Below are 115,343 nucleotides of genomic sequence, written 5' to 3' on the forward strand. Positions count from 1 at the left end.
ATTGCCTTTGTGTATTATATCCTGCTTTAATTGAAAAAGTTGGAGTTAAAGCAAATCGTAAACCCAACCGGAATTCAGGCCCTTGATAGGTTTTCATAGACTTGCCTTTCGGATATTGTTTTTCAGAAACAATGTTCACGTCGGTTAAAGCAAGTCCAGGGGCATAGAAGTTAGCATTTCCAGGCCCTAGTCTGCTATAGAAAGAATAACGGAACCCTGCATTTAAGGTAATGTCATTGCTTAGGTCGTATTTTGGCTCTGCAAAAACAGCACTTTCAAGAGCTTGTTCTTGCGCTAGTATATCCGGTAAGACTAAAGATCTTTCATTATATGGTTCTATCGAGCCTGGTTTACTTTTATAATAAATAGTACCACCCCCAAATTCAAGACTTAATTTCGACTTAGGGTAGTAGCTGAAGGTGGTTTTAAAGTGGGTTTGTTCAATACTAAATTTTAGTTTATAATCAACCTCCTCATGGAATCTACTATAATTCTCATAGCCATAATTGTCTGTACCGCCCGAGATAACACTGTATAACTTATTGTTAAACGTATGCTTCCATCTAAGGGAAAAGTTCTGATTATTGTAGCGATAGGTAGTATCTGTACCCAGATTTGATTTGTCACTGCTAAGATAAGCAGTAAAATAAAAGCTGTTCCTTTCATTTTGCTGATGGTTGATATTCAGGTTAAGATCATAGAAGGCCGCCTTTGCTCCATGATATCCGGCCTTCTTAGGCAGTATATCCATGATCCAGTTGGAATAGGTAGTTCTTCCACCCAACATGAAGGAGCTTTTATCTTTGATAAGCGGTCCTTCAAAGTTTAAGCGACTAGTGATTAATCCAATACCCGCTGTTCCTGTAAACTCTTTTTTGTTACCTTCCCTGGTGCTTAGTTCAAGTACAGATGCAAGCCTGCCTCCGTACTTTGCAGGAATACTGCTTTTATACAGCTGTACATCCTTCACTACTTCCGGATTAAATGCAGAGAAAAAACCAAAAAAATGAGAGGGATTAAAAACTGTGGCATCATTGAAAAGTATCAGATTTTGATCAACCGAGCCGCCCCGGACATTAAATCCAGTGCTGGACTCACCTACTGACTTAACCCCCGGGAGAGTAAGAACAACCCTTAAGATGTCCGCCTCTCCAAACACTGTCGGAACTTGCTTGATCGTATTTATATCAAGCTTCTCTATCCCCATAGGTGTTCTACGGATATTTGCAGTTTTATCGGAGGTTATCATTACCTCTTTTAATGCCAGACGTTCTTCCTCGACACTTACATCTAATTTACCGTCACCCTGAACTAGTATCTGCCGTCGGGTATCCTCCACTCCTATAGCCTGTATATTAAGTTCATGTCTTCCTTTAGGGAGAGTGATCGTATAAAAGCCAAAACCATCGGTTATGCTTCCAACTCTGGGTTTATTAATAAAAACATGTACCCCTGGGATTGGCTCTCCTGTTTTTGAGTTTTTAATGTAACCAGCCACCGTTGCGGTCCTCTTCGCGGGATTTATATTTCTTCCCACTGGGTAGACTTTATAGCTGACATTAGTAGAAACAGAAGGTTCTGATGAAGTAAGATCTGCGACCAAAGCTTTATTATCAATAACTTTTGTTTCCTCTTCCGTCGACATCTGGAATGGAAGGGTAGTAATAATGCGAATATTTTTGGTTAGAAAAATTTCATTCTTATAAATAGCATACTGAAAATCAGTGGCCGAAAAAATCCTGTCTAGAATATCTTTAACTGTAGCCTCTTTAAAATCACCTGCAACTTTCAAACTGTCAAACAAGTCGGCTTGATAATGAAAATGGTAGGACGTTTTCGACTCGATTGCTTTCACCAGCTCCTCTAAATTACCATTTTTAAAATGTATATTGAACTTCTGGCCAATACTTTGGGCACAAGCCAATATCGGCAGGGAAATCGAGACCAGGGAAATAAAGAAACAGGTGTAAATATTTCTCATAACTGAACTATTGAGTCATGAAACCTTACCAGTTCAACCATTGCTTTTTCCTTATCCTTCTTGAAATTAAGCTGATTTTTCTTGATGTACTCTTGATTTTCAGCCTGTGTTGATCGAAGTTGTTTTAAGAAAGCCTTTTTACTTTTTATGCTTAGGTATCGCGAATTCTTGAATAGATAATACTTGTCTTCCCCAGAGACATGTTTCTCAACTTGAGTTGGGGTGATTTTTTCTGCAACTGATTTTACTCTCTTCGCAAGAAGGCTGATCTTTCCATGATATAATTGGTCGTAATATCCGGGCTTAATGCTGCTCTCTCCTTCATTTCTCCCAGAGCTGGCTTTAAGGTTAATAAAAGTGTGCTTGTGTAAAGAAAAAAAGTCTACCTGGTCGGGTATTACAGTAGTGGGAGTAGCCCCGTCGAAATGCAATAGGACTAACTGGTCTTTAACAAGATCATACTTAATTTTAACGTTTTTGTAAATGTATCCTTCATACCCTATTATCCCTGACGCATATACATCATCTATAAAAAAAAGATGTTCATTATCACTAATTTGCCCGGACGGATTGTACTCTCTGCCATTATAGAGTGGTGCTACACGGTTAAGGAGACTCGGATAACTTTCCTTAGCATTCTTCAGGACGCCAGCAACAAATAAGCTGTCACCCGATCCCTGAGAAAACACAGGCAGTTCTGAGAATATGATCAGAAGAAAAAATAGCAATTGTTTCATGATTATCGGTCGGTTAGTAAGGAGAGAAACTATTTCCTTTATTCCAGGAAAAGCACTCAATGTTTTGGTAGAGCTATTTAGGCGATGAAGAGAGAGATGATCTTTCTCAATCATCTCTCTACTAATAAACTGGTGGCTTATTATTTTCCTTGAAAGGCTTCTACAACCCCAACATAAGCGGGTTTTCTTTGATATCCAGCATTAACTGTACTACCAGAGGTACCTCTTGTCCATAAACCCACAGGTTCATTTGGCCTCCAGGAATCACCTGAAATTCGATCATATGGACTTCTGAAAGTGATACCAGCGCGCTGCCCCGCAGGTATATGTGTATTATATGCCTTAACAAACCATTTATATGTTTCTGCTTGCTGTTGGTACAGTTCTGCCGTTGCAGCAGCGGTATTACCTCCAGTACCAATATCCAGAGCAGATATTTTAATTAACTTTCCGGTGGCCGCTAACGCTTGAAGCATCGCTTCGACTTTAGTCTTATCTACAGTAGTTACATTTAATGCTAATTCTGTTGCAATTCCATCAACATTAGCTCCCTGGCTTTCTGTATAAGCAATATAGTCCTTCAATCCCTGAATTTTTGCAACATTATCAACAAGATTAGTTTCTGTAATAAAGATCTTGTCGGAGGGGTTTGCGTATTGCTTAAGCATTTTAATAGCCGTAGCTGCATAATCCCTACCAAGATAATCCTGCCAATAAAACGTATTTGCTGGAAGACTACCCATCCCTACACCGGTTCTTAATTTGGTTGGATCTGTATCATCGAGTGGTTGGTAAACAACGCTCCAGGACTTAATCTTGTCTTTTCCCGCCGCTCCAACAGCTTTAATCCACTTATCGAGCTCGGCTGTGTAAATGGTTTTTCTTTCTGCCTGAGTTTTTGGTATAACCGTAAATTTCGCCCATGTTAGCCTTATATTGTCCAAGTGCATATTTGCTCCACCAGTTTCATTACCGAATGTCAAAACAAAACTATTCAGTTGTTTTTCAGCATCGGTAAAAGCGAAGGTGGAAAGATCCAGCTCTAAATTCCTACCCCACACATTAGTTACTGCACCAATGGCCTCCAAACTTTTACCTGGGTTAAACTTATTGAAACGCCCGCTGGGAACCGCTCCGAAAGTCGTTGATATTCCTAGGCTAATCCCCGCCCCTTGATTTCCAGCTGCAGCATTGGCATCCAACAAAAGCTTTCTGCAGTCGCCCAAAGTTACTCCCGTTGGCAAATTAACCTGATACTGTGGAAAAGCACGGGGCCCATCAAGCTTTAATGTCTTACCACTGTTTGATGCTCCAGCAACCGGATCTGTAGATATTTTTGCAGTACCAGATACGTCTGCTGTCGAATAGTAAACAGGAAATGAACTTCCAACAGTCCTGCTTTCGAAATTTTCAACCAGGTAGGTGCCGGTTGGACCAGGAATAATAAGGTCGGGAATCAAACTGTTTAGGTACGCAGCATTCTGATTGCTATGCTGAACAAGATGCCCTGCATGAACTGCCATACCTGCTGATTTATTTACCTCTAATGCAGCAGTGATGTTATCCATAACAGGTGCACCGGTAGCTGATACAAAGTCCATATGATTTAATCTTGTAAAGTTAATCTCATCAAAATGACTTTGCATCGTACGGTAAAACGGTGAGTTTTCAGCAACTTCAGACAAATTAAGCTCCACTCCTAACTTAAAGTTAGGCTGATTACTATAGTTGACGTATGTTTTTAGTTCTTTATAAGCATCTAATGCTTCCTGATCAATCAGAGATTGCGGTTTTTCTATGCTGAACTCCCGACGCTCAAATTCAGAGCAGGCAACAAACAGAGAAGACAGGGCGATAGACATCGCAATACCAGCAGTGAGTTTATTAATCTTCATAATTCTTTCCGTTTTAATGTAACTACTGCGCTACTGGTGTGAACACTTCAAATTTTACAGCCCGGTCGCGCATAACCAAAGTGTCTTTTGTAGCAACACTTCCGGTAATAGTCGTGGCACTCGATCCAGACCCTACATTTACACCGGTATAGGCAACTTGGTAATCAAGATAGAGCGCATCTCTGTCTATGTTTCCCCAACTCTTCTTTTCGCCCTTTTTTACAAATGCCCCTGTTCCGGTTGCAGTAAATTTTGCTGTATTAGTTGTGATAGTACACTTTCCCGCATTGTCGAATGTTAATAACAAAGTACAAGAGAAGTTATTCCCCTGTGCATCTTTAAAAACCACTGGGAAATCTAACTGACTCAACCCCTTAGTGTTTAACAGATTAACCTCATCTCGCTCGACATAATCAGCATGCCGTCTCACATTTCTGGTGGTTGCACCATTAGTCATAACATCTATACCTCTTCTTAAATAATTCCCATGCCACTGATTAACAAACTTTAGTGCATAATAAACGAAATTTTTACCTGCTAAAATCGAATCCCGCGTTTGTACCCCTGTCATCCTTATCGGAAGAGCATAAGTGTTCCTGATAGCATCGGGATCGGCAAAAAATGCATCTGTTAACTGAACCTGAACTCCTCCTAGCAGACTCCCTTTTGGAATCGTTATTTGGTTCGATGCCAGCGAATAATAATTTGCAGGTAAAGGTTTTATGCTACCGCCTGTTGAGAAATTTAGATTATTTAAGAGCGAGTTATCAACCACGAAGTTTATAGCGATATCTTTTTTATTGTCGCGTGTTCCACCGACTGTAGCCTTAATCTCAACCTTACGTTCATTATCTAATGTGTTATCTACAAATAAATCCTCGCCCAAAACAACTGTACGTACCGGGTACTGGTAGGCAAAATATACCGCCTGATAATCAAAATCAGGATGATCAATATCCTTGTTCTTCAAACAACCGGTTGCAGTAATCAAAGCAGCTACTAATCCGGTGAATATTTTAACTTTTTTCATTTTGAATAATAAATTACTGTGGGTCATTACCAGTTAGCATTTTGTTTTAAATTGCTATACTTCAACACTTCTGAATATGGAATAGGCCCGTAAATCATGTGATCTTGAAATGCCCTTTCTTCTACATTAATTGGAGTATAAATATTTCCATTTATATCTAAGCCGCGAGCTGTTTCATTTAGTTTAGTTAGGCTTTCCTTCCAACGGCGTATATCCCAAAAACGGAAGCCTTCAAAAGATAATTCCAGACGACGTTCATTCTTAATCAACTCGCGCATCTTAGCCTTATCTGTAGCACATTCCTCTAAATAGGCGTGGTTATTAGATGTTCCAACTCCAGCCCTAGTACGGATAGCCTTGATTACATCATAAGCTGAAAATGTATTAGGACCACTCCCTTTTGGTCCCCAGGCTTCATTTGCTGCCTCAGCATAATTCAAACAAATTTCGGTGAAGCGAATACGCGGATTATAACGGTTTCTTCCTGTTACAGATCCGGGAGTTAAAGAAACATCCCAGCGAAGTGTTTTCCTTAGATAATAACCGGTACGGGTAGAAGTTGTCCTCACGTTTATACCATCGGCCGTGCCAGATTGGCTACCTGTTCTAATAGCAGCGTAATCAGGGTGAGCATTGTATAAAATATAAGCGCGTAACCGTGGATCTCTATTTGCATAAGGGTTGCTTGCAACGTAGGCACTACTACCATGACCTATCGGATATCCATTTGCCATAGGAAATGCCTCTACGAGGTTTTCCGTTGGATTAATAACTCCATTTCCGAATAAGCTCGGTGGAAAGTTTTGAGTCTCGCGATCACTGTTAGTATTTTGGCGAACTTCTCTCCAGATCATCTCGTGGGGATTATCACCTTGTGATAGGGCATCAATCTCTGCACGATTATCGTAAAACGTATGCCCAGGAAGCTGACCTGTAGGACGCACTAAAGAATTTGGGCCACCCTTATAAGTGATAACTGACGCTGCGGCATTTGCAGCTTGTTCCCATGTTGCAGGATTGGATGCATGTTGGAATGCAGGACTAGCAGCGAGCAAGGCAACCCTTGATCTGACAGACTTAGCTATCAGCCCGTTAAATAGTTGTCTGAAAGTTTTACCCATCGCTTGATTGTATGCGGCAAAGTTTTGCGTAATTGACGCGTATTGAGCAGGAATCTGACTGGCAGCTGTTAGATCTACGTACTCCGTAGGCAGATAGTATTCCGCACTGTCAAGATCGCTGTAAATTTGCTTTACACATGCATCAAAAGTAGCTCTTGGCTGGTTAAAGTCAGTTGAAGCTGGATCCTGATAATCAGTAACAATTGGCACTCCCATTAATTGTCCGTCAGGTGTTACCCCAGCATGATTTCTCAACAGAAAGTACATGTGAAGCGCACGTAGTCCAAACGCTTCACCTCTCATTCTGTAATTTAAAAGCTTGTTTGCAGCCGGGTCATTCGCAAATCTTGATTTGTTAGAGTTAGCCAGGAACTGATTAACATACAGGATGGCAGAATACGAGCCATTCCAAACACTCATAGTTGGATTGGTTGGTGTCCAGGAGCCTGTAGCAACCTGACGAAATGCAGTAAGCGAAGCATTAGCCGAAAGGTTAACCACGGCATCGTCGGTTGCTAAATCACTGTTATTGTAATATGGCGGAATTGTTCTATATGCTTGCAGAACAAAGCCTTGAGCAAATACTGGATCGACATAAATCTGATCTGCCGACCTGACAAGTTGGAGGTCCTCCTCAAGCAACTTCTTGCAACCGCTAAAGGTCAAGGCAAGCAGCCCAAATAGTATTAATTTTATCTTCATGATCTCTTTCATTTATCGTTTAAAAAGTTGCTTTCATACCCAGGTTGTAGAAACGGGTCTGGGGACTAGTTCCGATATTGGTTTCCATTAACTTACGTTCTTTGGATAGAACCAGTAAATTGTCGCCGTTCAAGTATACACTCAGACCATGAATAAATTGAGCCTTTTTAAAAGTAGCTTTGTTAAAATCGTAGGTGAATTGAACCCTTCTTAAATCAAACCTATTGTTTTTATACATCCAATAAGTTGAGTTCCTGAAATTATTGGTAGTACTATTCGTACTTAAGCGAGGATAAGTTGCAGTATTAGCGGTTTCAGGAGTCCAGCGACCGAGAACCACATCAGAATACTTACCAGCACCTGAAACCCAATAATTTGAGGTATTTTTATAACCGATCGCGCCCACTTGTCCAGAACCTAAAGCAAAAAAGCTGAAGTTCTTCCAATTTAGCGTTAAGTTTAGACCGTAATTAAAGGGAGAGGCTGAAAAACCGTTCTTACCCAAATCTACTTCATCTCGGTTATCAATTATATTGTCACCATTTACATCCCTGTACTTAATATCACCTGGTTTCAGTGTACCTCCAAATGTCTGTCTTGCATGAGCATCTATCTCGGCCTGGCTTTGAAACAAGCCTTCTGCAATATAACCCCAGTAAACATCTAAGGGCTTACCAACTCTGTTTTGATAAGAGTTTTCGAAAACCTCGTCCCTTTTTGTTGCCTCAGAATTATATACCATTCCAACAAAGCCGAGTGAATAATTCAATTTGCCTAGTTTATTATTAATGTTCGCTGAAAAATCGACCCCGGTACGCATGTCATTGTTAAAGTTCATCCAAGGCTGAAAAGAACCATTGCTTGTAAAATAAGATGGGTAAACTGTTGCTGAACCTTGTGAAAGAAGTCCCTTTGTATCCTGACGGAAATAGTTTGCGTTCAGGTTTACAGATCCTTTGAAAAGTGAGGCATCAAAGCCAGCTCTGAACTCATTACGATCAATATAACTCAGATTAGGGTTCGCACCACCGGCTGCCTGAATGAAGGCCCCGGCAGATGTACCATCTTGCCATTGAACCCAGTTAGTGGTTGTATAGTTTCCGGCCCATAGATAATAATCAGCAGGACCATTTGCTGAAGAGGTAGTGATATCCAGATCCTGTTTTAAAGCGGAATAACTGGCTGTGAATTTCAGGTCGTTAACAAATGGTATATTGTTCTTGAAAAAATCTTCCTCACTAATACGCCATCCTAAGCTTAGGGTAGGAGATAAAGCGCTGCGATTACCTCTGGGTAGCTTGGCAGAATGGACTATAGCACCTGTGAAATCAACATAGTATTTTTGACGGTAGTTGTATCCGGCCTGCATACCGAGATTCGTGTTTCTAATCGGTTGATAGTCACTACCTGCATCGGTATCAGCATCGCTAGATATCCTGGTCATCCAGCCCCATGCAAGCAACTTTCCACTAACATTGTGTTTTTGACCGAAACTGCGCTGGTAATTAAGCTGAGGATTAATTGAAATGGTTTCATTATATAAAGAAGTGCCGATAAATTCATTTGTACTTACAACATCGTTGCCAAACTGTTGCAAACTAGTGATCATCTCTTTACCATCAATTGTTTGCCAGGTAGGCTGGTAAGTAGCATAGCTTACAGAATATCCTTCAGTATATCTTGAACTGTAATCCATGCTAAATCGTGTACTAAACGATAAACCTTTCGTTACGCCGCTCAAATCTGCGTCTGCACCGAAATTGAACATGAATGTACGCTGTTTATTTTTGATATAGCCAGAGGCCAGAATCTGTGAGAGATCAGTAGTTTGTCTGGTTGATAAACCGCCTAACAAATATTTTCCGTCAATAATATGATTACTGTTGGCAGCTATGGTTTGTAATTGTGGATTATTAGGATCCAGCTTGTCTATAGGAATTAAATAAGAGAACCACTCATCATTGGGACGTAATGTTGCCGCAGCCCCAAAAAAGTTACCCCTGGCCGAATAGTTGTTATCTACGCGCACAACAGCATCAGTTGTTGCTTTCAACCAGTTAGTAATCTTCATATCAACATTAGCCCTCAGGTTAAAACTCAGATCGTTATTATTCTTAGCCTCACCCAACTTTAACAGGTTATTATTGTAACCCAAGCCGATATTTGAATAATATTTAGCGTTTTCATCGCCACCGGAAATTTCAGTATTAACGTCTGTACGATAAGTCGTTTTTCTCAAATACTCAGATGATAACAAATTAAGATCTGGATAACGGAAAGGGTTAACACCTGCCTGAGTATTGTATATTTCCTCAGGCGTGAAGAACCGTCCTGTCAACCCATCGTTCCTTAAGGCCTCGTTGTACAGTGTCATATACTCACCAGCGTTAAGGTAACTTGCATAACCCTTAGGCACATTTAACCCACCATTGGCACGCACATCAACTGTAAGAGGCTTAACAGATCCTCTTTTTGTGGTCACAAGTATTACACCTTTTGAGGCACGGCTACCGTAAAGCGCAATGCTGCTAGCATCTTTCAAAACGGTAACAGACTCAACTTCTACCATGTTGACATCAAAAGTGCGACGGGGAATTCCATCTACCAATATAAGAGGTGCCTGGCCCCAAACATTCGCGCCGGTGACACCGCTCACAAGGCTCTGGAGATTATCTAAACTATTGGTACTATAACTTTTCCTGATCAAATCGGACATGTTTACCGACGATACAGCACCCAGAACGTCACGCTTTGCAACTTTTCCAAACGCTACATTTATAATGCTGTCCTGGGTTGGATCCAGCACTCTATCTTTGGATTCCTGAACTTTAGTCCCTGACCTGGACTCCTGTGCCTGGATTCCAGACGCAGCCAGAGATGCAGCTAAAAGAATACAATAAGATCTTATAATTTTTTTCTTCATGTTGTACGTTATCTTGAGACTACCAACCTGGGTTTTGCTTAAAACCCTCATAAATATTTACATCAGATGTTGGGAATGGGAACCAGTAATGCCGGCTGGTAAACTTTCTTTCCAGTAATACCGTTTCTCTAAAATTCGCAACGCGGGCGTTTTTCGGATCAGCATATACTTGTGCATTTGGAGTTACCCGATCAAATTGAACAGCTGTCTTGAGCGTATAAGGTAATTTATCTACCAGTTTCCAACGACGTAGATCGACGAACCTGTGTCCTTCATAGGCTAGTTCAACAGCCCGCTCTCTTCTCAATTCTTCACGAAACTTGTCTTGTGAAGCTATATACTCAGGAGCAACGTGACCTACACCCAAACCAGGCCTGTCCCTCACAAAATTCACCGCATCAACAGCAGTTTTACTATAATCCGGAGCTTTTCCCTGAGGTGAATTATAACCTTCGGATGCTGCTTCGGCGTACATCAAATACATGTCGGCCAAGCGAAGAAAACTGAAAACAACTACGTTATTATTACCCGCGAAGCCGTCCCAGTTGTTATTTAATTTATTGATGTATTTGGACAACATATAACCAGTGAAAGCAGCAGTTGCACCGTCGAAAGTTCTCATATGACCGCCGGTAAACAAACTCGCATATTGCCTAAATTCGTTATTCCCTACATTTGCTGCGTTATTTACAGCCTTTTCGCCGTCGAACATGATGTCATGATAAAACCGAGGATCCCGGTCTTTCCATGGGTATTGGGGGTCCCAACCTGAAAGTGGATCAAGTTGTGGCTGAGAAGGGTTCGGTATCGGACGACCGTTCTTCATCCCATAATAACTAATATAATTAGCTGTGGGATAAACCTTTAATCCAGTTGATTTGATTGTTTGGGGGCGATAATCATTTATCTGATTATTAGCGAAACGAGTATTTTCAAGAGGATTTTCCTGAAAAATAGCCTCAACATATCGTTCTCCGTTTACAATAGGGGCTCCGGGAATCAAACCAGCTTTCGCAAATGTTAGAGATATCTCCGTATAATTTGAAAAAGGCACCAATCGATATCTGTTAGTGGCCTCACAAATCTTCAACGCCTCTGCGAAAACATCTGCTGCCTTTTTACAGTAGTCTGCGTTATATGCGTTCACGCCGGTAGACTCTTCATTCATCAGAGGGCTTCCAGCCCACAGGAGATTTTTCCCGAGAAATCCGAGCGCCATGATCTTATTAATCCGACGGTCGTTATTTCCTTTTGTAGCAGCACCAGCAGGAATAAGATCCCAGTCGAGAGGTAGCAGGTCAGCTGCCTTTCTTAGATCAGCAGAAATTTTGTCAGCCGTTTGATGGTAATTTAATCGAGGGATACGAGGAGCCTGATCTGCTGGAAGCGATACATCAATATAAGGTAGTCCTCCCCAGTATTGCGCTAACATAAAGTGAAACCACCCGCGGAAGAAGTATAATTGTCCTTCAATCAACTTTTTCTCCTCAGGAGTTGCATCAACCAGTTTGTCAAGATTTGCCAGGCCTATGTTTGCTTTGCGAATGCCATACCATGCAAGACCATAAAGTGCACCCTTATCACCCCTGCTGGTATTACTAGCGTTATCGTTGTTGCCATTACGTTGATTAAACCAGGAACCGAAGACAGAATTATAAATACCAAAGAAATCTCCCTGATCTATTCTGTAAGCTACTAACCTGTTGTCATTTGTCTGCCAAAGTTCATCCTCGCCGAAATTCCAGCTATTGTGCGCCGTTGATCCGCTGATTATTGGGACAGCATTATACAATTCTTCGGTAAATCCTTGGAAATTTCTAAAATTTTTAAATGCTTCCTCGTTAGATATAGCAGTGGCCGGAGCCGCATCAAGATATTTTTGGCATGAACTTAAGCCTACGCCAATGATCGCTACAAGCAGAGGCGCAAATATTATTCTATAATAATTTTTCATCTTATTCTCTTAAAAATTTAAGTCGACACCGAAGTTATAACGCCTGGTTGTAGGGTATGATCCTCTTTCTGAACTGCCTGCTGTTGCAAAGTTCGACTCGCGGTCGTCAGGCATTTTGCTCCAAACCCATAAATTATTCCCGTTAACAAACAGCCTTGCAGACTTAACACCTAATCTGTTTACAGCTCTTCCACTTAGGGTATAGGCAACCTCAACGTTTTTCAACCTTATATAAGATCCGTCAAATTGATACCGTGCACCGGTAAGACCTTCAGGATCTGCACCCCAACGCGGAAGAGGTGTATTGCCCTGACCTGTAACAGGTGAGTAATAGGTCCCCTCTACAAATGCGACATTGGAAGGAGATGATGTTTTAAAAAAAGTGGGGAAGTTAACGAAACGGGTCACGTTGTTTACGCCATAAAACTGGGCAAAAAGGCTCAATGCTTTCCAATCGAAACCTAGAGAAGCGTTATAGGTGTTTTGTGGAGAGCCTGAATAGCCATAAGGTGCCTGATCAAACGAATTTATGATGCCATCAGCATTATAATCGATAATATTGTAGTCTCCGGGAAGTTTGAACGCATCATTGCTATTACGCTGTGTGCTTCCGTAAACATCATCCCAAGAGCGTAAGTACGCTGACTCCAAAAATGATCTTACCTGCCCTAATTGCCAACCTGCCTGCTTTTGGTATTGCGGCAGTAGCTCACCATCATCACGGAATTTTACGGTATTTAAAGCACGGGTCATATTCGTATTAGCCCATACCCTAATATCCTTGTTTACCTTATAATTAAACCTCAATTCGAGCTCAAAGCCCTTTCCTTCAACTTTACCAAGATTTGCATTTGGTGCAGCTTGTCCGAAATACTGAGGGATAGCTCTTGAATTTCCTGAAATGATGATATCAGTTCTTACATCCTTAAACATGTCTAAACTTCCCGCAACTAATCCCTTAAGAAAGCCGAAATCGACCGCAATATTTCTTTTTTCTACATTTTCCCAGGCGATGTTAGGATTACCCAATTGGGTCATTCTATAATAGGTATAAGGTGAATTTTGATTCAGGGTACCCATGGCTGCATTTCCGCCCAAGGCCCATTGATCCCTATACAAGTAGCGGTTAGCGAATTCATCAAAACCCAATCTATCACTTCCTATCTTACCCCACGATCCGCGTAGTTTCAGGTTATTGATAAATTCCAGCTTCTTCATAAATTTCTCATTACTTATTACCCATCCTGCTGAGACAGAGGGGAAGAACGCGAAGCGATAATCAGGCCCAAACTGCTCTGATCCGTTATAAGCACCATTTGCCTCCAAGAGGTATTTCGAAGCAAAACCATAAGTTGTACGGAAAACCCAATCTTCTCTATATTTTGGAAACACGCTACCCCGGGCAATTTGTTCCCTCATAAACAGACCCATCAATCCAAGGTCATGCTTCGCGAAGCTCCGATTGTAATTCAGCTGAGCTGAATAATTTTTTCTGCGGTAGGTTTGTCCCTTGTCAACGGCACCTGGACTTACCCGCCAATTGGTCACTCCGAAATAATCTAAACCGGTAGTTCCACTAGTCGGGATTGTATAAGTAACCTGTCCGGTTAAAGGATTTACGTACTTTCGTTGAGTTTGATTCTCCCCTAGGTTATTATCAATGATACCACGATCGATTTCTAAGAATGTATTGTCAAAAGAATAATTGAGCCTTAAGCTAAGCCCTTTTGTAAGCATTTTAAGGTCCTGATTCAATACAAAATCTGTGGTTAGCTGAGTGTTCGTGTTTTGCTCAAAACCGGCAGTTGCCTGATCAGCAACTGAATTGGGCTGATCAAAGTTATTTGTGTATTGCCCAAATGTTCCATCTGAATAAATTGGACGAATGGCATCGGGAGCAGATTTATAAGCGGACGACCAAACAAAGTTTTGTGAAAAGTTGCTATTCGCAGGTTGATCCCAGGGAAACATACGCCTACCGTTCGACCCAAATAATTTGGTAGAAAGTTTAGTAGTTTTGGTTACATTAAAATCAAGATTACTTCTAAAGTTGATCCGATCATAACTATAGCCATTAGTATAGCCCCGATTATTTTCAAAGGTTTTAAAGATGTCACCCTCATGTGCATAATCAGCAGATGCAAAATAAGTTACAGATTTGGTACCACCTGAAATGCTCGCGTTAGCACCATAAGACATACCGTAATCAGCTAACAGTTCCTTTTCCCAATCAACGTTTGGATATCGATCCCACTCCTCGGAGTTTGCCGGGAAACGGTATTTCAACAGAATCTCTTGTGGTACTACATTGGAAGGGCTCCAACCGGCAGGATTTACAGATAGCTCTCTTTCGATTACCCGGTTCTTTAGCGACAAGCCATCATAAGAATCATACTTTCTAGGTAAACGTGAAACCGTTTTAACAGTGGAGTTAACTTTTGCTCTAACCACAGCCTTACCCGCAGTACCTGTTTTTGTGGTTATCAGAATAACTCCGTTTGCACCTTTTACTCCAAAGACTGCGGTTGCCGATGCATCTTTAAGTACCGAAATACTTTCTACTGAGGAGATGTCTACCGTACCGATAGGACGTTCAACTCCATCAACTAAAACTAATGGAGAACTATTGTTCCAGGTTGTCTGAGCACGAATTAGAATCTCAGGGTTTTCATCTCCCGGCATACCACTCGACGTGGTAGTAACAACGCCAGGTAAATTACCAGTTAAAGCTTGCCCTAAATTAGTAACACCGCCAGTACGTTCTAGAACTTTTCCGCTTGTTTGGGTGATCGCACCAACAAGTGATTCCTTTTTTTGCTGCCCATAACCTACAACGACTACCTCGTTCAGCATCCTATTATCTTCCTGAAGTGTAATTTTGATGGTAGAATTCCCACTAACTTTTACCTCCTTGGTTATCATTCCGAGGTACGTAACTACAAGTGTTGCACTTGGATCAATAGACGTTAAAGTAAATCTTCCATCCGCATCTGTAGTAGTTCTTTTTGTATTATCCCCTTTTACAGCTACAATGGCTCCAATCACAGATAAACCCCTGGAATCCGCCACAGTTCCCCTTAGTGTTATTTTATCCTGCGCATAGGTTTTCAAAACACTGAAAATGATCAGTAAAACCAGGCACGGAATCTTAAGAAATTGCTTTCTTTCATTTTTCATTATTAACAGTTTATAAAAGTTTCATAATTAATAGCAGGACTTCAATGTCAGCCTCTGCTTCGGTTAACAGATCAACCTATTCTCAATACGGGCATCCCTTGCTCTGGCCGGGAACGGCACCAATGTTAATTCTATAGCATAGTGTAAGCTTGAATAATAGAAAGCAGGTGTTTGGTCTGCCCTCAATAATTTAAATAATTGTTAGTGTTTCATCCGATACAGGGCACCTTAGTTTTGTCAATACAATCCCATTAAGTAAGCTCAGTTCAGAACTCACTTTAATTCCTTCTATTGAAATAAATTGAAAAAACTTAGGAAGCTGATGTTCTTAAGTAATGCTTTTCGCTCTTATCCAATAATGTTGCGAGAGAGAAAGGATTTGAAATCCCGGCAGGGTTTCTTTGGTTAGTAAAGATTGTCTCATCTAAATATAATTTGGTTAATTAATAGCAAGTTCGCCCTGATCTCCTTGATCTAATTTGAAATGCTTTCCATATTTCAATTCCAAGTTTCCAGGATCAATTGGAGTATTTTATTCCCGAATTGATTTCTCTAAAGTAGATACCCAGCATTTTTACACATGGCACAATTGTTCAAATTATAACCCATTTTGTTCAACAGGCTATTTAAAGACTGCATTTCAAGTATCTAGAGGCTATTAGAGTTGAATATTAGTATCAAATCAAACTGATAGCATTAACAAACTACCCGAAGCGAATGTGCCCTATAGTACATTTGTCTTATAACAGCTTCTTCAAAGGAGCATACTCCAGACGTTGAATGACGTTGAATGGAAGAAGCTGAAATTAGTTAGAATGCGTTTAGAATATTTTTTATAGGAAAGACTTAGCTGAATTACTGGTAAAAAGAAAGGGAAACCAAAGTTTCCCTGACAAACGTGCGTAAAATTTCTTCGTCTGATATTGGATAAATACTACTTTACTTCATTCTTTGTTCTTTCTCCTCGTTTTACCTGGATGAATTCGGAAGGTAACATATTGAATTTAGTCTTGAAAGCCCTGGCAAAATAGTTTGGAGTTGAAAATCCAACAGAGTAACTAACCTGCGCAATATTCATATCGCTTTTTTCTAGTAGAACAGCAGCTCTGTCCAGCTTAACCGAGCGGATAAACTCAACAGGAGTTTCGCCCGTTAACTCCAAAACTTTAGTATACAACGACCCTCTGCTCATTCCTACCTTTCGGCTAAGGTCTTCAACAGATAACTGGGGGTTGGTGAGATTGGAATCTATGTATTGGATCACTTTACTCAACAGCTTTTCATTATCTGATTCAACCTTAATCTCGGGCGCCGACACCTTCAATTGTTTGGTATACGTGCTTTTTAATCGCTCATTTAAGGTAAGCAGATTCCGGATTTTAACATTTAATATTTCAAAATTAAAAGGTTTGGTCATAAAATCATGCGCACCAGTTTCTAATCCCTCTAATTGTGTTTCTTCCCCGGTAAGAGCAGTCAATAACAATACCGGGATATGACTCGTCCTTTTATCCGACTTTATCTTCTTGCACAGATCTATCCCACTCGCGTGAGGCATACTTATATCACTAACCACAAGCTGAGGGTGAGCAGATAATACTTTTTGCCATCCTTCTTTGCCATTGGTAGCTTCGACAATCCTATAAAAAGTTTTCAAGTTATCTTTGAGGTAGAAGCGAAAATCATCATTGTCTTCTACTAAAAGAATTACGGGTAGTTGTGCATAAGAAAGCTCTGAATCAGCTTTTTGTTCTCCGATAGTGATGTCAGGAGATTGTATGGCAAATTCAGGTTCTTCCGCCTGATTTTCGTCCTGAATACTTTCAAACGGAAAGTTAATAATAAAGGTTGAGCCCTTTCCCGAGATACTTTCAACCTCAATTGTACCACCGTGCAATTTCACAAACTCCTTTGTTATAGATAACCCTATTCCGCTTCCCTGATTAAGGATTGCTGAGCTCGCATTTGTTTGAAAGAACCGTTCAAATATCTTTTCACGGGCATCATCCTCTATACCTATACCAGTATCAATAAGGCATACTTTTAGTCCTGCGCCATTACTCGCTCTATCAATTTTTAAAACAACTTCCCCTCCTTGCAAGGTAAACTTGAAAGCATTAGACAGAAGGTTAAACAAAACGCGCTCAACCTTCTCATGATCAAATCGCGTAAAGTAGTATCTTAACTGACTCCTAAACTCAAAATTGATTTGTTTCCTGGCAGAAAGATCTCTGAAAGATTCTGCTACATCCCGTGCAAAGGCTATAAAATCACCTTCTGTATCGTTCAATTTTAATTCCTTCTCCTCCATGTTCCTGAAATCCAGTAACTGATTCACCAGGTTCAAAAGCCTCCTTGCATTCCTGCGCACCATATTAAGTTTGTCAGCTTTTTGAGGAAGGCCTTCCTGCTGTAATAATTGCTCAACCGGCCCCATTATAAGAGAAATAGGTGTACGAAACTCATGGCTTAAGTTAGTTAAGAATTTAATTTTCAACTGATCAAATTCGTGCAAGCGTTCGGCCTCCCTGCGTTCCTGTTCTATCATTTGCTGAACTTGCATACGTTCCTGCTCAAGCGCAAACTTCGCTTCCAGTTTTTCAATTCCCCGACGGCGAGTATACCATAAAATAAATCCAGCTAACAGAATATAAAGGGCATATGCGTAGTAAGTTCGCCAAAAAGGAGGACGAACGTAAACAACAATAGAGGTAACAGGACTCTTCCAGTCGCCAGATTCGCTTACAGCTTTCACGTAAAAGGTGTATTTTCCCGGATCGAGGTTAGTATAAACAGCAGTATTGATAGCACCAACATTATTCCAATCTCTATCGAATTTTTCCAGTTTATACATGTATCTGTTCTCATGAGGAGATGTGAAGTTAAGTGCTGCAAAACTGAATGAAAAGTTCTGCTTATAATCTATCTCTACTTCTTTGGCCACCGAAATATGTTCCTTAATTTCGGAATCTTCGGCGGGAACTACACTCCTGTTAGAAATTTTCAAATCAGTAAGTACCACCCTTGGAACGATTTTATTAGAATGTAAATCAGCAGGATTAACATAGTTAAAACCATCTATTCCCCCAAAAAACATAGTTCCATCCTTGAGCTTTAACCCTGCCCCTAATACAAAGGGACTTCTCTGGAGTCCATTGTAATAGGAGTAATTCTTGAATTTTCTGGATTTAGGATCAAAGCTGCTTACACCTTTGTTCGTGCTTACCCATATCTTCCCTGAATTATCTTCAAGTATCTTATAGATCGCTTCATTCGGAAGTCCATCTTTTTCTGTGTAGGATACAAATTCCTTTTTCTTGGTATCGAAGTAAGCTAATCCTCCTTCAGTCATCCCCACCCACATAGTACCATTTGAGCTAACCAGAATCGTATTTATATTGTCTTTGGGGAGCTTGCTATTATTTCTGTTCAGATTCTGAGAAGCACCGGTAAATGGATTGTAGATAACAATTCCTGCTCCACGAGATCCAATCAGAATATTTCCATCATGATCTTCTTCAATCGCCCGAATGTATCCATTTAGCTGGATAAAATTTGTTCCCTTCTCATATTTACTGAATCTCCGGAACACTTTTTTGGTAACATCGTACATGTTTACCCCCTGGCCATTGGTTCCAATCCATACATTACCTCTGCTATCCTTCCTTATACAGAAGACATCTGTACCACTAATGCTTTGCGGATCAATACCGGCAGTTACCTGTCTTGTGTCCCCTGTCTTTGTATCATAAATAAAAAGCCCATTGAGAAAAGTACCCATCCAAATTTCAGATCCCACGCTTTCCATTGTTAAGATTGAGTTAGCCTTTCCGTCGTTAGCAATTTTCAACTGTCTTATCAAGCCTGTCTTAGGATCGAAGTAATTGAGTCCTCCACCATCTGTACCAACATAAATACCTGGTTCTGTAGATTTTGCAAAGGAAGTAACCACTGAAGCACTCAGACCTGCTGGATCAAAAGGATTGCTTTGGCGCAGATTAAAAAATGGAAGGTTTTTATCATATTTATTTATCCCACCGCGAAAAGTTGCCACCCAGTAAACATCATCTCTGTCTATAAGAATAGACTTTACGGCCTTGCCTATAAGGCTATAACGGTTTCTTAAATCTCTTACTACCCGCTCTACACGGCCTGTAGAAGGTTCCAGAATATTAAGTCCATCCTCGGTTCCCACCCATATTTTCCCATCTTTGGCTGCTGCAACCGCGTAAATAAGATTACTGCTCAAAGACTGTCTATCTGAGCTTTGGTTATAGGAGTTAAACTTATGAGTCCCTGGTGAAAGTCTGCTCAGACCCCTATCTGTTCCAACCCAGATATTACCGTTATTGTCCTGGGTAATAGTAGACACTGAATTATCAACCAGGCTTGAATTGTCTCCCTCTAAATGATAATAACGTTTAAAGGTTCCAGAGGCATTTTTATACAGATACAGCCCGCTAGCAGTACCAACCCAAATCCGATGACTTTTATCCTTAAATACACATCTAATCCCCTTGGATACGAGCGTTTGATCAATACGGCTTTTTGCAGGAAAAGGATAGGCTTTTCCTTTAGAAGGGTCGAATAGTATAAGACCGCTGTAACTTGCCAACCATAAATTTCCATCTGGGGCACTAGTCAAAGATACCACTGGAAGACCGACCACCTTATTGTAATTGATGAATGAATCCATCTTACGATTATAAAGTGTTATTCCTGCCTCCGTAGCTATCCACAAATTTCCCTTTTCGTCTTCGTAAATATCAAGAATCTCATTTGAAAAGATACTTGTGGAATCTGCCTCAGTATGCCGGTAAACGGTGAATTGTTTTCCGTCAAACTTATTTAAACCATCGTCTGTACCGAACCACATATATCCAAATCTATCTTTCAGAATAGAGGTAACTATATTTGAAGATAAGCCTTCCCTGCTACCGAAATTCATAAAATTCAGTTCACTTCGCTGCGCAAGAATTTTGGTTGAAAGAAAAATGAAAAAAATAAGGAAATAACAGTATCTCAGCTTCAACATCTCTGGCTATTCGTTTTCTTCGGATTTTTAATTGGTCACACACATTATCCTCACAAGATTCAACATAAGGAAGTCTTATACGAAGATACGCTAATGTTGTTCGATATGGTTAATTAGTTCGGACTTGTATGGATGTAAAAATAATTTTGGAAGCATGATTAACAATGTAGTAATTGTACGGAAAGATAGCACATATGTTCAATAAAGCGTTAAAAACAGGAGCATAGGGCGTTTCCTGCTTAAAGTACCCACGTTTTTTCTGAAAGTCTAACGTCTATAAAGAGGCCGAAAATAACCTCCCGAAACCTTCATCCTCCGTTTGTGGCTTTCTGCTCATGGAGGTTTTTCTTTAAGGTTTAGTATAACAATGAAAAGCTTTTGAACATCTGCATCCAATAATTATCTATAAAAAGCACTGGGTGCGATAAGTTGAAATTACTTTTGAATATGAAGACACACTTACTGAAAATCCCTTTACTGTTAGCCTCTGCAGCCTTTATTTTTATAAGTGCTAAGAGTTTTAAAGAAGTTAAAGGATTAAAAGACTATTACAAAAAATACTTTCCCATGGGAGTAGCCGTCAGGCCTTCAGAACTATCATCAGAAGAGTCGAAGCTTATTCTCAATGAATTCAGCAGTATAACTCCGGAGAATGCAATGAAGATGGGGCCAATACATCCAAGAGAAGACAGATATTTTTGGAGGGATGCTGACACTATAGTCAACTTTGCGGTGAGAAATAAGCTAAAAGTAAGAGGGCACACGCTCTGTTGGCATGCCCAAACGCCAAACTGGTTATTTATAGACTCTACAGGTAATAATGTAAGTAAAGATGTACTTCTTCAGAGATTAAAAAGTCATATAAATACTGTCGTTTCGCGGTATAAGGGGAAGATTTACGCCTGGGATGTTGTTAATGAAGCTATTGCAGACGGACCGGAATTCCTCCGCAAAACAAAATGGACAGAGATCGCAGGAGAGGAATTTATAGAAAAAGCATTTGAGTATGCACATGCGGCAGATCCTAATGCAGTGCTATTCTATAACGATTATAATACTGAAATCCCTGCAAAAAGGGATAAAATTTTTAAATTACTGAAAGGACTAAAAGATAAAGGTGTTCCGGTCCATGGCGTTGGCCTCCAGGCTCATTGGTCAATCTCTACACCTACTCGCGAAGAGCTTGAGAAATCTATAGAAATGTTTTCTTCACTAGGTCTGCAAGTACAATTTACCGAACTTGACATATCGGTTTATAGTGGAAGGCAGGGAGGCCAATTGATACAGGGCCAGCAGCAACCTCAACAGCAAAAATCCGTGTTTACCGCTGAAATGGAGCAGCAGCAACTCGAAAAATACAAAATGGTGTTTGATGTTTTCAGGAAGTACAAAAAGAATGTAACCGGGGTTACTTTTTGGAACGTTTCAGATAAATATACCTGGTTAGATGGACGCGGGAGAAAGAACTTTCCTTTGTTATTCGACCAGGAATTGAAGCCGAAAAAGGCTTATTGGGAAGTGGTTAAGTTTTAAAGCAAAGAATAATCCCTGAGTTAAAAATAAGCTCAGGGATTATTTAACCTTATTTCACAGGTTTAACACCCTCGGTTGTTTGTACGATCTTTTGAATCGTTCCATCTTCGTTATAGTACATATAGTCAACACATATTGATCTCCGGTAACTTCCTCCGGTGGGCAGAGAACCATTATGATAAAAGAAATATGACTTTCCTTTAAAATCTACTATGCCCGGGTGAGTGGTAAAACTGTTCGGAACGTTTTCCTGAATTATACCTCTATATTCCCAGGGTCCTGCAGGGTTCGAAGCTGTACAATATTCAATCATTTCAGGCTTTGTTCCTGCACTTGCATAGACCAGGTAGTATAGACCTTTGCGCTTGTACACCCATGGCCCTTCAATATAATTCTTTGGATTAAGAACTGTGATAGGACCATCCGTTTCGATCATATTATTCTTCAACTTCACCCATTTGCAACTTCCATTGCCCCAGAACATGTAGGCCTGCCCGTCATCATCTACAAAAACAGTGGGATCAATATCATCCCATGCATGAGGCTTATCCTTAGTCATCTCGTTAGTAATAAGAGCTTTACCAATAGCATCTTTAAAAGGGCCTGTAGGTTTATCTGAGACAGCTACACCAATAGCAGCTCCGCCTTTGCTTACGCTATCGCTCTTATGAAAGGTTGACACAAACCAATAGAATTTCCCGCCTCGTTCTATGCACTGGGCGGCATACGCATCGCCAGTTGCCCATGAGAAGGTTTTTGGCGAAAGTAGAGCTCCATGATCCTTCCATGTTTTCATGTCTTTAGAGGAGAAGACATGCCAGTCGGGCATATTATAGTTCGTTGCTGTAACAGAAGCAGTATCATGCCCGGTATACAAATAGACCGTTCCTTTATGGACTATAGGCGAAGGATCAGCTGTGAAGATGTGTTTAATGATGGGGTTTTGTGCCTTTGAATTTATCACCGATCCTAAGGATAGAACTATTGCAAAAAAAACTTTTTTCATATTCTATATATCTGTTTAATAATAAGATTCGCTTAATAATACTAGTTCAAGCTTACCGTAATTCCTTTTCCATGATAAGATAAAGTTTTCTTCACGCTCGCCACATTACCTGCTCGATTCTCATCCTCTATCACGAAAATCCTTAAAGTTCTATTCCTAAGATAACCAGGGTAAGAACCTTGAATATTTCCAATCCCGAGGGTTCTTGTACTATCATTCCAACTAAATGGAATAATTGTAAAGTGCCCTTTTTCATAATTGTAATTGTCGCCTTCGTCTTCGTAGAGTTGAAAGCTCCCATTAGCACCCGGATAAATTCTGATCTCCAGATCACCAGAAGTCTTTTCAGAACTGTATTGCTTGATCTGTCCAATTGGGATAATTGAACCGGCTTTAATAAAAACAGGAATTTTATCCTGAGGAGCGTCGGCAGTTATGGTTTGTCCACCCTTGCATTTTCTTCCTGTCCAGTAGTCATACCAAAGAGTATTTTTCGGAAGGTAAACATTCCAACTTGTTACTTCTGCTTCCGTAACAGGTGCAACGAGCATCGACTTGCCAAACATGTATTGAAAACCTTGCTGAACAGCTTTCTCATCGCTTGCAAAATCCATTACCATTGGCCGCATTATTGTCGAGCCGTTGCGCGAAACCTGCCACGCCTGTGAGTAGATGTAGGGCAATAACATGTATCGGAGATTGAGCATGCTTCTCATATTATTCTCCACTTTTTCTCCATATTTCCATGGTTCGGTCTCAGACTGGTAACCATGTATCCGGAATATTGGATTGAACACCCCCCACTGGAACCAACGGGTCAGAATATCATGATATTTCTCGTCAGTGTACTGAGAACGACCCGGCCGGAAAAACCCTCCAATGTCAGTGGTCCAATACGGCATTCCGGTTATATTGAAGTTCAGTCCCGCTACGATCTGGCGTTTAAAAGTATCCCAATTCCAACCTATATCCCCAGACCAGTTGATCGTGCCATAACGTTGTTGACCAGGGAAAGCTGAACGCGTTAGAATAGCTACTCTTTTGCTTGGATCAGTAGTCCGCTGACCTTGGTAAACTGCTCTTGAAACCAATAATGGATAAGTAAGACGGTAGAAATCCCCGAGTCCATAATAGGTCTGTTTTCCTTTCAAAGCGTCGTTTTCAGGTTCTGTTGCATCCATCCACCAGGAATCAACACCCTTACTAAAAAGATTTTTGTTCAGAGCCTTCCAGTGCGTCTTTTGGGTTTCAGGATTATATATATCAATCCAGGGACTGTTAGGGATATAAAGTTTTTTTTCAACGTATTCCTTGGCTACTTCCGATTTTCTATCGAGATTTTCCCAAACAGAAACAGAGAACCGGGCATTTAAATCGTGCAATTGCTTAATAAAATTAGCGGGATCGGGGTAGTTAGCTTCGTCAAATTTAGGAACGCCCCAGCCGTATTTCCCCCAATATTGCCAATCCTGCACAATCACATCCACAGGGAGATTTCGTCTTCTAAACTCCTTTACGGTCTCCACCAGGTGATTTCCTGATGTGTAACGTTCCCGGCATTGCCAGAAGCCGTAGGCCCACAGCGGCAGCATTGGGACATTTCCGGAAAGATTACGATAATTTGCAATTACCTCGTCAGCATTTCTACCAGCGAATACAATGTAATCTAAAGACTTAGCATTTGGAGAACGAAAAGTTGTGATATTGTCTGCTGATTCCCAGGAAAACCTAGGGGTATTTGACGCCTTACAAACAATTTGCACCTCGTGAGTTCCTGCTTTTAGTTTTATAAGCTTTCCAGCGGATGGAGGGAGCCATAAGTTTGACTGATCAATCTCTGCCTTTCCGTCAATCACTACCAAATGCCGGTTGTCCATATCGCCCAAATCAAGCATAATAGAATACTCACCGTCGGCTGGAATATTAAATGTTCCCTTATATACGGACTGTTGTTGAGATACCTGCTGAGTACCTGCCGTGGTAGTAACCTCAGCATCACGTTTTTCACCAGCTATAGTATCCCTTTTTACCAGATTCACATAATTATCTGTGGGGTTGTAGTCCGTTAAACCGTATTGATGCCAGAGAATCCCGTAATTATTACTGGAATAAAGGAAAGGAATAGCGATTTGAGTATTTACCTGAGTTAGCTTACGACTGACGTTCCTTAGATTATAATTGCCGTCCTGAAACTGGCCTAGTCCAAACAGAGACTCGCCGGAGGGGGAAACGAAGCTTTGCTCAGCTATAAAGCAGCGTTCTCCCATCACCGTGTTTTCTATTAACTTTCGGCCCCCAGGCTTTTCACTCAGAAACACTTTACCCGCAGCATTTATGAATTCGAGAGCCGTAGTTTTCTTACTAAAAAGCACCGTAAGTTGGGAGGTTATCAACTTCAAATGTGTTGCAGTTTCTGCGAACTTAAATTTTGGAGCAACCATCCTATTTACCAAAACTAACTCCTGTGATTCCTTAAGTCCATCCTTCTCCCAGCTTACTCTTATTACTTTGTCGGTTAATGGAATAAGGTTCAGAACACCTTCTGAAAGATCAATGGAGAGCCTGTTGGCTTTTAAAAGATGTTTCTTATATGTTTGCCCGAAGAGAACAGAGGGAAGCAAGCATATAATCGAAATGAATACTCTCATAGATCAGGGTATAATTTTTAATTTTAGTCCGCAGGTGTTATAATAGCTACGAAACCACCTCTGCGCAGTAATTTCACATTTAAGAATGAGGAATCATTGACCTCTATGGATTGGGATGAAAACTCTTTATCATGCTTACCGTCTGCGATGATAGTACATTTGTACTTAGTCCCCTTTTGCAAAAACGGTAGTTTGAAGTTTTGTCTCTTCTCCCTTATTTCAGCATTTATTCCGCCGATATACCAGATTTTATTCTTGCGGCGGGCCATAATCACATCCTTACCCGGATAGCCCTCCAGCAATCGGATTTCATCCCAGGCATTAGGAACTGATTTGAGGAAAGACTTTACATAATCAGGTAAGTCCCCGTAGCCTTCAGGACGATCAGCCATATGCTGCAAGCCCGATTCGAATAAAATACTTAAAGCCAACTCATGCCCATAAGAGGTAATGTGTGGGAATTGAGAATTTGTGAAGGTTACGGGAGTATAATCCATTCCTCCTACTATGTTCCTCGTAAAGGGAAGTGTAGCATTATGTTCAGGTGCTGTAGTTGTAAATTCGGGTCCATTGTTGTACCACTCTGCACCTCGTACGGCCTCGTACGTCATGAGGTGTGGATATGTTCTTGTCCATCCTCTGGGCACTATACACCCATGAAAGTAGACCATCATTTCAAATTTTGCGGCATCTTCCAGGATGTCAAGATAATACTTGATCATTTCCTGTTTCTCGCTTTCAAAGAAGTCGATCTTTACGCCAGCGACTCCGAGGTTCTTAAGTTTAGTGAACTCGGCAAGGCGGTTTTCATGAGTAAGCATACGGTCTTTAGGAGTAGAGGACACCCAAGTATGATTGCCACCTGAATTGTACCACATTAACGGTTTTATCCCCTTTGCCCGGATATATTTTAAAGCATCTTCAAGGTTCCCCCCGTTTGTCATACTATCCCATTCCCAATCAAGTAAGGTATAGGGCCAGCCCATCTCTACTGCCAGATCAGCAAAATCAGTTACAATCTTATAATCCTTTGTGCCGTGATTGCTTGACCAGTAATTCCACGATACTACCCCAGGCTTAATCCAATTGGTATTCTTTATTGAAGTTGGCGTAGAAACATCATCTACAAGGGTAGAAGCAACTAATTCCTGTAAGCTGCCCATTATTACAACTCTCCAGGGAGATTTCCAGGGAAGATTTATTGAGGGGGTCGATGAGCCTTGTCCCCGGCCATCCCTCTGATCCGGGAAAGTTAATTTATACTTATTAGGGTCCGAGGTATTACTCAACTTAGTACCACAATACGTAGAATTCAAATCTGCTTCGTGGAGTAAATACCAGGAAGATAAACCTTTAGCCTGGAAAAGCGCAGGATAGCACCATTCCTGCTTTTGAATCTTTTCATCGCTCATCAAAGTGTAAAGTCCTTCATTCGCAGGATTCCACTTTTCCATCCAGCGCTTAGTATTCTGGGGAACGGAATAAGATGTCAGCTCATCTAACATCACAAAACTTCCGTTCTTTTCAGGAAACTCATATCGAAAGGTAATCCCGTCATCGTAAGCCCGGATGATGACATTCAACTTTGCCTTGCCTGGGTTTTCAAAGTGGATAGTTACCTCATTGGCATAGTTAGTACAAAGCGATTTTTTGCCATGAAGAGCAGTATAAGTTTCTTTAACCAGCCGTGGCTTTCCATTTCTCAAAAATTTTAGATTCTGCGAAAATTCCTGATCACTCCTTTTGAGACCTAGATTTATCTCTGGAATTACTGTATTAGTCTTTCCACTATCGAGGTGGGAGACCTTAAGGTACCATTGGTAATTGCCTTCCCTACCCTTCTGATATAATGCGACAATATTTTTTTTATTGGGAGATTGAACACTCAACTTTTGCGCCTTCACTAAGTGTGCGCAAAAGGTAAATAACAAAAGGATAGTTGTAATTACGGCCTTCATAATTTGATTATCTCAATGGACTCAATTTGTAAAGTACCACTCCATGAACCGGAACATTCAGATCAAGAGCCTCTTTATCTGTACTGATATCTCTAATATCTTTCTGGCGCCAGAGGTCACGCACTCTTTGCTTGCCGGAAAAGCCAAGCTTATTCAGATCATTGTAGGCAATATTCACCTTCTCTAACCCGAAGTTGCAAAAACCCACTGCCTTACTACCATCTTCAAGGTCCTTCACATAAATTCTGAGATCGCCGATTGTCTGAACGCAGCTGGCCTGCTTGCCTAAACCATCCTGGTTAACTGCAATCACCTCGTCATTGGTAAGCAGATTAATAGTAAAATCATCAAGTTTTTCCATATCGCAACCGATCAGCAGGGGAGCAGAAAAAAGGCTCCAAAGACTGAAATGAAGGTATTGCTCATCTGGTTTAAGTTTACTTGGATGTGGATTTCCCCATCCTACGGTACCAACAACGAGCATATCGGGATCGTTCCAATTGCCTGGTTTAGCAAATGCCGCAGATTTTTCCTGGTCCAAAGCGATGTTCTTCACACTGGTCCAGGTGTCAGTTATGTCATTTGTTGTTCTCCAGCTTGTTCCGCCGACAGAGCCACCCCACTTCCAAACATCTGACATTCCGTATTGGCATAAACTAAAAACGATATCCCTTGGTTGTTTACGAAGAAGATCACCCATAAGCTGAAAAGGCTTCATCGCGGTAGCTAATTGATTTCCTCCTTGATAAGACAAGGAGCTGACTTTATAGGGATCGTTCTGTGGTAGTCCATTTATAACATTTCCGTAGCTGCACCAATCATATTTAAGATAATCAAAGCCCCATTTTGCATAACTTTCGGCATCCTGTTTTTCATAACCATAACTTCCTGCACAACCTCCGCATGTCCATGGGCCTGGACTGGAATAAATCCCAATCTTTAATCCCAGTCCATGTACATAATCTGCGAGCCCTTTCATATCACCGAACCGTTTGTTAGGTATTATATTTCCAGCTTCGTCACGCATTTTACCTTGTAAGGATGGATCCTTAGAATCGCGGTGATTTTGCCAAAAGTCATCGATATTCACATAATTCCAGCCGTGGTTAACGAGACCAGTTTTAACCATTACCTCCGCTGCCCGCTTAACTTTTTCAGCCGAGACTTCTCCGGCGAAGCAATTCCAACTGTTCCATCCCATCGGAGGCGTCAAGGCAATCTGGTCGCCACAAATAATCTTCAAGCTCTTTTCAGCAATCCCTTTTGCATTCTTTGCCCTGAGTTTGACTAGGTATGTTCCAGCTTTTGCTAATTTTCCGGTAATTACCCCAGTGGTGCCATTCAGCTTGAGACCGGAAGGTAAACCGCTGGCAGAAAAATTCATAGGCCTGTCGCCTGTAACGGGAATCCTGAATTGAAAGGGGGAACCTGGTCGTACCCCAAACACACTTGCACTATTTATTTTTGGTGTTGCGGAGGGCTTTGGAGTTAATATATAAGGTTCACTCGATACAGGGTTGAAAGTTGCGAATGTAGTGGCTCCTAGGGTTTCAAATTTGGCATCTGCCCAGTCGGCATGATCATAATAATTGCCATTACTTCCATCGGTGACTACAAGTTCCAACTTGTTTACTCCTGCAACATCCACGGTGCAGGGCCGAGCTATATCCCCTACCCTCATTACAGCACTGGACCACAGCTTCTTGCCATCGCCCAACACAAAAAACTCTACAGCAGGCTGATGCTCTTTCATTTCATCGTCAACACCTACCCATGCAGTAAATAATTTCGCTTTCCCACCTAATTGAATTTGGAGGGAACTTTCTGCATGAGTACCAAACCCTCTGTCATAGGACTGACCTGCAATTTTCATTACATTGCCATCAACGGTCTTATTCTTCCTTGGAACTCCGTAGCCCTGTGTTGCCGCACTTAAGTCCAGCTGATCTAGCCATACTGTCTGGCCGACAAGGTCACTAAAGCTTGTTATGTAAAAAATGAAAGCAAGAGCGATTGCCCGAGCCAATTTGCTTTTATATACTTTATTCATTTGTATTTTTAATTGTTGGATCAAATGATTTGTCGCAGCCTTACTTACCGAACTTCCACCAGTTAAAGTTGAACAAGTCACCCTGACCACCTTTGAAAACAAAATACAGGTCATGATTGCCATTTACCTTATTCACTTTAGACGAAACAGTTTTCCAATTCAAAGCCCCGCCAGTATTCTTTACCACACACGAGGCCAAAAGACTTCCTTCTGGGCTATCTAAATGTATTTCTATAGTTCCACCTAGGGAAGAAGCCACATTAGCCTGAAAGGATTTTGGATTCTTAGCGAAATTGACTCCTTTTACTTTAATGTAATCTCCGCTATTTACCCGAGTCACGTAGATCCCTCCTCCCATACTATCTTTTGCAGTTTTCAAACCTTGCGCCCAGGCAATTGTCTCAGCTTGATTTATTGCATAGGGATTAATGTTACCAGGCTCCTGAAGTCCTTCCTCGCTCCACCATGGCAATTCCTGTATCGTTCCGTCAGGATTATAACTCATTTCTGCAACACATATGGAACGTCTTTCATGATGTGTCTCCGTAGCCATGAAGTTCAATCGATAGTTGAATCCGAATACATAAGTTTTTCCTTTATAATCAATAATACCCGGATGGTTACCAGATGACTTTTTATTGGGTTTCATGATGTAACCTTTATATTCCCAGGGGCCTTCCGGGCTCTTACTCATAGCATAGGCCATTCCTTCCGGGCAACAGGTGGAAGCATAAGCCATATAGTAAAGACCGTTCCGTTTATATCCCCAGGGACCTTCCTGGTAATGAAATACGTCGGGTGTTTTTTGATCTTTTTCTTTCCCTACACCTGGTACCTTCATCACCTCCCCTGAATATGATACCATATCTTTATTTAGTTTGACGTACCAAAGATTAGGATTACCCCAGTAAAGGTATGCCTGACCATTATCATCTTTAATAACAGTAGGGTCTATATCGTTCCAAATATGGTCGGTTTCAATAAGTCTTTTCCCTAGAGGGTCCTTAAACGGCCCATAGGGACTGTCTGCCACCAAAACCCCAATTCCACTTCCCTGCACCGGGCAGTAGAGATAGAACTTCCCGTCTTGTTCAACGCACTGCGGTGCCCATGCTCCATTATCCTGCCTTCCCCATTTAAAATCCTTCAGGGTAGCTACAACTCCGTGGTCCGTCCAATTTACCATATCTACAGAGGTATACAGAAGCCAGTCTTTCATCAAGAACTTACCCATTCCGGGTCCAGCATTATCTTCATCACGAGTGGTGTAAAGAAAAACGGTGTCCTTGTACACCAAAGGAGCAGGATCTGCTGTAAATTTGGTTTGAATGATGGGATTCTGGGCGAAGGCGCTGATACTGCAAAAAAAATGCAACACAAACCAACTTTTGGTAATTAAATTTTTCATAATGCTCATTTAATCACTATTTGCTAAACTTCCACCAATTAAAATTGAACAGGTCACCCTGCCCACCTTTGAAAACAAAGTACAGGTCATGAACTCCCTTTACTTTTTTCATCGCCGCAGAAACTGTAGCCCAGCTCTCTTTTCCCCCTGTATTCTTCACTTCGACAGACCCTAAAAGTACACCTTCCAGGCTGTCAAGGTGGATCTCTATATTTCCTCCAGCAACAGAGGCAACATTTGCCTGAAAACCTTTTGCACCCTTCTTAAAATCAACACTCCTTAATTTAATATGATCACCATTGCTAATTTCAGTCACGTAAATGCCCGCTTCCATGCTTTCGCCAACTTCAATCCCTTCTTCCCACGCTATGGTTTCAGCTTCCTGACGTATGAATGGATTTAGATTGGAAACGGGTTTCACTCCTTCTTTGGTTGGAGCTATCCTTGGAATACTACCGTCTTTATTATAGCGGAACTCATCCAAACATACAGAACGCGTGAAGCCACCGCCTCCGGGCAACGCACCATTATGATAGAAGAAATATGACTTGCCTTTATAATCAACTACTCCCGGATGATTAGTGAAAGCTCCGCCCTTCCCTATTATGCGCATTATCGTATCTCTGTAAACCCAGGGACCTGTGGGACTGGTGCTTGTTGAGTAAGCTAAATGTTCGGGTACTCCTCCAGCTGCATAATGCATATAATAAAGGTTCTTGCGTTTGTAAAACCAGGGTCCCTCTTCATATGCGGAAGGTCTTTTATCAACATCCTTAAACCTGACATTAAAACCCTCTTTATTCAAGGGAACTGTAACTACCTCCCCTGAGTATGAAACCATATCCTTGTTCAACTTCACATATTTTAGATATGGATTCCCCCAATACAGATAAGCCTGTCCATCGTCATCAATAAATACAGTAGGGTCTATGTCGCCATTTCCGCTGTGAACCAAAGGTTTACCAAGTGCATCTTTGAATGGCCCTGTGGGACTATCGGATACAGCAACACCTATCGACATTCCCATAGTCTCATGATTTATGGGCACATACCAATAAAACTTACCATTTCTTGGAATACATTGGCCAGCCCAGGCATCTTTCTTTGCCCAACTAAAAGCTTTTAAAGAAAGCGGGGAACCCTTATCTGTCCAGTTCACCATGTCTGTAGTAGTATAACAGTGCCAATCCTTCATAGTAAACCAGGTCGATTTATCTTCATCATGACCGGTAAATAAATAAACTGTATCTTTATAAACCATTGGAGCTGGGTCAGCTGTATAAATGGTTTGAATGATAGGGTTTTGTGCTTTTATAAGCAATTGGATGAAAAGCCCAATAACTAAAAGACTTGTTTTTCTTTTATCCATTATAATCTTAATCTTCGGTGTGTTTGTGTGGATGGATTTTTTTTATTCGAATCGAAGCCAGTCTATGGATATATCTGCTGGGCTTTTCATAATTAAATAAAGATCATGGACACCTGTTGGAGCTTTTGCTGTAAAGGAGCTTTCCTTCCAGTTTCCCGTCTGTTTAAAAACCAGACGGCTAATTAATGGTCCACCTGGTTTATCTGCTCTAAGCTCGAGTACAGCTTCTCTTTCGGCAATATTGCGGGCTATTATTTTTGTTATACCTGATTTACCGAAATCGACTGAATTATACCTTATCCAGGCATCCTTTTGGTTGAGATTAATTTTCCACCCCTTCATCCGATTGGTTGTATCCAAAAAATCCACTACAATTCCTTGATCGCTTACTTGCGAGTAACGGTCTATTTGTATCATTTCTCTAGCGTTGCTAAGACCTACACCTCTTAGAGTTGGGATCACTTTTCGGATTGTTCCATCTGCGTTGAAAAACAAACTATCTATTCGTACCGACCTATTTTTATCGAATTTCGGCGAAAGATCGTTATGATGGTAAAATAGATACCATTGATTTTTGAAATTTAAGAGGGAGTGATGGTTTGTCCAACAGCCCGTAGCTGATTCGTCCATAATGACACCGGCAAATTTGAATGGACCAAGGGGATTGTTTCCGATGGCATATTCCAATCTTTCAATCTTATTCTCTACATGCGGATAAGTCATGTAATAAATCCCACTGCGCTCGAACAAGTATGGCCCCTCTTTCAAACCTTTGGTGGGAAGATCCTGAAGAATAACAGGCTCGGAAGCTAACTCCAGCATATTATCTTTAAGTTTTGCTCCATAGATATGTCCTTGTGACCAGTACAAGTAGGCCTGACCATCTTTGTCTATAAAAACATTAGGATCAATACCTTTAACCTTTTTTATTGGTGTTGCCTGTGGTATGAATGGTCCAGTTGGTTTGTCAGCAACGGCCACTCCTATCGTAAAACCTTTACCATTCACACTAGTATCAGCGGGAGTACTTGGAAAGTAAAAATAGTATTTCCCATTCCGGAAGATACAGTCGGGAGCCCACATGCTATAGCTTTCAGATTTTACCCAGGGAACTTTATTCTGATGAACAATCATCCCGTGATCTGTCCAATCCACAAGATTTTTGGAAGAAAAGACATGATAGTCCTCCATGATGAACCAATTTTCGCGTCCCTTTCCGGGAGAATAAGGAATATCATGAGATGGATATACGTATACCCTATCACCAAAGACGCGTGCTGAAGGATCAGCTGTATATTGATTGGTGATAAAGGGGTTCTGAGCAAAAACAGTATTTGCAATCAAAAACAGCAATACCATTAAAATTCTTGCCGGTTTTATCTTAGACATACTTTAAAGACTAAATAATTTTGTTTTAGAATTCAGAAAGGATAAATGCTAATTGGCTGTTTTAATCTTGTGGCCTAGCAACGAGAGCATCTTTTCGCCGTATCGTTTTCCCAATTCCCTGTATCCTGCGGCAGAAAAATGAAGGTTATCTGTAGTATCCTCACAACCTTTGGAAGAGATTACATAAGAATTGGGAATAGTTTGAGGCAGGGTTGCTATGATCTTATTCATACTTGCACAAATGCCTCCCTGATCGGCATTAACGACTTCTCCTGCAAGTAATGGAACATTTGCCGGTTCAAGATTAAGATCGTTCAAAAGATTGTTGTAAACCGATTTCACTTTTCCTGGCCAGGTGACATCATTTGTATTTGACTCGCCCTGATGAAGCAGAATTCCTCTGATTACCCCTTTTTTCTGAGCTAGTTTAGCCAACTCTACAAGGCGCCCGTAGGGGTTTCCATCATATTCTTTAACTGTATTCTGCAACCAGTCTGGAGCGGTAGAAACATACGTCTGGTAGCTACCTTTATCGAATAGTTCTATTTTACAGCCACCTACAGCAACATTAATCACTCCCACTTTAACGTCCTTGGGCAAATTTTCTATTAAAGTCCGGCCGAAATAATCAGCAGGAGTGAGACCCGTTTTGCATCTCGCTAATGGCGGAACTGCGGGATACCAATTTCCTTTGACCCTATTTAAACCAGGGCAATCAACTGCTTCAAGAACTTGAAAACGTGGATCAACAATAGTATCTATAGGTTCAAATTTTGCGTTACCCTCCATGTTTGATTGTCCAAGGCATAAGAATATATAAAACCTTGAATCTTGAGAGAGGCAATTCAAGCTGGTTGATAAAAATGCTATTAAAGCGAGGGCAACGCGTATTATTTTCATATCTTGTTTATAACGGTAAGCAGAGTTAGTTGAAAGCAAAACTATTAGACCTGATAATGCTAAAGGGGGACAAATGTGAAAATCAATAACACTTTTGTTAAAAGAGACCAGATCGCTCCTAGTTTATATATCGCACAATGTCTGCAGTTTAAACAGTAGCTTAATTGCCACCATAAAATGAATACACCTTACCTGCCTGCGTAGGTACATCAAATACGACAGTGCTAAGTAATGAAGGAATTTTAAGAGTTGCTTTTGCTGAGACAACCGGATCGGGAGTAACTGGTACTTGATAAAAAGGGTTGCTGTTGTGGCCAGAAGCGAGTTTTAAAATACTATCAGGAGACTTAAGAGCGTTAGGCGATCTCAAACGAAGATTACCTCCCAGTTTTGATCTCACTACTAATTTTAAAATCTTGCCATCCTCCCACTTCAGCTCCAGGATTTCAAATCCCCCAATTACCCTGATCCCACTGATTGTTCCATTTGCCTTCCAAACGTTTGGCAGAGCTGGTAAAAGGTGAACTGCTCCGTCTGCACTTTGCACCAACATTTCGGTAATTCCCGAAGTGCATCCAAAATTACCATCGATTTGAAAAGGAGGATGAGCATCAAAAAGGTTATTATAAGTACCCCCACCTTCTTTATTCACTCCCAGCGGAGTTAATTGACTCTGAATAAGTTTATAAGCATGATCACCGTCCTGCATTCTTGCCCACCAATTCACTTTCCAGCCCATACTCCAGCCTGTTGAAACATCGCCCCGGTGAAGAAGCGTATTCCTTGCTGCTCCAAATAAAGCGGGGGTACGGTAAGGAGAAATCTGGTTAGAAGGGAACAATCCGTACAAGTGGGAAACGTGCCTGTGATTATCTTTTGGGTCATCTATATCGTCCAGCCATTCCTGAACCTGTGCATGCTGCCCTATATGCATTGGAGCTAAACGATTTCGAGTCTTTATTAAAGTATCAATAAAGGCCTTGTCTGTATTTAAAATTTCAGCCGCCCTGATTGTTGTACTAAAAACATCAAATACGATTTGGTTTGTCATGGTTACTCCAGCGTCTAAAGAAGATCCCTGATGGGCTTTAGGTGCATTTTCCGGAGACTCGTCCGGGTTAACCACCAGGTAGTGAAACGTAGGATGCTCTACCAAAAAATCGACATAAAATTGAGCTGCTCCTTTTAACACAGGATAAATGCTTTTCAGAAAAACTTCATCTCCGGTATACAAGTAGTGTTCCCATAAATGTAAACTTGGCCACCCCCCACCATTACTCCATGCCCCCCAGAAGGCACCATCAACAGCTCCGGTCGCTCTCCAGATATCCGTGTTATGGTGAGCCATCCAACCTCTCGCTCCATACATATTTTTTGCAGTCTTTTGACCGGTAATAGCCATTTCCTGCACCATTCGAATAAAAGGCTCGTGCAATTCGGATAGATTAGTCTTCTCCGCAGGCCAGTAATTCATTTGTGCATTGATATTAATGGTGTATTTACTATCCCAGGCTGGACGTAGTCTTGAATTCCAAATTCCCTGTAAGTTCGCCGGCTGCCCCCCGGGTTGTGAAGAAGAGATCAACAAGTAACGACCAAACTGGTAGTAAAGGACCACAAAGGCCGGATCAACAGTAGAATTAAAATTCCTCAAGCGTTCATCAGTAGGAAGCTCGGCCGCTGGGCTAGTCCCCAAATCCAGTTTCACGCGGTTAAAGTACTTCTCATAAGCAGCAATATGTCCCTTCAGAATTTCGGAAAATGTCTTGCGTTTAGCTTTGTTTAAATAAGAAATTGCTCTTGCGTTTTCATCTCCACTAACATCCTCGTAGTTATTGAAGTTGGTTGCAATAGATACATAAATGGTTACAGCATTAGCGTTACCCACTGAAATGGTACTATCACTAGAAGTAAGAGTCCCTCCCTCCGGTTTGAATTCAGCAACTCCCATGTATCTGACCATACCTTTCACTCCCTCATGATCGATAGTTGTACCTGCAAAACACAATTGCTTAGACTGAATGGAATTTACCTTGACTTTGGATTGAGGGGAAGAATAAGAAGCCGTAAATGAGATACTTCGCGGCTTGTCGGCGGTAAGCCGCACAACTATCACTCTATCAGGAAAGGAAGTTAGCGTTTCCCGCGTGTAAGTTATATCCCCTGCCGTGTAACTTGTCTTTGTAACTGCTCGTTCTAGATCTAGCTCCCTGTAGTAATTCGAATACTTTTCGTGGCCAGGAAAGGTTAAATGCAGTTCTCCTGCGGGCTCAAACATCTGTCCGTGCGACTGCCGGCTGATGATCACCTTATTGGCCAGTTGCTCGGCCTGTTTTTGTTTTCCTTCAAAGATCAGCTTTCGTATTGACTCCAGCGAATCCAAACTGCTGGGATTATCATTCCGGTTGGGACCTCCGCTCCAAAGTGTGTGTTCGTTCATTTGAATTGTCTCTGTCTCAACATTTCCATAAACCATAGCTCCCAGTCTTCCATTTCCTAATGGCAAGGCATTCTCCCAAACCTTGCCGGAAGGTTTGTTATACCAGAGTTTTAAGGAAGAAGCAGACTTTGACGGGGACTCCTTCGTCTGAGCGTGTATCGAGCCAACAATTAAAGTGGAAAACAGGATTGTTATTAAAATCGGTCTGGCCATTTCAAAAACAAGTCTTCCAATTTTAAACGAAAATTTTGATAACTTAATAATCATTGTCCTACTGGATTGGAGACAAAACTACAGGCTTAAATAAAAGTTGGGAAAACAGGTATAGATCATTCTTCCAAACCTTAAAATCATGCCCTCCGGTCTCGACATGGAAAATATGTGGCACTTTATTTTGCTGTAAGTAATTATGGGTACGACTACTAACCTGCATGAGGTTATCGGAATCGCCACAAGAGATCCATAATAATTTCAGCTTCCCTCTTGCCTCCTCTGTATTAGGTAAAAGATCTTCTGGTTTCCTAGTGTTTGGAGCCGATGAAAACCCTCCTACCCATGCGAATTTGTCAAGGTTTCCTAATCCAAAGTTTAATGATTGCCCACCTCCCATTGATAAACCAGCAATAGCACGGTTTTCACGGTCAGTGTACACATTATAATGCTTCTCGATAAAAGGGATAAGATCTGTTAGAAGATCTCTTTCGAAATTAGCAAAGGCCTGGACCTTGTCTGGGCCATAAATGTTACCAACAGCCCTGTCATCTTTCATTGCCCTACCATTAGGTAAAACAACAATCATAGAACTTAGCTTTTTCTGCGCGTATAAATTGTCCAGAATTATTTGGGGTTGTCCATTATTAAACCATTCCTTTTCATCGCCTCCTATTCCATGCAAGAGGTATAATACTGGATATTTTTTATTTTTCTTATAACCAGGAGGTGTATAGACTAAAGCTTTACGATTAGTACCAACGGTAACCGACGAATAGCTTACAGTGTCTATAGCACCATGAGGAATATTTTCAAGGATAATATCAAAACCAGCCGGCGCCTGCTTTTCCAATAGCTGAGCATTACTCCTGGAATATGAAAACATAAAAGCAAAAAAGAAAATTAGAAGATATTTCATAATTGATCAGAATGAGAGTATTCATTTACCCTATAGCTGAGTACAGCAAACCGGGTATTAGTTTATCGAGCAATAAAAGTAATGTGACGATGAAAAAACACAGGCGACTTTTGTGCAACAAGCGTACACTAATGTTAAAAAAGCACGATGGATTTTACGAGATAACAAAAATGGTCGCCCGGGGGCGGCCATTTCTTAGTAATAATAATACGGTCAATTTATTGGTAGCCTGGATTTTGATATCCAACTTTTGAAGCCGCATCCATTTGATCTATTTGTCCCTGGGGAATTGGACGCAAATACAAATACTTTGGAAGAGTTCTCTGAACTGTTGTTGGTGCAGCACCAGCCGTGGCTGATATTCTGTACGAACCAGCATATTCCTCCCATTTTTGAGTACGTGCAAGATCATGCCAACGGTAACCTTCACCAAAATATTCACGAGACCGCTCGTCCAGGATGTAATTGATATCAATAACTGTAGGTGTGGCGTTAGTTAAAGCTGCAGAATTATCTTCAACTCTTGCAACATTTTCAGCAACATCGAACTTCCACTTGCCTGCGCGAGCCCGGATAACATTAATTAATTCTCGTGCACTCTGACCAGGTCGAACGGTGGCACCTTTAACAGCAGCCTCAGCTGCAACAAAATAAAACTCCGAAAACTTCAAAATATTAAATGGACGAGAGCTTGCAATCTTATCGTCATTGTAATCGGTTGATTTGCGGTACGCTCCAAGTTTCCAAAGTCCCGGATAGATATTTCTTGAAATTTTGTCCAGAGGTACAACATAGTCAGCCCTACCCGCCAAAAACCCAGCTTCTGTATTATCATTAAAAACAGTGGATGTGGAATAATTTATTCCACCTGGATCTGAGGGTAAAAATGAAAGTACTTTTCCATTTTTTGATATAGGTAGAAAATTAGCACCATAGAGCGTTTGCTCGGTGCGAGCTGTATTTAAATGCCATGTGCCCCGGTAAACAGTAGTAAAAGTACCATTAAATCGAGAATCCTGTGTTTTATCTGAGAAAGTCTTTGTAAATACGTCTATTGGTGGGGTCATACGCATCCAGGGTCTTGAATACGACTGCCCTGCTTGAACTGTTCTAAACATCGCATCTACTGGAGACCATGTTGTGGGATTACTACTAGCTTTAATGTTTTGGAAATACCAGGTGGTCATCCATCCCGCCTGGTTTTGTCCATTTCCACCGTCCCATCCCGTAATATTACTCTCACTATATTGTGCATTTGCTTCAGTATGATCCGCCCAGAGCATAATCTCCTTGTTACGATCGTTCTGCGCCAAATTAACATCGTAATAAGTAGCTTGAAGGGCGTAAGGACCTGGGGAATTTATACCTTCAACGGCAGTGTCATAAGCCTTTTGGAAATACCAAGCTGCATCATGGCCATCAGGGTCAGTCCTTCCCACTTCGGGATATGTTGGGATGCTGTTAGGATTTTGCAACCACCATCCATAAGTAAGATAGGCTTTAGCTAAAGTTAATCTTGCTACATTTTTAGTAATCGCGCCAGTTACTCTCGGGTTATCCGGTAAATCTGCAACTGCTTTAATGAGATCAGGAAAAACACCTAAAGTATACACTTCGGGCACTGTGTTTCGTTTTGAACTAATTGTTGGTGTCGTATTATATTCTAATATACCCCCTCCCAGATCCAGAGGAACTCCCCCAAATGTCTGCACGAGAAGAAAATAACTAAAAGACCTGAAAAAACGTGCCTCGGCTAATAGGGATACAGGCATATTGGCCTCAGTTCCATTAGCTATAATTCCACTTGAAGAATTTATATTCGCATAGGCTGTATTCCATAATACATCCCAGCGGCTGTTTTGGGCATCAGGTATACCAAGACCGGATAGATCAGCAGCTCTGAAGTTTCCGTCTGCCTGCGATCCATATGTATATTCATCTGTACCTGTTTCAGTAGCATTGTAGTAATAGGGCTGTCCGTAAAGGCGGCGTAAACCTGAATATAGGCCTGTTAAACCTCCTTTTACTCCAGCCTCTGTTTTGAAGAAACCTGGTTCAAAACGGTCGCGAGGAGTCTCATCTAGAATTTTATCGCAACTGGCTGTTAATACGAGGCCAGTAAGTGCTAAAATTTTATATATCCTTTGCATGATAATCAATATTAAAAGGTGAAGTTAAGTCCAAGTAAATAATTACGTGTTGATGGTACGTTGGAACCTACTACCGGTAGGCGTTGTACAATCTGAGTGTTAACTGCTTGGTTTTGATTCGCATACGAATTCGGCTCTGGGTCCATGCCGGATTCCTTATAATAAGGGGAGAACAAAATGAACGGATTCTGTGCAGTTACGTAAGCACGGGCATTATTTATGCCAGCAGCACGCATCCACTTTCCACTAAAGTTATAACCTAAAGAGATAGTCCTTATTTTTAAATAAGAAGCATCAAAATAGGCCATTGTGCTCATGTATTTGGGATTATCGCCTGCTGTTATACCTCCCGGACGAGGATATTTTGCCCCGGTATTTTCAGGCGTCCAATAGTCAACTACTGCATTATTGTGGCGGCCATTCAAAAGATTTAAATAGCTTGAACTCCCATAAAATGTAGAAATTAGTTTGCCTCCCCCTTTGAATGCAGCAACCAAATTTAAGTCAAAGCCTTTGTAGGCCAAACGCGTGTTAAATCCTCCCTGGAAGTCTGGATCGTATTTAATTATCTGTCTGTCAGCAGCCCCTATCTGTCTAACAGGAACGCCATTTGCGTCATAATCCCCCGTATATTTCACCTTAATCATACCAACATTCCCACCGGGTTCAAGAACATTAAGGTAAGGATCTCCAGCTTGCCACAAACCTGTTCTTTCATAATCGAAGATGACATTGATCGGCTGTCCAACAAACCACCAGTTACCCTCATTTCTGTCAGCACCAGATGAAAGCGCTACTAACTTATTCCTGTTTGTGTAGATATTGAATCCGGCTTCCCATTTTAAACCTTTAGGGTTATCTATTATAGTTCCGTTAAGTGAAAGCTCAAATCCTTTATTTTCGGTTTCACCTATGTTATCAGTATAACCAGGAACACCTGCTGTTGACGGCAGATTTAAATACAGGAGAATATCTGTAGTATGCTGCTTGTAATACTCCATTGTTCCATTTAGCCTTCCTTTAAACAGACCGAAATCCAGACCGAAATTCCAGGTATTTGTAAACTCCCAACCTAGTCTTGGACTCGGAAGTTGATCAATTATATAACCATTTTCATAACTATCGGCACCTGCATCCCCAAAATTATAGTATCTGACACCTAGTCTTCCTAGCGTTGTATAGGGTAGAACTGCTTGATTTGAGGTTACCCCGTATCCAGCCCGAAGCTTTAAAGAACTTAAGGCAGTGAAATCCTGCATGAATGCTTCCTGACCAATGTTCCAACCAGCAGAAACAGCTGGATAAGTGTGCCACTTATGCCCAGGAGCAAGCCTTGATGAACCATCCGACCTAAGAGCTGCCGAAAGCATGTAGCGATTGTCAAAATTATACATAACGCGTCCCATGTAGGATAGTAATCCCCAAACCTGTCTCCCTTGATTATCCGGGTTGATAGTGATATTACCAAGAGCCTGACCGAGGTTGTAATACTGGAAGTGCTCAGCAGCAAGATCTGCTACCGAAATATCTGAGCGATTGAAAGTATTCTCCTGAGCAGAATAAAGACCTACAACATTAAGTTGATGCTTTCCAAACGTTTTATCGTAAGTTAAAAGGTTTTCAACGGTCCAGTCAGTCATCAGGGAGTTATTTATGCCGGCTCCCGATAATTCATTTGGATTAGTAGAGCTCGTTACCCCAACTCCAGTAAAAAACCCGCCCGCTGTGGTGCGGATATTCAATCCAAGATTTACACGTGCTTTCAGTCCCTCAATCCCAGGAATGCGCATTTCTCCATATAAGTTATTATATGAACCAAATCCTTTTGACTCGCTTAACCATCTATCCTCAACCTCCTCAATCGATTCCTTTGTCCAAACGCGGTAAGGATCAATAGAAGCAAAAGTTGCCCTTTTTAAATTACCATTTTGATCATAAGGTGATGCAAGCGGAGAAGCACCTAACGCGTCGCCTATACCAACCTGATTACCCTGTGTTATCCCATAACTATTATTGGATGTAAGCCCAAACTTTAAATACTTGCCGGCCTCCTGGTCCATTGCTGCACGAAGGGAATACCGTTTAAAATTGTTTGTTGGAAGCACTGATTCGTCCAGATAATAGCCTGCGCCAATAGAAAAGTTTCCTTTTTCTGATCCATTAGAAAAATTAACATCCTGGCTCATAGTCTTACCATCACGATATAATAAGTCCTGCCAGTTGGTACTGGCATTGTCTGCTTCATCAGCAGATGGGCTGAACTTTCCTCCTCTGCCCAATTCATCTACCGTTCTGGCTGCCTCTGCTCTCAATTTTGCAAATTGAGGTCCGTCCATCATCGGAAATTGAGAAAGAACGCTTTTAATTCCATAGAATGAGTTGTATGAAACGCGCGCTGCTTGTCCTTTCTGTCCCCGAAACGAAGTCACCAATATAACTCCATTCGCTCCCCTCGATCCATAAATTGCAGTGGCTGATGCATCCTTAAGAATATCGATACTTTTGATGTTATTGGGGTCAATATCATTAATAGAACCGGAAAATGGAATACCATCCAATACAACAAGAGGATCGTCTTGGCCATTTCCTGGATTGGTACTTAGTGACCGGGTTCCCCTGATGCGAATCTGCATTCCTGCACCAGGACGGCTGGATGTTTGGGTCATTTCTACCCCAGGTAACCGTCCTTGCAATGACTGGGTAATATTAGTTGCGGGAACTTCTCTTAAAGTTTCTCCGCCCACTGATGAAACAGAACCTGTTACAGCTTCCCTTCTTTGAGTACCATACCCAATAACAACCACTTCCTGTAAGCTACGGGAATCAGGTGCAAGTTTTATTGTTATGGATGTTTGGGAGCCAATACGCACTTCTTTATTTGTGTATCCTACAAATGAAACCACTAATATGGTTTCATTTGCCGCAAGGGTGATACTAAATTTTCCGTTGACATCAGTTGTCGCTCCTGCGGCGCCCGACTTTGCCTTCACCGCCGCGCCTGGCAGGGGTTGACTATTTTCGTCTACAACCGTACCTGTTATTCGCTTGGTTTGAGCATAGGTTGCAGAGGAAATTGAAATAAATAGTAAGAATAGAAGAAATCCTCCCCTATTACAATTTAATATTAGTCTTTTCATTAGTACTAATTGAAAGTTTAAGGATTTGATTAGGATAATTGATGCATGAATAGAATAAACAGCAAGGGCGGTCCCTGCCTCTGATAAAGTCTTTCATAATAATTTTTCATGGTAAACTATTCAAAATGTTAATAGGACCATTTCGAATAGCTTTTTCTTAATTGATTAACGAGGGTAAAACTAGGTGCTGATCAATAATCAGTAGGGGAATTTTGGCTAAATTGATAGCACAAATGTTTGATGTGATTATGGCGTCGGTTAAATAGCGATAACGATGACCTTATACATTAGGTACTGGCAAGCGGGTTTATGAAATTCTTATTTCATCACCCATGATGATCTTGTTGCATATCCTTATTCCGTTCATCATCTAAAGCCCTGTTTAAATGGAGTGCAGCACTTATAAGGCCTAGATGAGTGAAAGCTTGAGGAAAGTTTCCAAGGTGTTGCCCCTGTAACCCTAGCATTTCTGAATAAAGGCCTAAGTGATTTGCATAGCCTAACATCTTCTCAAAATACAGACGTGCCTTTGTAATTTCGCCGGCTAATGCTAAGTTCTCCACATACCAGAAAGTACACATAGAAAAGGTACCTTCTCCTCCAGATAAGCCATCCAGCCGTTCGTTGGGTCGGTATCGGTAAACCAGAAAGTCGGAGACCAGTTCTTGCTCAATGCGACTCAAGGTAGACAACCATTGAGGATCCCTGGGAGCAATAAAACGGATCATGGGCATCAGCAAGGTTGCTGCATCAACAGTTTTTGCTCCTTTATACTGCACAAAGGCTTTTAAATCTTCATTCCAAAACTCCATGTGTATGGAGTTGAAAATTCTATCACGTTCACTTATCCAATTTTGATTTAGAGGGTAAGAATGCTTTTGAGCAATTCTAATTCCTCTGTCCAACGCAACCCAACACATTACTCGCGAGTACAGAAATTCTTTCTTACCTCCCCTAACTTCCCAAATTCCTTCATCACTCCGGTGCCAGTTATCACAAACCCAATCAACATGCCTGGAAAGATCTTTCCAGAACCCGTAAGAAATTGGCTCCACCTCTTTATCATACAAATAAACAGAATCAATCAACTCGCCATAAATATCCAATTGAATTTGCGTATGAGCTCCGTTTCCTATCCTGACCGGAGAAGACCTTTTATAACCTTCAAGGTGTGGCAGAGCTTCCTCCGGAAGATCCTTATCTCCATTTAACTTGTACATTAGATTGAGGAACTCATTACTCTTGGAAATATCCTGACACCGTTTTTCAATCCAGTTTATAAAAGCCCTTGCCTCCTTCCGGTAACCTAACTTTAAAAATGTATAAATAGTAAATGAAGCGTCTCTTATCCATAAATAGCGATAGTCCCAGTTACGTTCCCCGCCGATCTCCTCGGGAAGCCCAAAAGTGGGTGAGGCTACCATAGATCCGTATTTAAATGAAGTCATAAGCTTAAGGCATAAAGCAGAACGATTAACAACCTCCATCCACCGGCCTTTGTACTTTGACTTGTCAATCCAGTCTTTCCAATACTTTATGGTAGCATAAAGACTCTCCGTTATGAAATCCTCCATTCCTTGGGCCAGAATATTTTTTCCATCAACTAATTCGAATAGAAAGTCTGCCTTTTCACCTTTTTTTAATTTGAAGCTACACTTAGCGTCCCCATCCTTTATTTCCAAAGGGACTGTACTTTTCAGCCTAACAGAAATTTCATTTTCTCCCTCTGCTTTGAATAAGATTTCATTTTCACTAATTAGTTCTGCATCATGAGCTATTCGTCCATAATCAAACCGGGGGCAACATTCAAGATCGAATTCGTACTCCCCCTGAATGCAGGTTACTCTCCTGATTAACTCTTTCCCTCCATACAATTCTTCTACAGGCATAAAGTCAGTTAACTCCGCAACCCCTTTATTTGATAAAAATCTGGTAAGTAACACGTTGGTATCGGGAAGATAAAGCTGTTTGTACTTCAGCTCGTCGGATTTAGGACTGATCTTAAAGCTACCTCCCTTGTTTGCGTCTAATAGAGCAGCGAAAATAGTAGGAGAATCAAAATCCGGGAAACACATAAAATCAACAGAGCCATTTAAATTTACAAGGGCAACTGTATTTAGATCTCCTATAATTCCGTAATTCTCTATTGGTTGATAAGTCATACAAATTAATATGCTAATCGAGTAACCCGATTTAGGTTACTTAGTTTGACTTTCAAGGATATGATGTGCTAATGGAGCTTCCCCTTCTATTTTGTTATATTTGAGGAAATTACAAGCATCTGCCGTTTATGGAAAACAGCCAGAGCTACTATTTACAGGCAAAAAGGATTCTATTTAGAGTTGTTTTTTATAAAATCGCTTATAATTCTGCTAACTGGATGATGAATATCAAGTACTTCCTGAAAATACTCTTTCTGTTCTATGGATGTAAATGAATCCAGGAACTTATAGGCTTCTACTCCTAAAGATTTGAATGCAAGAGGTTCCTCCTCGAAAAATCTAAAGGGAACAGGCCCAAAATAAAGTTTAATGATACTATGATGCCCCTGGTACTTTTTAATCTCTTCATATTGGTGTTGTACCTGCGCTTTCGCTCCTTCTGCTAAAAGCAGAATATTACCTCGTGCATTAATAACAATTCCGGTTATGCCATTCGCCTTCCGCACCTCCCTCCTTTTAGCCAGGTCTTTCTCTATCTGTTCAGGTGTGATCTCTTTTACCGTTGTGCTTAACAGCACGACGCTCCATAGTTCATTCTCACTTTCCATAAAAACAACGCTTATATTATAGATCGATCAGTTAAATTAAAATCCGATACTTTTCTTTTGGCAAAAATAAATAGAACATATTCCCGCTCCTAAAATTATTACCTCAGCCCCAATTCATGCGAGTTTTGCTTCCTTATAAGCTTAATGTTTAGATTGAGGTTTTAATTCGACTATTTTTACGACAGAGGTAAAATGATGTTACATTCCAGAACAAATCAAATTTAAAACTATTCGGAAGTTTTCAGAGCAACACGCTTCATTTTTTTAAGCATGGCTAATTCAATAGATCAAACGCAACAAAAGTCTGTTTTTCCTTATTGGACTACTTTCTTATAAACAACTGAAGGTGCATCAAAAGCATCAATCCATATCGTTAACTGATCGCTTTCTATTTTGATAAAGGTTCTTGGCATATCGTATTCATCATTAAAGACTATTCTATCGAGTTTTTTATGATAGAGTATACTGTTCTCCTGAACAATACTATAAGAGCCGCTCTCTACCAACTGCCCCTTCTCATACCTTTCGTAGCTTTTCTTTGCAATTCTCAACAAATTTCCACTTCCCGCCCCGGCCTTAGTGGCTTTCCCTGTCATTCCATCAACAGAAATGCTAAGCTCCCATTGTCCTATCAAAGCATTTACAATAGGAGCCTCCTTCTTACAGCTGCTGAAAAAAAGGCTGAAAACCATGCAGAAGTAGAAATAATAGTATTTAGTCATGTTGAGTCAATTTTACACCTAACATTACGCATGAACCTCCCAAGTTGTAACACCTTATTTTATGCATCTTAAAATATACTTTAATTCACCTCAACGATTTACAAATACTATTTTTGCCGGCTCACGCTAAAAATCATGAGCAAAAGAAATTCAACACGAATCAACAATCACATAAGAATTTGTTCAGGCAACCGAAAAACAGCAAACTTTTAGGAGAAATCAAGTAAATGATAGAACTTTTTACAGATGGTGCATCAAGTGGAAACCCTGGCCCAGGGGGATATGGAACAATTTTAAGATCAGGGCCTCACTACAAAGAGTTATCCGCCGGGTATAGAAAAACCACCAATAACAGGATGGAATTACTAGCTGTTATTGCAGGCCTTGAAGCTATTAAAAAACCAGGACAAGATGTATTAATCTATTCTGACTCTAAATACGTTGTAGATGCGGTAGAAAAAAAATGGGTTTTCGGATGGCTGAATAAGGGGTTCGCAGGCAAAAAGAATAAAGATCTTTGGCTCCGGTTTCTACAAGTTTACAAACAGCACAATGTCAAGTTCCAGTGGATTAAAGGGCATGCAGGACATCCCGAAAATGAGCGCTGCGACCGTTTAGCAGTCGCAGCATCTCAACAAAAAGATAAATTAATGATTGACTCGGTGTTCGAGGCGGAGAATTGAGGACAGGATTGACTTAGTCAATCCCTCCAACTACTCCAAGTTTATTTAATTCCTTTTCTGTAGTATCAGCTAGAAGGCTAACTTCCTTTTTTTCTATGGTTAGAGATCCGGTGATATCTATAACTTTTTTAGGTGCAATTTCAGGAGAAAAATCCATCATCATTTCTTCGGCCTTTCTAACCATCTCTTCTGATCCAATAAAAATTGCAGAACGTTGGTGCAATGATTCCACATTCAACTCAAGGATTCTTTCGAAACCAGTTGTTGCCCTTCCTCCCGCCTGTTCAATGATGAAAGCCATAGGATTACATTCGTATACCAATCTCAATTTCCCATTTGGGGCACTGGATGTAGTTGGATAAATAAATATTCCGCCTTTTAACAAATTGCGGTGTAAATCTGCCACCATAGATCCAATGTACCTCGATACATAGGGTCTGTTTGTATTTTTATCTTCGACCTGGCAATATTTTAGGTAACGTTTTACACCTGAAGGAAAATGGACATAATTTCCTTCATTGATGGAATAGATGTTACCAGTCTTAGGGATTCTCATGTTAGGGTGAGACAAACAAAATTCGCCTATTGAAGGATCTAAAGTAAAACCATTTACACCTACTCCTGTGGTATAAACTAGCATTGTTGATGCTCCATAAACCACATATCCTGCAGCTACCTGTTCTGTTCCGTTCTGCAATGCATCTTCAATTGTAGCCCTTCCTTCAACTGACTTCCGTCGGTAAATAGAAAATATTGTACCGATAGAAACGTTTACATCGATATTTGATGAACCGTCAAGGGGGTCAATAGCTACTATGTATTTTGCATTTTTAGAAACTTCAGATTCTATATACACTGGGTCGTCATTCTCTTCTGAAATAATAATACAACATTCACCTCCACAGGTCAAAGCTGAGATGAACTGTTCATTTGCATAAACGTCTAATTTTTTCTGCGCTTCTCCATGAGAATTTGTTGTTCCCACTTCGCCGAGAATATTAACAAGACCTGCCTTATTTACTTCACGATTCACGATCTTGGCGGCAATTCCAATATCTCTTAATAGGCGCGACAATTCTCCCTTTGCATAAGGAAAATCTTTTTGTTTTTCAATGATAAATTGACCTAGTGTTTTTACTGCTGACATAGTACTTAGTGTATTTTTTACATTATCTAATCCCCAATTCTATCACCTCTAAGGTATGGATTTTTTCTCCAGAAATGCAGAATTTCAATAAAGAACGCATTTTATGCCATCCTTGTTTGCCTGCCGCTCCAGGATTTAAGTGTAAAGTGCCAATTTTTTTATCAAAGATCACTTTGAGGATATGAGAGTGTCCGGCAATAAAAATCTTCGGTGGATCCTTATAGATTTCCGCCTTGACTTTTGGACTGTATTTGTCGGGATAACCTCCAATATGAGTCATCCAGACATCTACATCCTCGCACTTAAATCTTAAATGTTCAGGATAAACTAATCGAATATCCTTTCCATCTATATTTCCATATACCCCTTTTAGTGGCTTAAATGCAGCAAGCTTATCAGCGACTTCAAGCGTTCCAAAATCGCCGGCATGCCATATTTCGTCGCACTCGTCAAAATATTTATATACTTTATCGTCGAGATACCCATGAGTATCTGAGATTAATCCGATAGTAGTCATTAATATTGGTTACGTAAGATGGTAGACGTGCAGCTAATATAACAGAAACTTAGAAAATTGTGAAAAAATCTTTTAAACTTTTAACAAATTCTTCAGAATATTCCTTCTGTGTTGAATAAATTACAAAATCCTTTTGCTCTTTTGTTTTCATGTTCCTCGAAATTGTTATAATTTGACGGTGGACTTCAGAAAAATCAAAAGAACGAATATTTATAACCTCTGTAATATAAAGGTCTCTTGGATCCAGCAATTCTTCTACATAAAGTACAGTTGGTAAAGGTAGTATCAAAGTACAAACGCCCCGATCGCTCAGATGAAGGAAAATAAAGTTTATCAGCTCGGTAAAGAAATTGTGATCAGAGTGCCTTGCTGTTTGTTTCTTCTCGTCCCTATTCCTGAGTGAATTGATAAAAAAAGGTGGATTACTAACAATAAGATCAAACTTCTTACCCGGAAGATCGGTAGATAGTTGTTGAAATGAACCCGGGTGCAGATGCAAGCGGTTTCCAAACGGAGAGTTACAGAAGTTTTGCAGAGCCCTCCGGGCAGCGTGATGTTCTATCTCAACGGCGTGAACTTCAGACGTAGGGAAACGCTGAGCCAGCATAAGAGCAATAACACCAGTCCCGGTTCCAATATCCAATATACTGACGGGACTAGCACTTGCAGATAGGGCGCCAAGAAGAGTACCATCTGTATTAATCTTCATTGCGCAGTCATTTTGATCTACCTCAAATCGTTTAAATCGGAAGACCTTATTTTTCGTAGAGCTCAAGTGGAAGATTATCAGGATCAGCGAAAAAAGTGAAACGTTTGCCTGTAATTTCATCAACCCTTACAGGTTCTACATCTACTCCATATCCAGTTAACGTTTTAATCGCCTGGTCGATATCATCAGTAGCGAAAGCTAAATGACGAAGTCCCTGAGCTTCAGGACGAGACGGACGTAGAGGTGTATTCGGAAATGAAAAAAGCTCAATTTGAGCCTTTCCGATTTGTAAATCAAGCTTATATGAATCCCTTTCTGTTCGATAAACCTCTGAGATGATGTTTAAGCCCAGAATTTCTGTATAGAACTTTTTTGATACCTCATAATCAGAGCAGATTATGGCCACGTGATGGACGTCTGATATATTCAACATCTGGCAAAAATAACGTAGTTATCCAACTTATGCACGAATTTTATCTGCTGATTCTATCAGCGACTTCTTTAATATCTCTACATTTATAGGTTTTGTAATATAATCATTCATTCCAGCGCTGATGCAAGCTTCCCGGTCCTCCGTCATAGCATTTGCCGTCATCGCTATAATCATTGGCTGATGCTTATGATTTTGCCTGATGTACCTGGTCGCTTCCAGACCGTCCATAACAGGCATTAGCATGTCCATCAACACCACATCGTATGAACGGTCAAGTAACATATCTACTGCCTCCTGACCATTATTTGCAAGCCCGGGTTCATATCCTAGCTTGGTAAGAATCCGCATTGCAAGCTTTTGATTTATAATATTATCTTCCACAAGCAGAATATTGAGAGGAAAACTCTCTGCGAAATCATCAGATAAAGCAACCGCCTTTTTTTCCTCCTGTTTCTGGGGTTGTTTTTGTTGCTTAAGCTCTGCCTGCACCAACTTAAACAAGGGCTGTTGTTTTACTGGTTTCGTAAGTACAGAATTAAACAAGTGGGGATATTTTGATCGTGATTCATCACCAATAGAACTTAAGAGAATGATAGGTACATCTGGTGCTTTTTTCTTAATTGCTTCCGCAAGCTGTACACCATCCATTTCTGGCATCTGCATGTCGCTAATTATCAGTTGAAAATCTACCCCGCAATTTAATATTTCAAGGGCTCGAGCACCTGATTCAGCAAGAGTAACATCAAGCTTCCATAGCTCAAGTTGAGATTTTAATATAGAGAGATTTGTTTTGTTATCGTCTACAACCAGAACCTTCTTCCCTTCATTCTCCGCAGCATTTAAAGTAACATAATGTTTTAACGCCTGGTTACCGGGCCGGGTTTGGATTGTGAAACTAAAGACAGAACCCAGCCCCTTAGTGCTTTCAACCCTAATATCACCTCCCATCAACCTAACCAGTCGCTCGCAAATAGCTAAACCTAGTCCAGTACCACCATATTTGCGGGTTGTGGATGAATCAACCTGAGAAAATGCCTGAAAAAGACGCGGTAACTTATCTTCCGGGATACCAATTCCTGAGTCTTTTACATCAAACTGAAGCTCGATATCATCACTATCTACATTTAGGACGCTTACTTTTACAAAAACTTCCCCTTGATGAGTGAATTTCAATGCATTACCTACAAGATTGATCAGAACTTGTCTAAGCCTCAGGCTATCTCCAATAATCTGAGAAGGTGCTTTATTATCTATCTGATAGATTAGATCCAGACTCTGTTCGGCAGCTTTAGTAGCAAAAAGATCCATTACGTGCTCCACGCATTGATAAAGATTGAACTCATGATTTTCGAGTTCCATGTTCCCTGACTCAATTTTAGAAAAATCGAGAATATCATTTATTACGGCCAAAAGAGCATCTCCACTGTTTTGTATAACGCTTACATACTCAGACTGCTCAGCATTCAGACTGGTCTCAGACAATAGCGAAGCCATTCCAATAACTCCGTTCATAGGGGTCCGGATCTCATGACTCATAGTGGCAAGGAAAGTACTTTTTGCCTGATTTGCTTTCTCAGCCTTCTCTCTTTCTTCCTGCAGAGCCAAATTGAAATTCTTCAACTGCTCTGTTTGCTGCTGCAGCTCTCTCGATTGCTTAACAACTTCATTAGTCCTTTCCTGAACCTGCTTCTCGAGTTCTGCTTTCTGCCGATTCATTTTGTTTACACGATAGAAATAGAATATGATCGCTCCACCGACAATAATTATTAAACTAATCGATATAAACCACCACGTTCGCCAGAATGGAGGAACTATTATTACTTTTATTGAAGCCCCTTCCTCATTCCAAACTCCATCATTGTTTGTCGCCTTTACTTTAAAAGCATACTCTCCAGGTGGAATATTAGTATAAGCAGCGTTTCTTGAAGCTCCGGCATTGATCCAATCTTTATCAAAGCCCTCCAGCTTGTAAGCATACTGGTTTTCCTTAGTTCGGGAGAAATTAAGAGCCACGAAATCAAAAGAAAACTCTGACTGATCATAGTTTAGTTTGATCTCCTTTGCTTCATTTATTACTTCTTTTAAAGGAGCATCATTCCCCGGAATCACAGATCTACTCCCAGTCTTAAAATCCGTAATAAATACAGTGGGCTGCTTTTGGTTTATTTTTAACTTACCAGGATGAAAGATGTTGAAACCATTTAGTCCCGCAAAAATAAATTCACCGCTTCTAAGCTTGTAGTAAGCTCTAGACAATAACTCATTATCATCATACCCGTTATTAAGGTTATAGTTTCTGAAGCTTCGTTTTCTGGTATCAAATTCGGATAGACCAGTATTAGTACTTAGCCATAACGCCCCCTTCCTGTCTTCCAGGATACCGTTAATGAAATTATTAGCCAAGCCATCTTTCTCAGTGAAACGCCTGAAAGAATTATCAGTTAGCAAAAGATTCAGACCAGCCTGAGTACCGATCCAGATATTTCCACGACTATCTTCAAGAATGTTTGAGACAAAATTATCACTGATGCTTGCTGGGTTATTACTATCATGCAAGAACTCTTTAAAAATCTGCTTTTCTATATTTATTTTAGTTAAACCTTGAAGATTTGAACCCAACCACAAATTATCCTTTCGGTCTATATAGAAACAGGTAATCCCCAAATAAGGAATATTTCTACCCTTCCAATAAATCCTATGAAACAGATTGTCATTCTTGTTGAACTTCATCACGCCACTGCTAAAAGAAGCAATGTAGAGTTCTCCTTTAGAATTCTCACGAATAAACCAGACGTCACGGATATTGAAGGTCTTTTTAGACTGATCGTCTACACCCTGGTATATCCTAAAAATATTTTTCTCGAGATCCACCTTCACCGGACCTTGTTCGAATGTCCCCAACCAGAATTCGTCCCCACTAAACAGCATGGATGTTACTGTACCCAAAGTCACACCTGTTCGGTCAACAAAAAAATGCTTGAAATCTTTTCGTGAAGGGTTGAAAACATCAAATCCCTTCCGCAGGCCCAGAAAGATGTTTCCTTCCTTATTTTGAGTAACGCTAAAAACTTCTCTTCCGCCTAAACCAGAGGGTTTTCCAGGGTTGTAGCTATATCGGGGAAACTTTGAATGCTCTGCCTCCTTTACTGATAAACCAGCGATGCTCCCTACCCAAATATTATCAGTTTTGTCAACATAAATGGTGTTTAGTCCATTATCAAGCAATGAATTTTCATCAAATGGATCGTTAGTATAATTTATGAAAGTATTGTTCTTTTTATTAAGAACGCTTACTCCCATATTGGTAGCTACCCAAAGCCTCCCATCTTTAGGCTGGCAGATTTTAGGAACATAATCTCCCAAAATGCTATTAGAGTTAAATTCACTGTGCTTGTAATGGTCGAAGGTTCTCGTCTTCTTTAAGAAATGATTAAGCCCGCCAAAAGCAGTCCCAATCCAAATCTCACCTTCCCTGTCTACAAAAATGGTTCTTATAGCATCAACGCTAAGACTTTGGGCACTTTGGGAGTGAATGTAAGAAGTAAAACTGGTTCTACGGCTATCTATTACAGTGATTCCATGTTCGGTACCCACCCATAAATTCCCTGCTTTATCTTCATTAAGAGCACGGATAACATGGCTTACCAAACCCTTTTTACCTGATCCTGGTTCAAAAACAACTTTAAACTTCTTTGTCTTCCTGTCAAAAACATTCAAACCAGCATCCTCAGTTCCAACGTAGAAGACACCTTTATGGTCCTCGAAAAAGCAAGTAACCCTGTTTGAGCTTAAACTCTCAGAATCCTTCGCGTCATGTTTATACACCGAAAATTTATCCTGCTTCGCATCAAAAACATTAACACCTCCGTTATCCGTACCTACATACATAACCCCTTGTCTGTCTATGAACGTGGTAATAATATTACTTCCGCTTAAACTACCCTTTACCTTTGAATTGCTCCTGTAAATCTTAAAATGGTAACCATCATATTTATTCAGGCCATCTCCTGTCCCTATCCAGATGAATCCCTTGGGATCGCGAATAACATTTCTAATGAAACTTTGCGAGAGTCCGTCACGACTTGTCTTCCTTGTAAATTTAGTTGTGTTCTGAGCAAATAGCTGAAATGTAAAGCAAAGCATTAACACAAGTAAAAAAGTAGAAAGATTCTTATATCTAATCATCAGCAGAATTCAAGTAATCCCGTTATACGCGATCAACCAACCAAATGTTCGAAAACCTGATGCTAGATTTTAGAAAAAAGAAATAAACGTATAACTATCCTTTCTTTAGTTTTTCAAAGAACGATGATCTTAGTTTTTCCAACTTCGGTTCAATAATATTACAGCAGTAAGGAGCTTCAGGATTCTTCAAATAATAATTATGATGCTTATCTTCCGCCTTATAGAAAGCTTTAAAGGCTGCAATTTCTGTATAGACCTTTTTCCCTCGCAGTTCTTCTATTTCCTCTTTTACCTTCTCTGCAACCTGTCTTTGTTCTTCGTTATAATATAATATGATAGAACGGTACTGTGTATAATTTCCATCCTCTGGATTAAGCAATGTGGAATCATGGATGGAGAAAAAGATCTTAAGAAGCTCTTCATAAGAAATAATCGTAGGATCAAACTTAATCCTTATCATTTCAGCGTGTCCGGTTAATCCACTTGATACCTCTTTATAACTAGGATTAAAGCCTTTTCCTCCACTATAGCCAGGCTCTACCGATACAACACCTTCTAATTGGTCAATTAGCGCTTCTGTACACCAAAAGCACCCGCCTCCCAAAACTGCAAGTTGCATTTTATCGTCGATTCTGGTAATACTTACAGAATTAACACAGTACCTAAGTCCCGAAGGCTCTGGTCCATCCGGGAATACATGACCAAGATGAGCGTCACAAACATTACACATTATCTCAATCCTTTTCATACCATGACTCATATCCAGTTCATACTTTATGGCAGATCTGTGAACAGGCTGAGTAAAGCTGGGCCATCCCGATAAAGAATTGTACTTGTCCGTTGAATCAAAGAGCTGGGACTGGCAACAAACACAGGAGTATTGGCCAGGCTCATAGTTCCGGCAATACATACCTGAGTATGGTTTTTCCGTTTCCTTTTGTCGGGTTACCCGAAATTGTTCGTCGGAGAGAAGAATTCTCCACTCGTCCTCTGATTTCTCGACTCTCTTCACCGGCTCGGGATTACCATATTTTGAGTATTTAATTGCATCAATCCAGCGAAGCATAATTGTAAAATTAGTATTTCAACCTCTATTTTTATTTCATAATCTCAGTACAGAAGAAACATATCTACCTCCCTGATCAATGTATCAATTTGAACAGAAACCTCCTCTTCCAAACTAAAGCGAAGCGCTTCAAACAGCTTGTAATCTTCTTTATTTAACCCTTTCATATTACTTTGCGCCAGAGCTAAAATGGCATTAAAAGAAGAATGTAGCAAAAGCACAGCGGCTTTCACATCACTAACAACGCTATCATGACAGAGATTAACACAACCAATACTGGCAGATAAGCATTCCTTTAATAAAGAAGCCACTTTAAAAGGCGACTTAGTAGCATAAATAAGTGCTTTATACTTCGACTTTCCTGCAGGGTCCCCCCTACTGCCCGTTTTCATAAAGCGATACTGATCATATAAATCAAGATCCCGATCAGCCGCCCTGACTAAACGCTTTTTAATTTTTTTAAGTACTGCAATCTTTTCTTTCAGTAGCGCCTTAACATCTTGATCTTCATTTTTCTTTGCAGATACCTCAAGAGGCATTATCAATAAAGTCATAGCAAGACCAGCAATTGTAGTCACAACGCAACCTCCTGTAATCGCAGGTGAGCTCTTAGTTGTGGCATCAGAGAATTGCTTTAGCGCCATTTTCCATACGCTACCATTTATCTGTAGATTTTTTGAGCCAGTCATCCTCTTGTTTAATGACTTCTTCTCCTTCAACAATTACGCCTGTTATCCTGTTGTGATAAAAAAACATAGAATGATTGAAATTTCAGGAATAACACATTCTGATAAACCACGTGTAGTAGTGATCGGAGGAGGTTTTGGAGGCCTTGAGCTTGTAAAGTCTCTGGCCCACGCACCTGTGCAGGTTGTTTTACTGGATAAACATAATTACCATACATTCCAGCCTCTTCTTTACCAGGTGGCAACTTCCGGTTTAGATTCTGCCAATATCATACATCCTTTCCGAAAGGTCCTGGAAGGCCAGAAGAACTTTTATTTTCGGTTGACCGAAGTCTTGTCTATTGATCCTGATACACAAGAAGTTCTTACTAAAATCGGCCATCTTCATTATGATTACCTCGTTATTGCTACAGGTGCTGCCACCAACTACTTTGGAGACGAAGTAATGGAGAAAAACGCAATTGCTATAAAAAGCATTGACGACGCTTTGGAACTTCGAAACACCATTCTTTGTAACCTGGAAAATGCGTTACAAGCTGAAGACGAAGAAAAACTGAATACTTTGATGGATTTTGTTATTGTAGGTGGAGGCCCGACCGGGGTTGAACTTGCGGGCGCATTAAGTGAGTTAAGGAAACACGTATTCCCAAAAGATTATAGAGAACTTAACATCAAACAAATGGACATTAACCTGATACAAAGTGGAGATCAATTGCTTAAGGGAATGTCAGCCGGAGCATCTAAAAAATCGTTAGAGTACCTTGAGCGCTATGGGGTAAAAGTTTGGCTAAATAGAAGGGTAAAGTCTTACGATGGAACTACGGTAACTCTCGATTCAGGGGAACAAATAAAAACATATACACTAATCTGGTCTGCAGGAGTTGTCGGAGCACCGGTAAATGGCTTGAAACCTGAGGCAATTTTGAAAGGCGGAAGAATAGCTGTAGACGACTTTAACAGGGTCAAAGGCTATAACAACATATTCGCAATTGGAGACGTGGCAGCAATGCTATCCAAAGAAAATCCATTTGGCCATCCAATGGTAGCTCAACCTGCAATGCAACAGGGACAGCTTTTAGGAAAAAATCTCATCCGACTACTCAAGAATGAAAATTTAAAAGCGTTTAAATATAATGACAAAGGTTCTATGGCAACCATTGGCCGAAATCATGCAGTAGCTGATCTAAAACTATTTGGGAAAGAACTTAATACTCAGGGCTTCTTTGCCTGGCTTATCTGGATGTTCATTCACCTTATTTCCATTATAAGTTTTAGAAGCCGTCTTATTGTTCTACTTCAATGGATGTTCAGTTATTTCAGTTACGACAAGGGAGTGAGATTAATTCTTGGGAAGAAGAAAGATCACGGTGGCTTTTCTAGTGAAAAATAGATCCAGGGTAAAAAAAAACGAGTCATATAAAAATCAAACGAGCTCCGGTAGGGTATCAAACAGAATGATAAAAATCAGGTTATTAACCTACACAAAACGAACGAGAGATATCTAACTATGATAGAAACAGAAGAACAAAGAAGGGAAGCGAACGAATTTTACAGAGAAGCTTTAGAATTTCTTCACGAAAGCGGATCTAATTTTATGTTGGGCGGAGCTTTCGCACTATTTAAATATACAGGATTATACCGGGACACAAAAGACCTGGATGTATTTTGCAAACCTAGTGAGTATCCCAAAATCATGAAGCACTTTGCCTCTAAAGGCTATACCACAGAACTTACCGATGTCCGTTGGTTGGCGAAGGTTTTCAAAGGGGAATATTTTATAGATATAATATTTGATACAGTTAACAACATTTGCACTGTTGACGATACATGGTATGAACATGCAACAGAAGGAGAGTTTGCAGGAGTACCAGTAAAATTCTTACCAGCAGAAGAACTGATCTGGTGCAAAATATATGTTCAAAACCGCGAGCGATTTGACGGTGCAGACATCAACCATGTATTGCTTAAACATGGAAAGAACCTGGATTGGAAGAGGCTTCTTTTCCGCCTAGATCAGCACTGGCACTTGTTGCTGGCTCAACTACTTATGTTCCAGTTTGTATACCCTGCAGATTACCATGACATTGTGCCTAAATGGTTGTTTGACGAGTTGATGGAAAGGGCCAAAGAGCAATACGACTTACCGCCAGCACTTGAAAAAGTATGCCGGGGACCAGTAATTGATCAAACGCAATATCAAGTGGATATCAAGGAATGGAATTATAAAGTTAGTACGATTAAAACTACCTGATATGGAAGAATCAACAAAAGTCCGTATTGCTGCTGTGGGAGACATCCATGTGCGCGAAACGGACAAAGGCCGATGGACAGAGTATTTTAAAAAAGTATCAACCTTAGCCGATGTATTGATAATTGCTGGCGACCTAACCGATACGGGAGATGAAGGCGAAGCCCAGGTGCTGGCAGAGGAATTGAAAGCCTGCACGATACCCGTTCTTGGGGTTTTGGGCAATCATGATTATGAGAAGGGTCGTCATAAACTTATAAGACAAATACTGCAAACAAATGGTATGCATATACTTGACGGGGAAGCTTTAGTGGTTAAAGGGGTAGGATTTGCAGGGGTTAAGGGTTTTGGAGGCGGATTTGGAAAACATATGTTATCGATGTTTGGAGAGGGGGCTATGAAAGCTTTTGTTCAGGAAGCTGTAGACGAAGCTTTACACCTGGACAGGGCGCTTGCCAGATTGGATCAGGAACACGAGCATATCAAAAAAATAGCTATTATTCACTATGCTCCTATTCAGGCAACCGTAGAGGGTGAACCGGAACAGATTTTTCCCTTTTTAGGTTCTTCACGATTAGCTGAACCACTGGGCAGGAGAAATGTAGTTGCAGCTTTTCATGGGCATGCACATGTAGGCACGCTCCAGGGAGAGGTAGATGGTGTTAAGGTATTTAATGTAGCTAAACCAATTTTACACAAGGCAGGCTACGATGACGGTTTTTATATCTTCGAGGTATAATTTTCTTATTGTAAAGGCGTAGCTTTTCTATAAGGGGCTATGTCTTTACCCATATCTCGTTTTCTAATTTTCATTTTGAAAAAAATAATCAGGCGTAAAAGTAAATCGAAGGCAATTCCTTCCATTTTTAAAAACCTTCCAGGGAAATTAAAGAATTTTTTTTCATCCATACCTCTTGTAAGAAGCTCTGATTCAACCCTTAGGGAAGAGGCAAAGTTCAAACCAGCTATTACCTTTAAGAAAATTGGAAAAATAACTGGTATCTTAGTTCTAATTCTTCTTATTGGCTTTTTCAGTCTTTTCCTGGCCGTACTCCTGGGCCTTTTCGGCGAGATCCCTTCAACGCGTCAGCTCAGCATGTTGCAAACAAGCGCACCTTCAGAGCTTTATACCGCCGACGGGCTCTTGATCGGAAGGTTCTATAAACAAGACCGGACTAACATATCTTACAAGCAGATTTCAGACAATGTGATTGGCGCCCTTATTGCAACAGAAGATTCACGCTTCTATCAACACCATGGCATAGACTCCCGAAGTATATTTCGGGTTATCTTTAAGACACTACTCCTGCAGCAAGAGAGCTCTGGAGGAGGAAGTACAATCACGCAACAATTGGCGAAGAATCTTTACCCACGCAAGCGCTATTCCTTCCTAAGTACTCCAATCAATAAGTTTAAGGAGATGATCATTGCCAACAGGTTTGAAGAGGTGTTTACCAAGGAGCAAATCCTAGAGCTCTATTTGAACACTGTACCAATGGGTGGAAATATCTTCGGTATAGAACGCGCAGCTCAACGTTTTTTTGACACGTCGGCAAAAAAAATCAAAATTGAACAGGCTGCTGTACTTGTTGGCATGCTGAAAGCAACCACTACCTATAACCCTAAACTCCATCCCGAAAGAGCAAAGGAAAGAAGGAATGTAGTATTAAGCCAGATGGTTAAGGCTAATATCCTTGAACCAGGAAAGGCCGATTCACTAAGAGCTTTACCCCTTGAATTAAATTACAACTCAAGGCATGAAGAGGTAGAGCTGGCGCCCTATTTTAAAGAATATTTGAGACCACAATTGGAGGAATTCTGCCAGACACAAACAAAGGAAAATGGGGAACCTTACGACCTATATTCTGACGGATTAAAAATATATACTACTATAGATTCCAGGATACAAAAGGCTGCAGAAAGGGCGGTTATTCAACGGCTTAGGGTACTTCAGGAAGAATTCGACAAGCATTGGAGCGGCCGAAATCCCTGGGGAAAGAACACTGGATTAATTACCAAGGCCGTACAAAGCTCAGCCCGATATAAACACTTGCAGGAAGAGGGCTATAATGAAGATGAAATAAATGAAGAATTCAGAAAAAAAGTAAATACGGAGCTGTATACAGGATGGGGATATAGGAAGGTTAAAATAAGTCCAATCGATTCTGTGCGATATTATCAGAAGATGTTGAACACCGGACTGTTATCGATGGATCCGAGGACCGGATTTATTAAAGCATGGGTTGGAGGAATTAATTACAAAACTTTTAAATATGATCATATTCTATCAAGACGGCAGGTTGGTTCAACATTTAAACCTTTTGTTTACGCCGCTGCTCTTGAAGGAGGTATTGAACCCTGTGAATATTTTCAAAATTCACGGCTAACCTACCCTGCTTATGAAAATTGGTCGCCGCAGAATTCAGACGGACAATATGGAGGCGAATACAACATGCGCGGAGCACTTGCTCATTCTATAAATACCATTTCTGCCCAGATACTAATGAGAATTGGTATTCAGCCAACCATTCAATTTGCTCATCAGCTTGGAATCAAAAGCAGCATTCCAGCAGTTCCCTCTATCGCATTAGGAACAGCCAACTTATCGCTATTGGAAATGGTACCGGCCTACTCCACTTTCATTAATAATGGCAAATACCTGGCACCAGTATACTTGTTACGAATTACTGACCGGATCGGAAAACCTTTGAAAAGCTTTGTTCCTGTCCAACCTAAATATGCATTTTCGGCTTATAACGCGAGAACGATGTTAGAGTTATTAAAGGGTGTAGTTGAAGAAGGAACAGCTTCTCGATTAAGAACAGAATATGGTCTTAGTATGGATATTGCGGGTAAGACAGGGACTACTCAAAATCATGCTGATGGTTGGTTTATAGGCGTTACACCAAATCTCGTAACTGGCGTATGGGTTGGAGGAGAAAGTCCTTTAATTCGTTTTCGAACCCTCGACCTGGGGCAGGGTGCTCATACAGCATTGCCTGTTTGGGGAGAATTTATGAGAAAAGTTTCAGCACTGCCTGCTTTCCAAATCTATAACTATGCTGGCTTTGAGCCTTTGAGCCTGGAACTTCAGGAGCGACTATCCTGTCCTTCATCCAGATATGAAGAACCGGAGGAGCCTGTTGTTGAGGAAAAAAAAGAATCCTTCTTCGACAAATTGTTCAAAAACAAGAACAAGAATAAAAAAGGCAAAAAGAAAGGCTGGAAGTTATTTAACTGGTAAAATAACAAACTAAAAAAAGATACCCGAAATATGGACTAAAGAGATGTCTACCACCACACCAATTTAACCACAGATCGGGACCTTTTTTACATTTATAAATGATTACACAGCTGCGTTTAATAAACTCTGAAAAAACTAATTTCTATTAATTAGTAGTCCAGAGCTGGAGCAGGAACAAGTTCTGTCCTGCGGCTTCCAATTCCAACTTCCTCCAGGAAATTTTCTATAATTGATTCTTTTCTTAAATACTTTGAGGCATATATCATTGCATTCTTCTTAAGCTCTGCAACCTGATCACTATCATTGCAAACACTATAAATTGCATCCCACAATGCGTTGGTACATTCAGGTTTAGTTACTATACCAAGATTATTTCCAGCGACAATATCATGCAATGAAGTTTCCCGGGCAGCAGTAACAATACATAATCCTCCTACTGCAAGGATATTGGTAAGTTTTGAAGGAAGCAGTAAGTTACTCGCCTTGTCCTTCTGAATAACCAGATGGATAAACGCGAAGTTCAATAACTCATTAAAAACATCTAATTCCTGCAAGCCGATAAACATCAGGTTGTTCAATCCTTGATTAGCTGCTCTTTCCTTAAGGACACTTGCGTAGGGACCAGAGCCCGCGATAACGAAAAAGACATCTGGCAAGGCTGCTTTTGCGTTTTGTGCCGTATCAAGGATCATTTCTAATCCCTGCTTCTCTCCCACAGCGCCTGAATAGAATACTAACCTTTTATCTACCGGTATATTTAATTTTTTGATAACTGATAGATTAGGTTTTTTTGCTTTGATCGTACTGAAATCTACCCAATTAGGAAAGATGTACTGCCTCTGCAAGCGACAGTCTTTTTCCGCAATTCGCTTTTGCATGCCATCTGAGATTGTAGTTACCCAGTCTGCGTGAACCAAAATAGATCGTTCCAAATACTTCATTACTTTCAGAAGCCTGTTACTTTTAATCATCCCAAGTTCTTCGGCCGCATCGATCTGTAGATCCTGAATATGATAAACAAACTTTGTCTTGCGGTAAAAGAACCTGTATAATCCTCCTAAAAATCCGGATAAGAAAGATGGTGAGGCCACAAATAACATGTCATACTGCTTAAAGGATAGCATCTTTTGAAGCAGAATAAAAAAGGCCGTAATAAAAAATGTCAGATCTTGCAACATTCTTTTTAAGCCTGTCATTTTAGCTGGAACATATAAGGGGCAACGGGTTATATTCACCCCGTCTACTGTTTGATGGCTGTAAAACCAATTACCATATCCATCAAACACTTTCCAATTAGGGTAATAGGGAAAACCTGTAATTACATCTACGTTGAAATCGTTCTGGCTGAGGTAAAAACCAAGTTCACCGGTGTATTTTCCAATGCCAGTGGGCTCGGGATGAAAGTTGATTCCGATAATCAGAACAGATGATTTTTTCGTCTTCATAGCTTAGATATTGAGAGTAAATGAATTCTGGAAGACCTGAGATAATGGCATAGCACAGCCAGGAAAAGTAAACGCAATACTCCTCCAGGACACCGCAAAAAAGGGTATCTACACCAGGATATCAGGAAATTATTCAGCTTGAAGCAACGTCGCCACCTTTAGAATTCAACTATCTGAAACAATAATTTAATCTGAAGGGGAACCCGGAGAAGCATCTCTTGACCTGTCAGGAATGCCGTGGTAGAAGCATTATCAATTTGGAAACTGATAAGATGATCAGCCCGGGTAAAATATTGTGGTAGTTTGACGTTGACTAAGAAACTGGAAGGATTTATTTCAAATTATTTATTAGGAATTTGCATTGATAGCAGGAACATTCCTGCATTTATTAAAAAATTTAACACCGGATATCACTCCTTTTATCTCACTGCTTAAGGTCTTATACCGCGAGGTATATTTGGGGAAGCCCAATTTGATAAGCGAAAGGTAGTACCTCGGCAAATCGAAATACAGGTACTTTTTGTAACCTACTTCTTTATGATAGCTATTTTGGATCAGCGCTGCCGCAACATGCCCTCTCATATAGTTGTAAAGCTGTTTATGCAATGCAGAAATTTCCCTACGGTGCTCGTGAAAAACCACAACTCTGGGTGAATACACGATCTTTCCTCCATTCAAAAGTATGCGGTACCAAATCTCTGAATCACCACTGCATCCCGCTGCTCCCACATCCAGTCTTTCATCGAAAAAATTCACCCGCTCAAGTAATTCTTTCTTAAAAGCCATATTTGCTCCTGCCCCAATCTCCCAAACCCGGGGAACGCGACCTTTTACATTCAAAAATGACTTGTCAAACTTGATATCTTTATACCCCCTGTTAAAACTCCAGAAACGTTCGAATATCTGCTGACTTTCAGTCTCCAGTGAAGAGGCAATAATAAGACCGGTTAGAGCATCCAAGTCACCTTTTTCAAATTCACGCCAGGTTTGATAGACCCAGAGAGGATGCACTTTTACATCATCATCCGTATATAAAACAATTGATCCTCTGGCAGCCTTGGCACCAGTATTACGCGCTACATCTAGACCCGCCCTCTGCTCACGCACATACTTCAACCCAGCTTGTTTAAATCCTAATACCACCCTTTCTGTGCTATCATCAGAGGGTGCATTATCAACTACAATCACTTCCCTTGGCAAATATTGCTGAGAAAAAATATGATACAAACAATCTTTCAGAGCAGAACTTCTGTTGCGCGTGCAGATCACTACAGATACATCAAGTTTTTCCTCTTCTTTCAGTACCGTTAATTCGCCAAATACTTCTTCAAGCAGTGTAGAGAATAGTAATTTTTTTTCAAGGAAAAATAATAATCTCAACTCCTCGAGCAATGAACTTGTACTAATGTATCTTCTTAATGAAGGTTGAATGGCCTCCCACACTTTTGTTTTTACCGCAAGCCCATCGTAGCTCTTCTTTGATTCGAACACCCCATCGCCGAGTGGTATATTTTTCCACCAAAAGACACAATAGTAGCTATACTTGTTTATTTGGGGCATTTCAAACTGAAAGCCGGTAAGCTCTAGATGAAAGTGATGAACGATTGTAGAAATGCCTTCTTTCATAGGAATGACTGTAATTTATTTACAACAGAATATAACTGAACTTTAACCATAAGCTTGCTTAGCTTTATTGCCAGTGGGAAATCCAGATAGGTATTAGCAATTTCCTTCGCCTGCGACTTTACCATCTTCCCATTACGTGTGAAATGCCATTGTTTGTGGGCCTCATCTGTAGCCCAATAGATATAATTTCTTCTTGCAATTTTGTTAATCTTCTCCTTTTTCCGGTCAGGAAGGTAGCCGGTGATAATATTTATGACCTTCGCTATGTCCTGGATATTCTTTCCAGTTAAAAAACTTTGGCTGGAAATGGAAGTATTATGCTCCCGGTACTCGGCAAGGATATCAGGAGTATAGGCTGTTGGATAATGTTTTGCAATCCTGCTCCACATTTCCCAGTCCTCACCATAGGTAACACCATAAAAACCACCGAGTCGTTCATATACATCTCTCTTTACGGTGATGGTTACATATTGCAAGCGTCCGAACAGGGCGAGTTCTTCAAGCCAGTTTTTCAATATACAATCTCGTTTGGCTTCAATCCGGGAATGTCTGTTAAGATCTCCTTTTGGATCAATATAGCTCCAGGCACAAAAGGCCGCACCGGCATCCGGAAAACGTTCAAACAGCGACTCTATCTTCCAATAATATCCATATTTGATCCGGTCGTCACCATGTAGAAGGTGAATATATTGACCTCTCGCTCTGTTAATACAAGTTTCAAAATTTCGAAGGCTACCAACATTACATTGCTGGCGATAATATTCAACTCTGCCTTTTCCAACCCGCCTGACCAACGCTTCTACATCTTCGTCAGTACTACAGTCATCGATTACCTCGATCTGCATCTTTTCAGGTCCGGGATCTTGTTGAAGTACGCTCTCTATAACTTCCTGCAGGTACTTCGAGCAATTGTAGGCAGGTATCATTACAGACCATAACGGTCTTTTTATATCCTTTGGTAAAGGTTCTATTTTCGGTGGTTCAGATGGTATTCTTTGCATTCAGGTAGATTTAAGTTTTAGCGCTTTAATATCTTTGTCAGGCAACCTTATTTAAGCTAAGTTTAAAATCAGGCCGTACCATACCCCACCATTTGTAATAAAACTCGGCATCTTCACGGTAGTCCGCAACATCGAAAATCAAACATTCGTTGTAACAATACAATTCCTCCGTTCCGTTACGTGCGAAGTAAAGACAGATGAAATATGATCCATCATTTAAAAAATTTCCCGGAATAGTACATTCTGCTTCAAACATTCCCGCATCACAGACTCCTGCTTTCGACGGAACATTAAAAATACACTCTCCCGCACTGCCAAATAAAAGCACACTCGCGGTTAGATGAATGTCATTATTAAGATTATAGAATTTAAATTTAACAGTGAGTTCAGTTCGAATGTCTACCTGATCCATTGGATTTGATAAATTCGGAACTAGTTCCACTTTCAGTACTTTAATATGTTCGTTTCCTGGAGCCAAAGCCATTGAATCATACTCGTGTTTCCAGGCTTTTTTCTGCTGGGTACCAAGATAACTGTTTATTACAGTCTTAGCTTCTCCAGCAGCTACAGACCGACCCTTCTCTAACCAAAGCGCCTTTGAACAAAGACTCTGAATGGACTGCAGGTTATGGCTCACGAAAATCACCGTGCGCCCATGTTCTGAAGATGCCTCCTTCATTTTACCAAGACATTTCTTTTGAAACTCTACATCTCCTACCGCTAAAACCTCATCCACTATTAAGATATCTGGTTCCAGGTGTGCTGCTACGGCAAAAGCTAACCTCACGTACATTCCCGAAGAGTAGCGCTTAACAGGCGTGTCGAGGAACTCTCCAACACCCGAGAAGTCTACTATCTCATCAAATTTCTTCTGAATTTCAGAGCGCTTCATTCCGAGCATATTTCCATTAATGAAGATATTCTCTCGCCCGGTTAACTCTTGATGAAATCCTGTACCTACCTCCAGTAGACTGCTTAATCTGCCCTGTCCTCTCACTGATCCACTGGTAGGTCTTATTATTCTCGAAAGTATCTTAAGGAAGGTTGATTTTCCGGCCCCGTTTCCTCCGATAATTCCCCAGGTTTCTCCCCGCTTGATCTCTAAATTCACATCCTTCAAAGCCCAAAAAAGTTTCTTAGGGTTATTTTTGTTAATATCCTTAAAAAAGTCTGTTTCCCTTTTCAGTATCTTGCTTTGCCAGAATAGCTGCAATTCCTGCCGCAGAGACCCAGAATCAATCGACCCGAGATTATAACTTTTCGATACGTTCTCTGCTTGTAATATAATTTCAGACATAGGCTTTCTATAAAACATCCATCAACTTATCACCCATTCTATTAAAAAGGAACACTCCGGAAAGCAATACAATGCACATGAAAGTAACACTATAGATAAAGGAAGATAAATCCGCTGAAGAAGTGTTTAATAAAGAAAACCTGAACAGTTGAAATAATGAACTTAAGGGGTTCAAGTTGACAATCCATTTTATTTTTTCGGGAACCAGGTTAATGGAATAGAATATCGGACATACAAACATTAAAAGACGAATAATTAACTGCAGTAAGCCGAAAAGATCTTTGTATTTGCCAGTAATTACAGCGAAAACCAAGCCAGTTCCAAAGGCAATTCCGGCTGTGACTAAAATAACCGGAATTGCAATTAGTATATGTAAGGGGTTGAATTGAATTGCACCAGATATATAATAATAAGCGAGTACTACCGCCAGAAAAAAAAGTTGAATACCGAAACGTAAAAAATTTAGTAGCAAAATGGAAATTGGAGCGATTAGTCTCGGGAAATACACCTTACTAAATACAGTTGAGTTATGAACAAAAGTGTGTGCAGTTTGCTGAAAGATCTCTGCAAATAAGTTCCATAGAGTAATTCCGGTAAGATAGTAAAGAAAGGACGGAATCCCTTCCGTTGAAACACCAATTACTTTGTTAAACACCAATACGTAGGTAGCAACGGTTAAAAGTGGATATAGAAGTATCCATACGGGGCCAAGCAATGTTTGTTGGTATTGACTCAGGAATTCCTTCCGGACGAGGCTTAAAAGAAGATCCTTAAAAGATTTTAATTCCTTAAGACTTACTCCGGCCCAGGGTGCCTGAGGCTTTATTTCCCAGTCCCAATTCATTGATTTCATCATGAGTTTATGTTTTGTGGTAGATGTACTTTTGGGAACAGTTAGTTTGGAGCCATATAACGCGAGATTTTGAAGTATTCTGGAACTTTGCCTTTGAACAGCGTTTTTATTCCAGAGTAATACATAATGTAAAACCGCAGCATCCAAAAAAGTGTGGAAAAGGTCTTACTCATCTCCCAGGCTCCCTGAACTTGTTTAACTGCAGCTTGACTATTTTCCCCAAGCAAGCCATTCGCAACTCTTATACTATAGACAGCATAATAGTTCTTTGCTTCTCTCAGACTACTCGACCTTATTTCTTCTGGCAAGTAGTTCTGAATTATAGAAATCACTTTATTGATATCCTTGATGTTCTGTCCGCTACGAAAAGAATTATTTGTTATTCCAATGCCATGGGCTACACGGTAAAAAGCCATTGGCTTAGGAGAGTAAGCAATCGGAAAACGCGAGGCGATCCTCGTCCACATCTCCCAATCCTCTCCATAGTGGACCGCATAGAAACTACCCAAGCTTTCATACACAGAGCGTTTAACCGTTATTGCCGGGGGCTGTAAGAGTTGGTGTTTGGCACTTCTGGTTAAAAAATCACTAACAATTCCGCCCTGCTCAGGAAGCTTGGGGTTTCTAATCATCAAAATCTCACCGACATGATTAATGTATCTATAATCGGTGAATGCAGCTCCCGCAGCTGGATGCAATGCGAAAAGCTTTTCTATTTCGGCGTAATAGCCATTCTTAACACGATCGTCGCCATGTAACAGATGAACGTAATGCCCTCTTGCTCTGTTAATGCAGGTTTCGAAATTCCTTAAGCTACCGCAATTTTGCGGCTGTCTGAAATAGCTTACCCTTCCTTTACCAACTTCATGTACCACACGTTGAACGTCTCCGTCCGTACTGCAATCGTCAATAACTTCAATCTGCATGAACATATCTCCGGTATCTTGTGAAAGGACGCTTTCAAGTGTCTCTTTTAAATAGGATAGGCAGTTGTAAACAGGTATCATCACAGACCATAAAGGTCTTTCGTCACTTTTATCGACACGTTTTATTAAAGGAGGCGACTCTGGTATCCTTACCATAAGAGCTTTTGTTGAATGAGAAATTGCTTTAATTGCAGCGTAAATAAAGACAGAACTGAGGCTATTCGATCAAACAGAACCGGGATATTTTGGCTGGTTTAAACCCGGTTAAGTCTGACGAATTATCATAGGTAGATGATAATGATTTATGCTGAGACGCGCAGGTCTGATTTTTCTTGTATCTTACAATATACCTGAGTAAAATAAGCCATTTTTAGGATGGCAAAAACCAATCCGCGAGATCCGTCCTTAAAGCCTCCCATTAAAAAATAACTTCCACAGAAGAATGCCGGACCAATTAGCGGACTGCGCATGAGACGGTATTTCACTTTTTGTTTCCAGGTCCAGCTTTTCTCAAGTTGGGTGTAGTTGTAGGCCTTCAAAAATCGTCCGGCCTCCCAGCTGGCATATTCGTTGTGCTTAACCACGTAATGAGATACACCCCGAAAATCCTGGTGATCTATTTTACTTTTGATAACACCAACTTCGCCATCCAGTAATGGGTGTTCATGAACCTCCATATCGAGATTACTCCATTGTTCCTCATCAATACGTTCATACTCTCCAGCGCCTACTTTAAATAAGGCCAGTTTACGTAAGGGATAACCTCCTTTTAATTGACGTCCAAGGAAATATATAGTATAACTTAACCAATAACCTACTTTGTTGTTGTCCTTTTCAGATAAAACAGCTCTTAACTCCGCCTTGAAATCATTCGTCAGGTATTCATCTGCATCCAGAAATAAAACCCACTCTGTTTCTGGCTTGTAATTTCGAAGGTACCAATTACGCTTTTTGGGAAACCGTCCGTCCCAATTAAATTTAATAACCTCTACGCCTTTTTCCGCTGCAATATCACAGGTCTTGTCGGTACTTCCGGAATCGATAATAACGATCTTTTCGGCCAGATCATCACCGATTGCCGCAAGGCATCCTGGTAAATTATTCTCCTCGTTCCGAACGGGAATAGCAATGGTCAAATTAAGTTTCATGGTAGATATGGTAGCAAGTAGAAAATTAAATTACTTATAGATTTCCTTAAACTGAAGGAACTTTTTCTCGTAGAAGAAATATGATAGATAGCTAATAACGCCTAATGCAATAACAGATATGATCGTAATCGAAGAACTCATCAAAACTAGATGTCCTGAATTAGCAACGAAGCTTTTTGATTTAAGGTAACTGAAGCCCAGCGTAAAAGGCTGTTGCCAGATGTAAATACTATAGGATAATAAGCCTATCATCCTCATAACCTTATTATTTAAGAATTTAAAGCTTATATCGCTATCGCTTTGACTTCTTAAGTTGATGCCAATAAGCATTGCGAACATAACGCTTTGAATCATGATGATTATTCCGGTAAACTTGTTGGAGTTTAGGGTTAATAAACATATACCAGCAAAAATTATCAGATTTATAATCAGTTTGTTCTTTATTGGCTTATCTAAACTTATTACCCTCTTAAAAATTAGCAAAGAATATATTGACCCAACTGCGATCCCCTGAAACTGCGTAATAAAACCGGTTACAAACATAGTAAAGGCAGAATTCGGTATTTCTGAGAACTCATTGTAGATAGTACTAATTACTGTGGTTGCAAGGATCAAAAACATAAGGATCATATAAAACCGTACACTTTTTTTCAGGAAGAACGGAAATATCAGGTAATACTGTTCTTCAATTGACAAAGACCAGAAATGAGTTGTCAGATGACTAAAACCGTGAAACGAAGTAATATAGAAGTTCCTTATAAATAAAAAGCAAGTTACAATCGCCAGATAATCAATGTCGATCTTAAAAAAAACTTTAAGCACTAGCATTAATGCCAGATAAATAAAAGCAACCGGTAATATTCTGAACGCCCTCCGAACATAAAATCGTTTAAGACCAATGGTACCCTTCTTGAGTTTTTCTTTCATAAGGATAGTTGTTATAAGAAAACCACTTATCACAAAGAAAAATTGAACACCGAGGTTAGCCAAAGGGTGAAAGTCATATGCCAGATCAAACGTAAGTACAATATGAAATATCACTACCAGCATAATCGAGACAGCTCTGAAACCGTCCAGAGAAGAAAAATAAGAAGCTCTGAGAACCGCCGGAACGGATTGAACATCAGAAGAGAACAGGTATTTAAGTGAAAACTTGCTATTCATAGCTAATTTAGATTGAGATAGAGGCAAATTAATTTAGTACCAGAACTTCCCTATCAATGCTATCTTCACCTGCCATTCTTCTGGCTTTTATAGGTTTGCAAGGATGCCCTGCACACACCATCCATTCGGGCATGCTCTTTGTCACTACAGACCGAGCTCCCACTACAGCTCCGTCTCCGATCTTCACGCCTGCATGAACAAAAGCTTCCGCTGCAACCCAGGCCATTTCTCCAATCACTATCGGTTTAGTAATTAGTGGAAAACCTGGATGAGTATAATCGTGGGTACCCGCACAAAGATGTACTCCCTGAGATATCACAGCCCTTTTTCCTATAGTTATTTGTCCCTGACAGTATAGGATTGCACCATTTCCTATACCGCACTCTTCTCCCAGAACGAGGTTCCATGGTGCCCAAACCTTTACTCCTGGATAAACATGAACTCCCCGTCCAACCTTTGCTCCAAATAAACGGAGTAAAAAAGACCTCCAGGAATGCAGGGGCCTTGGTGAGGGGCGGAAGAACAGAGTTTCCACTATTCCCCAAACCATGCGAGCCAGGCGATTCTTTAACGAGAAAGATGGGCCAGTTATAGTATTTTGATTATGCATAAGAATTTCTAGCTAAACAAGCTCCTCCCGGAGAGCCTGCTCCATGCGAATAGCTGCCGGGACGATGTGAAAGTGTTTCTCGAAGCATTTTATTGCATTATCCCTGAACTGCTGTTTTTTATCGAGGGGAAGTTGTAGCCACTTTTTTAGCATATCCACCGTTTCTTCGAGATTAACATTCGCTACGATTCCTGCATCTGCCGATTCAATTTCACGCCAGATATTAACTTCTTTTGATATTAACACCGGAGTTTCACAGGCTAATGCCTCAACCACGGCAATTCCAAAATTTTCCTGGTGACTCGGTAATACAAAAGCCTCTGCTCCATAAAAAGCTCCCCACTTAGAATCACCACTTAGCATACCAGGAAAAAAGATAGCGTTTTTAGACTTTTCGCTAGAATCTACGATTTCTTTGATCTTCTCTCCATAGGCACTATCCAAGCCTGGCCCGGCAATAACAAGTTTTGGCAAGTTATGATGACTCTCAAGTAGGCGAAGGTAGGCGTTGACAAGAATATCAACTCCCTTCTTATGATGTATGCGACTTAGAAAAAGCAAGTATTTTTGCCCACGCACTTCAGGACAAAGATCAAGGAAAGCATCCTTCATCCTTTCGTTATACATCGGCGGCTTTTCAATTCCATATCCGATATTTAATTCCTTTCGGGGCTTATAGTGTTCAAACGTTTCCCGGGCCAGCAAAAGTTCAGTTTCGCAAGTAAACAGAACGCCGCTGGCACGATTTACAACTTCCCCTTCAATAAATTTCCAGTAGAGCCAATTCCGAAAAGCTTTCAACTTCCTTTCCGGAGCCCGTTGAAAATACGGATCCAACATTCCATGAGGCATTATAAATAGCTTCGGGAGTTTAAGACTGCTCCCGGTTTTAGTTATTTCAGCTTCTAACTGCTTTATCACTTTGGTAACAGCATAACTATGGTATAACCACAAGCCATTCACTATTACAACATCAAAACGACAAATATTATCCCGCAGCCATGGTATCAGCTTATCACTGTAACACCAGGGACTGCGACCCGGACCGAGAGCATGGATGGGAAATTTATCTTTACCGATGAAAGGAGATTCAGGATCATCAAGTGAAACTACCTCTCTAAAAATACCTCTTTGTTCTAATATCGGTATCGAATTCCTGATTCCCTGGCATGGTCCTCCGGATGAAGGATTCATACTTCCGATTAGATGCAACAGATACATATTATGATTTTTTTGTATTAATAAACGAAACCGTCAAGACGGGTGAAATATTTAGCCTCAGAAGGAATATCTGAAATTACCTTTGCTGGTACGCCACCATAAAGTTTCCAGGAATCTGCATGAGCCTTGTTAAGAAGAGATTTTGCGCCAAGAACAGAGTGTGATGGTAATATCGCGCCACCTAACACCACTACGTTTGTTCCTACAAACGTGTAGTCCCCAATCTTTATCGGAGCACTGTCCTGACGGTTTTCCATCACATTTATTGAATGGGTTAAAAACTGAGAATTATATCCGGCTATTGTAGCAAAGCGGCCAATCTCAAGAACATTTGTACAATCCAGATGATGATTCTTTGTAACAGCAGCACATTCTCCCAGAATTAACTCTGCGCGCCGCTCAGGTTGGTGATTGAAGTGTTTTGAGCTCGAATTTGTAGGAAAACCAGTGATCCAGTTTCCGCGTCCTATACTCGATTTTGCCTCCATCTTAATCAGCGAAAGGTTTACTGCCACAGTGAAGTGATCTATCTTAGCACCCTCTGCCATGACCAGCTTTCCAGGGAATACCCAGGCCATACCGATGCGGGCTTTAGGATGGATGCTATACCCAAACCATTTCTGCAGTGCCCTTCGTCTCAAACCCCAAGGAAGAAAAAATGTGAAAACTTTTTTGATCATATGAAAGGACTTCCATTTAAAATCATTTGATTTATAAGGTCTAAAAAGACCCTGTAAACAATACACTATTTATATGCTCTGAGTGGCGTATCCGGTGTACTCCTTTAACGACAACAGTTCCAGGTAGGCGTTAACCATATGCATCGGTTTAAATCTGTTACCATTCTCCAAACCACCTTTTATTAGCTTCTCGCGGTAATCTTTATCTCCAAGGCGTATTAGTGCATCTGCAAATGCCCTGGCATCATGAGGATTAGCATGTAAAGCTGCGCCCCCGCTTACTTCCGACATTGGCTCTACATCACTGGCAATAACCGGTGCTCCACAAGCCTGAGCTTCTATTACCGGCCAGCCAAAGCCCTCTGAAAAAGATGGAAACACGAAAGCATAACATTGGCTGTAAAGAGCCAAAAGACTTTGGTGGTCGGGCTTAAGTACTGATATTACTCTATCACTTAAACCTAATTTTGCTGCATGCTCTTTCAACTCAGCATCAATTGCCTGACCTGCAAATACTATTTTACCCATCCAATTACTTCCGGCAGCATGTACCATATCCAAAAGCATTTTCCGGTTTTTTCTTGGCAAAGACGAACCTACATGAAGTAAGTAAGGGCTTGATCCACTAACCCCTGCCCTTTGCAAAAGGGGGTCGGCTTCCTGCTTTGATAAAGGCCGGAAATCATCATTAAAAGCATTATGAATAACCCGCCACTCCTTCAGACCCGTGTCATAGGAGGGGCTAAGATCTTGTAATTGTTTTAAAGTAAGCCGAGATACTGCAGCCAGACGGGTTGATTTATTAAGATTAGCAAGAATCCATTTCTGCAGGATCTTACCAAAGGCAGAGGCTTCACAAAATGCATCAGAGTGCCCCAGGGCGCCGCGGATTGCAAGTACATCATGACAAGTTATAGCAGTGCGAGAGGCAGGGAGATGTTTTAAGTATGGAGCATTTGAATGGTCACAAATATGAAAATGAACGTTATCCTTTGACCCAAAACCCCTTAATAATTTCCAGTTCAAAACCATCGGGAATAAAACCCACTTGTCAAGATATCCAAGCCACTTACCCAAACCTTTAGTTGTCGAATTTGCTTTAGCAGCAAAAAACACTGTCGGTCTCCAAATGCTTGTTTTGATGCCCGCATTATTAAATCCACAATTTAACATCTGCGCAAATCGTTCCATACTTTCCTGACGATCAGGAGGATAATTTCCAATTAAGACAATCCTCATTGAGATATTATTTAGATGTTGAAGCAAAATGTATTTTCTTGCGGGGAGTCCTTAACGAGGCTATAACTAAGCCAGCAACCATGGTACCAAAACCAAGAGCCGTAGGTTGGCCCCATTGACCTTGAGGAATACATAGCAAACAAAAGCTTAGCAACATCCAAGGTAACAGATCACCTTTTTTCAATCGCCGGAAACAAGCTAAGGTTAATTCATAACAAAGTTTCAAGCGGATAATAATAATCAATATGCCAAGGGGTGCACCCATTTCGCCAATAAGTCTGCCCCATTCCTCCTCGGATATAAGAAACACAAGATCTCCTGTGAGTAGCATAGCCCCGACATTTGTTCCCATTCCTATTCCAAAACCAACAAGTGGAATTGAAACCGGCACTCCGGCAATAGCTCCGACCATGCCGCCCATGTATCGATCGCCAAGAACCCCTTCTAAACCTCCTTCATTTTCATTAGCAGTTTCGAACCGGTGCGTAAAAGCCTCGGTTGCTGTTTGAAAAAACTCAGTTTGGCTAAGCACAGCCAGTGCCAGCGTTATACCCAATAAGGCCATAACCATCCGGCCAATATACTTAGGCTTATAACAGACACCTATAACGGCAAAGCTTAACGAAACAAGGAGCTCAAAAAATAGGGTTCTGCTGATTGAAAGGGATATGGATGCCAGCACAGCCAAGGTGGCTGCAACAAGAAGTGCCTTATTTACTTGACCCGGATTAAGCCAGAAGTACAACACATAAGCACCCACAAAACCAAAGAACATTCCATTTCCATTTGTGAAAGAAAAGGTGCCCGGTGGTCTGAAATACCCAAGTGCACCACTAAACCCTGCTCCCTCTTCGCTTCCTCCAACTCCTCTGTTTACCCAGGCCGATTGCGGACTGTAAAATTGAAGAGCAATTAGTATAACCATTGGTACCGCTATCCAAAGAGTTATTCTTCCAAGCTGAATAACGTCGTTCCGGTCGAATATCTTTCCTATGGCATAGATCAATGGAAAATGAAATAAAAAAACCCTTGCACCATAAAAAGCCACCATCGGGTTCTTATGGCCGAATGTCATACTAAAAACTATCGAAATGGCCGTTACCACCCAAATAGCAATAATATTCGGGTTAAGATGAAGTAAGCCTCGCTTCCAGGCAATCCAAACTATTCCTAAAGCAATTGGGTCTCTAACAATCAGGAGAGGCGTAGACAAGGCAGGTAAAAACCATTTTCGCAATGCTCCTTCGAAAATAAGAAGTATAAAGTAAAGCCAAACTCCTTTTTTTAGAAGCTTCATTGTACTTAAGGCTCCAATTAACTTTTCTTTCTTCCGCTGAGCAATGGCGGTATTAAGTGGTAATGGAAGGTTGATGTTTTGCATAGCGTGGTAGTACTATATAATTAATATTGAAGTATGGATTTCACGATCCCAGAACCATAATTCTCCCAGGTATACAGAGCAGAGTGCTCTATTGCCTTTTTTCCCATTTCTGGAATAAGATTTCGGTTTTCTAAAAACCAAAGGATCTTTTCTGCTATAATTTCAGGCGACCTTATTGGCACAAGAAATCCTGTTTCTCCTTCAATGATCAGATCTGCACCGCCCGTATTAGGGGTGATGATAAGTGGGAGCCCTTGACTCATTGCTTCCTGCATTACCAAGGCTCTTCCTTCAACAATAGAAGGGAGACAGAAAACGTCGCATGACCGCATTAATGCTAATACCTGGTCATGCGGACGCCCTGCTTCATAGGTAAAATTAAAAAGTTCATTCTTGTAAAACTCCATTGGAGCTTGCAGTGCTCCCATTACTACCAATTCAACATCGCTTCTGTTGAGTAGCTTCATGGCAGCGAATAAATCACCAAGGCCTTTTCGCTGCCCCATAGATCCGGCAAACAGTACCCTTAGTGGTTTTTTATTATCTTTTTTTGATACCGGGGATTCCGATATTGCAGCAGGTTTTGGGGAACCGAAGGGAGCCATATAGATCTCTTTATTCCTTGCCCAATCTGGTAGAGAATCAAGTACGAATTTTCCTGGACCAACCACAGCATCGGCAAGATCAAGTTCTTCAGTCTTTCTTGCAAGTTTTCCATCCGAGTCCCTGATACCACCACCAAGAGTGCTTGCCCAGGCAGGTAACCGATCGGCTTCTTCGTACATCAACTTCCTTCCTGTTTCCCAGTAGGCAATAGGCAGATCATAGATACATTTGAGTCCTAGCCTCTTAGCTGCTTTGAACGTTTCAAGCGCTCCGTCTTCATAGGCATATACAGCTTGCACCTTTTGCTTACCAGCAGTTTCAATCAGGCGTTTGGCAGCAACACGGTCAAAATCGCGATACACAGCATCAACACATGCCCAGCCCACTTCATGACGGGTATAGGATTTCAAGCCCATTTTTGGTAGAAGCATCCTGGCTACCTCTCTTGAAGGATGTGTCCAGATCTTCTGCTGTGGAATAGGAAATGTTCTTCTTAGCCACTCTTGCCGTAAACCAGCAGGCAGGAATTTTATCCAGCCTGCTGCAGGATTTGCCGCTAAAGTTGTGTTAAACTCAGCAAGCATCCCTGCTTCGTTTAAACTGCTGATAACCGCACGTACATTCCGGTTTCCGGTAGGGTGGGAAACAATAATATTCATAGGTAGATGGTAGACTGTAAAATAATAGGAAATTTAGCCCTTTAGCCAGGCACGGTTAGCAGCCAGAAACTCACACGGGTTATAATCTAAGTGCTCGCAACGCTTCTTAGAGGTTGGACGCGCCGGATTGCCCACAACAATTTCTCCGGGGGCTACAGATTTACTAACAACTGCACCTGCTCCAACCACGGCACCTCGACCGATAGTAACACCTGGAAGGATAATTGCACCTGTAGAAATCCAGGCATAATCCTCAATAACAACAGGTTTTTTTATATGCCTCCATTTAGGGTCGGCTACATTATGGGAAGCTGTGAGTATCTGAACACCATCATTAATACAAACTCTCTCTCCTATCTCGACATCCGTAAACAAAGCTATATAAACCTTACCAAGGAAAGAGAAAGCTCCAATGCTCAAATTTTCTTTGTGACCATCAACCGTTACTTCCCCAATTTCAGCAGTCTCATGAATCTCGGCGCCTAATTTTATAAGCTTTGCACGCCTGGTATTTCTTTTAAACAGCTCATTGAAGGCAAAAAAACGTTTTGCCCATGCCCTGAAAAATTCAGTTGAACCAAAAGGAAACCGAGCTCTGTTAACAAATAAATAACTTAAGCTTGCCATGTATGTATTTTGATAAGTGTATATAGATCTGTTGATTAAACGGCTGTAGATAGCCTTTCTATAAGTTGATTGGAAACATCACTTACGCGATTATTTACCCAAATTTGTTTACTGCTATTGAGGAATTCTTCAAGCCCGCCGCTTTCATACTCCCAAATGCCCGCAGGAACCTGAAGATTTTTGATTCCTCTTGGCTGCCAATTCATAGATACGCATAGAACCGGAAGCTGGTGTGCCTGCATTGCAGCAACGGTGCCGCTCTTCTCGACCAATGCCATTGGAGTGGTGGTAATACCAAGTGAAGCTTTAGACAAGACCTTTGATATTTCATCAAATGGTTGTTCGCCCAACACATGTGCTGTCATTCCTTTCGTTTCCCAAGCCTTAGCCCAAACTTCCTGTTCTTCTCCGCACCGCCCCACAATAGTCAAGGTTATATTTAGATCGTGTTTCTTACTGTACACTAAAGCTTCAGACGCCAGCTGGTGTGCAGGTGCTCCAGGATGTATGCTTCCAAAGATTACCCATGATAATTCTCGCTGCGCCTCTTCTCTGGCTCTTATCAAATTTTTAGCTGAAGGAACATTTGAGAATAAGGGTAAGTGGCTCGCCTGATATCCCAGTTTCTGAAGCTGGGCCTGGTACAATTGAGTTTGTGTTTGAATAACAATAGGCTGAAGGCTGGATAGCAACGATTTAATGATCTGCTTTTGCACCATTCCCCAAATAGCCATTTGCTTTGACGACTCCATATTCATACCAACCCAGAGCTCATGGAACATGAGGTGCCACCTTCGACCCTTTCCTATTTTATTAAGGAGCGAACTAAGTTTGATAGGAAGTCCTTTGGGGTGAAAGGAGAAAATAACAAATTGAAGACTTAACCATTCTGGGTCGAAAACATCGATCCACACCTTTGCTTCCTTAAACCTTTTTGGAGCAGCCCATGATGATGGGATCCTTACCACCTGCAATTCAAAGCCTTCAGAAAACTGAGCCCCAACAAACTCCTCTTCAATGAACTTGTCATTTAAAGATATGACTGAAGCTTTATGGCCTTGCCGTAATAGTTCTACGGCAAGTCTTCGAACATAATCTCCAACACCATCTCTGCCTGGTTCAAGGGAGCCACAAAGAAAAACAATATTCATAGGTAGATGATCTGTTTTTTGTTTCTATTATTTTTTGTTACCCCACTTCTGCAACTGAGCTTACAGATTTAATCTGCACCTGCTCGCTTGACTGGTTCAAGTCGGGAGTTTTTTTTTCAACTTTTGAAGGTTGTATGGCAGTTTTCATCACTCTCCTTCCCCCTTTTAAAAATGCGAGGATTGAACATGGAATTAGCCTGTTTAAAACGTTATAATTCTTAATGAGGTTCCATTCAGGATTTAATGATCTTACTTCACGGATATAAGTGAAAATATCTGAAATGCTCTTTTCATTCCTATTTTCCTTTAAGGTGATTCTCCTGGTAGCATCTAAAAGCGTATAAATACGTATTAAATTCCTGTCGAAACCTGTCTCCTTCATATATTTTAAGACACCATTAGAGGATCTCAACAAACGCTCCTCCTTTTTTAGCAAAATTTCTTTACTAGCTAATCTTCCCGAGTAATTACTGGTATGCACTCTCCAGACAGATTGAGGTTTTTCAGTGAAATAACTTTTACCAAATGGCAGCAACACGAGTATGAGAAATTCGTCGATAAACATATCAACCTCATCCGGTATTGGAATTTTTTTAAGGACGGAAGCTCTCGCTGCATAAGTAGAGCCGCCTCCCCACAAAATGAAGTTATTGTAGAAATGATACAATAGCCAAAACCCGTTAATTGGTTTGCCAAGAAGGTCTGCTTCTATAGGTTCGTTGAAAGAGGTTTGCAATGTTTGATTAAAAACCTCAGCAGCAGAACCTACGTGTACAATAGACTCATCTAATTCAAAGGCATTAACGTAATTGGAAATCTTGCCAGGTAAAAAATAATCATCCGCATCAAGGTTAAAAATATACTTTCCTGTACTTTTTTCTATTGCAACACGAGTTGCACTTGCTTTCCCTTTGTTGTCCTGGTAATAATAGTTGATTAAACCAGCATCAATATAAGGCTTTAGTATCTCTGCGGTATTATCAGTAGAACCGTCATCTACAACGATAATTTCCACTGAGCCCTGATCATAATCCTGTTTTAATACGCTATGTATAGCTGTTTCTATATAATGAGCATAATTGTACGTGGGAACAATTACAGATACGTTAATCATATATCTAATTTAATTGTTAATTGATTAGCTTCTAGTTTTTCACCTCTTCCACAAAAGCCTCTTCCTGAGATAATATTGATAAGTCTTTCAGTATCTGCCTGAACTTTGTATAAACCTGTCCCCACGACAACTCATCTTTATAAAACTTATGACTGCTATAGCATAGCTGCTGGTACGAAAGTGTTCCTGGTAAATTTTCAGTTATAAAGTTAAATGCCTCCTCTGTGAACTTCCCTTTAGATGTAAAACCATTTAAAGCTGTAACTACCGATGGTATTCCGCCGATATTGGTACTTATTACCGGGAGGCCAAAAGAGTTAGCCTCGCTGAAAGCTACCGGCGTACAATCGGCTTTTGTTGGTAGTAAAAGGTAGGAACATTCCTTGAGAAGATCTATTAACCTTTTTTCGCCTCCAGATTCGTTTTTATTAATAAATCCAAAGGAGATTATATTTTTGTTATGCCTGAATCGTTCAGGCACTTCATCGCCCACTAAGTACAGTAAAGTCCTTTTACCTGCCTTATTTAACTTCTCAACGAGTTCCACCGCATCATCCCCTCCTTTTCTTTCCCAATTAAGTGCAAGAAACAATAGTTTTATTACCTCTCCTGTCCTTGCTTCAACTGATTCCTTCACCTCAGCATCAGATCCGCCTCTCGATAAATTTGAAGCGAAATAGATCTTGTTTAATTTCCTGGGATCCGTATTATAATCTTTTATCGCTGAGTTGATCGCCCAGTCTGATGTAAAAACAATGGCATCACTTAAAGCAAAGGCTGTTTTTTGCACTTCATTTCCGTGCCGCAGACTGTAGCTAGAGACGTTTGTGACATAAGGATAAAAGTTTACAAGGTTTTTGAATGTGGCATCGTTCCAGTAAATCACCTTATTATCTCGCTTCTTTAATAGGGGTACAAGAAAGAACTCGAAAGTAATAATAAGATCATAATGCTCATTAAGCAGCTCCTTATTATCCTCGCTGTTTTTTGCGATAATACTTTTATCTGTCCAGCTTAAATATTTTTTACCTAGTAACCTGTTAAAATAAAATCCTCTCAGGTAGCTAAGCTTATCCCTTTTATAGGGTAAAGTGATATACCTAACCGAATCCTTACCGAAAGTATCTTCGAGCATCAAAGACAAATGATAGGGAATCCCTGCCCATACCTTAATGTCCTTCGAATCATAGGTGTTAATTACAGCAATTTTCATAATGAAAACAATTAAGGTTTTTTATTAAAGCAGACCATATAGCGGTTAGTTATGAGTTAAATATCAACGACGACTGTAAAACCGGCCGATCAATGCTGCTACGTTAACGCTTAATCTCTTACGGCGAACCATTGAAGCATTATAATAATTAAGTGGACTCTCGACATTGAACCAGAACGCTCTGTCTGTTAACGAAGGTGGAACACCTTTTAAAGCAGACAAAATAAACTTCTTCTTCCAGGGCTTTGGCGATCCTACTGCATGCGACATGGTCCAGCCTCCGGGTGTAAAATCCATTGCCTCCGGCCCCATTTCACTTATAGGCGAGCTGCAGGCCATTGCCGCAATATTTAAAGCATCCTGATCAAACACATAAAAAACGAATGACCGAGGCAGCGAGTGATCCCATTGGTCAGGAGTTACGTTGTAGTGCTTAATAGCCGTATCCATAATCTCCAACCAGAGTTTCAAAAATTCTATATGTTTACGTGCAACACCACAAAAACCTGCATTTATGTAAGAATGCGTGCGCCTAATACTCTTTCTGCCGCATTTTTCAAGAACCTTCTCCCATTCCAATCTAAGAGGATGAGTTGGGGGCATGTCATTGCTGGTTATCTCATGTACCAATGCAACTCCGTTATCCATCCATGTCTCGTAAAAACTCCATGGGCATTTGTTCACAATGTCAGGATCAAAGTAAGCCATGGCTTCTATATTCTCCGGAAGTATCTCCCATAAACGCAACATGAAGTTGGGTTTGAAATTTGAGAGATGGTATTCTGTATGGATAGGCAGAAAATGGATCGAAAGATCGGAGGATATGGTGAGACTGACAGCTCCATCCCAGCCAATTGCCGTGTTTCTTTCAGCCTTTTTTGTCCAGTCCGGTAACTCGCCCCGGTAGCCTGCGTAAATATCTCCTCGATAACCCTGGTTATAAAGGGAGTTTGTCAAGGCTACCACTCCTTCGTGGTAATGATTCTCAAATAAAGTGCAAACAGTAGATCTCATAGGATTCTTTAGATGGATATGCAGATTTTACCTGCTGTAGAACCGGGCAATAAATCTTGATACTTTAAAAGCTATTTTTCTGTTCCATACAAGACTATTAGGCTGCGACATTATCGGTTCATTTGCAAAATTCCAATAATCGGCGTAAACCTTATTCATCCTGCTTCCCTGAATGATCTGCTTGATCGGCTTCCAGTTCCAGGGTTTGGGCTGTCCGAGGGCATGAGACATTAACGATGCTCCGGGTTTAAATGCCATACCTTCCTGCCCTACAAAACTAATGTCGCCATCCCAGGCTTCTACAGCTGCATTTAAAGCGTCCTGGTCTGTCTTGGGGAAGGGTGAGAATTCATGACGAAGACTTTCATGAAGCTTCTCTCCTGATAATGCAGAACGATTAAGTCCGCCAATCAGGGTGGCCATTTTCTCCTGCATGATCTTCCAAATGATTAGAAAATCTTTATTCCTTTTGTGGAGTCCCACAAAACCACCATTTGCATACATTGCATCTTTAAACGTCAGGGTTATATTTCTTTCCCCATAAAATTTACGCCATGCTTGCCTGCGGGGATGATTTTTCGGCATTGGCGAATTCACATCTTCACACAGAGCTACCCCTCCTTCAACCCACGTCTCGTATAAGCTCCATTTTTTAGTAATAACTATATCAGGATCGAAGTAATAGATCTTATTTGCATTGAAAGCCGGGCCATCAAGCAATTGCAGCATAAAATCTGGCTTGTAATTCGTTAAATGATAATCGGTACTTAAGGGAAGAAAATAGATCCGAAGACCTTCGCCTACATCTATGGAACTACTATTTTCCCAGTTCCATACAGCATTCTTTTTAACATCTTTAGCCCAGGGTGGCAAATCGCCTCTGTAACCTGCATAGATGCTTCCCCGATAGCCGTTGTTGTACAAGGAATTTGCCAACGCTGCTAAACCATAGTGGTAGTTTTTTTCGAAAAGAGTACAAATTACTGAATTCATAGGTATGTTTATTTCAGGTACGGTCACGTATAAATCTTGCGGGTGTTCCGGCCCATATCTGATATTCGGGTATTGATTTGTTTACTACTGAACCTGCGCCAATCACGCTGCCTTTTCCGATACTTACACCTTTTAAAATCACACAACCAGCACCAATCCATACATCATCTCCTATTGCTATGTCGCCTGTTAATACGGGCTGACTTGTCATTGTGTGATCTCTTAAAGTTCCATGACCAGCATCAACGAGTATCGTATAACTGGCAATCATACAATCGTTTCCAATGGTGATTTTACTACTGCAGTTAAACTCACATCTTCTGCCGATAAATGCTCTGTCTCCAATTTGAATAGATGGCCCTGGTTCAAAAGGCTTGGCTACTCCAAATAGCACTTCGTCTTGTATGTGGCAATCCTTTCCTATCGCAACTTGCTTTGGCCACTCACATAATATTTTACCAAGTGTACCGCCTTCGGCTATCTGCAAGCCTAAGGCTTTATAATAATTGCGCCGCCATTGAAGTGCTACTCTATTTAATTTAGCTCTGACTAATGCAATTTGAGGATGCTTCATGTACCATTTTTTATTTACTTGAGTTAACACTCAACTGGCTCTTACCGTAATTCAATCCTTTACTGCTTCGTCACTTTTCATAACTATAACTTTGTAAATGAAAAAGCCAAAAAGCATTACAAAACCTGTCAGGGTTACGATGATTGAGTAGATAAGAACATTTTTTGTATTGGATAAATCCATGAGTGCTAGCAAAAGCACCTGCACACCGATATTGCCCATGATGTGCAGGGCCGGAGGTAAAACCCATCCCCTTGCGTTAGTAAGGGTATAGCTTAATCCTCCCATCATTGCTATGCACGAAGAAACTGTCATTAAGATAACTTCAAGATTCAAACCCTGATAGTTGTGCCCCAGAATCAGTAAGACTTCACCGGGAAACATATATACTGCCCCCACAATGAATATGCTTATTCCTGTTAGCACAGCCTGAATTTGCATAAACTTGGATAGCAAACTCTTCTTATCATTTCCTAATCTTGCAAAACGAGGGATGATCAATGCAGAAAACAAAGTACTGATAACATTTAAAACAACTGTTAACCTGCTTAATGCGCCAACTTCAGCAACTGCTTTTGTCGATCCAAAGAAGGATACCAGCCAGATCGTAATCTGCCCTGATACACAGAAATAGATCGCTCCAGGCAATATTCGCCTCACCATAAGAAGAAGCTCTTCGCTTACTCGCTTACTTTTTTGTTGTGTTAGGTCGGCGTAATCAGCAGCGATTTCTTTCAGTTTTATATTACCTATTATTCTGGGAATGCCATTACCAATGATTGCAATGGCAGTTAACGGGAACACAAATAAGGAAAGAGTGATCAGCACCAGGCGCATAATACTTACCATAACCTGATTTTTTTGTAATCGCCCTATATCCTGATGAAGCTTGGAAGGAACTTCCAAAAGACTGTCTGATAATGCGGCAAAAAAAGCCGGGATTAGGGAGAGTACTATCATGATTGAACTTAACCAACTGGCATCGTGCTCTCTTAGTAAATAAAACAGGACGGGTGTCACGACGATCAGACTCATCAGTGCAAATTTCTTACGAAGCTGCAAGCCGGTGACTATTACTTCTCCAAGTTTGTCAGATTCCTTCCAAACTTTACCACCCTGAGCCATCACTCCTGCAGAAATACCCCCGTCGGCAAGAACAGTAAGCGTACCCAGCATGGTATTGGCTAAAGTATAAAGTGCGTATTCCTGAGTTGGTAACAGGCGGATAATAAGAATGCCACTAATTAACCCAATTGCCTGAATCAGTATTTGAGCTGATCCCGCGATTGTAATTAATCGCCCCCATTCAAATACCTTTGAATATCCTGGCCTGGTAATAATATTATTTAAAGCTGCTCTCATCAAATTTCCCTGTTCTACCTAGCAATACTGGAATACTGTATCGTTTCCCGGCTCCTTATAAATATTTCCAAGAACCTCTACGTAGTCTTTGCTAACCTCCGCAACAAGAGCACAACCAATAGAGGGAAGCTCCACTTTCACGGTTCTCTTATTCACATTGATGATATGGCCTTCCATGTTCATGAAAGATCCGGCAGTGATTCTGACAACAGCATTATTTCTGATTGCTGTTCTTTCCAGTTGAACATTGGTAGCTTCTTTCAGAAAATCCTTAATAGTAATGATTTCGCTATCGTGTATTACAGCTGGTTTACCCAACCAATAAACAAAATTGACTAGTCCGGGAACCTGCCTGATAGCCGAATGCTGTTTCAGATTCATCTTAACGAAAACATAAGAAGTGAAAAGAGGCTCTTCTACAACTTTACGTCTATCGCTCCACTGCTTTACTACTCTATTTAGGGGGCAGTAATTTTCAATGCCAATAGCAGAAAGGCTGTCAGCTACTTTTTTTTCGAATCTCGGCTTTGTATAAACGGCGTACCAGTTTGTTTTCATAGCGTTTTTGTTAAGGAAACCTCAGGGCTTCGCCCGGTCAGTCACATTTTGTTTTTTGACTAACTGGGCATCTATCTCTGAAAAGGTAATGTTTGTCGCTTTATCCGTTAATAAAGCCTTGTCAACTGCACGGTGTCTTATCAGCCTAAGCAGAATAAGCATATTTTGAGGGTCACTTCCAGGGCAAAGAATTCCCTGCAGCCGTAATTTTACAGCTGTTTATTGTAACAGAATGTCAATTTTGACTTAAGCTCTGCTAGAAACGCTGGAGAAAATTGTATGCCATTTTATTGAAGGCGAATGATTTCGATTTGCTTTCCACGTAGTAATTCGTATCGTAGTTATATCCGTATCCATACCTAGCGCGCTGAATAGCATTGAACACAATATTTACGTTTGGCAAACGATCTGTGCTTACCAGCTCACGGATAAAGCTTAACTCATCTTTACTTGTAACGCCTTGTCTTATAACATAAAGAGTAATGTCGCTTAAACGTGCCAGGATTAAGGCATCTGTAACTAAATGTAAAGGAGGGCTATCGATAATAACGTCATCATAATTCTTGCGCAACAGCTCGAATAATTGAGTTAACTTATTACTTTCCAGTAATTCAGAAGGATTTGGCAACATTGTACCACATCCAATTACATCAAGGTGTGTATAAGATGTTTTTTGAACAATTTCTGATTCTGACGCCCGGCCACTGATCCAATCGGTGATGCCTGGGCGCTCTACCGGTAAATCAAATAAATGCAACACCTTTGGCTTTCTCAGATCCAACTCAAGAATTACCGTTTTCCGACCAGCCAAAGCAAGTGAAGCTCCCATGTTTGAACTTATAAAGCTCTTTCCTTCGTTCCCTACGCTTGATGTAACCAATGTTACCCTGCCTGTCTTTAACTGATGCAGATAATATAAGTTACTGCGTAAATATTTAAATTGCTCAGCGAGTGCTGTCCGTAGATTAGCCGTTACAACAAGAGGATTGTTGGATCTTTCATAAACTGTTTCTGCAATTACTGGTAGTTCAAGCTCTTCCTCAATCTCAGCTTTACTAATCACCTTATCATTCAGGGTGTTTCGTCCAAATATGATCCCAGCCGGAATAACTAGCCCTAGTAGAAAGCAAATTGCATAGACCTGAGCAGTAGCAGGACTTTTTGCACCAGTTGGTCTTGCCATATTAATTACCCGGGCATCTACTAAAGTTGATGCGTAGCTTAGCGAGATTTGCTCTCTTTTCTTAAGCAGGTATACGTAAAGATCTTCCTTGATGCTTTGCATCCGCTTCATGTCTACCAATTCTCTTTCCTGAGAAGGAATATTTTTGATAGAAGTCTCAAATTTTGAGTTGTAAGCTACCAGGTTTTCCCTTGTGCTTACCAAGGATTGGCGAATATTTGAAATGCTATTCTTTATAGATCTCTTGGTGGTGGCAATCTGACTTTTAATAGGATCAAAGATCGGGCTGTTCTCTGGAGTAGAAGCTGTTAGCCTATCCCTTTCAAGCTCCAATTCTGATAATTTCCCAATCAGGTTATTTAAAATAGGATCTGTTAATCCAACTGTAGCAGCGTTAGTAATGCTTTCATTTGCATTCATCGAGCTTTCTACTTTTTTTATGATATCTAACTGTACATCTATTTCATTTAGTTTAGCATCGCTGTTTTGCACTCCTGCTAAATAAGCCTGAGATTCTGAAGTGATGTCTGTCAAACCCTGACTGCTACGAAAACCTACAACCTTATTTTGAGCCTGATTTAATTCTTTGCTTAATGACTCTAAACGCTGATCTATGAAATTAAGAGTACCGCGGGTCAATTGGTCCTTATCGGAAATCGAAGCCTCATTGTAATATCTCATAACGCCATTCAAAATATCCTCTCCTCTCTGAGGCACCGTTTCATTAATGGTTAAATTAACAAATGGCGTAGATTTATTTTGAAGGGATGTTTTTATCATGGATTGGTACCGGGAAGCAGCTACGTCAGGATGAACAATAGACATCGTAATAGTTGAACCCTGATAAGAATCAAAATTTTCAGCAGGTACAAGTTTCCATTTTCCAAAGGAGCTTGTCAAAACAGTATTGAAGGGTAGTTCAGTTACGCTCCCATCCTCCCTTTTAATGGTAAAGCTTTTATTATTACTTAGGTGGATATTTAAAGCTTGTGCAGAAAATCCTTCTTTTGGCGCAATCATCACAAGCTTAACGGGCGAAGATTTATACAGTTCTCTGCCGGAAAAAGCTGTTTTTTGCTCATATGAGACATTCAACTGCAGTTCTTCAACAACTTTGCTAACAATGTCTAAAGACTTGATAAACTCCATCTCATTGTCTACAACTTTAGAACCCTGCGCAACATTAATCTCCTGCAATACATATTTATCGTCAGCAGACTGGTTCTCATCTTTAATTAAGATAGTGGATTTAACTTCGTACAAAGGCTTTGTTGTACGGAGATAATAGTAGGCAATACCTAGTGTAACACAAAGGCCTAATAAAAACAGGGGCCAGTGATAAACATACTTTAGGAAGCTTTCCTTAAAAGAGAGCGTAGATCTCTTATACTCAAAGGGAAGTTCTGAGGAAATCGTTGATTGATTTTTCATAGGGGTAAGATTTTAAAGGTAGATAAGTACAGGAACCTTATTCTGTAAGCAACAGAAAGTTTTATATTATCTCGTTAGTAGTAAACCTAAGCTCACAAATATTGCAGCAACTGATATTACTAATGATGTGACCTTTGGCGCCTTTTCATAAGCAGCATAAGCAGCCTTTCCAGGTTTCACATAAATAACATCGTTCTTTTGCAAATAAAAGTCGGGGGAATTAAAAACTTTTTTAGAGGTCAAATCAATTTTACTAAACGTTTTCTCCCCATTCTTCTCACGGATCAACAGAACGTTATCCCTTTCAGCTGTAAGTCTCAAATCACCAGCTAAACCAAGAGCTTCAAGAATAGAAACGCGTTCTGAAGGTATTGAGTAAACACCAGGTTTCTCTACATCTCCAAGTACCGAAATCTTGAAATCGGCTAGACGAACGTTAACCAACGGTTCTTTAACAACTTTTGAAAAGCTTTTTTCTAATACATTCTCAGCTTCATTTGTTGTCATACCTTCAACTTTAACCAATCCGATGAGCGGAACTTTTACCTGACCTGAATGATCAACAATAAAACGGCTTTCGGCACCCTTTTCTGCCGATAATGAATGAGTATTTAGAGCTTCCTGATTGGCAGCTGTTACTTTAATTTCGAGAATATCATTTTTATTGATAACAGGCTGAACATAAGCAGCTCCCGATATAGTTTTTTCTTCTGTGTTTAAGTCTTGGAAATATGGAACTTTCTTATAAGAACTGCAGGAATACAAGCTTCCCAAAATTACTACCCATATAAGGTGTGATAGTTTTTCATTCATAGATGTACGATTGTGGTAGAAATGCGTATTAATTATTCCAATATTAGCAACAAAAGTTCACATTTTATACTCATTTATCAAAAATTAAAACTTTTACGATTTTTTTAAAAAAAGCAAAACAAATTACGATAAACTCAATCTCTAATCCTCCATCAGCATATTTTTTAAGATAACTTCAAAAAAATACGTAACAATACTTAGTTACGTATTTCCCCCAAGTGAAAAAACTTGCATTAATTTTCATTAAAATCGTAAAGATTCTTCGCGTTTACTGTAAAAACTGTAAACCAAAGCAAAAAAAACGGCTTTATTACCTTAATACTTAAGTACTTTAAACTGCTCTTTAATATATTTTCCGTTAATGTTAATAAAGTAAAAACCTGGTGTTAATAAAACTGCATTATTAAAACTGTAGGAGTAGCTTTTATTATCGATATCCAGCTCTCTATTTTCCAGCACCTGGCCAAGTACATTTATCAGTTTTAGTCTAACTTTCTCCCCCAGATGATTTGAAAATTGAACACTTAAATTACTGGCAAAAGGATTTGGATAAGCTACCACCCTTCTTTCTTCTGTGTCTCTTGTTCGACTATCCTGCGTCTCCGCTTCGGGAAAACCCAGGACCACCATTGAAGAAGAATTTTCATCTACATTCACCACGTTAATGGTCAATAATTGCTCGTCATAAAACACCCCGTCAGAAACTCTTATTTTAACAACATAACTATTGTTCCCATCAAGATCTTTTGGCATTTCGTAATCCGGAGAAGATTTGAACGCAAGATTGCCGGTTTGGGGATCAATGAAAAACCAGTTCTTATCTTCCCCTCCACTAATAGAATAAGTAAGGTAGGCTAAACTGCTGGCTGTAACTTTAGTCACCTGAAGCGTATTTTCAGCTACACTTAAAGTAGCGGCAACCGCATTCTGACTTGAAGTGATCACAGGCGCAGAAGCGTTATCGTTTAGAGACTCAACACTATATTTAAAACCCTCCAGCGAAATATTCCTATCGTAATTATTCCCATTGACAGCCGAAGTCCAAAAATAAAGCTGCATTGCTTTTGGAGCTCTCCAATTGCTTAAAGGATCAAAAACCGTAGTGGTAACCGGTGCATATGTACCGTATTTAACTACAATACCAGAGGCAGAGGCACTAAGTTCTAATGGTTGAAAGGTACTGAGGACGGGTTTGATTAAATTTTGGGCGGCTTGGGCAATAACTTTGTCATTAGCATATATATATATCTGGTTTGTGGATCCATAAATTATTTTAGTATAAAATCTAACAATAACCTTTCCTGAATTATCAAGTACATCAAGGTAACTACCACCCCCCGTTTGGTTCTCGTAATTACCATCGTAATTTACATTTCCCGTAATTTTCCAGCCAGTTATAGTACAAGGCACTGTGCCAAGATTTCTTGTTAAAGTATAGGATCCTGCAGTCTGACGAAAGCGTGTCGCCACATCAGGCGACTTCTGACTTAAACTGGACCGTACATTTGTTTTGACACTCCACCATTGAGCGTATGACAAAGTGTAGTCTTCATTTGCCAGGTTCCTCGTCCAACCATACATTCCATTTGGAAGTACTGAATTAACAGGCACCTTCTCCATCAAATCAATTCCCGAGGTATTATCTGTAGGATCGGCTGGAAATAAAGCAGAAGGAGGCACCACACCCTTTAATTGCCGGGCACTTGACCAAAGAAGAGATACAGAGGCGTTACCTGTTTTCTCGAAATACTCCAGGCGTATGGAATACATTTTTCCTGCAGTCATGGAAATGCTTGCGCTGTTTTCAGTCGCAATATTAGAGGCTGTCCACTTATCGATCAATAGCTTACCATCAACCCATAGTCTCACTCCTTCATCGGCTTTGGTATAGAAGGTATAGTTTTCAGTATATAAAGGTGAGATGTAACCAGTCCAGCTAACAGAAAAATTATCCGTATTCTTGATATTCGTATTGGCAGGCTTACCACTAGACCAATCAAAGTTAACCAAACTATCTACCCTTACGCTTCTCTGGTTCACATTATCTAAATCAACGTCATCATAATATTGCCCTAATAGCCCCCGCCCACCTGCATTCAATTCAACCGGTATTACACTTTCAGCAATACTATTAAGTCCATTAATTTTCCAGCGATGCACCCCGCTATGAAAGCTCTCGTCATTATGGTATAAATAATAGGCAGTGCCAACTTTAACGATAGCAGGAGAAAAGCAGTTTCCTGCCATTCCAGCTGGCGCCTCTTCGTCTTTAACATCTACACCCACTGTTCCGAACTGACCTACGAACAATCCATTATCGTAAATATGATTCCATTTATTAGTCTGATTATTTTTCCAAAACTCTCCATTATAACCCCAGAAAATATTGCGCTCAAGGGCCATAGCGATACTACCCGCGTACTGAACCCCATTACCTATATCATAGCGCCCGTCCTTAGGAAACTCACCTGTATAATTTTTATGTGTACTGATCGCGGTTTTCCACTTCCAGCGGTTCTCTCCCAGGGCAACTCCTCCCAAGTGGTAAAAATCAGTACCGTCTGTAGAAGGGAGCGAACCATTAAATGAAATCATAATATTGGAAGAAGTAATTTCACCTGATTGCCTTCTTGCACCGGAAGGAATAGGATCCATGGCAGTGGATGCAACCGACCCAAAGGTTTTTTCCGCCTCATATATGGGATTATTAGATGCATCAAAACCTAAAAAAGCTTTTTTCGACCATACTGCATTTCCGCCAGAATAAGCCTGTTTATATAATGATCCATCTTTAGCAAGGCTCCAGGTTAAGTCGGGTGTCTCCACTCCTGTAATTCGGATGGTACCACCATTCATCAATTCTATTATCGAAAACTTGGTAGAAGCATTTCGTTGCATGGCGTAAGTTCTGCCATTACTCAGAGTAACCACACCCTTCAAACGCAAATACTGATTGTTTAAGCTGACCGGTACCGTATAGCCCCAATTTTTTACCAGCTTCCATGAATCATTATCGGCAGCCAAATTTTTAGTATAATCTACTGCAAATTCCAGATAGTTAGCAAATACACGATTAGGATTATTTGAATCCACTCCCATAACATACGTACGGGGCAGATACATGACTCTTTTAACGAAAGTACGTGCCGGAGAATATTGTTGCATCCTGCAGTTACCACTATCTCCTATCCAGAAGGAACCGTCACTCTGAAATGTAATAAAGCTGAATACCCTTTTATCTACATCTTCAAAATAAAACTTATTATCATTCACTGTAGCATCAGTGGCGTAACCGCCCGCCTGCCCTAGTGTCCAGGAAATAGCACCGGTAGCATTATTGAAGGCTTTCACTTGCTGTGAACTACCACCATCACAAATTGCAACGGTTAAATTATCAGGGGACACGGCTAAAGCAAGAGGACTAACAAGTCCTGTTAAACTAAGCAAGGGAGCTGACAAAGTACCATTTGTACCAACTGTAAATTTCTGAACGGAGGAAGTTCCGGATATAACCCATAAGTTGTCATTCCCATCTACTGCCAGGCCCTGAGGAGCGCTAAAAGAGCTGATTCGCTGCACAACTGCTCCTGTAGTTTTATTTACTACATCCAGCCTGTTTTGCTCTTTATGCGACACAAATAGAAAAGCGCCTCTCTGCTGTACCGCAAGACCACTTATAGTACCGGTAAGATTATTGGCAGTGTCTATAGCTGAAGTGTAAGTGATGCCATTAACTGTTTTTATGGAAACTCCAGATGTAAAATTTACTTGCTTATCGTCAGATTGCTGAGTAGCAAAAACAAACCATTTCTTATTATCGAACGGATCTAGACCAGCCCAATATACGTTCACATCGTCAGCAGCAACAAATAAGGAAGCTTGCGAGGTTGTATGAGTTGCCGGTAGTATGAAGCTTTTTGTTTGGGGATTTGCAACAGGTAATTTGAATTGAGCAGTATTTCCCTCGTTATAACCTGCTGCGCAATAGATAAAGTTATTTTTAATCACCGCTCCTCTCAATGATTCGTAGGAATGGACTACACTAGTTCCCGAAAATTGACTAGATGTATTACCAATAACACCCTCCCATGTATAAGTGACGTTATTAGAAAGTACCTTAATTTGATATTTGCCTGCAGTTACAAGCCGGCCTTCATCATCTAATCCATCCCATTTTTCTGAGAAAGTCCCCTGACCATACTTAATGCCGCTCCATAAAGTTCGGACCAGAACATTATCTGTAGAATAAACGCCGGCGCTTGTAGTACCTGCAGTACTAAGTTTGAAAGAAAATGGAACAACAATGCTCTTCGTTTGAGACGCGCATAACAGTGGCAGCAGCAATAAAAACGCTGCAATTATTTTTTTCATGAACTCATCATACTCTGCTTTTAAGAAATGGATCAGCAGAGCCCCTTTTATGGCGATGTCTACGGTTGTCTGTCACAAACGTTACATTTCCTTCCCAAAATTCCTCACTATTATGGAGAAATTTTCACAAAAGCAATAAAAGGGAAAAGAGAGATCTTCTAAATATCTTTACCGGCAATACGCTTTCTATGCTCGGTACCCCATTCACATAAGGCATCTATCACATCGTCCAGACTCTTTCCATATTCTGTCATTGAATATTCAACCGTTACAGGAAAAGTATCATAGACTGTGCGTTTTACCAATTGGTTCTCTTCAAGATCACGTAGCTCCTTTGAAAGCATCCTGTCGGTAATATTAGGAATTTCATTGGCAATCTGCCTAAACCTCTTGTTACCAAAGGACAAGGAGATGATAATAGGAAGTTTCCATTTTCCACTTAGGATATCAAGTGCATCCCTGACTGGAACAATCATTTTCAAACACTTACTGTGAACTTTAGGCTCCTCTTTTTCAACAAGTTCCATAGACGCTATATTTATGTATAGTGCTATACTAAAGTATAGTACTTACTATTATATAGCAAATATATGTAAGTTTGCAGATCAAACAAGCAGACAGGCAAAACATTAATTAAAATGAAAAAGCTAACATTATTTTCAGCAGCAGGTATAGGACTTGCCTTATTGTCATTCAGATTCGCAGATGCCACCTGGAACCTGGACAAATCGCACGCAAAACTCGGTTTCAGTGTTTCTCACATGATGGTATCTGACGTAGAAGGATCTTTCAAGAAATTTGATGCAACTGTAAAATCGACAAAAGACGATTTTTCTGATGCTTCAGTGGAACTTTCAGCAGAAACCAATTCAGTTGATACAGATAACGATCAGCGTGACGCCCACGTTAAGAATGCTGATTTTCTTGACACAGAAAAATTCCCCACCTTATCATTCAAAAGCACCTCTGTAAAAAAAGTTGCGGATAAAAAATACAAAGTAAAAGGTAATCTAACTCTGCATGGAGTAACTAAACCAGTTGAACTTAATGCAACGGCAAACATCGGAGTTAACCCAATGAACAAAAAAACTATATCTGGATGGAAAGTGTCAGGTGTGATCAAACGTTCTGACTTTGGCATTGGCGCTAAGGTTCCTTCTGCAGTTGTTGGAGATGACGTAACCTTAAATGCTAACGCAGAATTTGTAAAAAATTAAGCGATCATAATTCAGGTCAGACAATAAGGGCTGTCTATCACATAATTGATAGGCAGCCCTTATTGTTTAGCCTCAATATGATATGAAATTATAATGTATCTACGCCTTTTTACAAGTTAAATATCCACTCATACTCCATACTATCTTCGGCCCACCTCCTTCACCTCCTGTCATTAATTTTAAAATAATCATTTTTCAGGCTGTACTTTGGTAATAAATGCAGAACTTTAACGAACATTTATGAAGTACTACACCTCCTATCCATAAATAGGAGTGAATATCAAATATTAGAAATGAAAAACGGTTTATTCTTTAGCCTTGATTTTTAGGCATATAGAAAAAATGAACATTTACCAGAGGAGAAATAATGGTAAAAGTTGTAAACAGATACAAACAATTTTGTTTTTTTAGGGGTAACTATTGATTAGTTATGAGAGGTTAAAAGCCTGAAAAAAGCTTTATACCTATTAAAATAGATTATGCTAAATCTCTATCGTCAAATAATAAGTAACACTCTCAATAATACAATTTTTGAAGAATTGCCCGAAGAATGGATAGAGAGGCTATCACCAGGCATACGAAACGAGTTGATCAGCGGATTTTATAATGCCGGTATTCTGACCATAAACATGTCAGACTTTAATCGGGAAGACTTTTACGATAGAGAAGCCAAACAGAACTTCGAACATTACTGTGAAAACCTCTATTTATATCTGGCTCCTATTATTCAGCGATGCCTAAGAAGAATGTTTCTTGGCTTCAATGATAATCTTACTGAGTACAAAGTTGTACTTTTTATGGAAGGCCGCGAAGAGGACCATATGGAGGCTGTAAAGTATTCTATAGAAGTGTTCTAAAAAGTGTCCCTTTTTCGCTCTTTTTTCTTATTTAAAATACATTAGATGTACTTAAAAGCGGAAAAATTCAAAAAATCACCATGAGAACATAGCTAATCATGCTCTGGCATCCTAATTGTAGATATATTCACAACTCATATAGACTCATTTACACTTTAAACACTCATCAAAAAGCCCTGATCCCCAATCAAGGCTTTTTGTATTTTTGCAAAAACCGTACTTTTGCCGAAAGTAGCTGCTCCTCTAAACCACTCAATCGTATCCTTAAAACGGCTTGACTTAATAATTCTCATTTTACTCGCTTTTATCGCCTTATCTTATATTCCTTCCACCCACATTAACTCTTGATTAATACCTGATTATTTCAAAACCCCATTTAAATCCGATTCAAATCCGATTCAAGTCCGATTCAACTCCGTAGCTTTAAAGATTTTGAAACGCATCTAAAAGGAAGGTCAATGGTAAGAATATTTCTTTTGAGGATAATCAGGCAGGAATTTAGGTACAAGCGAATAAGAAGCATTAGTTCTTTAGTTAAAGAAAAAATGCAGACTTTGCACACTTATTATACATACGCCCGTTAAGAAAGTAGTTTGATTTCAATTTTTAAGATTCGATGAAAAACCTCCATTCTATAATATTCAATAATTCCTTTACAGAAAGCTTTCCCGGAGATCTGAGCGGAGACCTTCATCCCCGGCAGACGCCTGGAGTTTTATACAGTAAAGCTTTACCAACCCCTGTTACTAAACCTTCCCTGATAGGGTGGTCAGATGAAGTAGCATTGGGCCTGGGATTGTCAAATCCAGATGAAGAGGATGTTAAGATGTTGGCAGGTAACCTGGTAACGCCTTCCATGCAGCCTTATTCAGCCTGCTATGCAGGACACCAGTTCGGGAACTGGGCCGGCCAGCTTGGCGACGGCCGGGCTATAACGCTTGGTGAACTCACAACTTCAGCGGGAAAGGTCTGGGAAATACAATTAAAAGGAGCAGGCCCTACTCCCTATTCTCGACGCGCAGATGGACGGGCTGTACTGCGCTCCTCTGTGCGAGAATATTTAATGAGTGAAGCGATGGCCCACCTTGGAGTTCCAACTACCAGAGCACTGAGCCTGGTAAGTACAGGAGATCCGGTACTTAGGGACATGTTCTATAATGGTCATGCGGAGTACGAACCGGGAGCAATTGTAGCACGTGTAGCCCCCTCCTTTTTACGCTTCGGTAATTATGAAATGCTTGCTTCCCGTAATGAATTGGATAACCTCAGAAAATTGGTTGATTGGACGATTGCAATCCATTATCCTCATATCGAAGGTGAAGACAAAGTTATAACCTGGTTCAAAGAGATAGTGAAAAGAACCGCCTTTATGGTTACAGAATGGCTAAGGGTTGGTTTTGTACATGGAGTGATGAATACGGATAACATGTCAATACTTGGCCTTACCATTGACTACGGTCCCTATTCTTTTCTTGATGCTTACGATCCTGCATTTACTCCTAATACCACAGATCTGCCTGGCCGAAGATATGCATTTGGTCAGCAGGCGGGTGTTGCACAATGGAATTTAGGTTGCCTTGCAGGAGCACTTTCCCCTCTATTCCCCGACACTAAACCTCTGGTTGAAGTTATCGAAGGATATGAGGATCTTTTCTGGACCCAATATTACCATATGAAAGGGAATAAACTGGGATTGGACAAGGTGAGATCAGAGGATGTGGTCTTAATCGATCAATTTGAAACCTTCCTGGCACAGGTGCAGCCAGACATGACTATCTTTTATCAGCTACTCGCAGACCTTGAGGTGGAAATTGCAAGTGGCGGAAGGCAAGCAATAATTAAACACTTTCAGAGCAGCTTTTACCAATTACTTACCGATAAAGATGAAGCCGACCTGTTTGATCTTATAAGTAAGTACCTTGAACGAATAAAGGCAAATAACTGTACAAGAGAAATTTCTTTGGAAGTTATGCGGAAAGCTAATCCGCGATTTATCCTTAGGAATTATCTGCTACACCAGGCGATACAAGACTTACAGAACGGCAATAATGAGCTGTTCCTGAAACTTGAAAAAGCTATCAAAGAGCCCTATTCAGACAAGTTCGATGAATTTGTAAATAAACGGCCAGACTGGGCGAACGAAAAAGCGGGATGCTCCATGCTATCTTGCAGTTCATAAGAACTGCAAGATATTTAGCTTCCAAATACACTTTTTGCTTTTTCCACTGCTTTCATAAGATCTATCCCTTCTTCCAATACTGGCCTGAAAAGGTCGCCCTCTGTCTTTAGTCTCGAAACAGCATTATGTATGGTGAAATCCTTCATCTGTAGTCCAGGTTTTACTTCATCCCAGTGAAGTGGCATTGCTACTGTGGCACCGGGTTTAGGCCGCAGAGAATACGGACCAGCTATGGTTGCTCCAGGACGGTTTTGTAAGAAATCGACATACATCTTCCCCTTTCGTTCTGCGATAAAACGTTCTACGCTTGTATAATCAGGTATTTCTTTATGAACTATATTTGCAATAAGTCTACCAAATAGCTGGGATTGATCATAGGTATATTTAGCTGCCAGCGGAATATAGATATGCATTCCTGTAGAACCTGAGGTTTTACAGTATGAAGGCACATTAATAGCATCTAATACTCTCTTCACTACGTTGGCTGCTTCAATCACCTGATCAAAAGTATTTTTATCAGGATCAAGATCAATCACGCAATAATCAGGATTATCGGGAAATTGAGTACGAGAGAACCAGGGATTAACCTCTATACAGCCTAAAGAGATCATCCACATTAAGCTAGCTTCATCCGTAACAACCAAAAATTCCTTATGCTCCCCATCGCTGGTGATATAAGGGAAAGTCTCAGCCCATTCTGGTGCGGTTTCCTTAACGTTTTTCTGATAGAAGCTTTTACCTTTTATACCGTTTGGAAACCGGTTTAAAGATTGTGGGCGATCTTGCAAATAAGGCAAAATATATTCGGCCACCTGGTAGTAATAATTGAAAAGATGGCGCTTGCTAATACCTTCGTCTGGCCAATACAGCTTACTTAAATTTGTAAACTTAAGATCGTGTCCGTTAATTGGCCTAACCTGCGTTTCGTCCTTCGGGTTTAGCAGAGTCTTTTTTGGCACCGGCTTTGGTGCTGACACCATCGTTCGTTGAAGCTCGGTGACTTCGGGAACGGCTTCATTCAAGGGCGTGGATACCTCCCTCATTACATCTGAAGCTTTCTTATCTTCCCTCATTCCTTCAAACGATGGATGGCGAAAAACCCCGTCGGAGGTTACTTCAGCAAAACTGACTTCACAAACCAGTTCAGGCTTCAACCAGGTTGCTGTAGCATGAGGAGGATTGGGTCTGAAGCGGGAGGGTTTATTATAATCAGGTTCGTAAACAAACGGGCAAACGTCAGTAATGAAAGGCTTGAAACTTTCCATCATCTGTTTTTGCAGTTTACCAGAGAAACCAGTTCCTACCTTGCCGACATACTGGAACTTTCCTTGTTGATATACACCTAACAATAAGGAACTGAAAAGCTTGGAGGATCCGTCATTTTTAGTAAATCCGCCAATTACTACTTCCTGGCGTTGATGGACCTTGATTTTCAACCAGTCTTTTGATCTAAAGTCGGGGATATAAGTACTATCCGCCCTCTTGGCGATTACACCCTCAAGGCCCATTTTTCCTGCGGCCTCAAAGAACTCCGTTCCTTTAGCTTCAAAGACCTTGCTTATTCTTACCCTGTCATCATCCGTCGGTAGAACCTTTTTCAACAATTCCAGGCGATGCCTCAATGGTAACTGCATTAAATTTTTCCCTTCCAGGTACAGTATATCAAATACATAAAAGACAAGTTCGCCGTCGGCTTCACTTCTCCAATTCTGAAGTGCGCCAAAATCTGATACCCCTTTTTCATTAAGAACCAGAATTTCTCCATCCAAAACAATATTGAGTTTCCAGGTTCGGAGCAAACTATGGATTGGATAAAATTTTTCATTGAACGATTTATTATTCCTTGATTTGAGCTCTACTTCCCTATCTTTAACGAAGGCCAAAGCACGATAGCCGTCCCACTTTACCTCATAGAACCAATCCGGATCGTCGAATGGTTTATCCGTCAGTGTGGCTAACATGGGCATTATAGCTTCCGGAAAGGGACTTTCTGGTATCTTCTCCAGGTGGGGTGTTATTCCTTCTACAATTTCTTCATTACTCGAGCCCAAAAGACTTTCAGCCTTTTCATTCCCCGCTGTGCTATCTACTTTTTTAGTCTTAGTTTTCGCCATAGATAATAAGGCCCAAGAATAGCCTCCTCGTATTTTAGTTTATAAGGTCAAGAAGATGGTGTTACCTTATAATATGAACAGGCTTGCAATAAATAAGTTTCAGTTTTGGCTAATGCTCGGACCACTTAGACAGCATAAAAGCGATTAAGAAGCCACAAACAGTAATTATTCCGACCCAATTATGCCCCTTTTCGAAAGCTTCAGGTATCATCGTATCAGCCAACATGGTTAGGATTGCTCCGGCTGCGAGAGCGATAGTCCCCGCTATAATTGCGGGGGAAAGATGACTAAAAACAGAGTATCCCAATATCGATGCTATTGAAGTAATAAGAGCGATACCTGTCCAGATACCAAAAATGAACTTCTTAGATCGGCCTGCCTTTTTCATACCTGCGGAACTTGAAAGCCCCTCAGGGACATTTGAAATAAATATCGCAATAACTGTAGCAACGCTTACTGCTCCACCTTGGATCATACTAATTCCGATGGCAATTGCTTCAGGTATTCCATCAAGGAGTGCGCCTAATGCAATTGCCATCCCGCTACCTGGTGCTTCTTTCTCTGAGGCCTGTTGCTCCCCGGACCTTTTTCTATGTTTCGCGCCAGAAGAATTCAATAGATAATTAGCGCCAGAATAAATAAGGCCACCAATTATAAAGCCGGTCGCAGCTGCCAAAAAACCTCCTTTGGTAAAGGCTTCGTCCATCAACTCAAAGGATAAAGCAGATATAAGGACACCTGCTCCAAATCCCATTATCAGCGCTACGAGTTTCTGCGAGATTTTAAAATAGTAACCGAAAAGGGATCCTAGTACCAGAGCTGTGCCTGAGAGTAATCCCCATAAGCCAGCCTCAACCCACTTCGCCATCATTAAGCCTCTCCCATCATTAATCCTTCAATAGTATGAGCCTGGACGATAGGTTCCAATTTGCTGACAAGACGGTAGGTTAAATGACGTTTTACATAGTCGGGTAATTTTTCAAAATACTCGTGGGTGACCTGAAGATCGTGACGCTCTGCATTTATAGCACCAGGTGCATCCACTCCTAAAACCAGTACCGGGCGTGATTTATCGGAAACATTTGCTGTTCCTTTGTGAATAGTTAAAGCTGACCGAACGGATATATCGCCCATCTTAGGCATTTTACGTTGAGCCTTTAATTCATATCTTTCGTACAGATCTTTGGGTGGGAACATGTCATGTTCGAAAGCCTCTGCAAGATCCCATTGTGTTCCTGGGGCAATAACAAAGGGGCCCATGTCTTCGTATACATCAACAGTAGTGATATTAAAGGCCAGAGAATTCAGTCTTCTTCCGTGCACAGTGTCTGGGGGGGCAGCGAAGTCGCGATGCCAGGGCTGATCTTTTGCGCCAGGATTTGGTACATCAAAGCCTACTTCAACTACCCTGTACTCCGGTCCAAGTACTGCTTCACAGACTGTTGTCACCCAGGGATGGGTAACCAGATCAACAAAGCCGCGGATATTTTCAGGATGTATCTCGACATAATGCCGCTTCGGTCCGCGCCCAACTGCTCCACCAGGTCTTTTCAGTGCATCTTCATATAATACTGCAATGTCTTCACCCAGTTGCTGCACCCATTCCCGGCTAAAGGCACCTTTAAGTCCTATAATTCCATCTCCATACAAGCCGCCCATTATGGCTGCAATATCGTATTCGCTTTCAACCGGATTTATTAAGTCTCCTACTTTCATTAGATGTTTTTCTCAATCATAACAATGATAATGCCGGATAAGGCTCTTTTGGATATGATCAACGGGCGAATTATTTATTAATGGATCGTAATTAATAAAAGGTGAAGCCAACATAACCGGCTTAAAACTTGTTCGGCTCTTATTATGAAGATCAATGATAAGCTTATCGAACTGAGTACACCGTCTGAATCGCCTTTTGGATTTGAAATCAGCATAAAAAACAATATTCATCGCCTGAAGGAAAGCCGGATATTTACTATTAGAGAAAGGACCAATGGTAATGGAAACAAAATTGAAATAAGCGATGACGTAGAAAGCAAAGAACATAATGCTTTTCTGAACTTTTTTCAAAGGCTATCTGCAGATTTTGGTACAAGCGTTCCTCATAATCGAAAGATCAAAAAAGCTGTACCCGATTTTTCTTTCGACTACAGGACCGTTCTCACTGAAAATCTCGATTCTAATATGCATTACGGATATGGCGACCCGGCAATAATGAAAGTAGAATTACAGGGTGAAAACATTTATTATTTAGTAAGCACTTCAAATGATGCTCCAAACGCCTTCCCTATTATTAAATCAAGAAATCTTGTGGACTGGCAATTTTGCTCCTATATATTCCCGGAAGGTTTTAAACCAGAATGGGCAGCTGACGGCGAATCCATTGCCGACTTTTGGGCGCCGGAGATGCATCAGGTTGGAAAGGAGTTTCGTGTTTATTTTGTAGCCCGTGATAAACATACCAAGGAACTTTGCCTTGGTCTGGCAAGGGCATCTCATCCGGAAGGACCTTTTGAGGCAGAACCAGAACCTCTAATAAAAGGGAATGTAATTGACCCTCATCTTTTTGTGGAAGACGAAAAGAATGTCTATCTGTTCTGGAAAGAAGACAATAATGATGTATGGCCTCAGAAGCTAGCTGAATTATTATATAAAAACCCAGAATGTATTCCTTTCCTTTTTCCTGCAGGTAGCGATCAAAAAACAGCGGCACTGATTATCACCTTCTGGCCATGGGCGAAGGATCTTGAAGCAATGGAGAGATTTTTTGTACTGCAAATCCTGATCGAAGCAGTGATAGAGCGCTTTACAGAATTTGAAGAATCCTTGAAAGAACTGGCACAGGAGAAAACGATTATTGAAGATAGAATTAAGGAGATATTGAAATTTATGCGAACTCCTATGTTTATACAACAACTAGCAGATGACGGCAAAACTCTTATCGGGGAAAAAGTTAAAATACTTGAAAACGACATGCAATGGGAAGCTCATCTTGTAGAAGGCATGTGGGTAACCAAACACGAAAATCATTATTATTTATTTTATGCGGGTAATGACTTCTCTACTGATCAATATGGGATTGGTGTAGCTATTTCTAAACACCTTAAAGGCCCTTATATAAAATCAGAGAAGCAACTGATCCAATCAACAAAAAGCTGGGCGGCTCCCGGGCATCCTTCAGTATTAAAAACAGAGGACGGGGGGCATCTTATGTTCCTCCATGCCTATTTTCCTGGCTGTGCGGGTTACAAAAAGTTTAGGGCTTTATTAGAAATACAATTACACCTAAGATCAGACCGGGTACTTGTTGCTCAGTCCTGAGATTTCTTCTTTTTATACAAATCGATATCTTTCAGATTTACCAATTTGCCGGTTTGCTTATACCTTTCGATAGCTACGCGAATAGCCTGTTTCTCGTCACTAGATAAAATCGTATGTAACGTTTTTACTACTTTGTCTGGTTGGGATGTTTTCATATTAAGGTTTAAGCATGTTTTCTCAAAAATTATGCCTTATAGATCTGTGTTATTATGATATAATCAAGTATCCCCACAACTAACATAGTAACTTTTGTTATATAATTCCGTACTAATTTCTATCGATTTACTCATCTCTAACTATTCTTGGCCAGGCGCTGGCAATTTCCACCATTCCGCCTGGGTATGAGAGCATAGTCTCGAGTAAATGTGACTTTCAGTAAATAATATAATTGAACCTTGATTTACCGGAGCCCCGTACAAGGGCATGTTTCCAGTAAATTAATTAAGTAAACGAGGGGACTCTCAAACGTGCGGATGATTAAAAGATTTACGTTATTTCTAATTTTAACTTGTGCATTTTTATCCAGGTCAATTGCACAAAACATTACGATAGGAACCATAGAACCAGGACCTTACGGTAAGGGCTCAACAATATCAGTGCCCCTATTAATAAATGATCCTTCAGGCGAACTTCTGCCAAACAACGACTTCAAATTATATCTATCTGATGGCAACGGAAGTTTTGCTAACGAGCAATTAATCGGAAGTTACAATAGCCATTATACAACATTTGTGAATGGTTTACTCCCTACTGGCTTACAAGCTGGAACATATAAGGTACGTATAAAATCAACTGCACCAGTTACAGTTTCTGAAGCTTCTGGTCCATTTATGGTTAGCAATTCTAATGGTATTCAGGCTAGCGTTGATGCTCCAACTCAAACATTGAGCACTAATCCAAAAACATTCGGTAGCTGTGCATCAGGTCGCAGTAATACCAGGTTTAACTTTACTAATAGTTCAACCAGCGGAGCTCGTGTTACTGCTACGGCAACGAACGGATTTGTTTCCACAGATGTTAAGCAACTTTCATTCGAAGGGGTTTCAACCGTTCAGTTAATTGCAGATGTAACTTATTACACTTTAACAGTCAAAGCTGAGCTAAATGGCGTTATCTCTACATATTCTTATTTCATTGTTAATACCACCCAGAACACGCCTTTCAGTACTTTTGGCAGCAATACTGTTTGTTTGCCGAATGGATCTTTAAAATATGGGGTGGAAAGTACGTCTTCCAGTAGTGGTATTCAGTCTAACTTCCCGGGTTATACGTATCGCATAAATTGGGGTGATCAGGCAATTGAAACTTACACTATAAATCAGATCAAAAACAAGGGAGGTATTGTTGAACACAGTTACTCCAGATCATCCTGTGGGAGTCAGGTTGTTTTAGGTAGTGTGCGTTACTATAACGTGTTCGGAATAGGGATGCAATTGATGAGTCCTTTTTGTAATGAAATTGGAACCCCGGTATCAACCCAGGCTAAAGTAGTTACCCAACCAGAAAACCGGTTTGGACTTCCGGGGTTTGCCTGTCTTAACACGCAATTGACTATTGGAAATAACTCTGTGGCAGGCGAAAACCCTAGCTCAACCTCACCAGAGTGTAACAACAACAATGTGCAGTATTTTTGGTATGTAGACAATGTTTTAGTGACACCGGTTACAGGGGTACCTATTACCTATGCTCTGAAATACACCTTCACCACAAAAGGACCTCATACAATAAGACTTGAGTCGACAAGTAACTCGGATTGCCAGGCATCTCCACTTGAGCGAACAATCTTAATTCAAGCCCCTCCTCAACCCTCATTCACTTTAAGCTCTGATCTTGCATGTATTTCATCAAGTGTGAAAACTACCAATTCATCTATTGTTGATGACGCTGATGGAGCTCCTAATTCATTTAAATGGGTTATTGAAGGCCCTGCCGCTCCTGTATTTGTTAATGGAACTAGTGCTGACTCAAAAGATGCAGAGTTTCTATTTAGTAAAGCAGGAATTTATACCGTTGCGCTTACTGCCAATTCATCTTGTCAGCCTGTAACAACTGCAAAAAAGACTATTATCGTTAATGAACAACCTGTGGTTACAGCGAACTGGCAGGCAAATTTGTGCGGTAAAGGACAGCTCTTAAACTTTAGCAATACTCAGGGAAATCCGGTAACAACCAGCTTTAGTGGAACTTTCAAAGATGAACCCAATACCTATAAATGGGAGATCAGCGGTGGTGGTTACGAGTTCAGAAACAATACAACCTCAGCTTCTAAGGAACCTGTTATCTTTTTCTCTGACTATGGCGTTTATACCGTCAAAATAACAGTAAAGAATAACTGCGGGACAAATTCAGTGAGCAAAACATTAGCTTTCAATGAGTCTCCTACCGTAAGTGCGGGGCCGGATGTGGCTGTTTGTGCAGGAGAAAAAGTTCAGTTGAACGGATCGTTAAGCGGGCCACCGGTAGCAGGGTTTTCCTGGGTAGGCGGAACAGGAACTTTTGTGCCGAACCGAAACGTATTAAATCCCTTGTATATCCCTTCACTTGCGGAAGTAACTGCGGGAACAGTACAACTATCATTATCTGCAACCACAACTATTCCTGCGCCATGTGATCGTGTTGCCGATGTAACAGTGATTACGATATATCCTCCTAACAAAATAACAACAGCTCCTTCGGCAGAAATTTGTACGGGGACCAACTTAACCTACAGTCCCAGAGCTGTTATCGCAAATAGCACAATTAGATGGACTGCAACCGGAACCACTAATGCTCAAGGCTTTTCAACAAGTGGAACTGGTGATATCCTTCAAACTCTTAAGAATACAGATCCTTATACTAACGCAAAAGTAACTTATACAATAGTTCCTGAAGCAAATGGTTGTAGCGGTGAACCATTCACCTTTACAGTTACGATCACACCTCTTCCAACTGTACAGGCCACTGCCCCTAATGCAACAATATGTACAGGTCAGCGAACAGGTATTTCGTTAATTCCCTCTATCAGTGGTACTAAATTCACCTGGACCAGCAGTGTTAACGGAACAATTACAGGTAGCACGAATCAAACTACTCCAACTTCAGCAACTTCCATTAATGACCTTCTGTTAAATACGGGTAATACCGCCGGCTCCATTACTTATGTGGTAACACCTATAAATTCTACTGGATGTGCAGGCACTCCTGCAACAATTACTATCAATGTTACTGCTCCTCCTATCGTTGCCGACGCGGGGCAAGATCAGAAATTATGCAGTGCAGGGCAGGTAAAACTGAATGGAAACCACCCAGGCAGTGGCGCTGGAAAATGGTTGCTTATTTCCACTCAAACCGGTGTCACTTTTGATGATGACACTAAGATAGATCCGGTTGTTAAGGGATTAAAACCGGGACAGGTTTACAGGTTTAAATGGACAATCAGCGGTCCGGGAACTTGTAATTCCAGCAGTGATGAAGTGCAAATAAATAACTTATCGGAAATTTCGAATAACATTATAACCTATTCAGGCAGCACTGTTTGTGAAGGAGCATCCATTTCCATTGCGGGAAGCACTCCTACCGGTGGTGACGCCTCCTCCTACCTCTACACCTGGGAAAGCAGTAAAGACGGTATTACCTGGACTGCGGCGAATATTGCAAGCCAGAAAGACTTTACTGTAATCGTTACTGAAAGCACCTATTTTCACAGGATAATCAAATCTGGCTCTTGTACCAGCGTTAGTGGCGTGGTTAAGGTTGAAGTGCAAAAAGGAATTAGCAATAACAACATTACCACAGGTAACCAACATATTTGTACCGGAACAGCTCCAACAATCCTGCAGGGTACCCTACCAGCCGGAGCAGATGGAACATTTAAGTACCAATGGCAACAAAGTCCGGATGGAACAAACTGGTCGGTCATTATCGGTGCAACAACTCCAATATATCAGGCCCCGGCACTTACAACAACTACTTATTTTCGGAGAGTCGTTTCCTCTACAATCTGTACAGGAGCGCAGCAGAATGCTAGTAATGCAGTTCAGATAAAAGTTTCAAAAGGTGCCATTGCAAATTATAACTGGCTATCTGAATCATCCTGTGCACCTTTCATAATCAGTAAAGAAAACATAAAAGCAGAAGCATCGGATCCAGGTGATATCTACGAGTGGTTCGCGAACGATAAGTCGATCGGAAAAAGCATAGATTTCCCTGGTTTTACATTACCAAATCCGGGTGACGAAGTGGATATTCGTCTGGAAGTAACCAGCGCTCTGGGTTGTGGTACTACAAAGTTTAGTCATACATTCAAAACCAATTCTACCCTTACTGCTGAATTTGTTACCAGCACAACAATAGGATGTGGTTCGGTGGCAATTAGCTTTACAAACAGAACAAAGAACACCGAGGGAGTAGACTTCGAATGGAATTTTGGAAATGGACAGGTTTCCTATCAGCGACACCCTACAACCATCACTTACACAGCTCGGGCTGACAATAGGGATACTACCTATATGGCGGTGCTAAAAGCCAAATCGAAATGTGCTATTTCTATGGATACTGTTTACATCCAGGTGTACGGAAAACCGACACCTAAATTTTCTCCAAGCACAGTAGAAGGATGTTCACCATTAACTGTAACGTTCAGAAATTCCTCCCCAAGTGTTTCGGGTACCTACACCTGGAATTTTGGAGATGGATCACCTGTAGAAACGTATACGGATAACCGCTCTGTAAGGCATATTTTCACAACAGGAAAAAGTCGTACTTTCACTATCACACTTACGCAAAAGAATGCCTGTGGTGATCAGGTTTCCCTTTCTCATAGCATTAAGGTTGCTCCCAACACCGTAACTCCGGATTTATTTGTAGAGCCAGCACAAACTTCGGGTTGTGCCCCTCTTACTGTTAAATTCTTCAATTATACTACCGGAGCAAAAAGCTATGCGTACATGTTTGAAGATGGAACAGATACTATAAGAACAAATAGTGATGAACCAATAGAACACACGTTCTGGAAAGGTGGAGTTTACAAGGTCAAATTAATAGCCTCTAACTGTTCTGATACTACAGCAATCAAAACCATTACGGTTTACGAGCAGGCTGAAGCAAAATTCACGGCAGATATAACAGAGGGCTGTGGTCCGTTGAGTGTGAAGTTTAACAACGAGACTAAAAACGCCATCTATCAATTTTGGGATTTTGGCAACGGAAAAACTTTCATTGGTGCAAATCCTCCTGCTCAGATCTATTCAGCGGTAAAACCGAGCTATACAGTAAAACTAATTACCAAAAGTAATTATGGGTGTATGGACACTTTGGTAATGAAAGATTATATCAAAGTGACTGCGCAGCCATTGGCTGGCTTTGATGTATTACCTGGGGATGTTATACAGTACCCAGACTTCCGCTTCAGGTTCAAAAATACTTCTACAGGAGCAGGTTTGAAATACAACTGGGATTTTGGAGACCGCACTATTGATACATCAAAAGATCCTGAGCACCTTTATCCCGATACGGGCTCTTATAAGGTCAAGCTTATTGTATCTAATTCCCTGGGTTGTAATGATGTCACTGAACATACTGTAAGAATAACAGGAACTCCCGGTAATTTATATATTCCAAACGCCTTCATGCCTAATAGTGCAAGCGAGGAATTGAGAAGGTTCAGAGCTAAAGGTTCCGGAATTGATAAGTTTCAATTTAAGGTCTTTAATAAATGGGGGGAGACGCTCTGGGTAACTGACAAACTGGACGAGAAAGGCGTACCTGTTGAATCATGGGATGGAACATTTAACGGAAGTGCTGTACCTCAAGGAGTTTACTTCTGGGAAGTGAAGGCATTCTTCAAAAATGGTAACGAATGGGCGGGAATGTCGTATAACAATGGTGAGCCTAAAAAGACAGGCGTAATTCACTTAATAAGATGATAAGGAGAGGTTTACCAGTGAAGAAATTTATATTAATACTTACCCTGACTGCCCTTTCAGGACTAGCTAAAGCGCAGGATTATATTTATTCGCAATTTTACAACGCTCCTGTTTACCTTAACCCAGCTTTAACCGGGCAATTCAAGGGGGCATTCAGGATGAATATGATATACCGTAATCAATGGAGCGGAATGGAAGGTGACCTGAGTTATCTTACAGCTTCAGCCGACTATCAATTCAAAAACATCAATGGAGGTGTAGGCTTAATGGTAAATAGTTCTAATGAGGGGACAGCTTATCTTAAGAAAAACAATCTCGCCGGAACATATTCCTATAATGTAGGAGGTGGAAGATTTATGGCTTCTTTTGGCTTACAGGCGGGAATAACTAATAGTAGCGTTGATTTCAGCAAATTCGTCTTCTCGGATCAGATTGATCCAAGGACCGGCTTTGGAGGATATGCTTCGATGGCAGAGATTCCGGTCAATAACAGTAAATATTACTTTGACGCCGGAGCAGGAGTTAACCTGGTGATGGGTAATGCTATGGTTGGAGCTTCAATGCTTCACCTGAATAAGCCAAATGAATCTTTTACAGGCTCCTCCCTCCCAACTCCAGTAAGAACAGCTATTCATGCCAGTTACCGTTATGCATTGGACCGGTACGATCCTTATGACGAGGGTGGTAGCTTTTTAATTCCTTCCGTGATCTATTACAAACAAGCTCAGGCAACTTCTTTAAGTGCAGGATTACAGTTCAAGAAACGCGGCGTAAATGCCGGTCTATGGTACAGATCAACTGGAAAAGGAGCAAACGAATCACTTGTTCTATCCCTAATTTTCGACATTTTTACAAATCCCTTTAAAAATCAAAAGGTACGTTTAGGTGTAAGTCATGATGCTTCTACAGGAAAGGTAAGCTACGGAAACACCAGCGGATCATCAGAAGTTAGCGTTGGATTTGAAACGGGTGAGCCTCGTGAAAACAGCTTTAGCGATGTTAAGTGTTACGATTTTTATTAGAAATTCCTCTGTTGTACAATGGTAAAGCTTAGCTCAATCTGTCCGTAGAGTTTCCCAACCTTTTACGGACAGATTGATAAAGAGGACTTTCTGACTCTTTAATCATACTTAGTTCAACCAGCTTATAATCTCCTCCAGATACTTCTGATCTACTTCATCAAACTGATTTAAATCTTTACTATCTACATCTAAAACACCAGCCACCTCTCCTTCACAGAAAAAAGGCACAACAATTTCAGAGCGGGATAAAGAACTACATGCAATGTGACCTGGAAAAGCCTCTACATCCGGCACGACCAGGGTCTTTTGCTCTTGCCAGGCCGATCCGCATACTCCTTTTCCCAAATCTATTCTCGTGCATGCTACCGGCCCTTGAAAAGGTCCCAGTACCAGTTGCTCATTTTTTACAAGATAAAATCCCACCCAAAGAAAATTGAATTGCTCTTTCAGAGCAGCCGATATATTGGCCAGGTTTGCAATAAGGTCTTCTTCGCCACCAATCAATGCGCGAACCTGAGGAAGAAGGGATTGATATTGTTCTTCCTTAGTTCCATTAAAAATTTTAAGATCTTCTGCCATATCCAAAATTAGGTACCTTTCAGTTATCTCTATATGCGCAATGAAATAAATGACCTAAAAAATGTAATTAGTAACACAAGCAAGTTCCTAAATTTGTAATAACACACATTAGCATATATGAAAATATTAAGAATTCCTCTCATCGCTCTTTGCAGCATTTCTGTCCTCCTGCTTTCCTTCCGCTATTACAAGCGCTTTGACGAGGGCATGTTTCCCCTAAGTGAAATCAGCAAGCTCGACTTAAAGAAAGCTGGCTTAAAGATCGAACAGAACGAAATTTATAATCCTGATAGTACCAGTCTCATTGATGCTCTGGTAAATGTAGGTGGTTGCACAGGTTCTTTTATTTCAGATGAAGGGCTCATCATCACCAATCATCACTGTGCTTTCAGTGCTGTACAGCAAGCCAGTACACCAGAGAAAGACTATTTAAACAACGGCTTTGTTGCACATAAGCGGGAGCAGGAAATTCCCGCAAAAGATCTTACTTGCCGCATTACTGAGAGTTATGAAGACGTTTCTGATAAAATTTTAAATGCAGTTGCTAATGTTACTGATCCTGCTGCCCGCATCACCCTGATCAAAGAAAAGATCAAAGCTATAGTAGCGGAAGCTGAGGCAGCAGACAAGACGATTCAGGCGGAAGTTTCCGAAATGTTCATAGGAAAAACTTACGTACTCTTTCGCTACAAGCTATTGCAGGATGTGAGACTGGTTTACGTTCCTAGCAGAAACATCGGCGAATTCGGCGGAGAAACTGACAACTGGGTTTGGCCACGTCACACTGGTGATTTCTCTTTTATGCGTGCTTACGTTGCTGCCGATGGTAGTTCTGCCAAATATTCCAAAGGCAATGTGCCTTACAAGCCTAAAAAATTCCTGAAAGTGAATGCGAAGGGCGTTAATGAAGAAGACTTCATTTTTATTCTTGGGTACCCGGGAAGAACATTCAGGAATCGCCCATGGCAGTACCTGAAGTACCAGCAGGATTACCTTCTTCCCTATGTTTCCCACTTGTATGAGTTCCAAAATAAGGCATTGGAAGAAGCAGGTAAAAAAGATAAAGCTACAGAAATACGTCTTTCCACACGTATAAAGCGCAATGCTAACGTATTTAAAAACTATCGCGGAAAGCTAAAGGGACTACGAGGACTAAGTCTGGTAGAAGAAAAGCGAAAAGAGGACGAAGCCTTGTCGGCTTATATCAATTCCAGCAAGGATTTAAAGGACAGATATGGAAATCTGATGTCGGAAATAAACAATCTCTATCAGGAAATCTATAGCGAGGCAAGCAGAGACTTGTGGCTATCGCAAATCTATACCAGCACGAGTCTTTTAAATATAGCAGGGCAGATCAATGGATTTAGAAATGCCATGTTACTTCAACCTGTTTCTGAGCGGGAAAAGTTTTACACCAACAACTTTCCAAGACTTCAAAACAACATACGGCAGATGTACGAAGGCTATGATCCTGATGCAGATAAGAACATCTTCATAAAAATGCTAACGGATGCAAACCAATTACCAAAAAAACAACGGATAACGGCAGTGGATAAGCAAGTTTCTAAAAGTTTCGACCCGCAGAAGCAAATCCGCGACTTTACCGACAATCTTTTAGCCTATACTCGTTTAAAGGACCGGGACTATGTAATGAACACATTGATTAAATCTACCAGCACAATCAGCTCATACAATGATCCATTATTGAACTTTGAGAAAGAACTGAGCATCCAAATAGCGTCTATGAAGCAGGAAAGCGACAAACGGGAAGGAAGATTAAACAAGCTGATGGGCGATTACCTGGCGGTAAAAGAACAGTTCAAACCACAGAACTATATACCAGATGCAAATAGTACGCTACGCCTTACTTATGGGTATGTACGGGGATACTCTCCTTCTGATGCCACCTACATGAAACCTTTCACCTCTGTTAAAGGCATTATTGAGAAAGGAAGTACTGATAATCCTGAATTTAATTATCCTTCTATTGTACGGGATCTATGGCAGGCAAAAGACTTTGGCCCTTTCATTAAAAATGAACTGAATGATGTTCCTGTAGCTTTTTTATATAATCTTGATACCACTGGAGGGAATTCAGGCTCACCTGTATTAAATTCCTATGGAGAATTGATCGGAGTAAATTTCGACAGGGCATACGAGGCAACCATTAACGATTTTGCCTGGAACGAAAGCTATAGCAGATCAATTGGGGTAGACATACGATATGTTCTTTGGATCGCCTCAAAAGTAGATAAGGCAAATTTTCTCCTGAAGGAAATGGGAATCTAGTAGAATTACGAGCTTGCATAATTAACGAGTTCATTGTTGTGATCATAATCAATCGGTGTAATCAAAGCCAATTAGTGTAATCCCCAATAATAATATTACTTTTGCTCCCACAGGCCGTTCTATCGCTGTTCGCCTTGGGCGAAAAGAGGAAAGTCCGGGCAACAAAGGGCATCCTGCTTCCTAACGGGAAGGGATACAGCTTGACTGTATTACGGAAAGTGCCACAGAGAATATACCGCCTTGATTTATCAGGGTAAGGGTGAAAACGCGAGGTAAGAGCTCACGGCCTTGTATGGCAACATGCATTGCGGTAAACCCCAGGAGTTGAAAGACCAAATAAGCCAGCGCTAAGGGCTGCCCGTCCAAGCTGGTGGGTAGGTCGTTTGAGCCGGTGAGCAATTGCCGGTCTAGATAAATGATAGAATCCGATCCGTCGGAACAGAACCCGGCTTACAGGCCTGTAAATTTTAAAATTCAAATAGAAAGAGGCTTCTCGAAAGAAAAGCCTCTTTTTATTTGAATTATTCCTGCACTTATTGACTTACATCTTTTTTATGTGTGACCTTGCTCATTCCCTACCTTGAGCATTATCGGGATCTTTGTAATAACAAAACACAGAGACATGATAACACATAAATTAAATTCAAAAACAGAGTTAGAAGTTGTAAGAGAGCAAGCTTTAGAACTTAATTTATTAGAAAAATTCAATGCATTTGCAGACAGGCAGAAACCCTATCAAATGGTGTGGTGGCTTCTAACGCTAATGGTTATCGGAGGCTTGGCTTTACCCCTTACATTCCTTCTTGTCTATTCGTATAACGGTCCGGTAATTCCTTTCCTAACTATAAGTATGATCTCCTTTTTCGCTTGTATTGTATCAAACATGGGTGGTATGGGAATTAGAGTGAACATTGGAGCATTTTGGTTCAGCTTAATCCTTCATGTGTTAATGGTTTCCTTCACCATACTTTTTTAACGGCCAATAATAATTCGCGTTATATAATAAACAAGAGAGGATTATCCTAAGGATCATCCTCTCTTGTATCACTTCACTTCGTAAGTAGCACTTCCGACTCCAGGTACACCATTCTCTGAAACGCCTTCTACCTCTACCCTTATCTTTGTTTTAGGGTCTGCATTATAAAAATACAAAGTGCCTAAGCCATTCTCGTCAGTTTTGACCATCGGATTCCAGTAAATAGTTGTCCTAAGATCTGTTTTAGTTGAAGATTTCGCAGAAGGGTATACCGGACTATAAAATATTCTCTGCTGGTAATATCCGTTAACTGATGTATTGAGAAGACTGAACTCCTTTTTTTCAAAGGCAGTTGGTTTAAGCGTAAGGTAAATGAGGTAAACGTGAGCTCCTGGTTTTACAGTGCTCATTCCGCTTAACGAGTCAAGACCCATTTTTGTAGACCCTAACATGTGCCTGACTGTTATTTTTTCAATTTGATCCATTTGAAGCGTATAGTAATCCATCCGATCGAAAAGGTCTTGGCGCTTATTTACAATAAAAATTG

General features: G+C 40.6%; 79 protein-coding genes and 1 other RNA gene (2 of these 80 cut by a window edge). 15 read left to right on the forward strand and 65 right to left on the reverse strand.

Going from position 1 to position 115,343, the window contains the following annotated elements:
• The 9 genes from J4N24_RS12210 to J4N24_RS12250 all read right to left on the reverse strand — a co-directional run.
• Positions 1-1,981, reverse strand: partial view of a TonB-dependent receptor gene (locus J4N24_RS12210; RefSeq protein WP_207533971.1) — the 5' portion only. The gene continues 791 nt to the left of window position 1, outside the view; the window shows 1,981 of its 2,772 coding nt (coding positions 1-1,981); it begins with the start codon at positions 1,979-1,981; its stop codon lies off the left edge, out of view.
• Positions 1,978-2,718, reverse strand: a complete 741-nt coding sequence (locus J4N24_RS12215; RefSeq protein ID WP_207533972.1) for a hypothetical protein — start codon at positions 2,716-2,718, stop codon at positions 1,978-1,980. The genes J4N24_RS12210 and J4N24_RS12215 overlap by 4 nt, the downstream gene beginning before the upstream one ends.
• 140 nt (positions 2,719-2,858) lie before the next feature.
• Positions 2,859-4,613, reverse strand: coding sequence for an endo-1,4-beta-xylanase (locus tag J4N24_RS12220; RefSeq protein ID WP_207533973.1), 1,755 nt, complete (start codon positions 4,611-4,613; stop codon positions 2,859-2,861).
• Between the two features lie 22 nt (positions 4,614-4,635).
• On the reverse strand, positions 4,636-5,643 hold the full coding sequence (locus J4N24_RS12225; RefSeq protein ID WP_207533974.1) for a DUF5627 domain-containing protein: 1,008 nt from the start codon (positions 5,641-5,643) through the stop codon (positions 4,636-4,638).
• A gap of 26 nt (positions 5,644-5,669) precedes the next feature.
• Positions 5,670-7,466, reverse strand: coding sequence for a RagB/SusD family nutrient uptake outer membrane protein (locus tag J4N24_RS12230; protein ID WP_207533975.1), 1,797 nt, complete (start codon positions 7,464-7,466; stop codon positions 5,670-5,672).
• Positions 7,467-7,485: 19 nt separating this feature from the next.
• Complete coding sequence (locus J4N24_RS12235) at positions 7,486-10,389, reverse strand: SusC/RagA family TonB-linked outer membrane protein (RefSeq protein ID WP_207533976.1); 2,904 nt, start codon at positions 10,387-10,389, stop codon at positions 7,486-7,488.
• 19 nt (positions 10,390-10,408) lie between these two features.
• A complete protein-coding gene (locus tag J4N24_RS12240) occupies positions 10,409-12,343 on the reverse strand; it encodes a RagB/SusD family nutrient uptake outer membrane protein (RefSeq protein WP_207533977.1) in 1,935 nt (644 codons plus the stop codon).
• A 9-nt stretch (positions 12,344-12,352) separates the two neighbouring features.
• Complete coding sequence (locus J4N24_RS12245) at positions 12,353-15,520, reverse strand: SusC/RagA family TonB-linked outer membrane protein (RefSeq protein ID WP_242691607.1); 3,168 nt, start codon at positions 15,518-15,520, stop codon at positions 12,353-12,355.
• Between the two features lie 934 nt (positions 15,521-16,454).
• The gene (locus J4N24_RS12250) at positions 16,455-20,468 is read right to left on the reverse strand and encodes a hybrid sensor histidine kinase/response regulator transcription factor (protein WP_207533978.1); all 4,014 of its coding nucleotides are present in this window, start codon (positions 20,466-20,468) and stop codon (positions 16,455-16,457) included.
• 534 nt (positions 20,469-21,002) lie between these two features.
• On the opposite strand from J4N24_RS12250, the gene J4N24_RS12255 reads away from it, so the two are divergent.
• A complete protein-coding gene (locus J4N24_RS12255; RefSeq protein WP_207533979.1) occupies positions 21,003-22,088 on the forward strand; it encodes an endo-1,4-beta-xylanase in 1,086 nt (361 codons plus the stop codon).
• A 49-nt stretch (positions 22,089-22,137) separates the two neighbouring features.
• On the opposite strand, the gene J4N24_RS12260 is transcribed toward J4N24_RS12255, so the two are convergent.
• From J4N24_RS12260 to J4N24_RS12330, 15 genes are all read right to left on the reverse strand, one after another.
• A complete protein-coding gene (locus J4N24_RS12260) occupies positions 22,138-23,094 on the reverse strand; it encodes a glycoside hydrolase family 43 protein (RefSeq protein WP_207533980.1) in 957 nt (318 codons plus the stop codon).
• Positions 23,095-23,135: 41 nt separating this feature from the next.
• Positions 23,136-25,742, reverse strand: a complete 2,607-nt coding sequence (locus tag J4N24_RS12265; protein ID WP_207533981.1) for a glycoside hydrolase family 31 protein — start codon at positions 25,740-25,742, stop codon at positions 23,136-23,138.
• Between the two features lie 23 nt (positions 25,743-25,765).
• Positions 25,766-27,700, reverse strand: a complete 1,935-nt coding sequence (locus tag J4N24_RS12270) for a glycoside hydrolase family 97 protein (protein WP_207533982.1) — start codon at positions 27,698-27,700, stop codon at positions 25,766-25,768.
• 7 nt (positions 27,701-27,707) lie between these two features.
• On the reverse strand, positions 27,708-29,750 hold the full coding sequence (locus tag J4N24_RS12275) for an NPCBM/NEW2 domain-containing protein (protein WP_207533983.1): 2,043 nt from the start codon (positions 29,748-29,750) through the stop codon (positions 27,708-27,710).
• 40 nt (positions 29,751-29,790) lie between these two features.
• Positions 29,791-31,158, reverse strand: a complete 1,368-nt coding sequence (locus J4N24_RS12280; RefSeq protein WP_207533984.1) for a glycoside hydrolase family 43 protein — start codon at positions 31,156-31,158, stop codon at positions 29,791-29,793.
• Between the two features lie 16 nt (positions 31,159-31,174).
• Positions 31,175-32,527, reverse strand: coding sequence for a glycoside hydrolase family 43 protein (locus J4N24_RS12285; RefSeq protein WP_207533985.1), 1,353 nt, complete (start codon positions 32,525-32,527; stop codon positions 31,175-31,177).
• 42 nt (positions 32,528-32,569) lie between these two features.
• A complete protein-coding gene (locus J4N24_RS12290; protein ID WP_207533986.1) occupies positions 32,570-33,916 on the reverse strand; it encodes a family 43 glycosylhydrolase in 1,347 nt (448 codons plus the stop codon).
• A 48-nt stretch (positions 33,917-33,964) separates the two neighbouring features.
• Positions 33,965-34,816 carry a sialate O-acetylesterase gene (locus J4N24_RS12295; protein WP_207533987.1) on the reverse strand — a complete coding sequence of 284 codons (852 nt, stop codon included), beginning with the start codon at positions 34,814-34,816 and terminating at the stop codon, positions 33,965-33,967.
• Positions 34,817-34,976: 160 nt separating this feature from the next.
• A complete protein-coding gene (locus J4N24_RS12300) occupies positions 34,977-37,469 on the reverse strand; it encodes a glycoside hydrolase family 95 protein (RefSeq protein WP_207533988.1) in 2,493 nt (830 codons plus the stop codon).
• A gap of 58 nt (positions 37,470-37,527) precedes the next feature.
• Positions 37,528-38,385: an alpha/beta hydrolase gene (locus J4N24_RS12305; RefSeq protein ID WP_207533989.1), complete on the reverse strand. Its 858-nt coding sequence runs from the start codon at positions 38,383-38,385 to the stop codon at positions 37,528-37,530.
• A 218-nt stretch (positions 38,386-38,603) separates the two neighbouring features.
• Entirely contained in the window at positions 38,604-40,535 is a 1,932-nt protein-coding gene (locus J4N24_RS12310; RefSeq protein ID WP_207533990.1) for a RagB/SusD family nutrient uptake outer membrane protein, read from the reverse strand.
• A gap of 11 nt (positions 40,536-40,546) precedes the next feature.
• On the reverse strand, positions 40,547-43,672 hold the full coding sequence (locus J4N24_RS12315; RefSeq protein WP_207533991.1) for a SusC/RagA family TonB-linked outer membrane protein: 3,126 nt from the start codon (positions 43,670-43,672) through the stop codon (positions 40,547-40,549).
• A gap of 326 nt (positions 43,673-43,998) precedes the next feature.
• A complete protein-coding gene (locus J4N24_RS12320; RefSeq protein WP_207533992.1) occupies positions 43,999-45,834 on the reverse strand; it encodes a glycoside hydrolase family 15 protein in 1,836 nt (611 codons plus the stop codon).
• Between the two features lie 170 nt (positions 45,835-46,004).
• Entirely contained in the window at positions 46,005-46,442 is a 438-nt protein-coding gene (locus J4N24_RS12325) for a BLUF domain-containing protein (protein ID WP_207533993.1), read from the reverse strand.
• A gap of 314 nt (positions 46,443-46,756) precedes the next feature.
• Positions 46,757-47,164: a hypothetical protein gene (locus tag J4N24_RS12330; protein ID WP_207533994.1), complete on the reverse strand. Its 408-nt coding sequence runs from the start codon at positions 47,162-47,164 to the stop codon at positions 46,757-46,759.
• A 227-nt stretch (positions 47,165-47,391) separates the two neighbouring features.
• Here J4N24_RS12330 and rnhA point away from each other — a divergent pair, with 227 nt between their 5' ends.
• Positions 47,392-47,847: a ribonuclease HI gene (gene rnhA, locus J4N24_RS12335; RefSeq protein ID WP_207533995.1), complete on the forward strand. Its 456-nt coding sequence runs from the start codon at positions 47,392-47,394 to the stop codon at positions 47,845-47,847.
• A 13-nt stretch (positions 47,848-47,860) separates the two neighbouring features.
• Here rnhA and fbp read toward each other — a convergent pair whose 3' ends face one another.
• From fbp to J4N24_RS12370, 7 genes are all read right to left on the reverse strand, one after another.
• Positions 47,861-48,994, reverse strand: coding sequence for a class 1 fructose-bisphosphatase (gene fbp, locus J4N24_RS12340; protein ID WP_207533996.1), 1,134 nt, complete (start codon positions 48,992-48,994; stop codon positions 47,861-47,863).
• 22 nt (positions 48,995-49,016) lie between these two features.
• Positions 49,017-49,511, reverse strand: coding sequence for a metallophosphoesterase family protein (locus tag J4N24_RS12345; RefSeq protein ID WP_207533997.1), 495 nt, complete (start codon positions 49,509-49,511; stop codon positions 49,017-49,019).
• Positions 49,512-49,560: 49 nt separating this feature from the next.
• Complete coding sequence (locus J4N24_RS12350) at positions 49,561-50,220, reverse strand: tRNA1(Val) (adenine(37)-N6)-methyltransferase (protein ID WP_207533998.1); 660 nt, start codon at positions 50,218-50,220, stop codon at positions 49,561-49,563.
• 46 nt (positions 50,221-50,266) lie between these two features.
• Positions 50,267-50,653: an SMU1112c/YaeR family gloxylase I-like metalloprotein gene (gloA2, locus tag J4N24_RS12355; protein WP_207533999.1), complete on the reverse strand. Its 387-nt coding sequence runs from the start codon at positions 50,651-50,653 to the stop codon at positions 50,267-50,269.
• A 27-nt stretch (positions 50,654-50,680) separates the two neighbouring features.
• Positions 50,681-54,838, reverse strand: a complete 4,158-nt coding sequence (locus J4N24_RS12360; protein WP_207534000.1) for a hybrid sensor histidine kinase/response regulator — start codon at positions 54,836-54,838, stop codon at positions 50,681-50,683.
• A gap of 94 nt (positions 54,839-54,932) precedes the next feature.
• The gene (msrB, locus tag J4N24_RS12365; protein WP_207534001.1) at positions 54,933-55,904 is read right to left on the reverse strand and encodes a peptide-methionine (R)-S-oxide reductase MsrB; all 972 of its coding nucleotides are present in this window, start codon (positions 55,902-55,904) and stop codon (positions 54,933-54,935) included.
• A gap of 44 nt (positions 55,905-55,948) precedes the next feature.
• On the reverse strand, positions 55,949-56,593 hold the full coding sequence (locus tag J4N24_RS12370; protein WP_207534002.1) for a cyclodeaminase/cyclohydrolase family protein: 645 nt from the start codon (positions 56,591-56,593) through the stop codon (positions 55,949-55,951).
• Positions 56,594-56,663: 70 nt separating this feature from the next.
• On the opposite strand from J4N24_RS12370, the gene J4N24_RS12375 reads away from it, so the two are divergent.
• The 4 genes from J4N24_RS12375 (at position 56,664) to J4N24_RS12390 (ending at position 62,082) form a co-directional block, all read left to right on the forward strand.
• Positions 56,664-57,980 (forward strand): NAD(P)/FAD-dependent oxidoreductase, encoded by a 1,317-nt coding sequence (locus J4N24_RS12375; RefSeq protein WP_207534003.1) that lies wholly within the window; start codon positions 56,664-56,666, stop codon positions 57,978-57,980.
• Between the two features lie 117 nt (positions 57,981-58,097).
• On the forward strand, positions 58,098-58,841 hold the full coding sequence (locus J4N24_RS12380) for a nucleotidyltransferase (protein WP_207534004.1): 744 nt from the start codon (positions 58,098-58,100) through the stop codon (positions 58,839-58,841).
• A gap of 1 nt (position 58,842) precedes the next feature.
• Complete coding sequence (locus J4N24_RS12385) at positions 58,843-59,577, forward strand: metallophosphoesterase family protein (RefSeq protein ID WP_207534005.1); 735 nt, start codon at positions 58,843-58,845, stop codon at positions 59,575-59,577.
• A gap of 75 nt (positions 59,578-59,652) precedes the next feature.
• Positions 59,653-62,082 carry a penicillin-binding protein 1A gene (locus J4N24_RS12390; RefSeq protein ID WP_207534006.1) on the forward strand — a complete coding sequence of 810 codons (2,430 nt, stop codon included), beginning with the start codon at positions 59,653-59,655 and terminating at the stop codon, positions 62,080-62,082.
• A gap of 149 nt (positions 62,083-62,231) precedes the next feature.
• Here the strand turns inward: J4N24_RS12390 and J4N24_RS12395 are convergent, their stop codons facing one another.
• From J4N24_RS12395 to J4N24_RS12525, 27 genes are all read right to left on the reverse strand, one after another.
• Positions 62,232-63,527 carry a WcaI family glycosyltransferase gene (locus tag J4N24_RS12395; protein WP_207534007.1) on the reverse strand — a complete coding sequence of 432 codons (1,296 nt, stop codon included), beginning with the start codon at positions 63,525-63,527 and terminating at the stop codon, positions 62,232-62,234.
• 348 nt (positions 63,528-63,875) lie between these two features.
• Entirely contained in the window at positions 63,876-65,153 is a 1,278-nt protein-coding gene (locus J4N24_RS12400) for a glycosyltransferase family 2 protein (protein WP_207534008.1), read from the reverse strand.
• Entirely contained in the window at positions 65,150-66,154 is a 1,005-nt protein-coding gene (locus J4N24_RS12405) for a glycosyltransferase family 2 protein (RefSeq protein WP_207534009.1), read from the reverse strand. Before J4N24_RS12405 ends, J4N24_RS12400 begins: the two co-directional genes overlap by 4 nt.
• Before the next feature lie 37 nt (positions 66,155-66,191).
• Positions 66,192-67,451 carry an ABC transporter ATP-binding protein gene (locus J4N24_RS12410; protein ID WP_207534010.1) on the reverse strand — a complete coding sequence of 420 codons (1,260 nt, stop codon included), beginning with the start codon at positions 67,449-67,451 and terminating at the stop codon, positions 66,192-66,194.
• A 7-nt stretch (positions 67,452-67,458) separates the two neighbouring features.
• Positions 67,459-68,307, reverse strand: coding sequence for an ABC transporter permease (locus J4N24_RS12415; protein ID WP_207534011.1), 849 nt, complete (start codon positions 68,305-68,307; stop codon positions 67,459-67,461).
• Positions 68,308-68,345: 38 nt separating this feature from the next.
• On the reverse strand, positions 68,346-69,386 hold the full coding sequence (locus tag J4N24_RS12420; protein WP_207534012.1) for a glycosyltransferase: 1,041 nt from the start codon (positions 69,384-69,386) through the stop codon (positions 68,346-68,348).
• Between the two features lie 146 nt (positions 69,387-69,532).
• A complete protein-coding gene (locus J4N24_RS12425) occupies positions 69,533-70,378 on the reverse strand; it encodes a glycosyltransferase family 2 protein (protein WP_207534013.1) in 846 nt (281 codons plus the stop codon).
• Positions 70,379-70,408: 30 nt separating this feature from the next.
• Positions 70,409-71,542, reverse strand: a complete 1,134-nt coding sequence (locus J4N24_RS12430) for an acyltransferase family protein (protein WP_207534014.1) — start codon at positions 71,540-71,542, stop codon at positions 70,409-70,411.
• A gap of 28 nt (positions 71,543-71,570) precedes the next feature.
• Positions 71,571-72,152 carry a WcaF family extracellular polysaccharide biosynthesis acetyltransferase gene (locus tag J4N24_RS12435; protein ID WP_207534015.1) on the reverse strand — a complete coding sequence of 194 codons (582 nt, stop codon included), beginning with the start codon at positions 72,150-72,152 and terminating at the stop codon, positions 71,571-71,573.
• A 12-nt stretch (positions 72,153-72,164) separates the two neighbouring features.
• A complete protein-coding gene (locus J4N24_RS12440; RefSeq protein WP_242691608.1) occupies positions 72,165-73,346 on the reverse strand; it encodes a glycosyltransferase in 1,182 nt (393 codons plus the stop codon).
• A gap of 44 nt (positions 73,347-73,390) precedes the next feature.
• Positions 73,391-74,053, reverse strand: coding sequence for an acyltransferase (locus tag J4N24_RS12445; RefSeq protein ID WP_207534017.1), 663 nt, complete (start codon positions 74,051-74,053; stop codon positions 73,391-73,393).
• 69 nt (positions 74,054-74,122) lie between these two features.
• Entirely contained in the window at positions 74,123-75,292 is a 1,170-nt protein-coding gene (locus tag J4N24_RS12450; RefSeq protein WP_207534018.1) for a glycosyltransferase family 4 protein, read from the reverse strand.
• A gap of 7 nt (positions 75,293-75,299) precedes the next feature.
• Entirely contained in the window at positions 75,300-76,673 is a 1,374-nt protein-coding gene (locus J4N24_RS12455) for a hypothetical protein (RefSeq protein WP_207534019.1), read from the reverse strand.
• Positions 76,674-76,693: 20 nt separating this feature from the next.
• Positions 76,694-77,938 carry a glycosyltransferase family 4 protein gene (locus J4N24_RS12460; protein WP_207534020.1) on the reverse strand — a complete coding sequence of 415 codons (1,245 nt, stop codon included), beginning with the start codon at positions 77,936-77,938 and terminating at the stop codon, positions 76,694-76,696.
• A gap of 33 nt (positions 77,939-77,971) precedes the next feature.
• Positions 77,972-78,565, reverse strand: a complete 594-nt coding sequence (locus J4N24_RS25790) for an acyltransferase (protein WP_207534021.1) — start codon at positions 78,563-78,565, stop codon at positions 77,972-77,974.
• Between the two features lie 35 nt (positions 78,566-78,600).
• Positions 78,601-79,716: a glycosyltransferase family protein gene (locus J4N24_RS12470; protein ID WP_207534022.1), complete on the reverse strand. Its 1,116-nt coding sequence runs from the start codon at positions 79,714-79,716 to the stop codon at positions 78,601-78,603.
• Positions 79,717-79,753: 37 nt separating this feature from the next.
• Positions 79,754-80,830 (reverse strand): glycosyltransferase family 2 protein, encoded by a 1,077-nt coding sequence (locus J4N24_RS12475; RefSeq protein WP_207534023.1) that lies wholly within the window; start codon positions 80,828-80,830, stop codon positions 79,754-79,756.
• Positions 80,831-80,861: 31 nt separating this feature from the next.
• Entirely contained in the window at positions 80,862-82,043 is a 1,182-nt protein-coding gene (locus J4N24_RS12480; protein WP_207534024.1) for a glycosyltransferase family 4 protein, read from the reverse strand.
• A gap of 63 nt (positions 82,044-82,106) precedes the next feature.
• Positions 82,107-83,057, reverse strand: coding sequence for a hypothetical protein (locus tag J4N24_RS12485; RefSeq protein ID WP_207534025.1), 951 nt, complete (start codon positions 83,055-83,057; stop codon positions 82,107-82,109).
• Positions 83,058-83,084: 27 nt separating this feature from the next.
• Complete coding sequence (locus tag J4N24_RS12490) at positions 83,085-84,050, reverse strand: hypothetical protein (RefSeq protein ID WP_207534026.1); 966 nt, start codon at positions 84,048-84,050, stop codon at positions 83,085-83,087.
• Positions 84,051-84,063: 13 nt separating this feature from the next.
• Entirely contained in the window at positions 84,064-84,624 is a 561-nt protein-coding gene (locus J4N24_RS12495) for an acyltransferase (RefSeq protein WP_207534027.1), read from the reverse strand.
• A 51-nt stretch (positions 84,625-84,675) separates the two neighbouring features.
• Entirely contained in the window at positions 84,676-85,986 is a 1,311-nt protein-coding gene (locus J4N24_RS12500) for an MATE family efflux transporter (RefSeq protein ID WP_207534028.1), read from the reverse strand.
• Positions 85,987-86,004: 18 nt separating this feature from the next.
• On the reverse strand, positions 86,005-86,544 hold the full coding sequence (gene nusG / locus J4N24_RS12505) for a transcription termination/antitermination protein NusG (RefSeq protein ID WP_207534029.1): 540 nt from the start codon (positions 86,542-86,544) through the stop codon (positions 86,005-86,007).
• 256 nt (positions 86,545-86,800) lie between these two features.
• Positions 86,801-89,158: a GumC family protein gene (locus tag J4N24_RS12510; protein ID WP_207534030.1), complete on the reverse strand. Its 2,358-nt coding sequence runs from the start codon at positions 89,156-89,158 to the stop codon at positions 86,801-86,803.
• A gap of 66 nt (positions 89,159-89,224) precedes the next feature.
• Entirely contained in the window at positions 89,225-89,971 is a 747-nt protein-coding gene (locus J4N24_RS12515; RefSeq protein ID WP_207534031.1) for a polysaccharide biosynthesis/export family protein, read from the reverse strand.
• Positions 89,972-90,286: 315 nt separating this feature from the next.
• The gene (locus J4N24_RS12520) at positions 90,287-94,342 is read right to left on the reverse strand and encodes a PA14 domain-containing protein (protein ID WP_207534032.1); all 4,056 of its coding nucleotides are present in this window, start codon (positions 94,340-94,342) and stop codon (positions 90,287-90,289) included.
• 158 nt (positions 94,343-94,500) lie between these two features.
• Positions 94,501-94,869, reverse strand: a complete 369-nt coding sequence (locus J4N24_RS12525) for a winged helix-turn-helix transcriptional regulator (protein ID WP_207534033.1) — start codon at positions 94,867-94,869, stop codon at positions 94,501-94,503.
• Positions 94,870-94,980: 111 nt separating this feature from the next.
• On the opposite strand from J4N24_RS12525, the gene J4N24_RS12530 reads away from it, so the two are divergent.
• Together J4N24_RS12530 and J4N24_RS12535 are read left to right on the forward strand one after the other, a co-directional pair.
• Entirely contained in the window at positions 94,981-95,559 is a 579-nt protein-coding gene (locus tag J4N24_RS12530; RefSeq protein WP_207534034.1) for a YceI family protein, read from the forward strand.
• A 479-nt stretch (positions 95,560-96,038) separates the two neighbouring features.
• Positions 96,039-96,416 (forward strand): hypothetical protein, encoded by a 378-nt coding sequence (locus J4N24_RS12535; protein ID WP_207534035.1) that lies wholly within the window; start codon positions 96,039-96,041, stop codon positions 96,414-96,416.
• Between the two features lie 155 nt (positions 96,417-96,571).
• On the opposite strand, the gene J4N24_RS12540 is transcribed toward J4N24_RS12535, so the two are convergent.
• A complete protein-coding gene (locus tag J4N24_RS12540) occupies positions 96,572-96,709 on the reverse strand; it encodes a hypothetical protein (protein ID WP_207534036.1) in 138 nt (45 codons plus the stop codon).
• Positions 96,710-97,032: 323 nt separating this feature from the next.
• Here J4N24_RS12540 and J4N24_RS12545 point away from each other — a divergent pair, with 323 nt between their 5' ends.
• Positions 97,033-98,595, forward strand: a complete 1,563-nt coding sequence (locus tag J4N24_RS12545; protein ID WP_207534037.1) for a protein adenylyltransferase SelO — start codon at positions 97,033-97,035, stop codon at positions 98,593-98,595.
• A 14-nt stretch (positions 98,596-98,609) separates the two neighbouring features.
• Here the strand turns inward: J4N24_RS12545 and ligD are convergent, their stop codons facing one another.
• The 3 genes from ligD to J4N24_RS12560 all read right to left on the reverse strand — a co-directional run bounded on the left by ligD (position 98,610) and on the right by J4N24_RS12560 (position 102,425).
• Positions 98,610-100,709 (reverse strand): DNA ligase D, encoded by a 2,100-nt coding sequence (ligD, locus tag J4N24_RS12550; protein ID WP_207534038.1) that lies wholly within the window; start codon positions 100,707-100,709, stop codon positions 98,610-98,612.
• A gap of 109 nt (positions 100,710-100,818) precedes the next feature.
• Positions 100,819-101,580, reverse strand: a complete 762-nt coding sequence (locus J4N24_RS12555; protein WP_207534039.1) for a ZIP family metal transporter — start codon at positions 101,578-101,580, stop codon at positions 100,819-100,821.
• Positions 101,580-102,425 carry a phytanoyl-CoA dioxygenase family protein gene (locus tag J4N24_RS12560; RefSeq protein WP_207534040.1) on the reverse strand — a complete coding sequence of 282 codons (846 nt, stop codon included), beginning with the start codon at positions 102,423-102,425 and terminating at the stop codon, positions 101,580-101,582. The genes J4N24_RS12555 and J4N24_RS12560 overlap by 1 nt, the downstream gene beginning before the upstream one ends.
• Before the next feature lie 144 nt (positions 102,426-102,569).
• On the opposite strand from J4N24_RS12560, the gene J4N24_RS12565 reads away from it, so the two are divergent.
• A complete protein-coding gene (locus J4N24_RS12565; protein ID WP_207534041.1) occupies positions 102,570-104,027 on the forward strand; it encodes a family 43 glycosylhydrolase in 1,458 nt (485 codons plus the stop codon).
• On the opposite strand, the gene J4N24_RS12570 is transcribed toward J4N24_RS12565, so the two are convergent.
• On the reverse strand, positions 104,018-104,182 hold the full coding sequence (locus J4N24_RS12570) for a hypothetical protein (RefSeq protein ID WP_207534042.1): 165 nt from the start codon (positions 104,180-104,182) through the stop codon (positions 104,018-104,020). The two genes, J4N24_RS12565 and J4N24_RS12570, sit on opposite strands and share 10 nt — an antisense overlap.
• A gap of 318 nt (positions 104,183-104,500) precedes the next feature.
• Here J4N24_RS12570 and J4N24_RS12575 point away from each other — a divergent pair, with 318 nt between their 5' ends.
• Positions 104,501-109,930, forward strand: a complete 5,430-nt coding sequence (locus tag J4N24_RS12575; RefSeq protein ID WP_207534043.1) for a PKD domain-containing protein — start codon at positions 104,501-104,503, stop codon at positions 109,928-109,930.
• Positions 109,927-110,952, forward strand: coding sequence for a PorP/SprF family type IX secretion system membrane protein (locus J4N24_RS12580; protein WP_207534044.1), 1,026 nt, complete (start codon positions 109,927-109,929; stop codon positions 110,950-110,952). The genes J4N24_RS12575 and J4N24_RS12580 overlap by 4 nt, the downstream gene beginning before the upstream one ends.
• A 108-nt stretch (positions 110,953-111,060) precedes the next feature.
• Here the strand turns inward: J4N24_RS12580 and msrC are convergent, their stop codons facing one another.
• The gene (gene msrC / locus J4N24_RS12585; RefSeq protein WP_207534045.1) at positions 111,061-111,531 is read right to left on the reverse strand and encodes a free L-methionine (R)-S-oxide reductase MsrC; all 471 of its coding nucleotides are present in this window, start codon (positions 111,529-111,531) and stop codon (positions 111,061-111,063) included.
• A 117-nt stretch (positions 111,532-111,648) separates the two neighbouring features.
• Here msrC and J4N24_RS12590 point away from each other — a divergent pair, with 117 nt between their 5' ends.
• The 3 genes from J4N24_RS12590 (at position 111,649) to J4N24_RS12600 (ending at position 114,796) form a co-directional block, all read left to right on the forward strand.
• Entirely contained in the window at positions 111,649-113,820 is a 2,172-nt protein-coding gene (locus J4N24_RS12590) for a S46 family peptidase (RefSeq protein ID WP_207534046.1), read from the forward strand.
• Positions 113,821-113,926: 106 nt separating this feature from the next.
• An RNA gene (gene rnpB / locus J4N24_RS12595) (RNase P RNA component class A) lies at positions 113,927-114,289 on the forward strand.
• Between the two features lie 153 nt (positions 114,290-114,442).
• Positions 114,443-114,796, forward strand: coding sequence for a hypothetical protein (locus tag J4N24_RS12600; protein WP_207534047.1), 354 nt, complete (start codon positions 114,443-114,445; stop codon positions 114,794-114,796).
• A gap of 68 nt (positions 114,797-114,864) precedes the next feature.
• Here the strand turns inward: J4N24_RS12600 and J4N24_RS12605 are convergent, their stop codons facing one another.
• Positions 114,865-115,343 carry the 3' portion of an MG2 domain-containing protein gene (locus tag J4N24_RS12605; RefSeq protein ID WP_207534048.1) on the reverse strand. It continues 1,978 nt past the right edge of the window, so the window shows 479 of its 2,457 coding nt (coding positions 1,979-2,457); the start codon falls outside the window, past its right edge; its stop codon occupies positions 114,865-114,867.

The organism is Desertivirga arenae, assembly GCF_017355785.1.
GTDB lineage: Bacteria > Bacteroidota > Bacteroidia > Sphingobacteriales > Sphingobacteriaceae > Desertivirga > Desertivirga arenae.

Excerpts from the sequence above, each read along its gene's own strand:
- J4N24_RS12520 (WP_207534032.1), bottom strand. The coding sequence starts at position 94,342 with ATGAAAAAAATAATTGCAGCGTTTTTATTGCTGCTGCCACTGTTATGC.
- J4N24_RS12565 (WP_207534041.1), top strand. The coding sequence starts at position 102,570 with ATGAAGATCAATGATAAGCTTATCGAACTGAGTACACCGTCTGAATCG.
- J4N24_RS12325 (WP_207533993.1), bottom strand. The coding sequence starts at position 46,442 with ATGGAAAGTGAGAATGAACTATGGAGCGTCGTGCTGTTAAGCACAACG.
- J4N24_RS12400 (WP_207534008.1), bottom strand. The coding sequence starts at position 65,153 with ATGAAAGAAGGCATTTCTACAATCGTTCATCACTTTCATCTAGAGCTT.
- msrB (WP_207534001.1), bottom strand. The coding sequence starts at position 55,904 with ATGCTTCGCTGGATTGATGCAATTAAATACTCAAAATATGGTAATCCC.
- J4N24_RS12495 (WP_207534027.1), bottom strand. The coding sequence starts at position 84,624 with ATGAAGCATCCTCAAATTGCATTAGTCAGAGCTAAATTAAATAGAGTA.
- J4N24_RS12225 (WP_207533974.1), bottom strand. The coding sequence starts at position 5,643 with ATGAAAAAAGTTAAAATATTCACCGGATTAGTAGCTGCTTTGATTACT.
- J4N24_RS12480 (WP_207534024.1), bottom strand. The coding sequence starts at position 82,043 with ATGAAAATTGCTGTAATTAACACCTATGATTCGAAGGACATTAAGGTA.
- J4N24_RS12260 (WP_207533980.1), bottom strand. The coding sequence starts at position 23,094 with ATGAAAAAAGTTTTTTTTGCAATAGTTCTATCCTTAGGATCGGTGATA.
- J4N24_RS12510 (WP_207534030.1), bottom strand. The coding sequence starts at position 89,158 with ATGAAAAATCAATCAACGATTTCCTCAGAACTTCCCTTTGAGTATAAG.
- J4N24_RS12370 (WP_207534002.1), bottom strand. The coding sequence starts at position 56,593 with ATGACTGGCTCAAAAAATCTACAGATAAATGGTAGCGTATGGAAAATG.
- J4N24_RS12415 (WP_207534011.1), bottom strand. The coding sequence starts at position 68,307 with ATGATGAAATCAATGAATTGGGACTGGGAAATAAAGCCTCAGGCACCC.
- J4N24_RS12470 (WP_207534022.1), bottom strand. The coding sequence starts at position 79,716 with ATGAATATTGTTTTTCTTTGTGGCTCCCTTGAACCAGGCAGAGATGGT.
- J4N24_RS12500 (WP_207534028.1), bottom strand. The coding sequence starts at position 85,986 with ATGAGAGCAGCTTTAAATAATATTATTACCAGGCCAGGATATTCAAAG.
- J4N24_RS12405 (WP_207534009.1), bottom strand. The coding sequence starts at position 66,154 with ATGCAAAGAATACCATCTGAACCACCGAAAATAGAACCTTTACCAAAG.
- J4N24_RS12600 (WP_207534047.1), top strand. The coding sequence starts at position 114,443 with ATGATAACACATAAATTAAATTCAAAAACAGAGTTAGAAGTTGTAAGA.
- J4N24_RS12330 (WP_207533994.1), bottom strand. The coding sequence starts at position 47,164 with ATGACTAAATACTATTATTTCTACTTCTGCATGGTTTTCAGCCTTTTT.
- J4N24_RS12385 (WP_207534005.1), top strand. The coding sequence starts at position 58,843 with ATGGAAGAATCAACAAAAGTCCGTATTGCTGCTGTGGGAGACATCCAT.
- J4N24_RS12310 (WP_207533990.1), bottom strand. The coding sequence starts at position 40,535 with ATGCAAAGGATATATAAAATTTTAGCACTTACTGGCCTCGTATTAACA.
- msrC (WP_207534045.1), bottom strand. The coding sequence starts at position 111,531 with ATGGCAGAAGATCTTAAAATTTTTAATGGAACTAAGGAAGAACAATAT.
- J4N24_RS12450 (WP_207534018.1), bottom strand. The coding sequence starts at position 75,292 with ATGAGGATTGTCTTAATTGGAAATTATCCTCCTGATCGTCAGGAAAGT.
- J4N24_RS12315 (WP_207533991.1), bottom strand. The coding sequence starts at position 43,672 with ATGAAAAGACTAATATTAAATTGTAATAGGGGAGGATTTCTTCTATTC.
- J4N24_RS12425 (WP_207534013.1), bottom strand. The coding sequence starts at position 70,378 with ATGAAACTTAATTTGACCATTGCTATTCCCGTTCGGAACGAGGAGAAT.
- J4N24_RS12320 (WP_207533992.1), bottom strand. The coding sequence starts at position 45,834 with ATGACTTATCAACCAATAGAGAATTACGGAATTATAGGAGATCTAAAT.
- J4N24_RS12475 (WP_207534023.1), bottom strand. The coding sequence starts at position 80,830 with ATGATTAACGTATCTGTAATTGTTCCCACGTACAATTATGCTCATTAT.
- J4N24_RS12460 (WP_207534020.1), bottom strand. The coding sequence starts at position 77,938 with ATGAATATTATTGTTTCCCACCCTACCGGAAACCGGAATGTACGTGCG.
- J4N24_RS12230 (WP_207533975.1), bottom strand. The coding sequence starts at position 7,466 with ATGAAGATAAAATTAATACTATTTGGGCTGCTTGCCTTGACCTTTAGC.
- J4N24_RS12345 (WP_207533997.1), bottom strand. The coding sequence starts at position 49,511 with ATGACTACTATCGGATTAATCTCAGATACTCATGGGTATCTCGACGAT.
- J4N24_RS12375 (WP_207534003.1), top strand. The coding sequence starts at position 56,664 with ATGATTGAAATTTCAGGAATAACACATTCTGATAAACCACGTGTAGTA.
- J4N24_RS12580 (WP_207534044.1), top strand. The coding sequence starts at position 109,927 with ATGATAAGGAGAGGTTTACCAGTGAAGAAATTTATATTAATACTTACC.
- J4N24_RS12305 (WP_207533989.1), bottom strand. The coding sequence starts at position 38,385 with ATGAAATATCTTCTAATTTTCTTTTTTGCTTTTATGTTTTCATATTCC.
- J4N24_RS25790 (WP_207534021.1), bottom strand. The coding sequence starts at position 78,565 with ATGGCAAGCTTAAGTTATTTATTTGTTAACAGAGCTCGGTTTCCTTTT.
- J4N24_RS12575 (WP_207534043.1), top strand. The coding sequence starts at position 104,501 with ATGATTAAAAGATTTACGTTATTTCTAATTTTAACTTGTGCATTTTTA.
- J4N24_RS12440 (WP_242691608.1), bottom strand. The coding sequence starts at position 73,346 with ATGAATCCTTCATCCGGAGGACCATGCCAGGGAATCAGGAATTCGATA.
- gloA2 (WP_207533999.1), bottom strand. The coding sequence starts at position 50,653 with ATGTTGAATATATCAGACGTCCATCACGTGGCCATAATCTGCTCTGAT.
- J4N24_RS12485 (WP_207534025.1), bottom strand. The coding sequence starts at position 83,057 with ATGAGATCTACTGTTTGCACTTTATTTGAGAATCATTACCACGAAGGA.
- J4N24_RS12215 (WP_207533972.1), bottom strand. The coding sequence starts at position 2,718 with ATGAAACAATTGCTATTTTTTCTTCTGATCATATTCTCAGAACTGCCT.
- J4N24_RS12350 (WP_207533998.1), bottom strand. The coding sequence starts at position 50,220 with ATGAAGATTAATACAGATGGTACTCTTCTTGGCGCCCTATCTGCAAGT.
- J4N24_RS12515 (WP_207534031.1), bottom strand. The coding sequence starts at position 89,971 with ATGAATGAAAAACTATCACACCTTATATGGGTAGTAATTTTGGGAAGC.
- J4N24_RS12255 (WP_207533979.1), top strand. The coding sequence starts at position 21,003 with ATGAAGACACACTTACTGAAAATCCCTTTACTGTTAGCCTCTGCAGCC.
- J4N24_RS12285 (WP_207533985.1), bottom strand. The coding sequence starts at position 32,527 with ATGGATAAAAGAAAAACAAGTCTTTTAGTTATTGGGCTTTTCATCCAA.
- J4N24_RS12455 (WP_207534019.1), bottom strand. The coding sequence starts at position 76,673 with ATGCAAAACATCAACCTTCCATTACCACTTAATACCGCCATTGCTCAG.
- J4N24_RS12250 (WP_207533978.1), bottom strand. The coding sequence starts at position 20,468 with ATGAATTTCGGTAGCAGGGAAGGCTTATCTTCAAATATAGTTACCTCT.
- J4N24_RS12395 (WP_207534007.1), bottom strand. The coding sequence starts at position 63,527 with ATGAAGACGAAAAAATCATCTGTTCTGATTATCGGAATCAACTTTCAT.
- J4N24_RS12435 (WP_207534015.1), bottom strand. The coding sequence starts at position 72,152 with ATGCATAATCAAAATACTATAACTGGCCCATCTTTCTCGTTAAAGAAT.
- J4N24_RS12275 (WP_207533983.1), bottom strand. The coding sequence starts at position 29,750 with ATGAATAAAGTATATAAAAGCAAATTGGCTCGGGCAATCGCTCTTGCT.
- J4N24_RS12535 (WP_207534035.1), top strand. The coding sequence starts at position 96,039 with ATGCTAAATCTCTATCGTCAAATAATAAGTAACACTCTCAATAATACA.
- J4N24_RS12445 (WP_207534017.1), bottom strand. The coding sequence starts at position 74,053 with ATGATCAAAAAAGTTTTCACATTTTTTCTTCCTTGGGGTTTGAGACGA.
- J4N24_RS12295 (WP_207533987.1), bottom strand. The coding sequence starts at position 34,816 with ATGAAAATAATACGCGTTGCCCTCGCTTTAATAGCATTTTTATCAACC.
- J4N24_RS12570 (WP_207534042.1), bottom strand. The coding sequence starts at position 104,182 with ATGAAAACATCCCAACCAGACAAAGTAGTAAAAACGTTACATACGATT.
- J4N24_RS12590 (WP_207534046.1), top strand. The coding sequence starts at position 111,649 with ATGAAAATATTAAGAATTCCTCTCATCGCTCTTTGCAGCATTTCTGTC.
- J4N24_RS12540 (WP_207534036.1), bottom strand. The coding sequence starts at position 96,709 with ATGAGAATTATTAAGTCAAGCCGTTTTAAGGATACGATTGAGTGGTTT.
- fbp (WP_207533996.1), bottom strand. The coding sequence starts at position 48,994 with ATGTCAGCAGTAAAAACACTAGGTCAATTTATCATTGAAAAACAAAAA.
- J4N24_RS12220 (WP_207533973.1), bottom strand. The coding sequence starts at position 4,613 with ATGAAGATTAATAAACTCACTGCTGGTATTGCGATGTCTATCGCCCTG.
- J4N24_RS12380 (WP_207534004.1), top strand. The coding sequence starts at position 58,098 with ATGATAGAAACAGAAGAACAAAGAAGGGAAGCGAACGAATTTTACAGA.
- J4N24_RS12525 (WP_207534033.1), bottom strand. The coding sequence starts at position 94,869 with ATGGAACTTGTTGAAAAAGAGGAGCCTAAAGTTCACAGTAAGTGTTTG.
- J4N24_RS12245 (WP_242691607.1), bottom strand. The coding sequence starts at position 15,520 with ATGAAAAATGAAAGAAAGCAATTTCTTAAGATTCCGTGCCTGGTTTTA.
- ligD (WP_207534038.1), bottom strand. The coding sequence starts at position 100,709 with ATGGCGAAAACTAAGACTAAAAAAGTAGATAGCACAGCGGGGAATGAA.
- J4N24_RS12545 (WP_207534037.1), top strand. The coding sequence starts at position 97,033 with ATGAAAAACCTCCATTCTATAATATTCAATAATTCCTTTACAGAAAGC.
- J4N24_RS12420 (WP_207534012.1), bottom strand. The coding sequence starts at position 69,386 with ATGGTAAGGATACCAGAGTCGCCTCCTTTAATAAAACGTGTCGATAAA.
- J4N24_RS12270 (WP_207533982.1), bottom strand. The coding sequence starts at position 27,700 with ATGAAGGCCGTAATTACAACTATCCTTTTGTTATTTACCTTTTGCGCA.
- J4N24_RS12300 (WP_207533988.1), bottom strand. The coding sequence starts at position 37,469 with ATGGCCAGACCGATTTTAATAACAATCCTGTTTTCCACTTTAATTGTT.
- J4N24_RS12280 (WP_207533984.1), bottom strand. The coding sequence starts at position 31,158 with ATGAAAAATTTAATTACCAAAAGTTGGTTTGTGTTGCATTTTTTTTGC.
- J4N24_RS12410 (WP_207534010.1), bottom strand. The coding sequence starts at position 67,451 with ATGTCTGAAATTATATTACAAGCAGAGAACGTATCGAAAAGTTATAAT.
- rnhA (WP_207533995.1), top strand. The coding sequence starts at position 47,392 with ATGATAGAACTTTTTACAGATGGTGCATCAAGTGGAAACCCTGGCCCA.
- J4N24_RS12530 (WP_207534034.1), top strand. The coding sequence starts at position 94,981 with ATGAAAAAGCTAACATTATTTTCAGCAGCAGGTATAGGACTTGCCTTA.
- J4N24_RS12490 (WP_207534026.1), bottom strand. The coding sequence starts at position 84,050 with ATGAATTCAGTAATTTGTACTCTTTTCGAAAAAAACTACCACTATGGT.
- J4N24_RS12235 (WP_207533976.1), bottom strand. The coding sequence starts at position 10,389 with ATGAAGAAAAAAATTATAAGATCTTATTGTATTCTTTTAGCTGCATCT.
- nusG (WP_207534029.1), bottom strand. The coding sequence starts at position 86,544 with ATGAAAACAAACTGGTACGCCGTTTATACAAAGCCGAGATTCGAAAAA.
- J4N24_RS12430 (WP_207534014.1), bottom strand. The coding sequence starts at position 71,542 with ATGAATAGCAAGTTTTCACTTAAATACCTGTTCTCTTCTGATGTTCAA.
- J4N24_RS12555 (WP_207534039.1), bottom strand. The coding sequence starts at position 101,580 with ATGATGGCGAAGTGGGTTGAGGCTGGCTTATGGGGATTACTCTCAGGC.
- J4N24_RS12560 (WP_207534040.1), bottom strand. The coding sequence starts at position 102,425 with ATGAAAGTAGGAGACTTAATAAATCCGGTTGAAAGCGAATACGATATT.
- J4N24_RS12265 (WP_207533981.1), bottom strand. The coding sequence starts at position 25,742 with ATGAGAGTATTCATTTCGATTATATGCTTGCTTCCCTCTGTTCTCTTC.
- J4N24_RS12360 (WP_207534000.1), bottom strand. The coding sequence starts at position 54,838 with ATGATTAGATATAAGAATCTTTCTACTTTTTTACTTGTGTTAATGCTT.
- J4N24_RS12240 (WP_207533977.1), bottom strand. The coding sequence starts at position 12,343 with ATGAAAAATTATTATAGAATAATATTTGCGCCTCTGCTTGTAGCGATC.
- J4N24_RS12290 (WP_207533986.1), bottom strand. The coding sequence starts at position 33,916 with ATGTCTAAGATAAAACCGGCAAGAATTTTAATGGTATTGCTGTTTTTG.